The sequence below is a fragment of the Asticcacaulis sp. P4_H10 genome, from assembly GCF_056400965.1.
Map to the genome: position 1 here is coordinate 57,672 of NZ_JBFUKH010000007.1, position 115,343 is coordinate 173,014.

73 protein-coding genes and 1 pseudogene (2 of these 74 cut by a window edge) are annotated in these 115,343 nt (G+C 60.9%); 41 read left to right on the plus strand and 33 right to left on the minus strand.

Going from position 1 to position 115,343, the window contains the following annotated elements:
- Positions 1-160 carry the start of a TonB-dependent receptor gene (locus tag AC1DON_RS13755; RefSeq protein ID WP_476935380.1) on the minus strand. It extends 2,981 nt beyond the left edge of the window, so the window shows 160 of its 3,141 coding nt (coding positions 1-160); it begins with the start codon at positions 158-160; its stop codon lies off the left edge, out of view.
- Between the two features lie 459 nt (positions 161-619).
- Between AC1DON_RS13755 and AC1DON_RS13760 the strand changes: the two genes are divergently transcribed.
- Positions 620-1,642 (plus strand): LacI family DNA-binding transcriptional regulator, encoded by a 1,023-nt coding sequence (locus tag AC1DON_RS13760; RefSeq protein ID WP_476935381.1) that lies wholly within the window; start codon positions 620-622, stop codon positions 1,640-1,642.
- A gap of 54 nt (positions 1,643-1,696) precedes the next feature.
- On the opposite strand, the gene AC1DON_RS13765 is transcribed toward AC1DON_RS13760, so the two are convergent.
- Both AC1DON_RS13765 and AC1DON_RS13770 read right to left on the minus strand, forming a co-directional pair.
- A complete protein-coding gene (locus tag AC1DON_RS13765) occupies positions 1,697-3,685 on the minus strand; it encodes a M56 family metallopeptidase (protein WP_476935382.1) in 1,989 nt (662 codons plus the stop codon).
- 26 nt (positions 3,686-3,711) lie between these two features.
- Positions 3,712-4,110 (minus strand): BlaI/MecI/CopY family transcriptional regulator, encoded by a 399-nt coding sequence (locus AC1DON_RS13770; protein WP_476935383.1) that lies wholly within the window; start codon positions 4,108-4,110, stop codon positions 3,712-3,714.
- A gap of 247 nt (positions 4,111-4,357) precedes the next feature.
- Between AC1DON_RS13770 and AC1DON_RS13775 the strand changes: the two genes are divergently transcribed.
- The 4 genes from AC1DON_RS13775 to AC1DON_RS13790 are packed head-to-tail and all read left to right on the plus strand — an operon-like array spanning position 4,358 to position 6,387.
- Complete coding sequence (locus tag AC1DON_RS13775; protein WP_476935384.1) at positions 4,358-5,434, plus strand: DNA topoisomerase IB; 1,077 nt, start codon at positions 4,358-4,360, stop codon at positions 5,432-5,434.
- Between the two features lie 57 nt (positions 5,435-5,491).
- Positions 5,492-5,863 carry a hypothetical protein gene (locus AC1DON_RS13780; protein ID WP_476935385.1) on the plus strand — a complete coding sequence of 124 codons (372 nt, stop codon included), beginning with the start codon at positions 5,492-5,494 and terminating at the stop codon, positions 5,861-5,863.
- A gap of 1 nt (position 5,864) precedes the next feature.
- A complete protein-coding gene (locus AC1DON_RS13785) occupies positions 5,865-6,125 on the plus strand; it encodes a DUF5985 family protein (RefSeq protein WP_476935386.1) in 261 nt (86 codons plus the stop codon).
- Between the two features lies 1 nt (position 6,126).
- A complete protein-coding gene (locus tag AC1DON_RS13790) occupies positions 6,127-6,387 on the plus strand; it encodes a DUF5985 family protein (protein WP_476935387.1) in 261 nt (86 codons plus the stop codon).
- On the opposite strand, the gene AC1DON_RS13795 is transcribed toward AC1DON_RS13790, so the two are convergent.
- The gene (locus AC1DON_RS13795; RefSeq protein WP_476935388.1) at positions 6,388-6,717 is read right to left on the minus strand and encodes a hypothetical protein; all 330 of its coding nucleotides are present in this window, start codon (positions 6,715-6,717) and stop codon (positions 6,388-6,390) included.
- A 265-nt stretch (positions 6,718-6,982) separates the two neighbouring features.
- On the opposite strand from AC1DON_RS13795, the gene AC1DON_RS13800 reads away from it, so the two are divergent.
- The 5 genes from AC1DON_RS13800 to AC1DON_RS13820 all read left to right on the plus strand — a co-directional run bounded on the left by AC1DON_RS13800 (position 6,983) and on the right by AC1DON_RS13820 (position 11,503).
- Positions 6,983-7,231: a hypothetical protein gene (locus tag AC1DON_RS13800; RefSeq protein WP_476935389.1), complete on the plus strand. Its 249-nt coding sequence runs from the start codon at positions 6,983-6,985 to the stop codon at positions 7,229-7,231.
- 171 nt (positions 7,232-7,402) lie between these two features.
- Positions 7,403-8,287, plus strand: coding sequence for a methylisocitrate lyase (prpB, locus tag AC1DON_RS13805; RefSeq protein ID WP_476935390.1), 885 nt, complete (start codon positions 7,403-7,405; stop codon positions 8,285-8,287).
- A 27-nt stretch (positions 8,288-8,314) separates the two neighbouring features.
- A complete protein-coding gene (gene prpC / locus AC1DON_RS13810) occupies positions 8,315-9,475 on the plus strand; it encodes a bifunctional 2-methylcitrate synthase/citrate synthase (protein ID WP_476935391.1) in 1,161 nt (386 codons plus the stop codon).
- A gap of 85 nt (positions 9,476-9,560) precedes the next feature.
- Entirely contained in the window at positions 9,561-11,012 is a 1,452-nt protein-coding gene (locus tag AC1DON_RS13815) for a bifunctional 2-methylcitrate dehydratase/aconitate hydratase (protein ID WP_476935392.1), read from the plus strand.
- An 11-nt stretch (positions 11,013-11,023) separates the two neighbouring features.
- Positions 11,024-11,503, plus strand: coding sequence for a UTRA domain-containing protein (locus AC1DON_RS13820; RefSeq protein ID WP_476935393.1), 480 nt, complete (start codon positions 11,024-11,026; stop codon positions 11,501-11,503).
- On the opposite strand, the gene AC1DON_RS13825 is transcribed toward AC1DON_RS13820, so the two are convergent.
- The 3 genes from AC1DON_RS13825 to AC1DON_RS13835 all read right to left on the minus strand — a co-directional run bounded on the left by AC1DON_RS13825 (position 11,490) and on the right by AC1DON_RS13835 (position 17,429).
- The gene (locus AC1DON_RS13825; protein ID WP_476935394.1) at positions 11,490-12,890 is read right to left on the minus strand and encodes an efflux transporter outer membrane subunit; all 1,401 of its coding nucleotides are present in this window, start codon (positions 12,888-12,890) and stop codon (positions 11,490-11,492) included. The two genes, AC1DON_RS13820 and AC1DON_RS13825, sit on opposite strands and share 14 nt — an antisense overlap.
- A gap of 1 nt (position 12,891) precedes the next feature.
- A complete protein-coding gene (locus AC1DON_RS13830) occupies positions 12,892-16,065 on the minus strand; it encodes an efflux RND transporter permease subunit (protein ID WP_476935395.1) in 3,174 nt (1,057 codons plus the stop codon).
- 185 nt (positions 16,066-16,250) lie between these two features.
- Positions 16,251-17,429: an efflux RND transporter periplasmic adaptor subunit gene (locus AC1DON_RS13835; protein ID WP_476935396.1), complete on the minus strand. Its 1,179-nt coding sequence runs from the start codon at positions 17,427-17,429 to the stop codon at positions 16,251-16,253.
- 220 nt (positions 17,430-17,649) lie between these two features.
- On the opposite strand from AC1DON_RS13835, the gene AC1DON_RS13840 reads away from it, so the two are divergent.
- Positions 17,650-18,294, plus strand: coding sequence for a TetR/AcrR family transcriptional regulator (locus tag AC1DON_RS13840; RefSeq protein WP_476935397.1), 645 nt, complete (start codon positions 17,650-17,652; stop codon positions 18,292-18,294).
- 109 nt (positions 18,295-18,403) lie between these two features.
- On the opposite strand, the gene AC1DON_RS13845 is transcribed toward AC1DON_RS13840, so the two are convergent.
- The 3 genes from AC1DON_RS13845 to AC1DON_RS13855 all read right to left on the minus strand — a co-directional run bounded on the left by AC1DON_RS13845 (position 18,404) and on the right by AC1DON_RS13855 (position 22,745).
- Positions 18,404-20,488: a TonB-dependent siderophore receptor gene (locus AC1DON_RS13845; RefSeq protein ID WP_476935398.1), complete on the minus strand. Its 2,085-nt coding sequence runs from the start codon at positions 20,486-20,488 to the stop codon at positions 18,404-18,406.
- A gap of 134 nt (positions 20,489-20,622) precedes the next feature.
- Complete coding sequence (locus tag AC1DON_RS13850; RefSeq protein WP_476935399.1) at positions 20,623-22,137, minus strand: PepSY-associated TM helix domain-containing protein; 1,515 nt, start codon at positions 22,135-22,137, stop codon at positions 20,623-20,625.
- Entirely contained in the window at positions 22,134-22,745 is a 612-nt protein-coding gene (locus AC1DON_RS13855; protein ID WP_476935400.1) for a hypothetical protein, read from the minus strand. Before AC1DON_RS13855 ends, AC1DON_RS13850 begins: the two co-directional genes overlap by 4 nt.
- Before the next feature lie 492 nt (positions 22,746-23,237).
- Between AC1DON_RS13855 and manD (AC1DON_RS13860) the strand changes: the two genes are divergently transcribed.
- Together manD (AC1DON_RS13860) and AC1DON_RS13865 are read left to right on the plus strand one after the other, a co-directional pair.
- Positions 23,238-24,449 (plus strand): D-mannonate dehydratase ManD, encoded by a 1,212-nt coding sequence (gene manD / locus AC1DON_RS13860; protein WP_476935562.1) that lies wholly within the window; start codon positions 23,238-23,240, stop codon positions 24,447-24,449.
- A 7-nt stretch (positions 24,450-24,456) separates the two neighbouring features.
- Positions 24,457-26,937 (plus strand): glycosyl hydrolase 115 family protein, encoded by a 2,481-nt coding sequence (locus tag AC1DON_RS13865; protein WP_476935401.1) that lies wholly within the window; start codon positions 24,457-24,459, stop codon positions 26,935-26,937.
- A gap of 59 nt (positions 26,938-26,996) precedes the next feature.
- Here AC1DON_RS13865 and AC1DON_RS13870 read toward each other — a convergent pair whose 3' ends face one another.
- Genes AC1DON_RS13870 through AC1DON_RS13890 form a run of 5 tightly spaced genes read right to left on the minus strand, consistent with a single transcriptional unit; the run spans position 26,997 to position 35,621 of the window.
- On the minus strand, positions 26,997-28,604 hold the full coding sequence (locus AC1DON_RS13870) for a family 43 glycosylhydrolase (RefSeq protein WP_476935402.1): 1,608 nt from the start codon (positions 28,602-28,604) through the stop codon (positions 26,997-26,999).
- 11 nt (positions 28,605-28,615) lie between these two features.
- Positions 28,616-30,079: a DUF1593 domain-containing protein gene (locus AC1DON_RS13875; protein WP_476935403.1), complete on the minus strand. Its 1,464-nt coding sequence runs from the start codon at positions 30,077-30,079 to the stop codon at positions 28,616-28,618.
- A gap of 56 nt (positions 30,080-30,135) precedes the next feature.
- Positions 30,136-31,710, minus strand: a complete 1,575-nt coding sequence (locus tag AC1DON_RS13880; RefSeq protein WP_476935404.1) for a GH39 family glycosyl hydrolase — start codon at positions 31,708-31,710, stop codon at positions 30,136-30,138.
- Between the two features lie 39 nt (positions 31,711-31,749).
- Positions 31,750-33,273: a carboxylesterase/lipase family protein gene (locus tag AC1DON_RS13885; RefSeq protein ID WP_476935405.1), complete on the minus strand. Its 1,524-nt coding sequence runs from the start codon at positions 33,271-33,273 to the stop codon at positions 31,750-31,752.
- The gene (locus tag AC1DON_RS13890; RefSeq protein ID WP_476935406.1) at positions 33,273-35,621 is read right to left on the minus strand and encodes a glycoside hydrolase family 31 protein; all 2,349 of its coding nucleotides are present in this window, start codon (positions 35,619-35,621) and stop codon (positions 33,273-33,275) included. Before AC1DON_RS13890 ends, AC1DON_RS13885 begins: the two co-directional genes overlap by 1 nt.
- Positions 35,622-36,018: 397 nt before the next feature.
- Between AC1DON_RS13890 and AC1DON_RS13895 the strand changes: the two genes are divergently transcribed.
- From AC1DON_RS13895 to AC1DON_RS13940, 10 genes are all read left to right on the plus strand, one after another.
- The gene (locus tag AC1DON_RS13895) at positions 36,019-37,254 is read left to right on the plus strand and encodes a sigma-54-dependent transcriptional regulator (protein WP_476935407.1); all 1,236 of its coding nucleotides are present in this window, start codon (positions 36,019-36,021) and stop codon (positions 37,252-37,254) included.
- A complete protein-coding gene (locus AC1DON_RS13900) occupies positions 37,244-38,422 on the plus strand; it encodes a sensor histidine kinase (RefSeq protein ID WP_476935408.1) in 1,179 nt (392 codons plus the stop codon). Before AC1DON_RS13895 ends, AC1DON_RS13900 begins: the two co-directional genes overlap by 11 nt.
- A 3-nt stretch (positions 38,423-38,425) precedes the next feature.
- Positions 38,426-39,112, plus strand: a complete 687-nt coding sequence (locus AC1DON_RS13905; protein ID WP_476935409.1) for an ABC transporter ATP-binding protein — start codon at positions 38,426-38,428, stop codon at positions 39,110-39,112.
- Complete coding sequence (locus tag AC1DON_RS13910; RefSeq protein ID WP_476935410.1) at positions 39,109-41,502, plus strand: ABC transporter permease; 2,394 nt, start codon at positions 39,109-39,111, stop codon at positions 41,500-41,502. The genes AC1DON_RS13905 and AC1DON_RS13910 overlap by 4 nt, the downstream gene beginning before the upstream one ends.
- A gap of 218 nt (positions 41,503-41,720) precedes the next feature.
- The gene (locus AC1DON_RS13915; RefSeq protein WP_476935411.1) at positions 41,721-44,804 is read left to right on the plus strand and encodes a ligand-binding sensor domain-containing protein; all 3,084 of its coding nucleotides are present in this window, start codon (positions 41,721-41,723) and stop codon (positions 44,802-44,804) included.
- Positions 44,805-45,507: 703 nt separating this feature from the next.
- Complete coding sequence (locus tag AC1DON_RS13920; RefSeq protein WP_476935412.1) at positions 45,508-48,168, plus strand: TonB-dependent receptor; 2,661 nt, start codon at positions 45,508-45,510, stop codon at positions 48,166-48,168.
- Positions 48,169-48,290: 122 nt separating this feature from the next.
- Positions 48,291-50,417 (plus strand): beta-galactosidase, encoded by a 2,127-nt coding sequence (locus tag AC1DON_RS13925; protein WP_476935413.1) that lies wholly within the window; start codon positions 48,291-48,293, stop codon positions 50,415-50,417.
- Between the two features lie 193 nt (positions 50,418-50,610).
- Positions 50,611-51,852, plus strand: coding sequence for an MFS transporter (locus AC1DON_RS13930; protein WP_476935414.1), 1,242 nt, complete (start codon positions 50,611-50,613; stop codon positions 51,850-51,852).
- A 395-nt stretch (positions 51,853-52,247) separates the two neighbouring features.
- Positions 52,248-55,271, plus strand: a complete 3,024-nt coding sequence (locus AC1DON_RS13935; RefSeq protein ID WP_476935415.1) for a glycoside hydrolase family 2 TIM barrel-domain containing protein — start codon at positions 52,248-52,250, stop codon at positions 55,269-55,271.
- A gap of 153 nt (positions 55,272-55,424) precedes the next feature.
- On the plus strand, positions 55,425-56,201 hold the full coding sequence (locus AC1DON_RS13940; RefSeq protein ID WP_476935416.1) for a FadR/GntR family transcriptional regulator: 777 nt from the start codon (positions 55,425-55,427) through the stop codon (positions 56,199-56,201).
- Positions 56,202-56,242: 41 nt separating this feature from the next.
- On the opposite strand, the gene AC1DON_RS13945 is transcribed toward AC1DON_RS13940, so the two are convergent.
- Both AC1DON_RS13945 and AC1DON_RS13950 read right to left on the minus strand, forming a co-directional pair.
- Entirely contained in the window at positions 56,243-57,805 is a 1,563-nt protein-coding gene (locus tag AC1DON_RS13945) for a glycoside hydrolase (RefSeq protein WP_476935417.1), read from the minus strand.
- A gap of 36 nt (positions 57,806-57,841) precedes the next feature.
- Positions 57,842-59,374 (minus strand): tryptophan halogenase family protein, encoded by a 1,533-nt coding sequence (locus AC1DON_RS13950; protein WP_476935418.1) that lies wholly within the window; start codon positions 59,372-59,374, stop codon positions 57,842-57,844.
- Positions 59,375-59,711: 337 nt separating this feature from the next.
- Between AC1DON_RS13950 and AC1DON_RS13955 the strand changes: the two genes are divergently transcribed.
- The gene (locus tag AC1DON_RS13955; protein ID WP_476935419.1) at positions 59,712-62,507 is read left to right on the plus strand and encodes a TonB-dependent receptor; all 2,796 of its coding nucleotides are present in this window, start codon (positions 59,712-59,714) and stop codon (positions 62,505-62,507) included.
- A 380-nt stretch (positions 62,508-62,887) separates the two neighbouring features.
- On the opposite strand, the pseudogene AC1DON_RS13960 reads toward AC1DON_RS13955, so the two are convergent.
- A pseudogene (locus AC1DON_RS13960) lies at positions 62,888-62,980 on the minus strand (helix-turn-helix domain-containing protein); the annotation flags it as partial.
- A gap of 405 nt (positions 62,981-63,385) precedes the next feature.
- Here AC1DON_RS13960 and AC1DON_RS13965 point away from each other — a divergent pair.
- The 6 genes from AC1DON_RS13965 to AC1DON_RS13990 all read left to right on the plus strand — a co-directional run bounded on the left by AC1DON_RS13965 (position 63,386) and on the right by AC1DON_RS13990 (position 71,197).
- Positions 63,386-64,282, plus strand: coding sequence for a glucosamine kinase nucleotide-binding domain-containing protein (locus tag AC1DON_RS13965; RefSeq protein ID WP_476935420.1), 897 nt, complete (start codon positions 63,386-63,388; stop codon positions 64,280-64,282).
- Positions 64,279-65,043, plus strand: coding sequence for a copper homeostasis protein CutC (locus AC1DON_RS13970; RefSeq protein ID WP_476935421.1), 765 nt, complete (start codon positions 64,279-64,281; stop codon positions 65,041-65,043). Before AC1DON_RS13965 ends, AC1DON_RS13970 begins: the two co-directional genes overlap by 4 nt.
- Before the next feature lie 18 nt (positions 65,044-65,061).
- Entirely contained in the window at positions 65,062-65,793 is a 732-nt protein-coding gene (locus tag AC1DON_RS13975; RefSeq protein WP_476935422.1) for a GntR family transcriptional regulator, read from the plus strand.
- Between the two features lie 268 nt (positions 65,794-66,061).
- Positions 66,062-66,802: a GntR family transcriptional regulator gene (locus AC1DON_RS13980; RefSeq protein ID WP_476935423.1), complete on the plus strand. Its 741-nt coding sequence runs from the start codon at positions 66,062-66,064 to the stop codon at positions 66,800-66,802.
- Positions 66,803-66,906: 104 nt separating this feature from the next.
- Positions 66,907-68,997: an alpha-L-fucosidase gene (locus AC1DON_RS13985; protein ID WP_476935424.1), complete on the plus strand. Its 2,091-nt coding sequence runs from the start codon at positions 66,907-66,909 to the stop codon at positions 68,995-68,997.
- 13 nt (positions 68,998-69,010) lie between these two features.
- On the plus strand, positions 69,011-71,197 hold the full coding sequence (locus tag AC1DON_RS13990) for an endo-beta-N-acetylglucosaminidase (protein WP_476935425.1): 2,187 nt from the start codon (positions 69,011-69,013) through the stop codon (positions 71,195-71,197).
- A 155-nt stretch (positions 71,198-71,352) separates the two neighbouring features.
- On the opposite strand, the gene AC1DON_RS13995 is transcribed toward AC1DON_RS13990, so the two are convergent.
- From AC1DON_RS13995 to AC1DON_RS14035, 9 genes are all read right to left on the minus strand, one after another.
- Positions 71,353-72,366, minus strand: coding sequence for a glycosylasparaginase (locus AC1DON_RS13995; RefSeq protein ID WP_476935426.1), 1,014 nt, complete (start codon positions 72,364-72,366; stop codon positions 71,353-71,355).
- 8 nt (positions 72,367-72,374) lie between these two features.
- Complete coding sequence (locus AC1DON_RS14000) at positions 72,375-74,669, minus strand: GH92 family glycosyl hydrolase (protein ID WP_476935427.1); 2,295 nt, start codon at positions 74,667-74,669, stop codon at positions 72,375-72,377.
- Between the two features lie 8 nt (positions 74,670-74,677).
- Positions 74,678-76,111 (minus strand): glycoside hydrolase family 125 protein, encoded by a 1,434-nt coding sequence (locus tag AC1DON_RS14005; RefSeq protein WP_476935428.1) that lies wholly within the window; start codon positions 76,109-76,111, stop codon positions 74,678-74,680.
- A 9-nt stretch (positions 76,112-76,120) separates the two neighbouring features.
- Positions 76,121-77,971, minus strand: coding sequence for a glycoside hydrolase family 35 protein (locus AC1DON_RS14010; RefSeq protein WP_476935429.1), 1,851 nt, complete (start codon positions 77,969-77,971; stop codon positions 76,121-76,123).
- 11 nt (positions 77,972-77,982) lie between these two features.
- Complete coding sequence (locus AC1DON_RS14015; protein ID WP_476935430.1) at positions 77,983-80,556, minus strand: glycoside hydrolase family 3 C-terminal domain-containing protein; 2,574 nt, start codon at positions 80,554-80,556, stop codon at positions 77,983-77,985.
- Entirely contained in the window at positions 80,556-83,162 is a 2,607-nt protein-coding gene (locus AC1DON_RS14020) for a beta-mannosidase (protein WP_476935431.1), read from the minus strand. The genes AC1DON_RS14015 and AC1DON_RS14020 overlap by 1 nt, the downstream gene beginning before the upstream one ends.
- Positions 83,163-83,203: 41 nt before the next feature.
- Positions 83,204-85,525 (minus strand): beta-N-acetylhexosaminidase, encoded by a 2,322-nt coding sequence (locus tag AC1DON_RS14025; RefSeq protein ID WP_476935432.1) that lies wholly within the window; start codon positions 85,523-85,525, stop codon positions 83,204-83,206.
- A gap of 61 nt (positions 85,526-85,586) precedes the next feature.
- A complete protein-coding gene (locus AC1DON_RS14030; RefSeq protein WP_476935433.1) occupies positions 85,587-87,215 on the minus strand; it encodes an alpha-L-fucosidase in 1,629 nt (542 codons plus the stop codon).
- Between the two features lie 425 nt (positions 87,216-87,640).
- Positions 87,641-90,463: a TonB-dependent receptor gene (locus AC1DON_RS14035; RefSeq protein ID WP_476935434.1), complete on the minus strand. Its 2,823-nt coding sequence runs from the start codon at positions 90,461-90,463 to the stop codon at positions 87,641-87,643.
- 487 nt (positions 90,464-90,950) lie between these two features.
- On the opposite strand from AC1DON_RS14035, the gene AC1DON_RS14040 reads away from it, so the two are divergent.
- From AC1DON_RS14040 to manD (AC1DON_RS14085), 10 genes are all read left to right on the plus strand, one after another.
- Positions 90,951-92,522, plus strand: a complete 1,572-nt coding sequence (locus tag AC1DON_RS14040) for a tetratricopeptide repeat-containing sulfotransferase family protein (protein WP_476935435.1) — start codon at positions 90,951-90,953, stop codon at positions 92,520-92,522.
- Positions 92,519-93,214 (plus strand): hypothetical protein, encoded by a 696-nt coding sequence (locus AC1DON_RS14045; protein WP_476935436.1) that lies wholly within the window; start codon positions 92,519-92,521, stop codon positions 93,212-93,214. The genes AC1DON_RS14040 and AC1DON_RS14045 overlap by 4 nt, the downstream gene beginning before the upstream one ends.
- Positions 93,215-93,306: 92 nt before the next feature.
- Positions 93,307-93,915: an aspartyl/asparaginyl beta-hydroxylase domain-containing protein gene (locus tag AC1DON_RS14050; protein WP_476935437.1), complete on the plus strand. Its 609-nt coding sequence runs from the start codon at positions 93,307-93,309 to the stop codon at positions 93,913-93,915.
- A 9-nt stretch (positions 93,916-93,924) separates the two neighbouring features.
- Positions 93,925-94,326, plus strand: coding sequence for a protein-export chaperone SecB (gene secB / locus AC1DON_RS14055; RefSeq protein WP_476935438.1), 402 nt, complete (start codon positions 93,925-93,927; stop codon positions 94,324-94,326).
- A gap of 3 nt (positions 94,327-94,329) precedes the next feature.
- Positions 94,330-95,838 (plus strand): tryptophan halogenase family protein, encoded by a 1,509-nt coding sequence (locus tag AC1DON_RS14060; RefSeq protein ID WP_476935439.1) that lies wholly within the window; start codon positions 94,330-94,332, stop codon positions 95,836-95,838.
- Positions 95,839-95,992: 154 nt separating this feature from the next.
- On the plus strand, positions 95,993-97,105 hold the full coding sequence (locus AC1DON_RS14065; protein WP_476935440.1) for an acyltransferase family protein: 1,113 nt from the start codon (positions 95,993-95,995) through the stop codon (positions 97,103-97,105).
- A gap of 9 nt (positions 97,106-97,114) precedes the next feature.
- The gene (locus AC1DON_RS14070) at positions 97,115-99,382 is read left to right on the plus strand and encodes an alpha-N-acetylglucosaminidase (protein WP_476935563.1); all 2,268 of its coding nucleotides are present in this window, start codon (positions 97,115-97,117) and stop codon (positions 99,380-99,382) included.
- Between the two features lie 36 nt (positions 99,383-99,418).
- Positions 99,419-101,908, plus strand: coding sequence for a beta-galactosidase GalA (gene galA, locus AC1DON_RS14075; protein WP_476935441.1), 2,490 nt, complete (start codon positions 99,419-99,421; stop codon positions 101,906-101,908).
- Between the two features lie 549 nt (positions 101,909-102,457).
- Complete coding sequence (locus AC1DON_RS14080) at positions 102,458-105,517, plus strand: TonB-dependent receptor (protein ID WP_476935442.1); 3,060 nt, start codon at positions 102,458-102,460, stop codon at positions 105,515-105,517.
- Between the two features lie 314 nt (positions 105,518-105,831).
- Positions 105,832-107,043, plus strand: coding sequence for a D-mannonate dehydratase ManD (manD, locus tag AC1DON_RS14085; RefSeq protein ID WP_476935443.1), 1,212 nt, complete (start codon positions 105,832-105,834; stop codon positions 107,041-107,043).
- Positions 107,044-107,231: 188 nt separating this feature from the next.
- Here manD (AC1DON_RS14085) and iolB read toward each other — a convergent pair whose 3' ends face one another.
- From iolB to AC1DON_RS14110, 5 genes are all read right to left on the minus strand, one after another.
- Positions 107,232-108,035: a 5-deoxy-glucuronate isomerase gene (gene iolB / locus AC1DON_RS14090; protein ID WP_476935444.1), complete on the minus strand. Its 804-nt coding sequence runs from the start codon at positions 108,033-108,035 to the stop codon at positions 107,232-107,234.
- A complete protein-coding gene (iolE, locus tag AC1DON_RS14095) occupies positions 108,032-108,937 on the minus strand; it encodes a myo-inosose-2 dehydratase (RefSeq protein WP_476935445.1) in 906 nt (301 codons plus the stop codon). The genes iolB and iolE overlap by 4 nt, the downstream gene beginning before the upstream one ends.
- On the minus strand, positions 108,934-110,739 hold the full coding sequence (gene iolD, locus AC1DON_RS14100; protein WP_476935564.1) for a 3D-(3,5/4)-trihydroxycyclohexane-1,2-dione acylhydrolase (decyclizing): 1,806 nt from the start codon (positions 110,737-110,739) through the stop codon (positions 108,934-108,936). Before iolD ends, iolE begins: the two co-directional genes overlap by 4 nt.
- A 14-nt stretch (positions 110,740-110,753) precedes the next feature.
- On the minus strand, positions 110,754-112,706 hold the full coding sequence (locus AC1DON_RS14105) for a bifunctional 5-dehydro-2-deoxygluconokinase/5-dehydro-2-deoxyphosphogluconate aldolase (RefSeq protein WP_476935446.1): 1,953 nt from the start codon (positions 112,704-112,706) through the stop codon (positions 110,754-110,756).
- Positions 112,707-112,806: 100 nt separating this feature from the next.
- Entirely contained in the window at positions 112,807-113,670 is an 864-nt protein-coding gene (locus AC1DON_RS14110; RefSeq protein WP_476935447.1) for a MurR/RpiR family transcriptional regulator, read from the minus strand.
- A 159-nt stretch (positions 113,671-113,829) separates the two neighbouring features.
- Here AC1DON_RS14110 and iolG point away from each other — a divergent pair, with 159 nt between their 5' ends.
- The gene (gene iolG, locus AC1DON_RS14115) at positions 113,830-114,813 is read left to right on the plus strand and encodes an inositol 2-dehydrogenase (RefSeq protein ID WP_476935448.1); all 984 of its coding nucleotides are present in this window, start codon (positions 113,830-113,832) and stop codon (positions 114,811-114,813) included.
- A 98-nt stretch (positions 114,814-114,911) separates the two neighbouring features.
- On the opposite strand, the gene AC1DON_RS14120 is transcribed toward iolG, so the two are convergent.
- Positions 114,912-115,343: the 3' end of a TonB-dependent receptor gene (locus AC1DON_RS14120; protein ID WP_476935449.1), read on the minus strand. The gene runs 2,256 nt beyond the window's last position; the window shows 432 of its 2,688 coding nt (coding positions 2,257-2,688); its start codon lies off the right edge, out of view; it ends in the stop codon at positions 114,912-114,914.

Sequence of the window (115,343 nt, forward strand, 5' to 3'; positions counted from 1 at the left end):
GCACGCCCTTGACGATGACGACCTGGTCTTCCGCCGTTGCGGCAGCAGCCGTGTCCTGGGCGACCGCGCCCGAAGACAGCGCGAGCATCGAAACGCCCGAGCACAGCAATGTGCTGAAAGCCAGCTTTAAAGCCTTCTTACCATTCAGGTGTGATGACATGTGTAATCCGTCCCTAATCCTTGTCCGAGTTATTGCTTATGAGTCACCGCTCTATGTCGGTGTACGCGTACTGATGCCGTTATTGCCTCGAGTCCCAGCGCAATGTCCCATATGGACAAAATATAAGTCATCGATGTCATAAATTATGACACGGACGCTTAAGGCATTAATGGGAACATAACCTGCTATTTTTGCTGTTATGCTCGGTTAAACGACAAAACCGGCAATGGCACCGATGGCGACGCAGCCGAAAAATGTCAAGAAAAATGTCATCGATGTCATTTGAAACATATGAATCGTTCAGCTTTGTCTGTCACCATGTTGCAAGCTTGCATCAGATGAGGTCGTGTCTATAAAATGCACGCGATGATGGCCGCGCATTGAGGCCATTGGCATGTTAGCGCAACCACGTTATGAGTTGTTCGGCATCGCGCCGCCCAGGGGTATTGAACGTACATTATGTCGACCATTTATGATGTGGCCGAGTTGGCTGGGGTTTCGGCAAAGACGGTGTCGCGTGTCCTGAATGAGGACCGGGCCGTCAAGGACAATACGCGTGAGCGCGTGCTCGAAGCCATGAGCAAGCTCGAGTATCGACCCAACAACCAGGCGCGTTCCTTGCGTCTGGGCAAGACCAAGACCTCTGTTGGCATGCTGCTCGAAGACCCGGCCAGCGGCTATCAGGGCCGCTTCCACCACGCCATGTTGATGGCGTCGATGGAGACCGGCAACTATCTCGCCATGGAGCTGTTTGAACACGAGCAGGCAGACTATCTGGCCGACGTCGACCGCTTTATTACCGACGCCCAGATTCGCTCTATCGTCTTATTGCCGCCGCTGTGCGACTTTGGACCGTTGAAAGCGCTGTTAAAGGCGCGCAACATTCATTGCGTGCTGATCTCACCAACGACGCCCGACAGCCACTATCCGTCCGTAGCCATGGACGACCGGGTGGCGGCGCGCGATATCACGGATTATCTGCTGTCGCTCGGGCACACGAAAATCGCGCATATCGCCGGTCACCCGGATCACGCCGCGGCGCTGTTGCGCCGGCAGGGGTTTTACGAAGCGTTCGATGCTTCGGGGCGCCCGCGTCCGCCCAAGGCGTACTTCGCCGAGGGCATGTTCACGTTCAAGACCGGCATTGCCGCGGCGGAACAGCTGCTGAGCCTGCCGGACCGTCCGACGGCCATCTTCGTCTCGAACGATGAAATGGCGGCGGCAACCTGTTCGGTGGCGCACAGGATGGGCCTGCGCATCCCCGAGGACCTGTCCGTCATTGGTTTCGACGATGCGCCGATTGCCTCGGCCATCTGGCCGGCGCTGACGACGGTTCGCCAGCCCTATCTCGACATGGCGCGGCGTACCTTGCAAATCCTCAATGCGGCCGGAGATGCCGTGCGGGAATCTGATATTCAGGCGCGTCACATCATTCCGCATGAACTGATCAAGCGGGAATCGACCGCGCCGCTCAAGGGATAAGAAAAGGCGGCTTCCTCAGGAAGCCGCCTTTCGATCTGCTATCGCGTTGGCATATTAGCCGGCCCTTATCCTGGTCTGGACGCTAACGACGACGTCCGTTTTGGGATTGGGTGCGGGTAATGGCATGGGGCTTGCGGCCGGCATGGCGTTGAGCGTCGCGGATGGGACAGCATTGGCCTTGCGACCGGTATCTTCAATATCCACCGCGAATTTGCCGTTCGGAAGAGTGATAACTCTGACCTTGACGTTCAGTGGACTTGACATAACCGCCAGAGGCTTGGCGAGAGGCGCGGGCGGCGCCGGGGGGACAGGCGGTGCTGTCAGCGCTGGTGGCGCCGCGGGGGCGGGAGGTGCGGCCATGGCTGGTACAGCAGGAACCACAGGTGGTTCGGGCGGTTCCGGAACGTTCCATTCCTGGGCAAACTCGCCCTTGCGGAATTTCATCTCGTCCTTGCGGATTTTCATCTCGACTTTCCGGGCGATCATTTCGGCCTTACGAGCCTCGCGTTCGGCGCTTTTCTGTATAGCCTTGACATCGATCGCCTGCACTGCGGCGTTATGCGCCATGACCTCTGCGTTGTAAGCCATGGCTTCAACGTGGCGTGCATTGATGGCGGCATTGTCCTGGGCGGTTCGGGACTGGGTGGCCAGACGATCGGCGGTCTCGCGCATCTGCCTGGCGCGAACGGGATCCGTCGCCTTCATCTGCTCGGCCTCATGGCGCACCGCCTCGGCGGCCTCGGCCAGTCCTTCGGCCTGGGCGCGGGCGATTGCCTCGTGATCGACGTGAGGGTCCAGGTCGGCAACCCAGGTCCAGGTCGAATCGCGCTCGCCGTTGCCTTCGTCCTTTTGGGGCGTGATCAGGCCCGACCAGAAATCCTGGGGCTCGACATCGGCGGCGCCGGCTTCGGCGGCGGGCATTTCGGGGCCGGCGATCTCGGCATCGTTGGCAGCAAGGCTGCCGGCCAGGCCGGACGAACCCGTAACCGATTCGAGCGACTTGATATTGCAGATCTTGGCGAGACCACCATCGGTTCCGGCCACGACCTGTGCGGCTGGCACGGCTAGGGTAGCCAGGGTGATCAGGACCACAGGGGCGGCCAGCAAAGCCGGGCGCGAGACTTTACGCGGGGACATGGCTTGGGTTCCTTTCGGCGTATCGCCCAGGATTCGGCGGACGCGGGACAGAAGGGTAGGGCCTGAGCCATCACCATTCAGGGCGACGGCGAGATGGGGCGTTGCGCGGCGCTGTTCTTCGAGACGAAGCAGGGCGGTAGCGTAGGTCAGCGGATCGCTGCAGGTCCGCACGGCGGCGTCATCGCAGGCCAGTTCGCGCTGTTCGCGCAGGCTGCGGCCCAGCCACCAGACGGCGGGGTGATAGAAGAACAATGTCTCGAGAACGGTCTGCAGCAGGTTCCAGGCGAAATCGGCGCGGCGGATGTGCTCGAGTTCGTGGGCCAGGACGGCGTCGATCTGATCTGGCGACAGCGTCATGACGGCCGACACCGGCAGGTAGACGACGGAACGGAAGACGCCGACGACAAAGGGGCTGTCGATCCCGGCATGCATGCGGATATGGACATTGCTGAGGCCGAGTATGAGTGCGGCGCGCGCAAAGCGGGCAGCCAGGGCTTCGGGTACCGGCTGGGCATTGGCTTTCAGGCGATGGATGGCCCACAGGCCATTTAGGGTGCGCAGGGCGAGGGCCAGCACGCCGGCAGCCCACACGGCGTCCAGCCATGGCAGGAGACTCATCGGCTCGATGCCCTGCGGAATAATGACGGCGCCAATGGTAGCGGCTTCCGGGCCGAACGCTGCGTCACCCTTGCCAAGACGCACCTGCTCCCAGGCGAAGGTCGCGACGGCAGCCGCCGCCATGGCCAGCATGGCGAAAAGGCTGATGGCGTATTGCGCGCGGGGGCGTAAGGCAGGCAGGGCCGAGGAGACCAGCTTCGCGGCGACGGCGATAATGGCGCCCTGCCAGCAAAAATGCAGCAGGGTCAGGCCCAGCGCCTGGAAGAGTATTTGAACCTGTTCAACCATGGTCAGCCTCTCTTGACCGTATTGAGTTATTTAGATTTTGCGGCGATCAGCGCGCGGATTTGTTCCAACTCATCCTCGCTGGCTGGCTGCAGCGACAGGGCGTGCATGGCCAGAAGTGCCGGTGAGCCGGAGAATAGTTTTTCGCTCAGATCCTTCAGCAGTTGCGTCTGCATGTCGGCTTCGCGCATGGCTGGCGAATAGATGTGTGCCTTGCCGGCCTCCTCGCGTGCGACCAGGCCCTTTTCAGTCATGATCTGCAGTGTCTTGAGCACGGTCGTATAGCCCGTGGACCGGGTGTCACTGAGGACGTCGTGGATGTCACGCACGGTCGCCGAGCCCTTGGCCCACAAAACGCGCAGGATTTCCAGCTCAGCCTCGGTCGGCTTTTTGAGGGGTGCGTCGGCAATGGAAGAAGATGATGTCATAGGATACTTATACGAAGGGCTTCGTAACGTGTCAACGAAGAACTTCGTAGATGGCGATAAGCGCTTCCCAAAAAGTGTACAACGGTTTTGGGACAGGAAGCGCGACCGGCAAACCAAGCGCTTCCCAAAAAGTGTACAACGGTTTTTGGACAGGAAGCGCGACCATCAAACACGTCACGGATTTTTTACAGTGGCTCCCGGTCTTCCTCATCGTCTTGCGATGGGTTTGCGCCTTAGCCTCTTTGCCATGAACGTCATCAGTTTCGACAGCCACGATTACCGTCAGCAGGCCCGCGAACAGGGGCTGCGCTATGTCTCGGATACCCGGCCGGGCTATACCCGCCGGCGCTTCGGCAAGTCTTTCGTCTATTACGACTCGACCGGTGAGCGTATCCGCGACGATGCCGAGATTATCCGCATCCGCAAGCTGGCTATCCCGCCAGCCTATCGTAATGTCTGGATTTGTCCGATGAAGAACGGTCACATCCAGGCGACGGCGCTCGACGCCAAGGGCCGCAAGCAATACCGTTATCATCCTGAGTGGCGGGCGGCCCGCGACGCGACAAAGTTCACCCATATCCTGGCCTTCGGCGAGGCTCTGCCGACGATTCGTGCGACGGTCAACCAGCATATGGCGCAGCGGGGTTTAAGCCGCGAAAAGGTGCTGGCGACCGTCGTGGCGCTTCTGGAGAAGACCCTCATCCGTGTCGGAAATGACGAATATGCCCGCAAGAACCAGTCCTACGGCTTGACGACTTTGAAGGACGAACACGTCGAGGTGAGCGGCTCGACCCTGCGTTTCCGCTTCAAGGGCAAGTCCGGCAAGGAGTGGAATCTCAAGCTCAGCGACCGGCGCATTGCCCGGGTCGTGACGGCTTGCGCCGACATCGAAGGCCAGGAGCTGTTCAAATATGTCGACGAAGAGGGACGGGTGCGCGACGTCTCTTCGGGCGACGTCAATGCTTATTTGCGTGAGATCAGTGGCCAACCCTTCACGGCCAAGGACTTCCGCACCTGGACGGGCACGGTCCTCGCGGCAATGGCCCTGAAGGGACTTGATGCCTACGATACGCAAACCCAGGCGAAGAAGAATGTTGTCGCCGCGATCGAGACAGTCTCCAAGCGGCTTGGCAACACACCGAGCGTTTGCCGCAAATGCTATGTTCACCCGGAAATTCTGAACGCCTATCTCGACGGCGACCTGATCGCGCAGATCGAAACCGTCATAGATGACCAACTGGACGACAGCGGCCTGACGCAAGACGAACGGTGCGTCCTCTATTTCCTCAAAGGCCGTCTGCAACCGCGCCTCGCTGCAGAATAGCCAGATTTTTATCAAAAACTTATTTTGCCGTCGCGCCAAGTCGCGATAGTCAAGGATATGACTGGCGTCATTCCCGACGACGCAAGGCAGTTTCTGTTGCGCCATATCGACTCGGTAGCGCAATGGGAGGGGCTATTGTGGCTGCGCGGCCATCCCGATACGTCGCGGGATGCGGCAGATGTTGCGCGCCATCTTTACATCTCTGAAGCGGAAACCACAGCCTTGCTGAACGGCTTGGCCGAGCGCCACATCCTGGTGCTTGAAGACGGGCGGTATCGCTACGCGCCGGACAGCCCGGAAACCGACGCCGTGATTGGATTGTGCGCCGAACTCTACCGGCAATACCTCATTCCCGTAACGAAGATTATCCATTCGAAACCCAAACGCGTCCAGGCCTTCGCCGACGCCTTCCGGATCAGAAAGGACTAGGATGGCTGCCATTATTTACGCCCTGTGTGCCGTGATGGCCTTTATCTGCGCCTGGCTCCTGCTGGCAGCTTACTTCCGCAGCCGTTATCGCCTGCTGCTGTGGGGCGGCTTATGTTTCTGCGGCATGACGGTGTCAAACGCCCTTCTGATGATCGACAAGGTGTGGTTGCCGCCGGAAACCGACCTGTCATTAACGCGCCACATTGTCACCGGCGTATCGCTGCTGATCTTTCTCTACGGCCTGATATGGGACACGGAATAGCATGAAACTTATGCTTCTCGGCGCCACCGCCATGGCGTGTTTCACCATAGCGCTGTTGCTCGCCCGGTCATGGACGACAACGCGCGACCGCTTCTTTCTGTTCTTCGCAGCCGCTTTCGTCGTCGAGGGAATAGACCGGATCGTGCTGGGCCTGACGCAGACAAACGACCAGAGCCCGTTGATCTATCTGATCCGGCTGTTTTCGTTCCTGCTGATCGTCATTGCCATCGTCGACAAGAACCGGTCGATGACGGGAAGATAATCACGCATCCATATGGATGTAGTTCAGCACATCGGGATTATTGGCCGCCGCGGCCATCAGAACCTTGTTGAGGTCGATCTGGGCGCTGCGCTCATCCATTTCGCCGCTGCGATACTGAGAGGTAACGCGGCGCAGGTAGGCTCGCAAGGCTACGCGGTCTTCCTCGCCAAGGCGCAGGGAGGTCTGGGATTCGATCTGGCTTTGAAGGCCTGTCACGACCCGGTCTTCAGACTCATTACTGTCGAGCATCTGCATCTGCTCGGCCAGGTAGTCACGGCGGGATTGCTGGTTGATGCCATTGATCGGCGCGGGAATCGTGTCGGTCGTCATGGTAGCCTCCGTCCTGAAAACTGTCCTTAAGCGTCTCACCAATGCTGGCGCGTAGCAACAAAACTCGTTTCACATGCGCGGCATCTCAACTCGCCTGAAAAGTGAATTCACAATGGCTTGATCCGATGCTTATTCATCTACCTCAAGGCTCGCACCGTCATTTTGCAAACAGGCTGATACGGTTGCTCTATCTAATTGTGTGGCGCGACATCTACCCGAAAATCGCCGCACACTTTTCGGATATCGCTTGAGAGGAGCAACCGTCATGGCCACCGCCACCCAGTCTTCCGGTAACAACACCGCCATCATTATTCTTGCCGTTCTGATCATCGCCGCGCTGGCTGTCGGCGCTGTGTTCATGATGCAGGACAATCGTTCGGGCAGTGAGCGCCTGGGTGACGCCGTCGAAGCGCTGCCGAATGGCGTCGACAATGCCGCCGATAAGCTGGGCGATCAGTCGCCGGCCGAAAACGTTCAGCGCAACGCCGAAAAGGCTGTCGACAAGGTCAACTAAGGCGAACGATAAGCGTGCTAAGACCTACACATTCGCGTGACGACGCCGGAGACGTTCCCCTGTCTCCGGCGTTTTGATTTGACCGCTATATTGACGTGTGCGTAAATTTTGCGGCTTGACTTAATTTGTTGCAAAAGATACCAGTTTTAAAAAGACAAAACAGGGATACCCATGCCGATCGTTTCCGCCGGCCGTAATTTTCGTGATGCCCTGGCGGACGAGCAGCCGCTGCAGGTCATCGGCGCCATCAACGCGAACCACGCCTTGCTGGCCAAGCGCGCCGGTTTTCGCGCCATCTATCTGTCGGGTGGCGGTGTGGCGGCAGGTTCACTGGGCATGCCAGATCTCGGTATCAACACGCTCGACGATGTCCTGATCGACGTTCGCCGTATCACCGATGTCTGTGACCTGCCACTTATGGTCGATATCGATACGGGCTTCGGCCCTTCGGCCTTCAATATAGAACGTACTGTCAAGGCGCTGATTAAGGCCGGCGCCGCCGCTTGCCACATTGAAGATCAGGTTGGCGCGAAGCGCTGTGGCCATCGCCCGGGCAAGGAGATCGTGCCGGCCTCGGAAATGGTCGATCGCGTCAAGGCCGCCGCCGACGCGAAGACCGACCCCGACTTTTTCCTGATTGCACGGACGGATGCCATCGCGGTTGACGGTGTTGAAGCCGCCATCGAACGCGCCATCGCCTGTGTCGAAGCCGGCGCCGACGGCATTTTCGCCGAGGCCGCCTATGACCTTGAGACCTACGCAAAGTTCGTCGATGCCGTGAAGGTGCCGGTCCTGGCCAACATCACCGAGTTCGGCAAGACGCCGCTGTTCACGCGCGATGAGCTGGCCTCGGCCGGCGTCGCCATCCAGCTCCACCCGCTGTCGGCCTTCCGCGCCATGAATAAGGCGGCCGAAAATGTCTACACGGCCATCCGCCGCGATGGGCATCAGAAGGCGGTGCTCGACACCATGCAGACCCGCGAAGAGCTTTACGACCGCATCGGCTACTGGGATTTCGAGCACCGGCTCGACACCCTGTTCAGCGGCCAAAAATAAGAAAAATAGTGACCGAAGGAAACGAACATGGATACGGCAGGAGACCCAGCATCGGGCTTTAAGCCCAAGAAATCTGTTGCGCTTTCCGGAACGGTGGCCGGCAATACGGCGCTGTGCACTGTCGGGCGGACAGGTAACGACCTGGCCTATCGTGGCTATGACATTCTCGATCTGGCGAATACCTCCGAGTTCGAGGAAATCGCCCATCTGCTGGTCCACGGCATACTGCCGAACCGGGCGGAGCTTGCGGCCTACAAGTCCAAACTGAAAGCATTGCGCGGCTTGCCGGCGGCGGTCATGGCAGCGCTTGAGAGCCTGCCGGCGTCGTCCCACCCGATGGACGTCATGCGCACCGGCGTGTCGATTCTCGGCTGCGTCCTGCCGGAAAAGGACGATCATAACACTGCCAATGCGCGCGACATCGCCGACCGGCTGATGGCGTGCCTGGGCTCGATGCTGCTCTACTGGTTCCATTTCAGCCATCACGGCCGGCGCATCGAGGTCGAAACCGACGACGAGACGATCGGCGGGCACTTCCTGCATTTGCTGCACGGTGAACGGCCGCGCGAGTCGTGGGTGAGGGCGATGCACACCTCGCTGATCCTCTATGCCGAGCACGAGTTCAACGCCTCGACCTTTGCTGCAAGGGTCATCGCGGGCACGGGATCTGACGTCTATTCGTGCGTTGCCGGCGCCATCGGCGCCTTGCGGGGGCCCAAGCATGGCGGCGCCAACGAGGTTGCTCACGATATCCAGAAACGCTATGACACACCCGATGAGGCGGAGGCCGATATCCGCGAGCGCGTGGCCCGCAAGGAGGTTGTCATCGGCTTTGGCCATCCGGTGTATACGACAGGCGATCCGCGCAACAAGGTAATCAAGGAGATCGCGAGGTCCTTGAGCCGCGAAGCCGGCAGCGTTCGGATGTTCGACATCGCCGAGCGACTTGAGACGGTGATGTGGGATATCAAGACCATGTTCCCGAACCTCGATTGGTTCAGCGCGGTCAGCTACCACATGATGGGCGTGCCGACGGCGATGTTCACGCCGTTGTTCGTCATTTCCCGGACATCCGGGTGGTCGGCGCACATCATCGAGCAACGCCAGGACGGCAAGATTATCCGTCCCAATGCCAACTATACCGGTCCCGAAAACGTGCCGTTCGTGCCTTTGGATCAACGTCCGTAAGCCCCCTCAGGCTCGCCGCCCCGCGCCTACCCACTCCCCTTAAGCGGGGAGAGGGGGCTGGCGCTACAAATTCCGAAAGCTTCCCATGTCTGCCCATATTTCCAATGTCCGCCCCGAACCCGACAGCGTGCTGGTCGATATCGCCGACTATGTGCTGAACTATGAGGTTAAATCCGACCTCGCTTACACGACGGCGCGCAACTGCCTGATCGACACGATCGGCTGCGGGCTCGAAGCGCTCGAATACCCGGCCTGTACCAAGCACCTGGGGCCCATCGTGCAAGGAACTGTCGTACCCAATGGTGCCAAGGTTTTCGGCACGCAATTCCAGCTCGATCCGGTTAAGGCGGCCTTCGATATTGGCGCCATGATCCGCTGGCTCGATTTCAACGACACCTGGTTGGCAGCGGAGTGGGGGCATCCATCCGACAATCTCGGCGGCATCCTGGCCGTCGCCGACTGGCTGAGCCGCAATGCGATCGCCGCAGGCAAGGCGCCGTTGACGATGCGCGATGTCCTGACGGCTATGGTCAAGGCCCACGAGATCCAGGGCTGCATTGCTTTGGAGAACAGCTTCAACAAGGTCGGTCTCGATCACGTCATCCTCGTCAAGGTCGCCTCGACCGCCGTGGTCGCGCAGATGCTTGGCCTGACGCGCGACGAGATCATCGATGCGGTCTCGCTGGCCTGGGTCGATGGCCAAAGCTTGCGCACCTATCGCCACAGCCCCAATACCGGCTCGCGCAAGTCGTGGGCGGCGGGCGATGCGACCTCGCGTGCCGTGCGCCTGGCCCTGATGGTCCAGAAGGGCGAGATGGGTTATCCCAGCGTTCTGACTGCCAAGACCTGGGGTTTCTACGACGTGTCGTTCAAAGGAGAGCCATTCAAATTTCAGCGGTCCTACGGCAGCTACGTCATGGAAAACATTCTCTTCAAGATCAGCTTCCCGGCCGAGTTCCACTCGCAGACCGCGGTTGAAGCCGCGATGACTTTCCACGGCAAGCTTGCGGAACTGGGGAAGACGACGGACGATATCGCCAAGGTCACGATCCGCACTCACGAGGCCTGCATCCGCATTATCGACAAGAAGGGGCCACTCAACAATCCGGCCGACCGTGACCACTGCATCCAGTACATGGTCGCTGTGCCGCTGCTGTTCGGCCGTCTGACCGCGTCGGACTATGAGGATTTCGTCGCCAATGATCCGCGCATCGATGCCCTTCGCGACAAGATTTCTTGCGTCGAAGAGCTGGAATTCACCCGCGACTATCACGATCCGGACAAGCGCTCGATCGCCAATGCCATGACGATCGAATTCACCGATGGCACAAAGACCGACGAGTTGCGTGTTGATTATCCTATCGGTCATCGCCTGCGTCGCGTCGAAGGCATTCCGGTGCTGGAAGAAAAGTTCCGTCAGAACCTGAAGCGCCGCTTCCCGAAGAAGCAGCAGGATCGCATCCTGGCCATCAGTCTCAACCAGTCGGCACTTGAGACCATACCCGTTCACGAGTATGTCGACCTCTATGTAATTTAAGAGGTCGCGATATGCAGGCGGAGGTCGAGGACGATATCGAAGCCGAGGTCCTGGCGCGCGGCGAAACCTATCGCTTCGAGCTGATGTCGCGCTCGGCCTATGCCGCCTTTCGCGTCGATGAGATTGCGCTGGTCGGCAAGGGCGGGCGCGTGCTGTACCTGAGCGGTGTGCACTTCGCGTCGGAAAAGCCGCTGGCGGTCGAACAGAGGCTCATCAACCTGACCATCCTGCCGGATGCCGAGACGGCCGATTTTTCGCAAACCTCTCCGGGTCATTGGCTGGCGCAGACCGTCAGGGATACGCACGGAGAGATGCATGTCTCCGCCGACCTGGCCGATCCGGAGACCCTTCGGCTGTTGAAAGCCGAAGCCCCCTTGGCCTGCCTGATCGTACGGCGCCGGGTCCGCAAGGACGGACACGGCATTACTTCCGGGATGCAGGCCTTGATTGGCGACAGATATAAACTGACGCTCGCAGCTACTCTGCGCTGAACCCGCCGCCTGCCGAAGCATAGAGGTTGATCAGGTTGATCGCGCGGATAAGCCGCACGCCGATCTGGGCCTGCTGCGCGCCGTAAAGCGTGCGTTCGGCATCGGTCAGTGTCAGGCGGGAATCGATGCCTTCGCGAAAGCGCTGTTGCGCCAGCCGGTTGCTGTCGGAGGCCGCCATGACAACCCGGTCCGTGGCGTTCAGGCGATCGTCGATCGTGGCGCGCACTGCCAACTGGTCCGACACATCGCGGAACGCGGCCTGGATAGCGCCTTCATACTGAGCCACGGCGATATCGCGGCTGGTGCGGCTGGCGCGCAGATTGGCCAGATTGGCGCCGCCGGCAAAGATCGGCACCGAGATCGATGGCGCAAACGTCCACGTGTCGGTGCCGTCGAACAGGCCGTCGAGGTCGCCAGACGCCTTGCCGACCGCGCCGGTCAGCGAAATGCGCGGAAAGAGGGCGGCGCGCGCAGCACCGATATCGGCATTGGCAGCTTTGAGATTATATTCCGCCGCCAGGACGTCCGGACGCTTCAACAGCACATCCGACGGCAGGCCGACCGGAAGGTCTGCCAGGACGGCGTTTTCCGGGAACGCCTGAGGCAGGTTTTCCGCCGCCACCTCTGCGCCGACGAGCAGGCGCAGGGCATTGCGATCCTGCTGGACCTGGGCGGTGAGCGCGGCGACGTCGGCGCGGGCCTGTTCGGCCAGGACTTCGGTCTGGCGCAGGGTCATCTGGTCCGACGCGCCGGCGTCAAAACGTTGGCGCATCAGGCCAAGGCTTTCGTCGCGCAGACGCAGGGTCTCTCGCGACAAGCGCAACTGGTCTTCGTCGGCCGCCAGGGCCAGCCACGACGACGCGACCGCGCTGATCAGGCTGATCTGTGCCGCCTTGCGGTTTTCCGATGTCGCGAAAAAACGTTGCTGCGCACTGCGGCTCAATGAACGGATGCGACCGAAGAGGTCGAGTTCCCAGGACGCGCCGATATCGGCCGTGTAGGATTCGGTCTCGCCGATAGGCGCACCGGTGGCGGGATTGACCGATCCGGTGTCGCCGCGGAAGCCGCCAATTGTGCCCTGAACCGCCGGCACCAGGCTGGCGCGTTGGATGCGATATTGTTGGCGCGCCCGTTCGACATTGAGCAAGGCCACACGCAGGTCGCGGTTGTTCTCAAGCGACTGGGCGATGACAGCCTGAAGGCGGCTGTCGAGGAAAACCTGACGCCAGGCGAGCGTTTCCGCCGACGCGCCGGACGACACCTGTGCGGTCGGGAACTCACCCGGCACGGGCAAAGCCGAGCGTTCATAGCGTGGCGCCATGGTGCAGGCGCTCAACGTCATGGCGCTGACGGCCGCCAGAAGGATGATCTTGACGGTTGGTGTCATATCAGTGTCCCTTCGGATCGCTGTCGGTGCGGTTGAGGTAGGCCATGGCTTCACGCTGCTCGGCCAGCTTCTTCATGTGCTTTTCGTCGGCCTTGAACATCTTTTCAATGATGACGAAGAACAGCGGGATAAAGAAGACAGCCAGGAAGGTCGCGGACAGGATGCCGCCGACCAGGCCGGTGCCGATGGCGTTCTGGCTGCCCGATCCTGCGCCGTTGGCGAAGAAGAGTGGCAGGATGCCGAAGGTGAAGGCCAGCGAAGTCATAATGATCGGGCGCAGGCGAATGCGCGCGGCCGTCAGGGTAGCGTCGATCAGGTTCATGCCGTTTTCGTGGTTATGCTTGGCGAACTCGACGATCAGGATGGCGTTCTTGGCGCTGAGGCCGATGATGGTCAGAAGCGCGACCTGAAGGTAGATGTCGTTCGACAGGCCGCGGAACATGGTCGCCAGCAGGGCACCCAGGACACCCAGCGGGATAACCATGACGATGGCGACCGGGATCGACCAGCTTTCGTACAGGGCCGCCAGCAGGATGAAGACGATGAAGATCGACAGGGCGTATAGCATCGGGGCTTCCGCGCCAGACTGCTTTTCCTGCAAGCTGAGGCCGGTCCATTCGTATGAAATACCGGGCGGCAGCTGGGCGATGATCTTTTCCATCTCGGCCATGGCCTGACCCGACGACTGACCTGGGGCAGCCGCGCCTTGAATGTTCATTGAGGGGGCGCCGTTGTAGCGTTCCAGGCGCGGCGAGCCGTATTCCCAGTGCGAGGTGGCAAAGGCCGAGAACGGCACCATCTGGCCCTGGCTGTTCCGGACATACCACTGGTTCAGGTCTTCGGGCTTCATGCGGAAGGGCGCATCTGCCTGGACGAAAACCTTCTTGACGCGGTTGCGGTCGATGAAGTCGTTGACATAGGCGCCGCCCATGGCGGTCGACAGGGTGGCGTTGATATCCGACAGGCTGACGCCCATGGCACCGGCAGCGGCCTGGTCGATTTCCAGCTTCAGTTCCGGCGTGTCTTCCATGCCGTTCGGACGCACGCCCATTAGGGCGCCATTTTGCGCGGCCATGCCAAGGACCTGATTACGGGCATTGAGCAGGGCGCCGTGGCCCAGGCCGCCAACGTCCTTGAGCTGGAGGTCGAAGCCCGACGAATTACCAAGTTCGGTCACGGCCGGCGGGACGATCGCGAATGCCATGGCGTCACGGAACTGGCTGAAGCGGCCCATGGCACGGCCGGCGACGGCCGGAGCCTTTTCATCGGCCTTTTTGCGATCGTGGAAGTCCTTGAGGCGCACGAAAGCCATGCCGGCGTTCTGACCGGGACCCGAGAAGGAGAAGCCCGAGACGGTGAAGGCGGATTCGACGGCCGGGTCCTTCTTGAAGTGGTCGGCAATCTCGTCGAGCACAACATTGGTGCGCTCTTCGGTGGCGCCGGGCGGCAACTGGACGATGGTGAACAGAATGCCCTGGTCTTCTTCGGGCAGGAAGGAGGTCGGAAGGCGCGTGAACAGGAAGACCATGAGGGCGACGATGGCGGCGAAGACCACCATCCAGCGCACACTTTGGCCCAGTATCTTGCCGACCGTGTTGCGATAGCCATTGGCCAGGCCGTCGAAGCTGCGGTTGAACCAGCCGAAGAAGCCCTTCTTCGGGCCGTGATCGGTCTCAGGCTTCAGCAGTGTGGCGCACAGGGCCGGTGTCAGGACCAGGGCTACGACGACCGACAGGGCCATGGCCGACACCAGGGTAAGCGAGAACTGGCGGTAGATGACGCCCTGCGAACCGCCGAAGAAGGCCATCGGGATAAACACCGCAGAGAGAACCAGTGCGATGCCGATCAGAGCGCCGGTAATCTCCTCCATGGACTTGATGGTGGCGGCTAGAGGCGGCAGCTTCTCTTCGCGCATCACGCGTTCGACGTTTTCGACAACGACGATGGCATCGTCAACGAGCAGGCCGATGGCGAGCACAAGGCCGAAGAGAGTCAGTGTATTGATCGAGTAACCGAAGGCGGTCAGCACGCCAAACGTGCCGAGCAGGACGACCGGGACAGCGATGGTCGGGATGATGGTCGCGCGCCAGTTCTGCAGGAAGACGAACATGACGACAAAAACAAGGACAACGGCTTCGATCAGGGTCTTGACGACTTCGTGGATCGAAAGTTCGATAAACGGTGTGGTGTCGAACGGCACGACGTAGTGGTAGCCCTTGGGGAACTGCTTTTGCAGTTCGTCCATCTTGACCTTGACGGCCTTGGCGGTATCGAGCGCGTTGGCGCCCGTGGCCAGGCTGAGGGCGACACCGGTCGCGGGACGGCCGTTGAACTTGACCGTACCGCTATATTGCTGGGCGCCGAGTTCAAGGCGTGCCACGTCCTGGAGGCGTACGATGGCGCCGCCAGCCGAGTTCTTGATGATGATGTTGCGGAACTGGTCGATCGTCGTCAGGCGCGACTGGGCCGTGATGGTGGCGTTAAGCGCCGTGCCCTTCAGCGCCGGCAGGCCGCCAAGCTGGCCGGCCGAGACCTGGGTGTTCTGGGCGCGGATAGCGCTCATCACGTCGGTTGGCGTCAGGTTGTAGCTGGTCAGCTTGTTGGGATCGAGCCAGATGCGCATGGCATATTGCGCGCCGAAGTTCTGGATGGTGCCGACCCCGTCGACGCGGCTGATCTGGTCGATTAGCGTAGAAGACATGTAGTCGCCGAGGTCGGTGTCAGTCACCGCCTGGTCGTCGGAATAGAGGCCGATGACCATCAGGAAGCCGCTCGATGCCTTTGCGACTGTCAGGCCTTGCTGCTGCACCTCTGCGGGCAGGAGTGGCGTGGCGGATTGCAATTTATTCTGGACCTGGACCTGGGCGATATCAGGATCAGTGCCTGCCTTGAAGGTCAGGGTTATGCTGGCCGCACCACTCGAATCCGAGGTCGAGTTCATATAGAGCAGGCCGTCGATCCCCTTCATCTGCTGTTCGATTATCTGGGTGACGCTGTCTTCGACGGTCTTGGCCGAGGCGCCGGGATAGAAGGCGCTGACCGACACCTGCGGCAGCGCGATCTGCGGATACTGCGCAATCGGCAGGTTGGCGATCGACAGCAGGCCGGCCATCATGATGACGATGGCGACTACCCAGGCAAAGATGGGGCGATGAATGAAGAAACGGGAGATCATGCCTTAAATCCTTCGGCAGTCTTTTGGAGCGACAGGTCGAAAAGTGTGCAGCGGTTTTCGACTAAATATCGCGACGAAACTTAAAGCGGGCGGCCTGTCCAGACGGAGTCCGGGCGGGCATTTGAAGCGATATGTCGAAAAAGGGGTGTTCCGGCATATCGCGATACAGAGCAAAAACTGTCAGACTACTTCTGTCCGGGCGCGCCAGCTGGCGCAGGTGCTTTCGACCCTGCGGGAACGGGTTTGACCGGTGCATCGGGCATGACCTTCTGCAGGCCTTCGACAATCACGCGGTCGCCGGATTGCAGGCCTTCGGTCACCAGCCACTTGTCGCCAACCGTCTGGGTTGCCTTGATGGGGCGGGGTTGCGCCTTGTTGTCCTTGGACACCACCATGACCATGGCATTGCCCTTCGGGTCGCGGGTCACGGCCGGCTGCGGCACCAGGATGCCGTTGCCGACAACGCCGGAAACGATGCGCGCCTTGGCGTACATGCCAGGCAGCAGGGTGCCGTCCGGATTGGGGAAAAGGGCGCGGAGCGTCACCGTGCCGGTGGCTTCGTCGACCGAAACATCGGAGAATTGCAGGCGGCCCTTGACCGGATGGACGGTGCCGTCTTCGAGGATCAGCTCGACCTCAGCGGTGCCGGGCTGGCTGATTTCACCACTGGCCGAAGCGCGCTTGAGGTTCATCAGATCGGTCGCCGACTGATTGATGTCGAGATAGATCTGGCTTGTGTTCTGGATCTTGGTCAGTTCAGTCGCTTGCGCAGCCGTGACAAGCGCGCCTGGCGTTACCGATGACTTGCCGATGCGGCCCGAGATCGGCGCCGTCACGCGGGTATAGTCGAGATTGATGCGCGCCGTCTGCAGCTGGGCCTCAGCCGCTTCCTGCTGGGCCTCGGCCTGCTGGAGCGCGGCCTGGGCGTCGTCATTTTCCTGCTTGGAGACGGCGCTGGTCTTGACCAGTTCGGCATAGCGCTGAGCGCGCAGGCGGGCCGAGGTCACGGCCGCCTTGGCTTGCGATACGGACGCCTGGGCGCTGGAGACCTGGGCCTGAAAGGGAGCAGCATCGATCTGGTAGAGCGACTGGCCCTGCTGGACGAAGCCGCCTTCCGTGAACAGGCGCTGTTTGACGATGCCCGACACCTGCGGGCGGACGTCCGAGACCAGATAGGCCGAGGTCCGGCCCGACAGGACGGTCGTCAGATTGACGGCTTCGGTCTGGACGGTCACGACGCCGACTTCCGCGGCCATACCCTGAGGCATGCCACCTTCAGGCTTCTTGCCACAGGCAGTGAGGCCGAGGCTGAGCGCCACCACAGCCGTCGCAGCAAGCTTGAAAGGCAAAAGGGACGATCTCATGCGGGTGCTCCGGATGGGCAGATTTTTAAGGCACGCAGGGTAATGGAACTATTGTGCACCGCAACCCTTGCCAAAACATGTCAGCAAGACGTGATGATAGAAATGTGAATGAACGATCATTCTCATTTCTGGCAATATGCGGCTTTTTCGTGTATGTCAATCGGACCAAAACATTAAAAATCGTTTATTGCCTTTTGTGCAAAGGATTTCCGCGTAGAGCATGACCGAGTCACCCATCGTCGCCACAGGGACAAAGCCCCGCCAAAGCCGTGAAGTCCGGCAGCAACAAATCCTCGACGCCACCTTGAACTGTGTCCGCAAGTCCGGCTTCCATGGCGCCAGCATGGCTGACATCGCGGCGGAAGCGAAGATGAGTGTCGGCGTCATCTATCGCTACTTCGCCAACAAGGAAGCGATCATCGAGGCCATTGTGGCTAACGACCTGGCCGAAATGCGCGCCAAGTTCGCCGAGTGGGAAGCCACGCCCGACGAGAGGCTCCTGGATACCGTGCTCGAGGTCCTTGAGCACGCCATCGAGCACAAATACATGTGCGGCAATGCCGCCATGGCCCTGGAAGTTCTGGCCGAGGCTGGCCGCAATCCACGTGTCGCCGCTATTGTCCAGGCCGCCGATGTCCAAGAACGCGAACTGGGACGCAACCTGTGCCGCCGATTGAATAACGGCAGCGACCCGGCGGCAATGGATATGCGCGGTGAGATCATAGGCATGATTTTCGACGGCATGATGATAAGGGCCATCTGCAATCCCGATATTGACCGTAAGGCGATGCTGGCGGAACTCAGGCCTGTCATGCGTATCCTGTTTACAGTGGGCGATCTCGGAAAAGGCACCGCTTCCCGGTAAGCCTTCCGCCTGGATCGGAATGGGTTTAGGTGGGAACACAATTCCGATCTAGGCTTTTGCTTTGTCGCAATATTTTGGCGAAACCGCTGACACTTTTCGCCATATCGCTCTAGAAGTCGTAGTCGAGCGTGACCATGAGGCTGCGCGGCGGGGCATAGAAGGCCTGGGTCCACATCACGCTGCCGAAGTATTTTTCGTCAAACGCGTTCTTGATGTTCAGCGAGGCGCGCAGGCCGTCGATGACCTTGAAGCTGGCGGTCAGGTCGATGACCGAATAGGCTTCTTGCGTGACTGTCTGGCCGAGGTCCGTGGTCGAGGTGTCGCCCTGCCAGCGCAGCGCGGCTCCGAGGCGGGCATCGCGGTAGGGCAGGGCGTAGCTCGTGGACAGTTTCAGCGTCTTGCGGGGGACGTAGGTGCGCGCGTCATTGCCGTCCTTGTCCTTGATCGACAGGTCGGTCCAGCCGCCATTGACGGTCCATTCCGGCGTGATCTTGCCGGCGACTTCGAACTCATAGCCTTCGACGAAGGTATCGACACCGACATAATAGCCATCGAGCGTGCCCGGGATATAGCCGGCATATTCAGCGAGGTTATATTGTTCCGACTTGAAGGCCGCGGCTGTGGCGTACAGACGGCGGTCAAGCCATTCCGATTTCACGCCGGCTTCAAAGCTTTTGCCCTCGGCGGCGGTCAGGCGGTTGCGGTTGATGTCGGCTTCCGACTGCGGATCGAAGATGTCGCTGTAGCTGGCGTAGAGCGTCAGATGGGTGTTCAGGTCATAGACTGCACCGACATAGGGGCTGACCTTCTGTTCCGAACGCACTTGCGCGACGCCGTAGGAGAAGCCGGTCGTGTCGAGGTCGATGGCGTTGACGCCGACAATACCCTTGAATGTGTCGGTGATATTGAGATGGATGGCGGCATAGGCGCGCGACAGCTTGTTCTCGATTTCTTCAGCCAGGTATTCCGCCGGATAGGCCGGCTCGACCGGGGCCACGACTGTGGTGCCCTGATAGGCCGGATAGTCGAACAGGTCTGCGAAGGCTTCCCACTTGTTGCTCTTGCTCGTCGAGGTATTGAAGCCGGCGACGACCTGGTGCTCGCGGCCGAACAGGTTGACGCGGCCGTTGGCGATAAGGTCGAGCATGTCCTGCTTCAGTTCGGACGGATACTTGCCGCTCATGCCGCCAACGCCGAGACCGGTCGTCTTGTCCGGGCTGCCGTAGGCGTAGAGCAGCTTGGCATTGTCATCATAGTCGCGGTGCGTGAATACGCCCTTGACCGTCCAGCCGCTGGCGAATTCATAGGACAGCTCGGCGAAGGCGATGCGGTTGTGCGTGTCCCAGTAGGTCCAGGGCGCCGCGGTCGTCGCCGACACATCGTAATCGATAAGCGTGCCGTCGGACCACAGCAGAGGCAGGGCGCCCCAGTTGTTGCCATCGACCAGGTTGTCTTGCTGGGAATAGCCGGCCGTGGCGTTCAGCTTGGGCGTTATGTCCCACGACAGGATGCCGGAATAGACGTTGCGGTCGACATGGTAGTAGTCAAGGTAGCTGTCACTTTCGGTGCGGGCAAAGACCAGGCGGCCGGTTACGGTCGCGTCGGCATTGAGCGGGCCCGAGACGTCGCCGGTCAGACGCAGATTGTTCCACGAGCCGTAGCCGGCTGAGGCGCTGGCGCGGAAATCCTTGGTCGGACGCTTGCGGATATAGTTGATGGTCGCCGACGGATTGCCGGTACCGGTCATCATGCCATTGGCGCCACGCACGGCTTCGATGCGCTCAAACAGGGCGACGTCGAACGCGCCGGTCTGCAGGCCCCAGTCGAGCGGCTGGCCGACGCCATCGACCTGGAAGTTGATGATGTCGAACCCGCGCGAATTGTAATAGGTGCGGTCGGTTTCAACGGATTCGACGTTGATGCCGGGCAGGGTGGCCAACAACTGGTTGGCATCGGTGAGGGCGAACTGTTCCATCTGCTGAGCCGTGACGACTGTTACCGACTGCGGCGTCTGGCGCAGGGAAAGATCCAGCCCGGTGGCGCCCGCCGATTCACGGATGACGCGCTTGCCCAGCACAATCACCTCCTTAGCCTCCTCGGGCGCATCATCGTCGGCCATGGCGGGAAGGGCGGAGACGAGGCCCAGCAGGATCAGGGCTGAGGCCGAAGCGCGAAGCGTGGTTTTGGAAATCATGGGGAGCTATTGCCTTTGCCTTAGCGGCGCACACACAGTGCTGCTACATTAAGAATGCGTCGCATTTACTAGATGGGTTGGCGCTGTCAAGAAATATGCGAATGAATTGCAAAATCGATTAATGATTTGCCGGGCTATTGGCCGATTTGCAACATCAGCGTCTTGCGCAGGCGTAGCCAGCCATGAAGGGCCGTGCCGGCAAAGCCGAGGCCGAGGAGGATCACGACGATATTGACCTGCAATGCGGCGAGGCTGGCCGAAGCGTTGACGGCCTGGTGGACGCCAACCATGGCGATCAGGCTGAGGCCAAGACTGAGGCGCATCAGACGCGAAACGTCGGCGATTGCCGCCTGGCTGAAACGATGGCTGGCAAAGGTCACCGCCGTCATCAGCGCCATGCCGCCCCAGAAGACCGGCACTGGCGGGGCGGCAAAGCCCATGGCGATGGCGAAGGTCAGGGCGATCATGGCCGGAGCGCCATAGATCAGCACGGTCCACAGCCTATGAATCAGCGGATGCGGCTCGCCCTTTTCAGCGGACTTGGTCAGCCAGATGTCCATGCCGGCCGAGATCATGACAGTCAGGCCGAAGCCCAGAATGGCGTAGATCAGCTTGACGGGCCAGCCGCCGAACGAACCGAAGTGCAGATCGTAAAGGCTGGCGGCGACCTGCCGCCCCGCAGGGCCATCGGACAGATGATAGCTGCCCTTGAGATTACCCAGCGAATCGAAGCGCCAGGCTTCGCCGTAGACCAGCCGCTGGGCGGGTTGGGTGGTGATCTCGATGAATTCGGTCGGCGTGCCGACCATGCGGATAGCGATGAAGGTGATCGGCTGGTCCGGCACGGCGGCCTTGAGATTATGTATCGCGTTAAGCATGGCGCCGTTTTGCAAAGGCTTGCCGCCGGTTGCCGCCGTGATTTCTGCCTGGCTGCCGAAAATCGGCTCATAGGCCTTCAGGATGTCGCCTTGATAGAAGATCAGCCCCATGACCATGGCCACCAGCTGGCCAAGGCCGATGAGCGTTCCCGTGATGGTAATGATCAGGCTGAAGGGCAGGGTCCAGGCGCCGATGCGGTTGTGCAGGTCCGCCTTTGTCAGGTGGCCGTGCTTGCGCACCCGGAAGGCAAAGGCGTCGCGGAACATCCTGGGGTGCGACAGGGCGCCGCCGATCAGCAGCGCCATCATGCCGATGCCGAACAGGCAGACGACGATCATGCCGAAGCTTTCCGGCAGGTGCATGTAATAGTGCAGTTCGGTCAGGAAGTGGGTGAGGTCGTGGCTGGCTGGCCCGACATAGGTGCCGGATGCATCATAAGCGCGCGCTTCGTGGCCATAACCGATGGTCAGGCGCGGCATCTCTTGGCTGGGGACGATGACGTAAAGGTCGGTGTCCAGGGGGCCGCGATGGTTATCCGACAGCATGACGGCGCGTGTGTCAGCTGTCGCGCGGGCAATAGCTTCCGGTGTGACCGTCGTGAATTCCGGCACGTTCGGGCGCTCCCAGCGCTCGAACTCGGTATAGTAGACGCCGACCCAGCCCGTCAGGCAGACCAGATACAGAATGGCGCACAGCGTCAGGCCCAGGATCTTATGGCCATGCAGGACGCGGCGAACAAAGGGGGCGGGAACCTTGGGCCAGATCGTCATGACGACAGCCCTCCGGTCTGCAGTGGCAGGCCAACGATGGCGGAAACCACGGCTGTGCTGGTGGTAATAAGGCCGAGCGCCCGCCACGGCCGCTGGGCGCTCAGGGCCACGACCAGCGCCGTGGCCGAAGCGACGGAGAAGCCAAGGACGGCCCAGGCATAGCGCGTGGCCGGGTGGCCAGGCATGTATTCCCACGCCAGCATGGCTATGGCCATACCCGTCGCCGGCGCAATGACCAGGCAGGAGATCAGGCGGGCGATGATGCGCAAGATACGCCGTTTGCCAGGATGATCGGGTATATCGGCTGCTGCGCGTTGGCGGCGCTGCTTGTCGGGTTTTTGAGTGCGGTCGAGATTACGGACCGTCTGCCAGGCAATCAGCACCAGCGGCAGGCTCATGGCGATCAGAACACCGAATGGCAGGCCGAAGTCAGGTTTATAGGCCGTCATCCATAAGGCAGCCGAAGCCAGCATGGCCAGCCATGCGATGGGCACGCCATAAGGGGTTAAAACAGCGGGCAGGCCGCGGCCCAGCCATCTGAGGTATAATAATGCAACCGCTCCGGCGATAAGAACAATTGCCGCCAAGGTCATGAAGGCCGTAGTCATGGCCTTCCGATACCAGCCCGTGTCGGGCGTGTAAATATATATTGCGATGCATTCGCAACAATTCGATTTATGAAAGAAAAGTGCGCGAAATCGACGTCAGGAGGGCGTATCGTTCGAAAGGGTCTGTCGCCTGCGAGCCGTCCAGGCGCTCAAATCGCCGATAATAATGAAGGGCGCTGAAAGGAGCCAGATTGGCACGGCGACGGCGTAGGCCAAGACCAGCATGATGCCCTTCGGTTTCGTCGTAACGATATTCGAGTTGACCATATACCCCCTCATCGCACCCGTTTCCCTGGCGAAATAACACTGATACTTGTTTAATATTTGATTACTTGAATCTCCCCTACAGGACAGGCCAATCGGTTTCCGAGGGTACCATGGTCAGATTTTTATATAATTGGTCAGTCCAATATTGAATGGCGCGGTGCGGTGCGATAAAGGTCAGGCATGAACTGCGCAGCCATGCTGCATCAAAAACACCGGGATAGACCTATTATGAAGATCATCGACGCCAAGGTTATTGTTACATGTCCGGGGCGGAATTTCGTCACGCTTAAGATCATTACGGACGAAGGTGTCTATGGCATCGGTGATGCGACGCTGAACGGCCGCGAGCTGTCGGTCGTGTCCTACCTGCAGGACCACGTCATTCCCTGCCTGATCGGCCGCGATCCGCATCAGATCGAGGACATCTGGCAATACCTTTACCGTGGCGCCTACTGGCGTCGTGGCCCGGTGACCATGACCTCTGTCGCCGCCGTTGACATGGCGCTGTGGGACATCAAGGGCAAGGTTGCCAACCTGCCAGTCTATCAGCTGCTCGGCGGCCGGTGCCGTACCGGCGTCATGGTCTATGGCCATGCCAATGGTACCTCGATCGAAGACACGATTGAAGTCGCGCAGAGCTACAAGGCAATGGGTTACAAGGCCATCCGTCTGCAGTGCGGCGTACCAGGCCTTAACAGCACCTACGGCGTGTCGAAGGACAAGATGTTCTATGAGCCCGCGGATGCCGACCTGCCGACCGAGAATGTCTGGTCGACCGAAGCTTACCTGCGTGTCGTGCCGGAGCTGTTCAAGGCCGCGCGCGACGTCCTGGGCGAACAGGTCCACCTGCTGCATGACGTGCATCACCGCCTGACACCGATCGAAGCGGGCCGCCTGGGCCGCGACCTGGAACCCTACCGTCCGTTCTGGATGGAAGACGCCGTTGTTGCCGAGAACCAGGACAATTTCCGCCTTATCCGTGAACACACGACGACGCCTTTGGCGGTTGGTGAAATCTTCTCGTCGATCTGGGATGCCAAGGATCTGATCCAGAACCAGTTGATCGACTATATCCGCGCCACGGTCGTCCACGCCGGCGGCATCAGCCACCTCAAGAAGCTGGCGGCGTTTGCCGACATCTATAACGTCAAAACCGGCTGCCATGGCGCGACCGACCTGTCGCCGGTGTGCATGGCCGCGGCCCTGCACTTCGACATTTCGATCCCGAACTTCGGTGTCCAGGAGTATATGCGCCACACGGAGGAAACCGATGCGGTCTTCCCGCATGGCTACAGCTTCGACAATGGCTACCTGATGGTGCCGGAAGCGCCGGGCTTAGGCGTCGATATTGACGAGGCGCTGGCGGCGAAATATCCGTATCAGCGCGCCTATCTGCCGGTGAACCGCCTGCAGGACGGCACCCTGTTCAATTGGTAGCCTGACCATGTGGCGCGCGCTCTGCCGGGTCGTTTGCCTGATAGCCCTGGCCATGGCGGCGCCAGCCCTGGCAGACGATGTCACCCTGTTCGACGGCAAGACCGTCGCCGCAGTTATCCATGACGATGATCGCACGCTTGATCTTGCCGGCCAGTTGCTGGGGCGTGACCTTAAGGCAGTGAGCGGCAAGGCGCCTGTCGTCTCGGCGCGGCTTGCCGACTGCGGTCAGGTCTGTGTGGTGGTTGGCCGTTACGACTCGCGTCTGGTCATCCAGGTGGCACGCGAAGCAGGTCTCGATCTTTCAACGCTGAAGGGCCAGTGGGAGCGTTATGACCGCGTTGTTGTCCGCTCAAAACGCGCGACCTATCTGCTGATCGCCGGGTCGGATACGCGTGGCGCGGTTTGGGGCGTCATCGACCTGACGCGCGATATGGGCGTGTCGGCCTGGGAATGGTGGGCCGATGTCACGCCACGCAAGGTCGAGCGCCTGACCGTCAGCGGCGAGCGGCATCTTTCCGACACGCCATCGGTGCAATACCGCGGCATCTTTCTCAACGATGAGGACTGGGGGCTGCAACCGTGGGCCGCCAAAACCTACGAACCCGAAGTGGGCGATATCGGCCCTAAAACCTATGCCCGCATCTTTGAGCTGATGTGGCGGCTGAAGGCCAACACGCTGTGGCCGGCGATGCACGACTCGACCAGGCCTTTTTACCAGATCAAGGGCAATGCCGAGGTGGCGCGAGACTATGGCATTGTCATGGGCACTTCGCACGCCGAGCCAATGATGCGCAACAATGTCCGCGAATGGGACGATAAGGCGCGTGGGGAATTCAACTTTTTCACCAATCGCGACCAGATGATTGCTTACTGGGACGAGCGCGTCCGCCAAGTGAAGGACTTCGACAACATCTACACCATCGGCCTGCGCGGCAAGCATGACTCTGGTATGGAGGGTGCGAAAACGCCGGAGCAGGCGCGCGATACCCTGGTCAAGGTTTTCGACATCCAACGGCGTTTGCTGTCAAAAGCGCAAAAGACCCCGGCCGACCGGATACCCCAGGTCCTGACCCTCTATAAGGAGGTGCTGGACATCTATAAGACCGGTCTGAAAGTCCCGGACGACGTGACCCTGATCTGGCCCGAGGACAATTACGGCTATATCAACCAGCTTTCCAGGCCGGAGGAGCGCAAGCGTCCCGGCGGTTCGGGTGTTTACTACCACATCTCCTACTGGGGGCGGCCGCACGACTATCTGTGGCTGGGCACGACCCACCCGGCACTGATCCGCGAACAGGCGGACCGGGCCTATCAGATGGAGGCCCGCAAGGTGTGGATCGTCAATGTCGGCGACATCAAACCGGCAGAGTATCTGACGCAGTACTTCCTCGACCTGGCGTTTGATCATAAGGCCTTCGACAAGACACCGCGCCAACACCTCGTGAGTTGGGCGGCGGGTCAGTTCGGCGCGGACACGGCCGAAGACGTCGCCGCCATCATGACGGAATATTATGACCTCGCCTGGGAGCGCCGGCCTGAATTCATGGGCTTCGGTCAGACCGAACCGACGCGGCCGAATGTCATCAGCGACTATATCCGCACCGGCGGCGGCGAGGCCTGGCGCCGGATCGACCGTTACCAAGCCTTGACCGAACGCGCCGAACGTTTAGGCGCGACCTTGCCGGCCGATCGGCAGGATGCCTACTTCCAACTTGTGCTTTATCCGGTGCGTGCGGCGGCCAGCCTCAACGCGCGTATTCTGAAACTCGACCTGGCTGCGCTTTACGCCAAACAGGGCCGCGCCAATCCCAATCTCCTGTCGGATCAGGCGAAGGCGGCGCATGCGCGCATCGTCGCCGACACGGCCGCCTACAATGCGCAGAATGGCGGCAAGTGGCGAGGTATCATGGACATGGCGCCGCGCCGGTTGCCGGTCTTCGATGAGCCCATCTACCCGCAATGGGCGCTGCCGGCGGCAATTGGTCCGCTGCCGGGAATTGAAAAGGCAGTGGGTGCCAACCGAACCCTATCGCTTATGGCCGCAAGCCGCAGCAATGCCGATTGGGACATCGTGCCGGGTCTTGGCAGCCGGGGAGCTGCCCTCAGGTCACGGCTTGACCTGACCACGACCAACGATACGACAAGCCGCCAACCGCTCGGCTACGACTTCGAAACCGGCGCCGTCACGGACGCCAGGCTGAAGATCGTCGCCATCCCCGCCCATCCGCTGACCTCGGCCAACGGCCTGAAACTGGCCGTCCGGCTGGATGGCGGACCCGTACAGATCCTCGACTTCGAAACTTTCGGCCGCAGCGAAGAGTGGAAGCAGAATGTGCTCAGCAACACCGCCGTCCGGGTCCTGCCAGTAAGCCAGTTGCCAGGTGGAAAGCACCGCCTCGATGTCTATGCGCTCGACCCGGGCTTCCTGCTCGATCGCATAGACGTAAAGCTCGACGGCGCGCCGGACACCTACGGGGCGCCCTTCTGATCAATTGTCCCGACATAGTCATTGCGTAGTCGTTATGTGCCTGTGTTTTAGCGCTGCCGTCAGGACAGCGCTTTATAGGTAAAGGCCGACAGGCGGACACTACCGTCGCCGGTGCAGTAGATGCCGATCTTAAGGCTCAGGAAGCCGCCGAAGACATTGTGGTGCATGCCACTGACTTCCATGCGCGTTGGGTGGCGGGTCCAGGTCTGGCCGGCGTCTGGCGAATAATGCCAGGTGATGACGTTTTCGACATTGGTAACTCGCAGCCGGACCTTGCGGCTCTTGAGAGGCTGGCGGTTCCACCCCTGGTCCTCGGCATATTGCCAGGTCCGCGTCTGGTCGCCGTCAAAGCCAAGGCCGACAAAAGCCTTGTGATTGTAAAACAGAAGCAGTCCGGCCTCGGCCTTGCCATCGATCTCGAGTGTGACTTCGGCCTCATAGGACCGGTCGCCGACCGGACAGGTCAGGGGCGAGCTGTCGGCAGCCGACGTGCCGCGACCGGTGAGATGCAGGGTTTTGTCCCCGCGCTTGACGCGCGCCATCTCGCCGGACTTCGGATCGTGGAAGGCCCACTGGATGCCGAAGCGGTCCGTGCTGAAGTCGTCCGACAGGGCGAAGCCCGCCGCACTCGCCTTGCCGCCTTTGGGTTTGAGCAGGGGCTTCGACAGGTCGCCGCCCTTGGCGCGGAACCAGCCGTCCGCCGTCCACTCCATCGGCTCCAGCAGGGTCTGGCGCCCGAGCGTCCGGAAGCCGTTTTCATAACCATGATACACCAGCCACCAATCGCCGCCTGGCCCTTCGACAATGGTGGCGTGGCCGCGCGACCACCAGGGTTCATCGGTGCTGACGCTGCGCACCAATGGGTTGTGCGGGCAGTGCTCCCACGGCCCGTGGATCGACTTCGACCGGGCCGCGATGACCATGTGACCGGTGGCAGGTCCCGCCGTACCGCCGACAGCGGTGACGAGGTAGAAGTAGTCACCGTGGCGCAGCAGCTTCGGGCCTTCGGGTGCGAAGTTCTCAACGACCCAGTCATCCGGATAGATCCAGGGCTGATAGGCCGGCTCGAGCCTGCCGTCGGTGGCCAGTCCGTCATCCGTCAGGCGGATGCGGCGAATGCCGTTGACGAACAGATAGCGCTTGCCATCCTCGCCGACGATGTGGCCAGGATCGATGCAGTCGCTGATATTGAGATCGACCGGATCGCTCCATGGGCCTTTGATGTCGTCGGCCCAGATGGCGTAGATCGACCACGGTTTGCCGTCTGCCGCGCCCGGTATGTAGATGAAGTAGCGACCATTGTGCTTGCACAGATCGACCGCCCAGATGTTGCCTAGCTGTTTATGCAGGGCAGGGCCGACCGGCGCCCAGTTGACCAGGTCGGTGGAGTGCCAGATCACCAGGCCTGGATAGGTGAAGAACGACGAGAACGTCATGTAGTAGTCGTCGCCGTCCTTCAGGATCGTCGGATCCGGATGGTCGCCGGCGATGATCGGATTGACATAGGTGCCGTCGCCGAGATCGGCCTTGCGCTGGCCTTCGATGCCCTTGCCCCATTTCGGCGGCTTGGCCATGGCGGGTTTCGGCGCGGCCGTTGCCGCGGCGGGCGCCAGCAGGGCGCCTGCGGCGAGGGTCTTGAAAAGGTTGCGGCGCGACGGCGTCGTCATGAGCGAAGTCCTTAGGGCGTAATGGTGACGATCACCCGCCTGTAGCGGGTCAGGGCGGGTGTGCCCTTGTCGGTCACCTTGACGATGAAGTGGGCGGTCTCAGGTTTTGTGACTGCCGGAGCGACCACCCAGACGGCGTAGATATTGTCGGCATTGTCGATCGGGACGGGTATTTTCAGGCTGCCGACTTCGGGGTAGTTGAACCATTGATAACTGAGGCTGTCGCCGTCGGGATCGCTGCTGCCGGCTGCGCTCAGGGCGAACCTCTGGCCCGATTTGACTGTGAACTGGTCGGCGTGGCCGAGCGCCGCGACCGGCGGGTGGTTGGCCTCCGAATAGGGCTTGGTCGTCCAGTCCATGCGCGCGGCAAAATCGTTCTGGAACTCCTTGCGCCAGCGCCAGATCGTGATTCTGTAGCCGGTGGCGGTCTTGTCGAAGGGTTTGATACTGCGGCCGAAGGGATTGGCGACGGCAGGCGTGAAGCTGTCGATTGCATTTGTCCAGATTGGCCGTGGCTCCTGCTCAACCGGAACGCCACCCGTGAAGCCCTCGGGGTTTGTATCGGCCAGCTTCGGGACATAGAGCGCATAACGCCCGCCCCAGCCGCCCCAGTCGGGATGTTCGGGTGCATTGAGGCCATTAGGAATGAGCCCTAGATAAGAAGGCGTGTCACCTTCCATCCCGTAGGAGACGTCCGGATACATGGCGCCCAGTGGTCCATGGCCCTGTTGGATATGTTCTGCCAACCAGGCGTTGGTGGCCTCGGTGTTGTCGAAAGCGGGGTCGTTGTGCATGATCCCGGTCCAGGTCCCATTACCATAGCCGCCCGGACTGACGATGTAGAACAGCTCCGGGAAGGTCTTGCGCATCCAAAAGCCGCTGTCGTCCTGGTCGGAGATGGTATAGACGCGAAGTTTGGCGATAAGGCGCGCGGTGTCTTCCGGTGTCCGCGTCTGCTTGATCTTGTATAAGGCCTGAGCCAGTGTATTGGCGCCGCCCCAGACTGATACCCAGACGGGACGCGGATCGTTCTTTTCAAGCAGCGCGATGATCCGTTCTGAACCGGGCGAGTCCTTGCCGTCACCGACTCCCGTCATGCCGTACGCCGGCAGGCCTTGGGTCACCAGGGCCGACATGGCCTTGGCGTCGGGATAGCCTTTTTCGTGCCTGAGCAGATTGGGCTGGACCTTGCCGTAGGCAACGATGGTCGCCTGCAGGGTTTCCGGCGCGACCCGCGACTTCATATGCACCGACGTCGTGGCAATCAGGGCTTCGATGTCGATTTGATTGGCATAGAGCAGCAATCGCACGATCGACTGGCTGTCGTCCGGCTCGTTTTCGATATCCGTGAGCACGATCAGGCGATGTTTCACGTCCGACGCTGCTACGCTCTTAGCCGTGGCAGTGAGCGCGGGACTCAGGGTGGTGGCGCCAAAAAGGGCGGTCAGAGCGAGGGTGGCAAGGAATGGTCTCATGGCGCGGTCCTGGGGTGAGGGCTGGCATTTCTGAAAGTGCCAGCCCCTGTCGAATTTTAATTGGCTTTAAGCGTTACCAGTACCACATCGTTGCTGCGCATAGGGAGGCTGACTTCGATTGTTCCAGTCTTGCCGACGGTGATGGCCTTGTCGGTCTCGGGCAGGTCGCGCGTCAGGCTCTGCAGCTTTTCGAGCTGGGCCGGCGTCACGTCCTTGGGCGATCCCATCTCGATCCAATGCGAGTAGGCATCGTTGGTCTTGTAGCCCGTGCGGAAGGTTTTCAGCGCATAGCTGCCGGGCTTGAGGCCCGTCAGTTTCAGCTTGACCGGCGCGGACTTGGCGTTCGGAACCAGCTTGGAGAAGAAGGTGCCGTTGCTGCGGCCCTTCTGGTCGGGCAACTGGAAGTCCCAGACGACTGCTGACACGGATGTGCCATCGACGCCGGCCCAGACCTGCTTGTCGGCCGACGGGATTTCCTTGCCCTTTACGGCGTTGAGGTACTTGTAGGCAAACCACGACGATTTGCGGATGCCGTCGCGCGTCATCAGGCCGAAGCCGCCGTGGAAAGCGCCGGACGGCGGGCCGGGCTCTTCGAACAGGTCGGAATAGACCCAGTAGCTCATGCCCTGGACGATGCCTTGGGTGGCCTTCAGCTTGCTGAGGATGTAGGGCGCGGCGACGTAGGAATCGTGGCTGAGGTCACGCGGATTATAGCTGGTGGACCATTCGGTGAAGAAGAGCGGCAGGCCCGGCTTGTAGGACGCTTCGATCTCGCCGCGCACCTTCTCGACATCGGCGATGACCGCCTTCGGGTTCTTCGACAGTTGAAGGTCCATCTTGCCTTCTTCGTCGAGATAACCGTAGTCGACGCCGTAGGTATGGGTGCTGGCGAAATCGATCGGCGTGTTGGTCGCCTTGGTATAGGCCAGAAGTTCCGGCACCCAGGCCGCGCCCGCCGTGCCGGGACCGCCGACACGAAGCTGCGGATCGACAGCCTTGAGGGTGCGAGCCGTCACGCCGTAGAGCGCGAAATACTGTTCCTGGTCGGCATACTGGAAGAAGCCATCGAGGTTCGGTTCATTCCACACTTCAAAATACCAGGAACGCACCTCCTCGATGCCGTAACGGGCGATCATGTGACGGGCGAAACTGTCGATCAGCTGCTTCCACAGGTCGAGGCGTGGATGCGAAGTATTGCCCTTCCAGTAGAAGATGGTCTGGTCGGACGTCTTCATCGCGGACGGCGTAAAGCCCAGCTCGACGAACGGCTTGATGCCGGACTTGAGCATGCTGTCATAGAGATAGTCGATCTTTGTCCAGTCGTAGACGAGCTTGTTATCGACCATCTTCACGGTGCCCAGTTCATCGTGGAAGATGTCGTGGAAGCGGACATAACGGAAGCCGAGTTCCTCGGCGGCCGTCTTCAGCTGTGCCTGGTTGGCGTCGCGAATCGTCGTGCCGGGATAGTCGGCGCCGACCGACAGGTCGTAGAAGCGGTCGACCGGCGTTGTTGCCTGGGTGACGTCGAGCGTCACCGTGCGGGCGGATTGCGCGAAGGCGGCGGGGGCGGCGAGGACAAGCGCGCCGGTGAGCAGTGCGGCCATAGCGCGGCGGGAGGGTGTGTAGATCATTGGCGGTCCTGTAAAGTCTATTCTTATTTTTCAGAATTATTATTGATGAGGAGGTTGCGAAAACACCGAGAAATCAGGAAGTATTTCCAGCAACGGATCGTCGCTTTGCGTGCTGATCCTGTGAACGCTGGCATTGCTGCCGTCAAAGGTAGGCCACGTGACATTCGGTACGCCACTGCTGGCAAAGCGGACCCAGGTGTCGGCCAGGTCCTTCGCCAGTTGCCGATCTTCCTTCGTCCAGTCGCGCTTTTCAATATCGAGATTGTCGAAGGCGAACAGGATTTCGGCGCCATGACCAATCCCGCAGCCGTAATTGCAGGGGTTGGGCTGCGCGGGCATGTGCGCGAAGTAGTAGAGATAGGATTTGGCCGTGCCCTGTTTAGCCTGAAGCCCGGCCCAGTACCACATGCGCCAGCCCCACCAGTCGTTGGTCAGCCGATTGATCGATGTTTTTGCTTCTGCGTCCGTCCGCCCGGGATATGCGGCCAGAAGCGTCTCAGACGGCGCGTGGCCGAGCAGTTTTGTCACCAGTGCCTTGTGGTTGGCGGCGGTAAATTCGCTGGTGAAGAGCAGTTCTGGCGCCAGCTCCTTGCCTTCGTCTGCGGTCCAGCCGGCCATCAGAGGCACATCGTTGTGGCGCTTGTTGACATAGGTTGTCGTCAGGTCTTCACGGAGCACGTAACCGTCAACGCTGGGCAGGGTGTAATATGGCACCTTATGCAGGGCCGCGACGCTGAGGCTGCGCAGTTCGGCGAGGTTTGAAGCGCCCGTGCCCTTCACGAAGGTCTGGGCTCTTTCCTCAGCGGCCTTTTGCGAGAAATAGGCGGTTTCGGATGTGTCGATCGGCACGCCGAAATTGCCGCTCTGCGAGATTGCGCGTTGGAAGAGGCCTTTCGCGACGGGTGACGCCATAAGCTGGGCGACAGACTCACCGCCGGCGGAATTGCCGAATATAGTCACGCGCCTGGGGTCGCCGCCAAAGGCCGCGATATTGTCGCGCACCCACTGGAGGGCGGCGATCTGGTCCTGGATGCCCTGGTTACCGGACGCATGATGCGGCGATTCCGCCGACAGCTCTGGGTGGGTGAAGAAGCCGAGCACGCCCAGACGGTAATTGACCGTGACGACGATAGCGCCATGTCTGGACAGGTTGGCGCCGTCATAGGGCGGCTGCGCTGCGGTGCCGCCATAGTAGCCGCCGCCATGAATCCACACCATGACCGGCAGGTCGTTGGCGCCTGCAGGTGCCCAGACATTGAGATAGAGACAGTCCTCACTCTTGGTGTTTGGGATCCATTCAGCGGTCTGGGCGCAGGCGGGGGAGTAGTCCTGTGCCGTCTTGACGCCCTGCCAGGTTTTGACCGGCTGAGGTTCGCGCCAGCGCAGATTGCCCACGGGCGGCGCGGCAAAGGGGATGCCGAGCCACTTGTGGATATTGCCGTCTTCGAAGCCGGCAATCTGGCCGCCGGTAACCGTTACCGGCGGCAGGGGTTGCGCCGCCTCAGCCGCCCCGCTCGAAAGCAGGGCCGCCAGGGCAAGCGCACAGGTCAGGGCCTTGTGCATTACTTCGCCATGACCTGAACGAGCGATGGTGCCGACTTGGCGAAGGCCTTGTCGCTACCGGTCGCGGTCAGGGTCTTGCTGGCGTCATTCCACACCAACCGCGTCTGAGTGACGCCCTTGTTTTTTTCGTAGTCATAGGTTGCGCCGTCATCGTCATAGAGATCGAACGCGCCGTCCTTGCCGGGATAAACACGGATGCTGGCGATTGCCTGCCTGGTCGCCGTCGACTGGATGTCCGCGCCAATGGGCAGGATCGAGCCTGCCTTCACGAACAGCGGGATCTGGTCGATGGGAGCGGCGACCGTCACCCATTGTCCGCCACCCAGCTTTTCATTGGTCCAGTAGTTGTACCAGTCGGCGCCGGCAGGAAGATATACGCGCTTTTCAGTCTGGGCCTGCTCCGTGACCGGCGCGACCAGGAAGGCCGGGCCGAACATGTACTGGCTGCCGATATCGGATACAGCCGGGTCATTCGGGAAGTCCATCCACAGCGGGCGCATGAAAGGCGCTCCGCTGTCGTAAGTCATCTTGGCCTGGCTGTAGATATAGGGGATCAGCTGGTAGCGCAGGCGGTCGAACTTGGCCATGATGGCCTCGGCCTCCTTGCCATACGCCCACAGCTCGGCGTTCTTGCGGTCGCCGTGCAGGCGCAGGGTCGGCAGGAAGGTGCCGTACTGGAACCAGCGCGTATGCAGTTCCGGATAGTCGTGGTTCTGGCCAACGGTCTCGCGCGCGTCCGACGGATCGAGCAGCGGCGGCTTGGTGGCGTTCGTCGTTTGCGGCAGCCACTGCCAGCCACCAATATCATTGCCCCAGTAGGCAATGCCCGAAGCGGTCATGTTAAGGCCGGTGGGGATCTGACGCTGCAGGGCTTCCCACGACGGATGGATGTCCGACGACCAGAAGAGTGCGCCGGTGCGCTGTGAACCCAGATAGGCGGCGCGGGCCAGGATCAGGACGCGCTTATTGGGCTTCCACGCCCGCATGCCTTGCGCCACGCCTTCGACGTGGACCAGCGGATAGAGGTTGCGATAGCGGTCGCCCGTGCCGATCGAGAAGTGATAGCCTTCCGGCACCAGATCCGGCTCGGTCTCATCCAGCCACGGATAATCAAAGCCCTGGCTCAGGATATTGTCGCGGATCTTTTCCCAGTACCACTTTCTCGCTTCCGGATTTGTGGAATCGATCAGGGCGCCTGTGCGGTCGGACCGGAAGGGCAGGCCATCGACGGGATTGCCGTCCTCGTCCTTGAGGAAATAGCCCTTGGCGGCCAGCTCATTGTAGTAGCGGCCCGAGGTCTCGTAGCGCGGCCATACCGAGATGATCGACTGCATGCCCATATCGTGGAGCTGTTTGTTCATACCGGCGGGATCAGGGAACTGGGCGGGGTCGATGTCCATCTGACCCATGCGCGTCCAGTGGAACCAGTCGACGACCATGACGTCGAGTGGATACTGCTTCTGGCGGTAGGTATTGGCGACCTTTAGGACCAGGTCCTGGCTGTCATAACGCGCCTTGGACTGGATGAGGCCGAAGGCGGCCTTGGGCGGGATGGGCGTCTTGCCGGTAACGCGGGCATAGGCGGAATAGATCTGCTCCGGGGTATCGCCGGTGACGACGAAGAAGCTGACGCGCTCGCCGACGTTCGACTGGAAGGCGGTGCGGCCATTGACGGCGGCAATGAAGCGCGTTTGCGATGGGTTGTCCCAGATGATGCCATAGCCCTTGCTGGAGATCATGAAGGGCACGCAGACGGTTTCGCCGGCGGGCGCATCGTACCAGTGCTTGCAGTCGAGCACCTTGCCGCGCAGGTCGAGCGAGCTTAGGGATTCCTGGTTCTGGCCCATGCCGTAGAGATGTTCATCGGCAGGTGCCGCGAAGGACGCGCCGACCTGGTAAGTCTTCTCGCCGGTCACTTCGTGGGGTGACATCTCCCAGCCATTCATCGTCAGGACGGTGTCGCCCTTGGCGTTCTTGACGGTCAGGCCGACGGAGGCCAGGGACGGGGCGAAATACTTTTCACCCTGGGACGGCACGCGCGGGGCCGGGGCCGGATTGACCTTAAGCGTCAGCGCGTTTGATTGAAACGTGTCGCCGTCGGCGCCGGTGCTGCGGCGGAAGGCGGTATTGTCAGCATTTTCCGGGAGTATTCCCTGGCCTGGGCCTTTCAAAGCTTCGGCCTTGTCGGCGGCGATGACGACGTGGACGACATTCGGGCCATAGGCCTCGACACTGACCCAGGCGCCGTTGCGGTCGAGCGTGGCGATCGGTGCGGCGTTCGCCGCCGTGGCCAGGGCAAGTGTCGAAACAAGGCTGGTCAGCAGGGTCCGTAAGGTGCGGGATGTCATAAGGGCTCCAGTTGGGCGTGCTGCGGGATCAGGACGCGTGGTGGCGGAAGAACGGCCAAGAAAAAGGTCCCTCCCGGCATAGGGCCGGAAGGGACAGTCAAGAGAAATGGTCCAAGGAGACAGAGCGCATCCATGGACCAGGCGGATGCGTATCTTTTTTGACTTGTCACCAGGCGGCGATTTCGTCCAGCAGCGCGGCCGGCGTTATCGATAGGGTGTGAGCCTCATTTCCGGCCCGGGTGCAGGATTAGGGGGCGCCCTCCTCATGTGTTTCTTATATTTTGTGTAATAATAGCATCTGATGATGTGGTCTCCTAACTAGCTAATTTTATTTGACATTTTAAACTTCATCGTCCACAAGTGTTCGCATAATTGTCCGCTTTGTCCGGAACCGTACATGCCTGATGACGCCAAGACCGTCCTGTTCGTCGATGACGATGCTGATGTCCGCAAGACCGCGGAACTGCTGCTGAGATCGGCTGGATATCGCTATTCCGGCGCCTGCGATCCCGGCGAGGCCATGAGCCAGCTCGCCTCGGGCGCCTTCGATGTCATCCTCCTCGACCTGAATTTTTCGCGTGCCCAGACCTCGGGCGAGGAGGGCTTGTCGCTGCTACGCGACATCCTCAGGCACGATCCGCACGCCGTTGTCGTCGTGGTGACAGGGCACAGCGGTCTCAATATCGCCGTCGAGGCGCTGCGGACCGGTGCGCGCGACTTCATCATGAAACCGTGGAATAATGGCCGCCTCCTTGAAGCCGTCGACAAGGCTGCGGCCGAGCGCAAGCTCGCCGAGATTTCAGACAACGATCCGGCGCTATTGGTCGGGCGCTCGGAGGCCTTGCAACGCATCAAGGCGATGATCGACCGTTGCGCTGCACTGCATGTACCGGTGCTGCTGCGCGGCGAACCGGGCACAGGCAAGACGCTGGTCGCCAATATCCTGCACCGGCAGTCGGGCCGCGCCACGCTCATCCAGGCCGATGCGTCGACGCTGACCTTCGATCATCTGGCCGCCCAATCCAACACCACGCTGTTGATCGACAATATCGAGCGCATTCCCGTGGCGATGGGGCCGGCCTTACAGGCCTGGCTTATGCGCGCGCCGCGTCACAACAGCCGCCTGCTGTCGACGACGGCGCATCCGCACCGTGACCTCGGCCTTGACCGGGGGCTGACCTACGCCTTGAATACCATCGATATCGAGATCCCGCCGTTGCGCGAACGGACGAAGGACATTCTGGACCTTGCGGAGCACTTCCTGCGGGTCATTTGCCGCCAGCATGGTCTGGCCGCCAGATCCCTGGCACCGAAAGCCCTGGCACATCTCAACGCTTACGCCTGGCCGGACAATGTGCACGCCCTGCGCAATGTGATTGAGCGTGCGGCTATCCTGAGCGACGATGCGGTCATCGGCCCGCAGGACCTGGTCCTGGCGCCGGAGGAACCGGCTCCCGGAAAACCACACGGCAAGACTTCGGATCGCACCTCCGCCGCCCGGCTTTCGGACGCGGAAAAGGTGTTGATCGAGGAGGCTTTGCAACGCAGTAACTTCAACGTATCGGCGGCGGCAGCGGAACTGGGGTTGACGCGGCCGGCCCTTTACAGGCGCATGTCAAAATATGGTCTCTAACTCGCGCCCATTCCACATCCTGGCGATAGGATTGCTGGTCGTCGCGGCTGTCTTTAGCTACGATTCCGCGGTGCGCGGCCTGTGGGCCGGGCTGGGTATGGGTCTGGCTGCCTGCGTCGTTCTTGCGGGAACCGTATGGGTCAGCCAGGCGGCGCGCGTGATGCGGACAGGGGAGCTGAACGCTGTACGCGATGCGCGCGACGAAGACCTGCGCGTTATCCTCGACCAGTTGCCGGTGCCCCTGGTCCGCCACGTCGATGGCCGGCGGCCCGAGGCGCTCAACCGCGCGGCCCGCGCCCTGTTTCAGACCGACGACATCATACTGGCCGAAATGCCCGAACTGGTGAAGGCATTGTCCGAGGCCGCTTCCGGATCGCAGACCGTCCTGCCGGTCCTGGGCGGGCAATACGCCGTCAGTGTCAGCGAGGTGGCGTCAGACAGCGGCCACGCCCGATTGGCGGCCCTCACGGACGTGCAGACCGAGATGCACAAGGCCGAGGCCGCCGCCATGCGCGATACGCTCCATGTCCTGAGCCACGAGATAATGAACTCGTTGACCCCGGTGGCCTCGTTGGCGGAAGTCGCCGCCACCTTTCTCGACAAGAAGCCCGCCGACGTCGCTTCAGCCAGCGAGGCACTCTCTACCCTGGCGCGCCGCGCCGTCAGTCTGACGCGTTTCATCGAGGCCTATCGTTCGGTGGCCCGCCTGCCCGACCCGGTGATGCAACTGGTCGAGCCGGCGCGGCTGGTGCGTGACGTGGCGAACCTGTTCCTGCGCACGCCCGATCACGGCACCATCGAATGGACGGTCGAGATCAGCGACGCGCTGCCCCGCCTGAGCCTTGACGAGCCGCAGATCAGTCAGGCCCTGATCAATGTCATCACCAATGCCATCGAGGCGACGGACGGTCTGGACGGGCCGCGCCGGATCCGGATCGCGGCCAGCGAGGCGCAGCACAACGTTGTCCTCACGGTTTCGGACAATGGCCGGGGTGTTCCCGACAGCATCCGGCCAAATCTGTTCACGGCCTTCGCGACCACCAAACCCAAGGGCACGGGTACAGGACTCAACCTGGCGCGTCAGATCGCGCTGGCGCACGGCGGCAATCTTCAATTGACAGGCAGTCGACCCACGACCTTTGCCTTCAGCTTTCCGGTGAGGGGCTGATCCATGCCGCTTATCAGCCTGCACGAAGTTCATCTGAACTATACCGATACGGAACGCACGGTCCGTGCGCTTCAGGGCATTACGCTCGACATCGACGCCGGTGAGTTCGTGGCCGTCGTCGGGCCGTCGGGCAGCGGTAAGTCGACCCTGCTCAATGTCATCGGCACGCTGGACCGGCCGACCAGCGGGCGCTACGATTTTGAAGGCCACGATGTAATGAAGCTGCCGGACAATGCCCTGGCGCAGATGCGCGCCGCGCGGATCGGCTTCGTCTTCCAGAACTTCAACCTGATCGACCACCTGACGGTCTATGAGAATATCAAGCTGGGCCTGCGCTATCGCCGCGATCGCCTGACGGGCCAGCGCGAGCTGGTCGATGCCGCCATGGACCGTGTGGGTATGGGGCACCGGGCCGATCATCTGCCGCGCCAGCTGTCCGGCGGCCAGCAGCAACGCTGCGCCATCGCCCGCGCCATTGTCGGCAATCCGTCCGTGCTTCTGGCAGATGAGCCGACCGGCAATCTCGACTCGCAGAACGCCCAGCAGATCCTGGGCATCCTCAACGAGTTGAATGCCAGGGGCACGACCGTTGTCATCGTCACCCACGCCCCCAGTCAAGCCGATCAGGCGTCGCGCATTGTCGAACTGCACGACGGCCGCGTCCATATCAGTTCGCGGCGGTTGTCGTGAAGCTGGAGCTGTCCGAGATTGCCCGCATTTATAGCGTCGTTTGGCGGATCACCAGCGCACGCTGGCTGGCCTACCTGCTGATGGTGGCGGGCCTGACCCTGGCCTATTGCGCGGCGATCGTCATCGGCGTCTATGTCCGCGATGAACTGAGATACGACCGCTTCATGCCGGGTTCGAATAAGGTCTACATGATTTCGGCCAGCTATGGACCGGCCGGCAAGCCACTGGTCTGGAGCGACCGGATACCCGCCGGCGTGGCGCGCTGGATGCGGACCGACATGCCCGAGGTCGATCAGGTGACGCGCTTCGATACGGTCGAATGGCCGATGCGCACCGCCCGCCGCCACGCCAGGGAGCGCTTCTACTGGACCGACGCCAATCTGTTCCGTGTCCTCAAACTGCCTGTCCTTTACGGCGATCTCGATACCGCGCTGGAAAAACCCGGCAGCCTGGTGATGACACGGCGCATGGCGATCGCCTATTTCGGCCGCGCCGACGCGATCGGGCAGTTCGTTACCACCCAGTACGGCCACCGGATGACGCTGACCGCGGTGCTTAAGGATTTTCCCGCCAACACCCATCTCGATCGCGAAATCTTCGGTGCCGGCAGCAGCCCATATTCCAAGCTCTACGACTATGACAGTCATGGCGAGTTCCTCTGGCCCAACAGCTATACCTATGTGACGTTTAAGCGGGAAGCGGATCCGAAGGCCATGGCAGGCCGGCTGGCAGACATCGCGCGCCAGCGCTGGCTGGGCCCGAATAACCTGCCCGACGGGTTTCGTCTGACCGCGCTCAGCCGCCTGCATTTCGAGCCGCACGGCGATGGCGAACTGAAACCACGTGGGCATCTCGACTCTGTACTGGCCCTGATCGTCGTGGCTTCGGCTATCGTAACCCTGGCCTGTATCAATTTTTCGGGTCTGATCCTGGCCGAGCGCAATGAGCGTACAGCTGAGCATCGGCTGCATAGTGCGCTTGGGGCGCGGCGGATCGACCTGGTGGCGCAGGTGCTGCGCGAGGCACTGATCGTCCACGCCATCAGTGCCGGTCTTGGCCTCACCCTGGTTGAACGCCTGCTGCCCGCGCTCAACGCCACGCTTGATATCCATCTGGACCTGTGGACCTTGCCGCTGGGCCTGCTGGTGGTGATTGCGACCGCGGTCCTCTCGCTGGCGCTCCTGAGCGGACTTGGGCCCGCCCTGGTGATTTCGCGTCCTACCCAAGGCGTGGTTGATCATCGCAGCGATATCGCCGCGATGCGCTGGCGTGGCTGGGTCGTGGCGCAACTGGCGCTGGTTATCATCCTGTTGACAGCCTCGCACACTGTTTCGCGGCAATGGAGCTATGCGACGCAGGACGCTCTGGGATTTGACGGCGACAACGTGCTGATGGTCCGGTTCAGCGACACGCAGGCGGTCAACGCGAAATTCATGGCGCAGGTGCGTACACTGCCGGGCGTCTTGGCGGCGGCGGAATCTTTTGGCGCGCCGACCAATGATTTCGTCCGCCCGGGCTGGACCCTGCGCGCTGGACGGCCACTCGTCTCACTGACACGCAATTCGACCCAACCCGACTTTCTGCAGGTCTATGACATCCCGCTCCTGGCCGGCCATAACCTGACCGGTACCTTTCTGTTTCCGGAAACGCCGCGCGAGGTTCTGATCAATCAGGCCGCTGTCGCGGCGCTCGGTTTTCACTCGCCCGAAGATGCACTCGGCCGCGATATCGCCTACGAGACCGACCGCACACTGATGCGGTCGCGCATTGTCGGAGTCATTCAGAATGTCCGCGTGGCGACGGTTTATGAGCCGATGCGGCCAATGATTTTCGACAATTTTTCCAAGTATTTTACCCAGGTGAATATCCGTCTGGCACCGGAGGGCCAGGATGCGACGATCGCACGCATCGATGCGCTGTGGCGGCGTGCGTCCGAAGGCAATGTTCCGATCGAGCGGCGCTTTTTCCGCGATTATCTCATGCAGCAATATCACGACCTTCATCAGCAGATGGTCGTCTTCTATGCCGTTTCGGCCGTTGCCATCATGCTGTCGTCGCTGGGGCTGACGGGGCTGTCGATCTTCCTGACCCGCCATCAGGTCCGCGAGCTCGCCATCCGAAAGGCGTTGGGAGCGACCTTTGCCGACCTCTTCCTGCAACGCTTCATGCCGTTTCTGTGGCCGTTCGTCCTGACCAATCTCGTCGCCTGGCCGGTGGCGTGGCTGTGCCTGCAGGGATGGCTCAAATCCTTCGCGGAGCATGTGGCCCCGTCGCCCTGGTCCTTCCTTGGTGCGGGCGTGGTGGCGGTTGGCGTGTCGCTGGCGACCATTGCCTTGCAGTCGGCCATGACGGCGCGAGACTTTTCCGTGTCGTCGCTGCGCCATCATTAGGGTGCCGGCATATCCTTCGCGCCCAATCCGAAAGCCTCCGTATCGCTGCGCCAGATCGGCCGCGAAGGCGGACGCTGAACACGATCATTTCGCCTCGACTCGCGAAGGGCGAGATGCCCTGTGGAAACAATTAACCCTGTCTCCTAAGCGGTTCTTTCAGGTTTTTTTGTATTGTGGCATGTCGCGGCGCATTCGCCGCATCTGTTTAAAGCGTAGCCGTGCCCGACACCGCCCATAATACCGGCATAAGTACCGCACCCGACATCGACCCGAAATCGAGGTTTCGGGCGATCGTTCTCTTCTGGCTTCTGCTCCTGTTTTGGGGCCTCGTGACAGGCGTCGCATCCTCACAGGCCGATGCGCGCTGGACGGGTTTCACGGTTGAGACCTTCCAGCACGTCACTGCCCAAAGTTCCGAAGTGCGCAATCCGACCTCGCTGATCCAGGATCGCCACGGTTTCCTGTGGATCGGGTCGCAGAACGGCCTCGTCCGCTGGGATGGCTACCGCTTCCGCGCCTACCGGCCGGACGCTGCCAAGGCCGGCACGCTGCCGGACATCGACGTGCGCAATCTGTTTGTCGACGCGGGCGGGCGGCTGTGGATCACTACCAATGTCGGCGGTGTGGCGCGGTACGATGAAGCCTCCGACACCTTTACGACCTATACTGCCGGGCCAAAAGGTCTCAGCCACGTCACCGTGACTTCGGTGGCCGACGACGGCAGGGGAGGGCTGTGGGTCGGAACCTGGGGCGGGCTCGATCACCTCGACCCGCGCAGCGGAACCATTCAGAAAGCTGTCAATCAGGGCTTGCCGAGTGTGAAGGTCGGCGCGCTTTTTCGCGAGTCTTCCGGAACCTTGTGGATCGGTACGGCCGGCGGACTGGTGCGGCGCACCGGCGCAAAGACCGAAGCTATTGTGCTGCCAACTCCCGACGGCGGCGCGCCATCCGTACGTCAGATTTACCGCGACAGCACAGGACAGCTCTGGATCGCCACGCAGCGCCACGGCGCTTACGTCGTTGACGCCAAAACCGGCGCGGTCAAGGCGATGAAGGGGCCAGGCGCCGGCGATTTGCCCAGCGAAGGTATCAATACCATTGTCGAGGTCCGCCCTGGCGAGATCTGGCTTGGGACCTACAGCCATGGCATCGTTACGATCGACACGGCGACGATGCAGATGCGCCGCATCGTCCACGATCCGCAGGTCGCCAACAGCCTGCTATTCGATCAAGTGTGGTCGCTGTATCGCGACCGGGCGGGCCTGATATGGGTGGCGACCGGCGAGGGGCTCAGCCGCTATGCGCCGGAGCAGGGCGCGTTTTCCGTCCTGCCCGGCGCCACGGGGCGTAGCCAGGAAATGTCCGAGGCCGGTGCGCTGGCTATCCGCGAAATGCCGGACGGTCGGATATGGATGGGCCTGCTGCGCAAGGGCATCGACATCGTCGATCCGGTCAGGGGCCGATTGCGGACGCTTGCCTCCGATACGCGCCATCCCGAAACTGCCCTGCCGCAAAACTATATCTGGGACTTCCTGCCGGTGGGAAGCGACGTCTTTATCGCCACGGGGCAGGGTCTCTACCGCAGCGATGCGGAAGGCCGCGCGGTCAGGCGCATCCATATCCCCGGACGCGATGTCTCCACCTATACGGTCGGGCTGATTCGCGATGGCGCCGCCCTCTGGGTGGCGGGTCACGACGGCTTGTGGCGCATCGATCCTGGCCGGCCCGATGCCAAGCCTTTGCATATTACCGGCCTGACCGACGACCGCGCCCGTGTCATGGCGGCGACACCGGACGGCGCCATCTGGATCGGCACGGAGAACGGCCTGAACCGGCTGGATCGTGGCGGCCGCATCGAGCGGATCCTGCCCGACAAGAGTGCCTCTGGCCTGAGCGCAAGCTTTGTCACGTCACTGCTGGTCGATCACAAGGGGCGGCTCTGGATCGGCACGTCTGGTGGCGGCGTCGATATCCTGACCGGGCGTAATCCGCAGGGGCGGCCTGTCTTCCAACATATTGGCGTGCGCCATGGTCTGCCGGACCCCAATGTCGATAAGTTGCTGGCCGATGGCAGGGGGCGCATCTGGGTCTCGACCGATTCCGGGCTGGCCGTCGTCAATCCAGACACCTTTGCCGTCCGCCCCATCGGCCGTGAAAGCGGCCTGTCCGTCTTCAACTATTGGGTGGGATCGGGCGCAGTCACGTCGCGCGGTGAGCTGCTGTTCAGCGGCGCCACGGCAGTCCTGGTCGTGCGGCCGGGTGAAATGGGTGCATGGGACTACGCACCGCCTATGGTCATCAGCGACATCCGTATCGGCAGGGAGGGGAGGCTGGCCTCGCCTTTCAACGCCCGCAGCGGCAGTGCATTGGTCGTGCCGCCGGGCAAGTCGATGTCCGTCGAATTCTCGGCGCTCGACTTTTCCGCGCCCGACCGCAACCGCTATCGCTATCGCCTCGAAGGTTTTGAGACGGACTGGAACGAGACCGATTCCAGCCACCGTGTCGCCACCTATACCAACCTGCCGCCTGGCCGTTATGTCCTGAAATTGCAGGGCTCGAACCGCGATGGCGTGTGGAGTGGCAAGACGCTCGATGTGTCCGTTCAGGTCCTGCCGGCCTGGTACGAAACCTGGTGGTTCTATCTCGTCGCTATCGCCTTGGTCGTGGCGGGGATCGTGGTTGTCGTCCAGACGCGTACCGGCGTGCTTCGCAGCCGTCAGCGGCAGCTTGAAGCCCTTGTCGAGGAACGCACGGCGGAGCTGACACGCAGCCAGGCACAGCTCGAGCAGATGGCTTATTTCGATGCCCTGACCGGCCTGCCCAACCGGCGCATGTTCCATGAAGATCTCCGCAAGGCCATGGCTTGGGCGCGGCGCGAGCAGACTGTTTTCAGCCTTCTGCTGATCGACCTCGATCGTTTCAAGCAGGTGAACGATACGCTGGGCCATGACGCCGGCGATGCGATACTGAAGGAGGCGGCTGTTCGCCTGCGGTCCGTGCTGCGCGAAAACGACTGCGTGGCGCGACTGGGCGGCGACGAATTTGCCATCATCCTCATGGGCAATGGCGACGTCGATACGGTGTGCAAGCGCATCATATGGAGCTTCGCGGCGCCGGTGCATTTCCAGGCGCACAAGCTGCAAACCAGCCCCAGTATCGGTGTCGCCATGTTCCCGGACGACGGTGATGGTGAGGACGCGCTCTACAAATCGGCTGACGTCGCGCTTTATCGCGCCAAGTCTGCCGGCCGGAACACTTGGCGGTATTATTCCGCAGAGGAAGAATCAGCCGAAGCGGTCTGAAGGCACCCGCAGCCTTTCCACTCGCTATCGCGCTTTTGACATCATCGTATTTTTTGAGCTGGCGACGCGTATGTCTGCCTTCATCGCCGCCGTTGTTTTGTCGGCAAGGTGCTCGGCCGCGTTTCGGTCATATGACGCAGGCTGTTCTAAACAGCGACAATCTTCGGATTGGCTTGTTCCATTGAAAACGTGGGCCGACCGTTTGTCTCGAAATGGCGGTTCTGAGCCTTCACGATGCTGATGCCGCCAGGGCCCAACTGAGCGACGCTCCTGCCGATATTAAACGAGTAAATAAACAGCTTTAATTTCAATAAGATCATTCAAAAGTATGATTTAAGACTGGGCGTGCTCGGCCCTTTAGATCGCGGCGTTATCTTTTCTTGGGCTCGATTTTCGCCACTATGCAGTTGCTTTCAGCAATTTCTACAGTGTATCTAATTGTTATTAAAGGAAAATTATTTTCATCTGCGTGTCGGTCAGGCTATTTTGCCAAGTGTCGCAAAACGGACACACGGCATCGCTCTTGTCCTACTATTTAAAATTGACCCTATACATTTAATCATATTGTCTTACAAAAGCGTCGGCTTGGCGGCCACAGCCGGCCAAAAGACAAATAAGATAATCAGGAAGGTTCATTATGAGATCCACATTGCGACTTTTTGCGTCCGCATCGATCCTTTTGCTCGCTACGCAAGGTGTGGCGATGGCTCAGACCGCGGAAAAATCCGAGCAAAAGACGGAGCAGGCCAAGGACGCGCAGGAGGAGGCGGTTGTCGTCAAAGGCTATCGCGCCAGCATGCGGTCCGCTCAGGTCATCAAACGTCGGTCCGATTCGATCCTTGATGCCGTCGTTGCCGAAGATATCGGCAAGTTGCCAGACGTGAATGCCGCCGAATCGTTGGCGCGCCTGCCGGGCGTCCAGATCTCCCACGGCAGCGACGAAGGCAGTGGCGTCCTGGTGCGCGGTCTGCCGGACGTCGCCACCACGGTGAATGGCCGCGACATCTCGACGGCTGAACTGCGTCGCGTCCAGATGCAGGACTTCCCGTCCGGCGCTTTGGCCGGCCTGGAGGTCTACAAGTCCGGCACCGCCGATCTGCTTGAGCCGGGTCTGGCTGGCCTCATCAACGTCCGCACGCGCCGCCCGTTCGATTTCAAGGGCTTCGAAATCGATGGCGCTATCCGAGAGACCTATAATGACCAGAACGACAAGTTCAACACCAATGGCAACCTGCTGATCACCGACCGCTGGTCGACCAATCACGGTGATTTTGGCGCCCTGGTGAACCTGTCCTATACCGAGCAGGATTTCCGCAACGCCGTGCGCTGGGCGGATGGCTATATCAACAGCGCGACTGTCAATGGGCAGAACATCCGGTTCCCGAACTCGGCGGGTGTTTACATGGATACCGGCCATCGCTGGCGTCCGTCTGCCAATGCGACCCTGCAATGGCGCCCGAACGACAAGGTTGAGCTCTATGCCGACCTGCTGTGGCAAGCCTATCGCGCCGAGCACGCCAATGACTGGGCTCAGGCGCCGTTGTGGAACGGAACCAAGAGCAATGTCGTCCTTCAGGACGGCACCGACCAGGTGCTGAGCATGACCAATACCGGTGGCGACCCGATTCAGTTCTACCGTTCGACCGGCTTTGATCGCACCGACACGCAGCAGATCGCGGTGGGCGGCAGCTATACGAGCGGCAAGCTGAAGCTTTCCACCGATCTGGCCTACACCAACAGCCTCTATTCGAACTCGTCCTGGAGCCTCGATTCGGCGATCAAGCAGTCCAATCCGATCAATGTGAACTTCGTGTCCGATGGCGGCGTGGCGTGGTCGGCCCCCGGCCTGGATGTGTCGAACCCTGCCAACTACATCTGGCGCGGCTATTACGAAAGCATCTATAAGGTCGGCGGCAACGGCATCCAGTGGCGCGGCGACGCGGTCTATGACACCGACTGGGGCATCTTCAAGCAGATCAAGGGCGGCCTGCGCTACTCCGACCGCAATGCCTTTGCCCGAAGCAATGACCGTTATGCCTGGATACTGCCGCTTGCCATACCGTTCACGTCCATTCCTGTCGGGGATCTGTCCCTGACGCAGGATACCTTCCGCGGTGGCGAGCATGGCTTCCGCAGCTATCTGCAGCCATCGCGCGAAGGCATTGTGGATAATCGCCAGGGGCTTCTTACCTCGACCCGTGCCGCGCTGGCGCAGCTCGTTGCGCTGAATCCGACCGATCAGGGCTGGAAGAACACACAGGCGCAATGGCAGGCGGACCTGATGGGCTATAATCCATACCGGGGGTTCACCGCCAAGGAAGCCACCTATACCGCCTACGCCCAGGGGCGTTACGAGACCCGTCTGTTCGGCTCGGATGTTGACGGCGTGATCGGCGTCCGCGTGGTCAATACGGTCGGTCAGTACAGCGGCAACTCGACCGTGACCTGGAATGGCGTCACCGAGGCGGTGCCCCGCACCATCGAGCAAAACTACACCGATGTCCTGCCCAATATCAGCATGCGCCTGCGTCCCAGGGACGACATGCAGATCCGCCTCGGTGTTACGAAGACGCGTACGCGCCCGGATTTCGGCCAGCTGAACCCGGCGCTGAACATCTCGCAGAACGTCCAAACCGGTACGATCGATCCATCGCTGCCTGACGCCTATGGCTCGGCTGGCAATCCGGATCTGAAGCCGCTGACCTCGATCAATTACGACGTCACCTGGGAATACTACCCGTCGTCGAACACCTCGGCCAGCGTCGCCGTCTTCTATCACGACCTCGACGGCTTCATCAGCAACTATACCCGCCGCGTCGATGACCCGGTCTATGGCGACTTGCAGGTTTCACGCCCGGAAAACGCCGGTACCGGCGCGATCAAGGGCATCGAAGTCGCAGGCCAGACCTTCCTCGACTTCCTGCCGGGCGCCTGGAGCGGCTTCGGCGTCCAGGCCAACGTCACCTATCTTGACGCCTATAACCAGTTGCCGGCGGCGATTAACAGCGAAGGCGCGATGGTCAAGATTCCAGGTGTCTCCAACTGGAGCTACAACCTGGCGATCTTCTACGAGAAGGACAAGATTTCGACGCGCCTGTCGTACAATGGCCGTTCACGCTGGATCAACGGTTACGACAACCGGAACGCGGGCGTTGAAGGCGAGGGCACGGAGGCGGTCAACCGTCTGGACTACTCGTTCAACTACTCGCCGAACGACACCTATACGATCAACTTCGATGTCTCAAACATCCTGGCTACGCCCTTCCATAACTACCACGTTTATGAATCCGGCAAGAAATTCGTCCGGGATATCCGTGACGAAGGGCGGTATTTCGGCGTCTCCGTGCGGTTCAAGTACCACTAAATCGTTGGAATGGGGGCTCGAAAAGCCCCCATTTTTCACTTACGGTTTTGACGCTCATGAGCTGGGTCGATGTCAGTCCTCACGTGAAGCGTCAGTTTGCGGGATGCCGGATGCCAAACCCTATGCGTAATCGACTGTTCGGCCTTATCCTGGGCGCCAGTCTCGCCGTTCTGGCGCATGGCGCTTGTGCAGCCACGACACCCGACACGGTTCTGTTCGGCGTCGCCTACTATGACGAGTACACGCCCGTCGACCGCGTCGACGAGGACGCCCGGATGATGAAGGCGGCAGGCATCACGGTCGTCCGTATTGCTGAATCCACCTGGGGAACACTGGAGCCGCGGGACGGCGTCTTCGACTTTACCCATGTCGACCGCATGCTCGAAGCCATGAACACACAGGGCATCAAGGTCATTGTCGGCACGCCCACCTATGCCATCCCGACCTGGCTGGCGCGCGAGCATCCGAATGTGCTGGTTGTGACTCCGCAGGGCCAGGCCAGGTATGGCGCCCGTCAGAACATGGACATTACCGACCCGGACTATCGCCGCGCGGCGGAGCGGGTCATCGTGGCGCTGATCGACCACGTCAAGGACCATCCGGCCGTTATCGGCTATCAGATCGATAATGAAACCAAGGCGTACAATACCAGCGGGCCGAACGTGCAAGCCGGGTTCGTAGCCCACATGCGCCGGAAGTTTCCTGATCTCGATGGGCTCAACAAGGCCTACGGGCTCGATTACTGGAGCAACCGGATCAATAGCTGGGAGGACTTTCCGTCGGTCAATGGCTCGATCAATGCCAGTCTCTCCAACGCCTTTGCAGAATATCAACGCAGCCTGGTGACTGAGTTTCTGACCTGGCAGGCCGCTCTTGTCCGCGCTCACGCGCGTCCGGATCAGTTCATTACGCAGAATTTCGACCTCGGCTGGCGCGGCCACTCTTATGGAGTCCAGCCCGAGGTCAATCACTGGGAAGCGGCCAAGCCGCTCGATATTGCCGGTATCGACATCTACCATCCCAGCCAGGACAAGCTGACCGGTGCCGAGATTGCGTTCGGTGGCGATGTTACCCGCTCGATGAAGAACGGCCAGAATTATCTGGTGTTGGAAACGCAGGCGCAGGGGTTCCCGGAGTGGACGCCATATCCGGGACAGTTGCGCCTTCAGGCGTTCAGCCATCTGGCATCCGGGGCGAACATGGTCGAATACTGGCATTGGGCCACGACGTCCAACGCCATCGAGACATACTGGCGCGGCCTGCTCTCGCAGGACTATCAACCGAGCGCGCTTTATGACGAGGCGAAGACTATCGGGGCGGACTTCAAGCGCCTGGGCCCTAGACTGGTGAACCTGAAAAAACGCAACAAGGTGGCGATATACGTCAGCAACGCGGCCCTGTCGGCCTTCGACTCGTTCCGCATGAACACGGAAGGGCGCAGCATTGGCTATAGTGAAGTCATGCGGCCGTTCTACGACGCCTTCTATCGGATGAACGTGGAGGTCGATATCCTGTCGCCGTCCTCGACCGTTCCTCTGGACAGTTACGATCTCATCGTGGTGCCGGCGCTCTATGCCGCCAGTGACGCGGAAATCGACCGTCTCAATGGCTTTGCCAGACAAGGCGGGCGCCTGCTCTATACCTTCAAGAGCGGCTTTTCCGACGAGAATACCAAGGTGCGCTATGAGCGCCAGCCGGGGAAGATCGCCGAGGCCGCCGGTGTGACCTACAGCCAGTTCACCTATCCGGACAATGTGACGCTTGACGGCGACCCATTCGCCGTCGGCGCCGAGAACAAGGTGCGCTGGTGGATGGAATTTCTCACTCCCACAACGGCCAGGGTTATTGCCCGCTATAAGCACGCGTCCTGGCCGGACTATGCCGCAATCACCCGCAACGCCTACGGCAAGGGTGAGGTAACTTATGTCGGCTTCATGCCGTCCGACGCCATGATTGATAAGATTCTGAGCGACGAAGTTCGGCGCGCTGGCATTCCCGATCGATCTTCCGGGGCGCGCTTCCCGGTAATCGTCAAATCGGGCGCCCTGAACAATGGGCATAACGTGCATTACGTCTTCAACTATTCCGCCAGCCCGCAGACCTTTACCTATGGCTTTGCGGGCGGGAGTGAACTGCTATCCGGTGCGGGCGTTGCAACGGGCTCGCCGGTTACCCTGGCGCCGTGGGGCGTGCAGATCATAGAAGAGGATGGTGCGGTGGCCCCTGCCGGGCCAAGGAAGAAGCACTAAGCTGGTATTTTGGGTTTTATGAGGCCGATAATTAATCGCATTAATTTTGTACGTGATAACGTTTTTTCTTGTGTGGCCGCACTGCGTGGCGTTAATTATACACATGTAATGTGATTTTTTCCTCGGGCGTATAACGGGTCTGATTTAGGATGGGGCGCAAAGCTAACGCTTGCACTGTGGGGCGGAGCCGGTGATGCAATTGTTCGCTCGCCCCGGAAGTGCTGGCATTCTTGCAAGACAGGCTGCTTTTTACGCCATTTTATGTGCGGGCACCGGGGCCAGCCTGCCGTTCCTGCCGTCGTGGCTCGGGCATTATGGAATGTCTCCGACGGAAATCGGCTGGATACTGGCAATTCCGCTTCTGTGTCGCGCCGTGACCGGCCCGCTTTCCGGATTATGGGCCGATCGCTTCATAAAATATCGAACGCCGCTCCTGGGTTTGGCGCTCGCGGCTGCCGCAGCTTATGGCCTGATGGCGTTGACGCCCTTCACGGGTCTTAAATCGTTTTACATTTTTGCCGTTTTGTTTGGGATTGGATTTACGGCTGTGGCGAGCGTAACGCCTCTTCTGGATGCCATGACCATGCAGCTCGGGCGTAGTGAACGGTTCAGCTTTTCGTGGGTACGGGCGGTAGGGTCAGGCGCGTTCATATTCGCCAGCATCTGCCTGGGTTACATGCTGCGCAATGTTGGCGTGGACATCGTGCTCTGCTGGATGGTTGCTTCTGCCTGCCTGATGGTTGTGGGGGCAAAATTTCTGCTCCCCCCGAACGCCCGGGTCGATCCGTCCCTTTGGGTCCGGCGTGACCAGCCAAGTCTGGTGCGTCTGCGCGCGCTCTGGGGCAGCAAGGCTTTCGTGCTGCTTATTCTTGCCTTGGGGTGCCTTCAGGCCGCACATAGCTATTACTACGCTTTCTCAACGATAATTTGGCAGGGCGAGGGGCTCCCGGCTACCTCCTGCGGGTATTTGTGGGCGCTCGCCGTCGCGGCGGAGTTGGTGTTTCTGAGTTTTGGTGGGCGATTGCGCCGTCATCTCGGCCCTTGGCGTCTTCTGCTGATGGGGGCGATGGCTGGCGTTTTACGGTGGGGCCTTGCGGCAATCGTCTCCGACTTCTGGTTGCTCTGGCCGCTGCAACTGCTTCACAGTCTCTCTTTTGTCGCCGTCTATCTTGCGGGTCTGGAGCTGGTTTATATTCTCGTTCCTCCCGGGCACGAAGGTCTTGGTCAGGCGATAAATTCATCGTATGCGAGCGGTGCGATGACGGGTGTCGGCATGTTGTTCTCGGGCATTATTTTCGAGAATTATGGTGCGCGGGGGTATGGATTCATGTCCATGCTTGCCGGCGTCGGTCTGTGCATTGTCGCCTGGCTTTACTTTGCTAAACAGCCCCTTTTTGCGACCGGCCGTTCAGGTGTCCACGAGTCAGGTTCATGACGTATGAGATGCCGAAACCGCATTTTAAGCGCTGAACTAAAAGTGCGACTAATTTTTCACGATGGCATATCTATACGCGCCTTGCGCGCGCTTTTTAGCAAAATGGTATTTCTTTGCCTGCAAAGCGAATTCGGAAGAATTTTCCTGCGTTATTCAGACTTTGGCGTTAGAAAATCACTATTGCGGCCATAATTAATATGATTTAATCCGCGTCAGCAGCCGTCGCTTGCCATCCATTCTTCACCTTGCTTCGCTCCGGGGGAAACATGTTTTTCTATCGCTCACGCCTTAATTCAGTGGCGACGTTCGCATTGTATGCAGGGTTGGCCCTCACAGGCAGTTCTACAGCCGTATCGGCCCGGCCTGTAGCCGTTGCGGAATGGGAGCAGCCTGAGGTGGTTGCGGTCAATCGCGAGCCGATGAAGGCGACCTTCTTCAATTTTGAAACGCGCGATCTGGCGCTGAAGGGTGACATGGCGTCGTCGCGCCTCTACCGCTCGCTCGACGGCACGTGGGACTTCAAATACTCGAAGGGCGTCGACAATCGTCCGGCCGACTTCTACCGCGACGGCTTCGACACCGCGGCATGGTCCAAGATCAAGGTTCCGGGCATGATCCAAGCGCAAGGCGACGGCGCCTACGGCCTGCCGGAGTTCTGGAACATCAAGTATCCGTTTCCCGCCAACGAGCCTTTCATCCCGCACGACATGATCGAGATTGGGTCGTACAAGCGCGGCTTCGAAGTGCCGGCGGATTGGAACGGCGACGACGTCTTCCTGCACATCGGGGCGGCGGGAGCGGCCTATTACATCTGGGTCAATGGCGAGAAGGTCGGCTATTCCGAAGATTCCAAGCTGCCATCGGAATTCAATGTCACCAAGTTCCTCAAAGCCGGCCAGAACAGCATCAGCATCGAGATCTACCGCTATGCCGATGGCTCCTACCTCGAAGACCAGGACTTCTGGCGCCTGTCAGGGATCGAGCGTAGCGTTTATCTCTATGCCGAGCCCAAGGCGCGTATGCGCGACTACACAGTGCAGGCCCTGCTCGACAAGACGGCCTATAAGGACGGCCTGTTTTCGCTCGAGACCGAGTTTGCCGGCGCACCGGCCAAGGGCACGGTGACGGCGACCGTCTATGACGGCGATACAGCTGTCCTGACTACGACCGGGGCCATCAAGGGCAAGACGGTCGCGCTAAAGGGCACGATCAGGGACGTCAAGCCGTGGTCGGCCGAAACGCCCAACCTCTACCGCCTGGTCATCGAGTATAAGGACGCCAGGGGCAAGCTGGTCTCGGCGACCTCGCGCAAGATCGGCTTCCGCACCGTCGAGATCCGCAATGGCGAGGTCCAGGTCAATGGCCGGCGCATCCTGATCAAGGGCGTCAACCGCCACGAGCACGACCCCGACACCTACCGCGTCGTCTCCGAAGACCTGATGCGCAAGGACATCGAGCTGATGAAGCAGGCGAACATCAACGCCGTGCGCACCTCGCACTATCCCAACGATCCGCGCTGGTATGACCTGGCCGATGAATACGGCCTCTATGTCTATGACGAGGCCGACATCGAGTCCCACGAATATATGGACACGGCCGACAAGAAGGGCAGCCCCCAGCGCGAACAGATACAGCTTGGCTATAAGCCGCATTGGGAAGCCGCCCACCTCGACCGCATCTCGCGCATGGTCGAACGCGACAAGAACTCGCCCTCGGTCATCATCTGGTCCCTGGGCAATGAAGCTGGCACCGGCCAGGCGTTCGAAAAATCCGCCGCCTGGATCCGCAAGAACGACTCCACGCGCCTGATCAGCTATCTGGGCCAAGGGACCTTGGTCGAACGGCATGCGCCCAATCCCTATGTCGACATCTACGCCCCCATGTACGACGACATCGAGAAGATGGTCGATTGGGCCGAGGATCCGACGCGCACGCAGCCGATGATTCAGTGCGAATATGCCCACGCCATGGGCAATTCCCTGGGTAATCTCGAAGACTACTGGCAGGTCATCCGCGCGCATAAGAAGCTGCAGGGCGGATTTGTCTGGGACTGGGTCGACCAGACGGTGCATGCCAAGGACGCCAAGGGGCGGCCGTACTGGGCGTCAGGATTCGACATCAACCCGGCGCGTGGCGACAACAGTGTCGTCGGTGACGGCCTGGTCAATGCCGACCGTGTCCCCGATCCGGAATATTACGAATTGCAGAAGGTCTATTCGCCCATTGTCTTCGAAGGCGACCCCAAGTCGGGCAAGGTGATCGTGGTCAATCGCCACAACTTCCGTGACCTGTCGGGCTTCGACTTCGAATGGGTCTATACCAATAACGGAAATGTCGTGACGACCGGGCAACTGGACGGCGTCAAGGTTTCTGCCGGTGAAAAGGGGGAGATCGCGATCGCCCTGCCGATGCTGAAGGCCAGCGCGGACAGCGAACAGATCGTTACCCTGCGGGCGAAAGCGAAGGCCGGTGCCATTCCGGGTGTGCCGGCCGGTCAGGTGATCGGCTTCACCCAGTTTATCGTCAAATCCCCCGAGGCCGTGACGGAGGTATCGCCCGCCGGCGAGGTCAAGCTGAGCCGTACCGACCAGGCCGTCACCCTCTCGGCCGATGGCACGCGCCTGGTGGTCGATAGAGCGACGGGTCTGGTGACCTATGAACGCGCTGGCAGGGTCTTGCTGAAGGGCGGGGCGCCGAACTTCTGGCGCGGCCTGACGGACAATGACGAAGGTACGGGCGTTATCAAGTCGCACGCTATCTGGAAGACTTTTACCGAGAAGCGCCAGGTGCGCGCGGTCGACGTCAGCAATGACGCGGTCAGCATCCTCTACAACTTCGGCACGGGTTCGGTGCACTGGAAGACGACCTACCGCCTGCTTGGCGACGGTGCGCTTCAGGTCACTTCGACCTTCACGCCGCTGCGCGACGACCTGCCCGACCCCTTGCGGCTGGGCCTGCGTTTCGACACCGATCCGTCGCTGACCGACATCGAATGGTATGGCCGCGGGCCGCAGGAAAGCTACGTCGATCGCCAGACCGGCGCCGCCATCGGCATCTATACAGGCAAGGTCGCCGACCAGTATCATGCCTATAGCCGGCCAATGGAATCCGGCAACAAGACAGATGTACGGTGGCTGTCTTTGAGCGGCAACGGCGCAGGCCTGACGGTCAAGGGCGACCAGCCCCTGTCGGTCAATGCCCTGGCCTTCCCGTATGAAGACCTCTACTTCCGCAAGCAGGGGACGTGGAAGTCGTCCGACATCGCCCCGCATGGTGACGGCTCGCTGCTGATCGACCTGGTGCAGACCGGCGTTGGCGGCGATACCGGCTGGTCGCTCGATGGCCGGCCGCTGGCGAAGTACCGCGTAAAGCTGGAGCCGCAAAGCTACAGCTTCACCGTCAGACCGACAAAACCGTAATCGCGACAAAGCAAAAACCTAGATCGGAATGGTGTTTCTATCTAAACCCATTCCGATCTAGCGAATGTCCCACGGTTCATCGGATCGCGGTCGTTCGCTTGTCAAGTGTCGTTCACTCGATCATAAACAGCGATCGTAAATCTGGGCCTCACGATGGAAAACGACAGTACGCGCGCGGCAAGCGAATTCAGCGACGAATTCACTTTCGAAGAGGTGCCGTCACAAGGGCGTATCCACGGGTCGTTAGCCCGGCGCCTGGCGACTGATATACTGAACGGAAAGTATCGGTCAGGTGATATACTGCCGCATCAGCTCGATGCGATCGAGGCGCTGAACATCTCTCGCACGCCGTATCGCGAGGCGTTGAAGATCCTTGCCGCCAAAGGTTTCGTTGAGAGCCGGCCGAAAAGGGGCACCGTCGTATGCGAGCGTTCGAGATGGAATCTCCTCGATCCGGAAGTGATGGGGTGGATGTTCCAGACAACGCCGTCACCGGAGTTTATTGACGGCCTTTTCGAACTTCGGCTGATCAATGAGCCGGCAGCAGCGGAACTGGCCGCCGAGCGCAGGACGGATGAGGAAGTCAAGCGGCTGAAGCAGTCGCTCGATATTATGGGCGCCGAAACCCTTGCCACCGAAACGGGCAGGCTGGCGGACCTGGAGTTCCATAAGGTCCTGCTTCTGGCTACACGGAACGAAGTCCTGATCTCCCTGAACAGCTCAATTGCCGCGGCAATAGCCTGGTCGACGCGGCTTAAATCGACCGATCCAAAGGATTCCCGGGACAGCTTTGTCGATCACGCCCGCGTTTTTGAAGCGGTGGCGGCAAAGAATACCAAGGAGGCGAGGTGGGCTATGGAAAGTCTTATCCGGCTGGCCAGGGAAGATACGCGCCGGTCGCAAGTACGCCAGGATAGCTTCGGAGCGTAATGAAGGCGCGCGGCGCTTAAGCGTATCCGTCGGGAAACGCTTCAGGACGCCGCCCCACGTCGAATGACAACCGTCGAGACTGCTTTGGCTGGCAGTTCGAGTGCCTGTCCAGTCCGCGCGCCAGATTGTCGGCAGATAAGCTCGGCGTTATGCCGCGCGGATGTAACCACAACGGACACTTCATCCGCCTGTGCAAGATCCCGCGCATTCAGATTGAGCGCGCGCGGCTGCGAACCGGCATTCACATGCACCAATACAATGGTCTTTCCGTCAGGAGACAGGGCGCCGACAGTATCGTAGTCGTCGACGGGAAATAGGCGGTAGCCGGGGCGGATGTATCGGCTGAAATTCGCCATGGCCCAATATTTCCGGGTAACGTGAATAGGGTGGGGCGCATCGGGCTTTGCCGTGAAGTCCATCTTTATCAGGCCCCAGTTGGAGCCCTTCGAGGGCGGCTTTGCTGAATCTTCGACCGCCTGCCAGAAGACCCATGCGGCGGGCTCCAGACGTTTCAGGTCCAATATGATCCGTTCCGCCAACGCAAACGGAGGGCGCATATCATCGAAATCTTCCACTACGTTCTGAGGTGACAGGTCAACTTCGGACATCCACAGGCGTTTATTGGCTGACCTGGCGATATCGCGTACGGCCGTCTGGCCATAGGTATCGTAACTATGGACATTAAGTTGGCCGATGGCGTCACGGACCTCCGGTGAGTAGGCGTCCCAGTCTCGTATGAAGGTCAGGGCGTCGGTTTCATCCATCGCGGCGACTGCGCCTGAAAGACCGTGCTGAGTCATGGCTTTGCGTGTCGCCAGGATGACCTCGCCTTGCAGGGCCGGTGGCCAGTGCGACCCTTCCTGGCGGTTTTTAGCAAACCAGTACGGCGTCCCGGGCTCGTTCACTGGCGACAAGGTTCGAAACCGAATGCCGTGCGCTGTCTCGATATGCGCGGTTACGCGAACCAGGTAGTTGGCGAAGGCGGCGCTGTAGCCCGGCTTCAGGTTCGGCTCCAGGCCATCGTCTGCCCCGGAAACCAGGCCGCTGACCGTCATGAAATGCGGGGGTGAGTTCGAGAAGGCTTCGTATATGGCGGTATCTTGCGGCACCCGGCGTTTAATCGCATCAAGCCACCACCTTTGACGTGGGTCCGCTTCCCAATCCCACGCATCCGGATCGTCGGGATGCCACCCATTCTGGTCGGCAGTATTCGCCGCTGGCTTCCAAAAGCCCGGGACGTCCGCACCGGGGCGCAGATACGCCGGTGTTTCGGCCGGGTTGCCTCCGCCGATATTATAGCGGGTGATATTCCAGTTGAGACCCTGGGGGCTATATAGCAAATCGGCGAGCTGGTTGCGGACCGGATCGGGATAGCCGCCGGTAACATTGGCAAACCAGGCGAGCGCCGTTCCCCACCCTTCGAATGGCTGTGTGGAGGGGGCAATTGTCCCTGGCAGATCTACGCGCTTTACACTGGCGCCTGGTATCGGGCAGGTTTCGCCTGCCTGAGCCGAAAGCCCGCCGCCAAGGCCCAGTACGGTTCCAAAAATCATCCCAATCACTATGGAAGATGCGCGTTTCCACAATGTTTTCTTCGCGGGCATCCTGGCCTCCATTGGACAGTTGACGATGTGCTGGTGTCAGCTTGCCAGGCCAGCGACCGCTTCATTCGTAAGCCCGTTGCTGCGAAGATATTCCGCGTGCGTGGGCAATCTATCCGCCACATTGCGCAAGTGCTGTCTCATCCGCTCATACCCTTGCGCCAACAGATTGTCGTCCTGAAACGACATGGTTGGCATATAGCTGCGCGGGCGAATTCCCTGCCCGAGGAGAACGGAAAGCCACGACGTTGTCTGGAACAGCTCTTCCGCCGCAAGGTCGAGTTGTCCGCGCTCGGCGAACAGGGCAATTCGGTCCGCCAGGCTATCCGGAATCGCCATGGTCCGGGTGTAATTCCACAGTGGGGAGTCGTCGCGTTGCGTGGCGTTGTAGTGGAGTATCAGAAAATCGCGAATATTTTCAAATTCAGACGCGGCTTCCCTATTGTACGCATCCGTTACAATCTTTGAAAAACCCTTGTCCGGAAAATATTTGATGAGCCTCTGAATGCTGGATTGGATGAGGTGTATGCTTGTCGATTCCAGGGGTTCTAGAAATCCACTGGAAAGGCCGACCGCAACGACATTCTTGTTCCAAGGCGATTTTCGGCGGCCGGTTGTAAATTTGAGGCGGTTCAGTCCGGCGAGGGCGGGGCCTTCGAGACTCTCCGTCAGAGTCTGGGCGGCCTGGTCGTCGGAGGCAAAGTCTGTCGAATAGACGATTCCGTTGCCCACCCGGTGTTGCAGGGGAATGCGCCATTGCCATCCGAATGAATGGGCCGTCGACACCGTATAGGGCGACAGGGGTGACGTCCGTTCGCACGGGACGGCAACGGCCCTGTTCATGGGTAGCCACTTAGACCAATCCTCAAAGGAAGAGCCCCCGACCTTGTCGATTAAGGCGCCGCGGGTGCCCGAGCAATCGATGAACAGGTCGCCGGCGATGCGTTCGCCGGACTTCAGCACGAGGGCTTCCACAAATCCGGTGTTCGGATTTTTTTGAGCGTCTACAACGTCTCCGAGCTTGTGGGAGACCCCGCGACGGATGCTTAGACCTCTCAGATGCTTGGCATAAAGCGAAGCGTCAAAATGATAGGCTGAGTAAAAATGCTCAAGCGGATGATTGGGCGTGGGGGAGGGTGGGCTAAAAGCGTCGCGTCTGGCCGCGAGCGTGCACAGGGAAAATGCTTCGAAGTCTGCAACCTTGCCCAGCTCTGCCAGCCGTAGCCAGTACTGAAAAAAGTAGCCGAGATCCTTTTTCGTGCCGTACACGCCGAAAGGGTGAAAATACCGGCTGTTGATGGCGGACCAGTTTCTGAACTCGATGCCCAGCTTGAAAGTCGCGAGACAGTCGCGGACAAAGTCGACTTCGTTCACTCCGGCAAGCTCGTGAAACGTACGAATAGGGGGAATTGTGGCTTCGCCAACGCCAACAGTTGCGATCGCGTCGGATTCGACAAGTGTCAGGAATACATTCTTTTCCATCACCTGAGACAAGGCTGCGGCCGTCATCCAGCCGGCAGTCCCGCCGCCCACAATAACCACCTGGCGGATCCACCTATCCGTTTCCTTCAACCTTGCCTCCGCTTTACAATGCATAGTTATAGCTATGTAATGTATGATTAAATATTTTCAGCGGCAAGTGCTCTCTCACACTGCCAGCTGATATCAGTATCTGCATTTGCGCGTTTTTGATGCGATGCGGTTCGCTTTTTGTCTGCAACCAAGCGAAGTGTCAAAAATGCAACATGCCAACACGGTTTGAACGTTATAATAAATCATACAAATTTATCCGTTGAAAAGTGATGTAATGCGATTTAATCACAGATAAGAATTGCGCTTACGGGACATGCGACGAAAGCCGCGCGACGGGCAATTCCGCTTCGCTCAAAAAAACAAAATGGAGGAATAGATGCCCAAGCATAAAGCCTACAAGCCCACCTTGATGGCCACCGTAGCGGTGCTTGCCATGGCTGTGCCGATCGTGTCGTACGCGCAGGACGCCGCCCCATCGGCAGCGCCGGCGGATGAGGCTCTGGTCATTACGGGGACCAGAGGATCGCTCAGGTCAGCACGCAACATCAAACGAAGCGCAAACCAGATCGTCGATTCCATCCAGGCCACCGATATCGGCAAGTTGCCCGATGTCAACACTGTGGAGTCCCTTCAGCGCATTACGGGCGTGCAGATCCAGCGCCGATACGGCGAGGGCGGGACGGACTACGATCACAGGACTGAGCCCGCGATTACGATTCGCGGCATGACCCAGGTCCGCAATCTGGTCGATGGACGCGATTTTTTCACGGCGAATGGCGGGCGGGCGCCTGACCTGGAAGGGCTGCCGTCGGAATTGATGGCGGGGCTGGATGTTTATAAGAATGCTGCCTCCAACCTGATCGAAGGCGGTATCGGTGGCGTGGTGGATATTCGCACGCGCAAGCCCTTTGATTCGAAGGCCGACATCAACAGCATCACGCTGAAGGCGAACCAGTATGACCGCATCGACAAGGCCTCACCATCGGTTTCGGCTCTGTTCAGCCGTCAGTTCGATACGAGCCTCGGGCGGATGGGTTTTCTCGTAAACGCGTCCTACGGCCAGACCTTCTATCGCCAGGACGCCGTCCTTCAGCAGCAGCAGCACGTCATCACCGCGACATCAAACCCGGCGGCGTTTGCAACCTTCCCAAACAAGGGCAGCCTCTCAACCCTGTACGTTCCGACCTCGTTTGAAATCTATCAGGACTCAGGAAATCGGGTCCGGAAGGGCCTTGCTCTGGCCTACCAGTGGCAGGTCAACGATGACGTCCTGCTTACCGTGCAAAACATGCACTCCAACTACCAATTCATCCGTCGCGGCGAGTACCTGTACGGCGATGACAAGAACACCGATCCCAGGGCAGCCGCGGGCTCGACGTTTACGTGGTCGGAAGATGGCGCTGCGACAAGCGGCGTGCTTTCGCCGCAGATCTTTTCAACATCGCGCTTCGACCAGGACGTCCGGAGCGTAACGAACCTGTCAACCGTGAACCTGAAATGGCAGATTTCCGACCGGCTCACCTCGAAGACCGACTTCGCCTACGAGTACGCAACATATGACGCCGACCGCAATGGCGACTCAGTGAAGCTGTACGATAACGAGAGCCGGAGCGTGGCCAACATTCCTGATCTGGACATTGCCTTCGACGTAAGGGGAAAATACCCGACCTTCTCGATTGTTGACCCGGCAAATCCGAACAATCCGTATGCCTATTTCGGCAATCCGAACAACTGGTACTATGAGTGGCTGGCCAACGCTGTCGACCGTCATAAGTTGAAGATGTCCGCCTTTGTGCAGGAATTTGACTTCGACAATGATGGGCATTTCTTCAACAAACTGCATGCCGGCGTACGTGTATCGGACACGAAGGTCCTTCTGCGCGGAAACTGGGATAGCACGGGCGTCTGTAACGACACGGGTACCAACCCGAGCTGGGGGGCGTGCCCGCTCATCCCGGTCTCACAGCATCCGAATCTGATTTCGGTCGGCCCGGCGGACAACTTCATGGTGCCCGGCGTTGGCTTCGCTGTCGGGATCTTCCCCGAATACGCCGATCCGCAGTCTTCCGTGTTTAACCGGACGGTCAAGACCTATGCAGAGTTGTTCGCGGGCAAGCCAAACAGCTATACGTTCCGGACGACCTTCAACCCGTCTGAAATCAACGAACAGGAAGAAAAGACGGAGGCTATTTACGTATCCGGTGACTTTGCCACGACCGTCTTCGGTTATGGACTTGACGGCACCGCGGGTGTGCGCGCTGTCAAGACAAGCCTGAAGTCCGTTGGCTATATCCAGGACAGCACCGGGGCGCACAGTGCCGTACTCGAAAACGACTATACCAATGTACTGCCGAGCCTGAACCTTCGGCTTCACGTAAGCGATGACCTGCAGTTCCGGGCGGCCTTTGGCCAGACGCTGACGCGGCCAAACTTCACCGATATGGCCACGCACGTGCAGCTCAATCCGAATATCCCGTCCCAGTACGACGCATTTGGCCGGCCGACGGGCAGCTCCGGAAATCCGTTCCTGAAGCCCATGACCGCGACCTCATATGATCTCACTGCGGAATATTACTGGGGCTCGGCCAATATGGCCTTCTTCGGCCTGTTCAAGAAGGATGTCGATGGTTACCTGGCCAGCGGCATCGAGGTCATGAACTTCAGCGGCGTCGACTATTCCATCGGTACGAGTATCAATCTTGGAAAAGGCGAGATTAAGGGCTTCGAGACCGGGTACACGCAGTTTTTCGACTTTCTGCCCGGAATTTGGAGCGGCTTTGGCGTGCAGGCCAACTACACCCATGTCGATTCAAAAGTCGAACGCTCTGCCGGTGTATTCATACCTCTTCCGAAGCTTTCGAAGGACAGTTACAACCTGATCGGCTTGTATGAGCGTGGGCCAATCCAGGCGCGGCTTGCCTATAACTGGCGATCGTCCTTCCTTGATCAGTTGAACGGGAGCGGTGTTTTCGGCGCAAATCAATATGCTGCGCCATATTCATCCCTGGACGCTTCCGCGAGCTACCGGTTGAACGACGTGTTCACGGTCTCCGTGGATGCCGTAAATCTCGGAAATTCGATGTACCATACCTACGTCGAACGGGAATCCGGCGGGCTGCTCTGGCAGCTCAACGACCGTCGCTACAGCATAACACTGAAGGCAAACTTCTAAGTCAGTGCATAGTCTGGGCATCCTTCAAGCATGCCCAGACATTCGCCTGCAGCTATTTTGCCGTAATAAATTCTATCCCGGCCGGTCCCTCAGGGCCGGCCGCTTTTTTGAAAACTGCCAAGAGCGGAAATACCGCTGGTCCATTGCTCATGGGGCAGGCACCTCGCAAACATCGCGACAGATTATGGGAAATGGTAGCGTTGCCCATTTACAGGCTGGCAAAGTGTTGCCGGAGGTAGCCAAGCGTAAAGGCTTAACGCGATCCCGCAAAGCTTATGAAGGACCAGTCTGGCTTTCCGGCGCGCTTTCATTTCCGCGATTGACGGAATCAGCACCGAAATTCAGTTTAGACCTCATTGTGTAGTCCCACTAATTTCGCGTTAGCGATATGGCGAAAAGTGTAAGCGGGTTTCGCGATAAAGCGTCGAATGATGGCGTCCGAGCCTACGGGCAATTTGCATCAGCGGAATTTTGCGATCGAGCGCTTGTAGATGGTTTGACGTTCATCCTTGGTCAGATGAGTGTAAGAATGGCCCATAACGGTCTCTCTGCAAGAGATTGATTTTATGGATCATTCACGCTTCAAAATAGAGTCCACCCGGCTCCATATATTCATCGCATAATAATGGTTATGGGAAATGAAAATGGCTGCTGTGGCGGATTCCTTAATCCGGACGCCAGGCTTCTGTTCCTGCCCTGGGGCAATGCCGCCCGTACGTCCAGAGTCAGCGGCGGGCGTGTCGGACTTTTACATTCGATAATGTTTTTATAGACAAATACAAAGAATTTGATATGACAAATATGCTGATTGGTCAGCATTCTGCTATCTGCGCTGCTGCTCTCCAGGACGCATGTTCATTTCGGGGGACTGAGTTTTAATGGTGCCACTGACGTCACCCTCTTATGTTATCGGTGTTGATGGCGGCGGAACCAGCTGCCGGGCACGCCTGCAGACGGTTGAAGGGCAGATTCTGGCGGAAGGCGAAAGTGGCGCCGCAAACATTCGTCTGGGCCTTGATCTTGCCTGGCTGCATATCGCCGAAGCGATCGACAGCGCATTGAAGGCGGCTGGCCTGACGCGCACCATCCTGCCTTCGACTTCGGCGGGGCTTGGTCTCGCAGGCGTCCTGACCGAAAAGGATGTACTGGCGACGCTGAACAGCGCCCTGCCCTTTGGGTCGTTGATGGTTGCCAGTGATGCACATGTCGCGTGCCTGGGCGCCTTCGCCGGTGATGACGGCGCCATTCAGATCGCGGGTACGGGCAGCTCAAGCTACATCATCAGTCACGGCCAGGGTCGCCAGGTCGGTGGATGGGGATTTGCCCTCGACGAAAAGGGCTCGGCCGCATCCCTCGGTCGCGATGCCGCCAAGGCAGCCCTGAACGCACTCGACGGCCTGGCGCCCGAAAGCCCGCTGACACGCGCCCTGATCGCATTGTTCGGTAACGGCGCGGCGGTTGTCGACTGGTCGGAAAGCGCAACGCCTGCGCAATATGGTGGCCTGTCACCGATGGTGTTCGATCACGCCCGGCAGGGCGATCCCGTGGCCTTGGCCCTGCTCGAAAATGTGGCAGGTGAGATCGAGCTCTACATACGTCATCTCGTGTCGCTTGGCGCTCCAGGCGTTTGCCTCATGGGCGGTCTGGCGCAGCATATCCGGCCCTGGCTGGCCTCTGACGTCACGCCTTGCCTGCGCGAACCGCGCCTTGATCCCATGGCTGGGGCTGCGCTTATGGCCACAAGCCAGGCCACCAGACGCAGGAAAACGGCATGACCGCCCTGCTCGAAGTCTGCGTGGATACACCCGAAGGCCTGATCGTAGCGACTCGTTATGGCGCGGATCGCATCGAACTCTGCGCCAGTCTCGGAGTTGGTGGCTTGACGCCCAATCTCGGCCTGATGCGTATGGCTGCCGCCACGGGTTGTCCGACACGTGCCATGATACGGCCCCGGCAAGGTGACTTCGTTTATACCGAGGCTGAAGCCTCGGTCATGCTGCACGACATCGATGCAGTGGCCATGATGGGACTAGAGGGGGTTGTCATCGGCGGCAACCGCGAAAACGGTGCGCTCGATATCGCACTTCTCGAGCGCCTGGCGCGCCATGCCCACGCTCACAATCTGAAACTTACCTTGCACCGCAGTTTCGACCTGGTGCCGGATCAACTTGAAGCCCTGGCCTTTGCGCAGTCCCTGGCAATAGGTTCGGTTCTGACCTCTGGCGGCGCCGACACTGCACTGGCAGGGGCTGACGCTATCGGCCGGCTGGTCGATGCCAGCGCGCTGCCGTACGGTGGGGCAACGGAAATCATTGCGGGCGTTGGGGTTACGGCCGAAACGGTCACTGAAATCATCCGCCGCACCGGCGTGACCGCGGTTCACGCTTCGTGCAGCCGGCTCGAGCCGAGCCCTGACGCGGACGCCGTGCGGTTCGGCTTTGCCGATCCCGACCTGCGCCAGACTGATGCCCAACTGGTTACGCTTCTTGGCGACGCCGTACGCCGTCTACCCACGCCTGTTACGGCCGCCCGTTAGGACAAAGACGAGGTTATCATGACATTCTTCTCAGCCATCGAAAGCTTTGAACCCCGTCATGGCCCGCTGTACCTGCAGGTCGAGCGCATCTTGCGTAACGCCATTTGTGAAGGCGAATTTGCCGGCGATACAGCGTTGCCGACCGAACGCGCTCTCGCGGAAAAATACAGCGTCTCACGTCTGACTGTACGCAAGGCGTTGTCCGACCTTGAACGCGAAGGCTTGCTGGTGCGGCGCCGGGGCGCCGGGACCTTCATCGCGCCGCGCCCGACAACGCCCACAAGCATGTTTTCGTTCACCGAAAACATCATGAAGAATGGCCAGGAACCGCGCAGTGTTTGGCTCACCAAGGAAACGGGCATTGTTACGCCCGACGAATCCATGTTGCTGGGCCTGGCGCCTGAGGGCCGCATTCATCGGCTGAAACGGGTACGCTATGCGTCGGATACTGCCGTCGGCGTCGAAACGACCCTGGTGCCCCTGTACCCCGGCAAGGGCGACCTTGAGGTTGCCGAGTCGCTGGAGGAAGGCCTGAAAGCCTGCGGGATGACGCCTGTCCGCGCCCTGCAACGGCTGCGCGCCATAACCCTCCCGCCCGCCGAAGCCGAGATACTGAGCGTAGGCATCGGAATTCCGGGCCTCTATATCGAACGCCGCAGCTTTCTGGAAGACGGCCGCACGGCTGAGCTGACCAGGGCCTGGTATCGCGGTGACATGTCCGACCTGATGGCCGAAATTACCCTGGCCTGATTCCGCGGCATTCCCGGCGAAGCGGACAGTGCTTTGGCCAGTTCCAGATGGCAACACCATTGTAATCTGAATTGCGATTTGTCGCGATCTTTAGCCCAAACGGCTTCGCCCTTTCCGGCCTATGGCCAACGTGAAAAACACGCGTAAGGGGATTTTACCTGTTATTATTGGATTTGACGCAATAGTACCAAATATCATATGTGAAAATAACACATGTATATGTTGGTCATATCATTGCGCCTTGTCAGGTCGCGGGTCGGGAAGCTCTATGTCGTCAACCAAGCGCGCATCTCCAGCATCGGGCGCCAAGGCTGCAAGCCTTTACCTTCAACTGCAGGATACGCTGAGAGACGCGATCACCAGCCGCAAACTGGTGGCGGACGCCGCCATCCCAACCGAACGCGAACTGGCGGAAGAGTTCCAGGTATCGCGAATCACGGTGCGCAAGGCCGTCGATGGACTGGTTTATGAGGGCCTGCTGACCCGGCGCCAGGGGGCTGGCACTTTCGTCAACAAGCGCGTCGAGAAGAGCTATTCCAAGATGTCATCCTTTACGGAAGACATGATTTCGCGCGGTCGCGTCCCCTCAAGCAAGTGGTTGTCGAAATCTGTGGGACTGGTCAATCCGGAAGAAGCCATGGCCATGGGGCTGTCGCCCGGAACAAATGTTTACCGCTTCAACCGGATGCGTTTTGCCGATGGCACGTCGATGGGCCTCGACTATGCCACCGTCCCGACAAGCTGCCTGCCCTCGCTCGATGCCGTCACCAATTCGCTCTATGAAGCACTGGAAGCAGCCGGCACACGTCCGGTACGCGCCCTGCAACGGCTGCGCGCTGTCGCCTTCAATGCCGAACAGGCGCAACTCCTCGACATCCCTGTAGGCTCACCCGGACTCCTGATCGAACGCCGCGGTTTCCTTGCCGATGGCCATCCGGCGGAATACACGCAGTCCTATTACCGTGGCGACGCCTACGACCTGATGTCTGAATTGAGCCACATCGCCTAAATTTCATAAGAAAAATCGTTTTTATCGTTGCCAATCTCAACGGCCGCGATAAGTTGTCATGCCCAATTTGACCGACGGTTCACCGGCGGGAACAGGGAATGGACATGACGAGTTTCACGCGACGCCACCTTATCCTGGCTGGGACCGCTGCAAGCGTGGCCGCGCCCCTGCCAGCACTTGCTGCCGGCGTAGCGCCGAAGGCCTACGGCGCTACGCCATCGCCGCGCCAGTACCGGTGGCACAACCGGACGGCCTACGCCTTCATGCATTTCACCATGAACACCTTCACAGATAGGGAATGGGGTTACGGTGACGAGAGCGTCAGCTTGTTCAACCCGACCGACTTCAGCGCCGACCAGATCGTAGGGGCGGCGAAAGCCGGAGGCCTGACAGGCCTGATTCTGACAGCGAAACACCACGACGGCTTCTGTCTTTGGCCCAGCGCCTATACCGAGCATTCGGTCAAGAACAGTCCCTATAAAGGCGGCAAGGGCGACATCGTCCGCGAGATGTCCGAAGCCTGCACGCGCCACGGCCTGGCCTTTGGTGTCTACCTCTCGCCTTGGGACCGTAACCACGCCGAATACGGCCGCCCGGCCTATGTCGAATATTACCACAATCAACTGCGCGAGCTTACGACCCGGTACGGCAAGCTGTTCGAAGTCTGGTTCGATGGCGCCAATGGCGGCGACGGCTATTATGGCGGCGCCCGTGAAACGCGCCGCATACATGCGCCCACCTATTACGGTTGGGACACAGTGCGCGCCATCGTGCGCAAAAACCAGCCGGACGCCGTAATGTTTGCCGACGCCGACATGGATGTTCGATGGGTCGGCAATGAAGAAGGCCACGCCGGCGATCCATGCTGGCCGACGGTCGACAGCACGCCCTACACCCAGGAAAAGGGCAATAAGGGCGTGCGCGGCGGCCCAATCTGGAACCCCGCCGAAACCAATGTCTCGATCCGCCCGGGCTGGTTCTGGCACGCCGATGAAAAGCCGCGCACACCCGCAAACCTGACCAAGATCTATTTCGAGTCGCTTGGCCGCGGCACGACCCTGTTGCTCAACCTGGCGCCCGACCGCCGGGGGCGTGTGCCGGATGAGGACGTTGCGTCGCTAAAGGCCTGGAAAGCGATCATCGACAAAACCTTTGCCCGCAACCTGGCCGCAGGCGGCAAAGTCACGGCCTCCACGGCCTTCGGCGGCGCTTACACAGCTGCCAATGTCCTGAAGCCCGGCAAATTCTGGGCAGCAAAGGACAGCGACCGTGCGGGCGCCTGGGCGGAAGTCGCCCTGCCCTCCGCTCAGACCTTTAACGTTATTCGCCTGTCTGAAGATATTCGCCTGGGGGTCCGCATCGATGACTACGTGGTCGATGTCTTTGACGCCAAGGGCTGGCGCGAAGTTGCCCGCCACACCTCCGTTGGCCACCAGCGACTGATCCGGCTGCCTGCGCCTGTGACGGCCTCCAAGGTACGCGTGCGAATCCTGACGGCCGCCGCCTCCCCGGTCATTGGCAATTTCGGCCTGTTCCTCATGCCGCCGGTGCTCGAAGAGCCTGTCGTCCGCCGCGACGCCCAAGGTATGGTCACGCTGACGGCCACGGGGTCCGGACAAAGCCTGTTCTACACAATCGACGGCAGCGAACCCACCGTTAGCGCAACTGTGTATCAGGCGCCCTTCGCGTTGACGCGGGGGGGCATCGTCAGGGCCGTCGCCCGCGACGAACGGACGGGTGTCACAAGCGCGGCAACCACTGTCGAATTCGACGTGTCGCCGGCAAACTGGACAATTGTCAGCTCGAATATCGACACGCCTGAAGCCCTGCTCAAAGGCGACACCTTCACCGGTCCCGACAACCAACCCGTCGAGGTGATCATCGACCTGGGTGAAACGATCGGCATCAAGGGATTTGTGCTGGCCCCGCCCATACAGAATATTTCGCTCGGGATCGACCGCGTCAATCGCATGGGGCCGCCGGCGGGTTACGAAGTCTGGGTCAGTGCGGATGGCACACAATGGGGTGACATGTCAGGCCAGGGCGAATTCTCGAACATCGCGGCCAACCGGACCGGACAACGCATACGCTTTGCCACACCGAAGACCGGCCGCTATGTGCGTATCCGCCTGCCGCACGCCGTGCAGGACAAGCCGGTGATCGCCGTCGGCAAGACCGGCATCATCACCCGATAAGCCAGAGCCAAACATGTCCCATTTCATCGCCGACCGCCGTCAGTTCTTCCGCATGACCGCCGCTACTGCGGCCGTCACTGCGATTATGCCCGGCCTGTCTTACGCCGCCGACAGCCAGTCGATCATCCCGGTCTATCCGCTTAATGCGCCGGGCGAGGCTTGGGACGTATTCAAGGCCTACGATCCGGAGACCGATCCCAGCGCGCCGTTCTACCAGTCGCACGTCAAGCGCGCGGCCCGCATCGCGCCGCTGAACGCCACCCAGGCGCAGCCGGGTCTAAAGCCCGATGTGTCAGCAGCCACCCTGTTCGCGGCCTATCTGACGCTGGAAGGTCCGGACGAGGACCTCAACCGTGCCCGCTACCAGACGGGTGCGAAAAGCCGCCCCCACGTCGAGCGCTTCTGGCAGTACCTGGACGTCGTCGTCGGTTGGAACACGACCGGACTGGTGCCCAATCCGGCCATGACCGACGCAGCACACCGCAACGGCGCCATCTGCCTTGGCTGCGTCTTCCAACCCGATGTCCGCATGTTCAACGGCACGGACCTGCCGCGTCCGGAAGTCGCCGCCAAGCTGGTCAAGCTTTGCCAGTATTTCGGCTTTGACGGCTATTTCGTCAATTTCGAAAGCTACACGGCTGAGGACGCCCACGCCATCCAGGACCTGATCGCCGATATGAAGACGGCGGCGGCCAACATTGGCCTCAACGATTTCCACATCCAGTATTACGACGGCTATACCGACGTGAAATCCGTCTGGCCGGGCTGGTCGCACGTCGATGGCAGCGAACGCAAGGCCTCCGAACCGCGCGCCGACTCGATGATGATCGACCAGGGCTGGAGCAATTACGGCCTGACACGCGGCTGCTGTTCGGGCCACGCCCTGACCGAGCTGGCCGACCCGGCCAGGACCGGCGGCGGCTACGATCAAAACGATATCTATTACGGCCTGCAACTCTATCCGGGCCCCGGCTATATGGGCCTGGTCGCGCCGCGCGTCATCACGCCCAACGGCGGCCCGTCGCAGGGCGGCCTGCAGATCTACAGTGTCGAAGACGGCCTGCGGAAGGTGCGCCGCGCCCGCGTCGATCAGCTGAAAGCCCTGAAGGCTCCGACAGCGGCCGACCGCACGGAACTGCTCAGTCTGACCGACCCCAATCTGGTGCGCAAGTCGTGGTATCGCCTGCATCAGAGCTTCTGGTCCGGAAAGACCGGCAGCCCGGCCAATGGTAACAACCCGACTCCTGCGCAACTGGCCATCTATGGCGATGCCGAACGCCGCAAGGTCTATACCGACTACCAGGCGCCCGGCCAGGCCAGCGACCAGCTTCGCCTGCCGATTACCTATGGCGTCGCCAACTTTATCGTCGAACGCTCGGTCGTGGGTACACTACCTTTCGTCACGCGTTTCAATACCGGCGAAGGCGCGCGTTTCTTCAGCGAGGGCGTACAGACGGGTTCGGCACAGTGGTTCAATCTCGGCGTTCAGGACATCCTGCCAAGCTGGGCATGGTGGACCAAGGGCGCGGCCTTGGACGTCGATTACGACTTTACGGATGCCTGGGACGGCGGCTCCTCGCTGCGGGTCGCGGGCACGCTCAATCAGCCGACCGAAGTGCGTCTCTATAAGACCGAGGTCGCGCTTAATGCGTCGTCCACGGTCGGCTTGGTCTACAAGGGTGGCGCCAAGGGCCGCATGAAGGTCGGCTTGGTCTTCAAGGACGCGCCGACGCAGGTCGAGTGGGTTGACGTCTCTGGCGGCAAGGCGCTGAAAAACGGCTGGCTGCGCTGGAACGGCCAGCTTGGAAAGTTCGCCGGCCGAACGCTGGTCACCTTCTCGCTCGGCTTCGAAGGCACGGGCGCCTACGCCGTCAACATCGGCGAACTGTCGTTGAGCGATGACGCGCTGCTTCCGCCTGTCGGGATCATAGGGTTCCGCATTGAACAGGCGCGCATCCTGCCGGGCGGCAAGTCTGCGGAACTGCGCCTGCGATGGGAAGCGGATGCAAATGTCGATGCTTACGACCTGTTTGCTGGCTCGGGCGCAGATCGCGTCTGGCTCGGCCGGATCAGCGGTGATGCCTATTACCTCGCCAATCTTGTGCGAGGCAAGTCCACCACGACGATGCTGTCGCTGACGCCGATCCTGAAGGGCGCCGAGCAGATACCCTCGGCAACCATCACATATGATTGGGCTTAAAATGCCCCCCTTCCGTCAGCGTCGCTTACGCTCGCTGCCACCTTCCCCGTAAACGGGGAAGGAATTAAGCAAGCTAATTCAATACTTTCCTTCCCCGTTTACGGGGAAGGTGGCATTTGCGGAGCAAATGACGGAAGGGGGCTTCCGGCGTCAAATCATGCAAAGAAGCTCTTGGCCGGCACAACTGTATCGCTCGCCTTGGCGTCGCACTGGGCGTAGACAAAGCCTTTCTGGATGGCGTAGGCGCCGACCTCGCCCTTTTTGTTGAGCGCCAAAAACCCGACCTGAAGTGTCTTGGCGGCTTCCGGGCGGCGGCGGACGATGCGCATGACCGCTTCTTCACAAGCCTTTTGCGGCGAGCGGCCCTGGCGCATCAACTCGACAACCAAGAAGCTGCCGGCATTGCGGATAACCTCTTCGCCGACGCCGGTCGAGGTCGCCGCACCGATCTCGCCATCGACATAAAGCCCGGCGCCGATGATCGGGCTGTCGCCGACGCGGCCACGCAGCTTCCACGCCATACCCGACGTCGTGCACGCGCCGGACAACCGCCCCTGCCCGTCCAGCGCCAGTATGCCCAGCGTGTCGTGATTGTGCTCGTCGCCCGGCATCTTGCTGTTGGGCGCATGGCCATAGGTCGACATCTCGCTATTGGCGACCGGCTGGTAGTTCTGCACCTTCAGCCATTCACGCCAGGCAGCTTCTGATTCCGGCGTCAGCAGTTCTTCCTTCGGAAAGCCCTGTTCGATGGCGAATTGCAGCGCGCCATCACCGACCAGCAGCACGTGCGGTGTCTTTTCCAGCACCCGGCGCGCCACCGATATCGGATGGGCGATGTGTTCCAGTGCCGCGACGCCACCACAACGCCATTGTTCGTCCATGATGCAGGCGTCGAGCGAGACGTGGCCATCGCGATCGGGATAGCCGGCGCGGCCGACGCTGTGGTTTTTCATGTCGGCTTCGGGAATGCGTGCGCCGGCTTCGACGGCGTCGAGCGCGTGGCCGCCGCCCTCTATGACCGACCACGCCGCCTGATTGGCGGCGACGCCGAAGTCCCAGGTCGACACGACGACCGGCTTGACCTTGGTCGCAGCCATTGCCGCGCCGGCAAGACCGGTCAGCGCCGAAGCAGCCAGGGTGGTTTTCAGAAGCGCGCGGCGATCGGTCATGGCTTTTCTCAACTAAAGGACGGCGGACGGTCGCCCGGATTGTCGCCAAAGGCGGTGTTGGGTGTCGCGCCCATATCAAAGCGCAAAGTGCCGCCACGCACCAGATCGGCATGGCGGATATAGCTTTTCGTATAGGGTTTGCCGTTCCAGCTTATGCCCTGAACGTAGACGTTTTCGGCATTATTGGCCGACGCTTCGATGACCAGCTTCTTGCCCTTGGCCAAATCGACCTCGGCCTTGCGCACCAGCGGCGAGCCAAAGACATAGGTCCCGCTGACCGGATCGACCGGGTACAGACCCAACGCGCTCATCAGGTACCAGGCGCTCATCTGGCCGCAGTCCTCATTGCCTTCCAGACCGTCAGGCGCTGCGCGATACATGTCGCGCATGAGCTCGCGGACGCGGGCCTGGGTCTTATACGGGCTGCCAGTATAGGCATAGAGATAGGCGACGTGGTGGCTGGGCTCATTGCCGTGGGCATATTGCCCGACCAGGCCGGTAATGTCGGCCAGCGACTTTTCCTCGGCATTGGCCGGCTCGACGAACAGGGCGTCGAGTTTGGCCTCATAGGCCTTCAAGCCACCAAACAGGTCCGCATAGGCGTAGATGTCGTGCTGATTGAGGAAGGTCGCCTGCCAGCCATTGGTCTCGGTATAGTCGCGCCACTTCGTCTGGTCGTGGCCGAGTGAATGCGGATTATAGGGCGTGACCCAGGTCCCGTCAGCGCAGCGGCCGCGGACAAAACCGATATCGCGGTCGAACAGATTGCGATAGTTGCGCGAACGGCTGCGCAGCGTCTCTGCCGTCTTGCGCGCGCCGATTTCCGAGGCCAGTTTCGAGGTGCACCAGTCGCTATAGGCATACTCCAGGGTACGCGACACGGCCTCGTCGACCTTATCAGCGGGGATATAGCCCAGTTGGCGATAGAGCCCGAGACCGTGGACATCATCGACAAAGGCGCGTTTGGACAAGACTTCGAGGCCCGCCTTGTAGTCGATGCCTTTGAAACCCTTGACGGCGGCCTCGGCCATGACGGCCGCAGCGTGATAGCCAATCATCATGTCGGTCTCGCGCCCCTGCAACGGCCAGATCGGCACGCCTGTCGGGCTCTGTTGGCCCATGCGCACCAGCCCGCCGACCATGCCCGGCACCCGGTCGGCCTGGGTGATCGTGAAGAACGGATGGACGGCGCGGTAGGTGTCCCACAGGCTGTAGGTCGAGTAGTTGGCCTCGCCCGGCTTCAGCGTATGGACTGCGTTGTCCATGCCACGATAACGCCGATCGACGTCGTGAAAGACGGTCGGCGCCAGCAGCATGTGATAGTGAGCGGTGTAGAAGATGCGCTGATCGACATCGTCGCTAAAGGTGGCCCGGACCTTGGACAGCTCCGTTTCCCAGGCATTGCGCGCGGCCGCATGCACCCGGTCGAAATCGAAGTCCGGCAGCTCAGATTCGAGATTGCGCAGGGCGCCTTCGGCATCGACGGCGGAAATCCCGACCTTGACCAGCAGCGGCGCCTCGCCGGCATCGGGGAAATGCAACGCGGCCTTGAGATTTTTGCCCCGAACTTCAGAACCGTCCGTCGGCTGATTATCGCTATAAAACTGTACGCGCCATACCGGCCGCGACAGTTTGAGAGCAAAGAAGGTCCAGCGCCCGGAGGCCCATTGAAACACCTGACGGCCACCGATAATGGTGTCGTTGCCGATCAGCTTCAGGTGCGCATTATCGAGCACCATCTCTCGGTTCTCGCCCCACCACTTTTTGCCGCCGTGGACGAAGTCGAGCAGGATGTGCCCGGCCTCGCCTTGCGGAAACGTATAGCGATGCAGGCCGGTGCGGTTGGTCGCCGTCAGCTCGGCGCGGATGCGGGTGTCGGTCAGGTGGACGCTGTAATAGCCGGGCCGCGCCGTCTCGGTTTCGCGATCATAGCGCGAGCGGTAGCCGAGATCGGGATTGTCGAGCGGTCCGGGCTCCAGATGCACCGGCCCCGTCGCCGGCACCAGCAGGACATCCAGCATGTCGGGGCAGCCAGTGCCACTCAGGTGGGTATGCGAAAAGCCCATGATCGAGCCGTCCGACTGATGGTAGCCCGAGCACGAATCCCAGCGGTCATTGCTGGTGTCGGGGCTCAACTGCACCATGCCGAACGGCACGGTCGCACCGGGATAGAGATGCCCATGCCCACCTGTGCCGATGAATGGATCGACATGGTCGCACAGATTGACCGGACCGGCCCAAGCATGCGCAGGCAAGGCCGTTATGGCAGCAGTTCCGGCTAGGACCTGACGGCGGGACAGCATCAGGGACCTCAGGCCAGAAGGTGCGGCTTTTCAGCCGCCAGGTGCAGGATCAGCGTGCCGAACAGGCTGTTGGCCCAGGCAAACCACGACCGCGTAAAGGCTGCGGCGTCGTCCTTGCCGACGCTTTCGTTCATGAAACCGCGCGGGCCGGCGGCGACTTTCAGCATACGCAGGCAGTCGCGGATTTCGTCGTCACTGGTGGAGGTCAAGGCCTGCATCATCAGCGAAATCGGCCAGACCGTGTTGAGCCCGGAGTGCGGGCTGCCGATGCCCTTCAGCACCTTGCCGTCGTAATAGTAGGGATTGCGTGCGCTTAAGGTCGCAGCGCGGGTGCGCAGGTACAGCGGGTCGTCCTTGGCGCAGAAACCTAAGTAAGGCAGGCTCAACAGGCTCGGGACATTGGCATCGTCCATGAACAGTTCATTGCCGAAACCGTCGACCTCATAGGCCAGGATGGCGTTGCCGTCCTTGTCCTTGGTGCGGCCGTAAACATATAGCCCGCGTTCGACCTCGCCCGCCAGGGCCAGGCAGTCGACGGCAAAGACCGGATCAAGCCCCATGGCATCGGCCTGTTTCGCCAGCTGACGCAGGCTGACCAGGGCAAAGGCATTGCCCGGAATGAAGTACGGATAGGTGCAGGCGTCGTCCGACGGCCGGAAGCCGGAATGGATCATGCCCGTATATTTCGTCGGCCAGCCATAGCCGCGCGGCAGGGTCTCGGTCGGTTCCGACGCCGTGCGGTTGAAGCGATAGGGCCCGTCATTGTCCTTGCGCTGCTGCTCGCGGAAGGTCTTGAGCACCGTCCGCATTGCTGCCTGCCAGGTGGCGTCGAACGGCGCGGTGTCGCCGGTCGCTTCGATATACTGGCTGGCCAGACGGATCGGATAGCAAAGGGAATCGACCTCCCATTTGCGCTCGGCGACGCCTGGCTTCATGTCGGTCTGGTCGGTCAGCGACCAGGACAGGTCGGTCTTGGCCGTCGGATCGCGCATGTAGGCGTTGGCATAAGGATCGATCAGGATGCAGCGCGCCTGGCGCTGAAACAGGCCGTGGAACATCGTCCTGAGCGCCGCATCCTTGGCCGCCAGGGCGACATAGGGTTCGACCTGGACCGACGAGTCGCGCAGCCACAGGGCATTGATATCGCCGGTGATGACAAAGGTGTCTGGCTTGCCGTCGACCGTCCCCGTCGTCACCGTGGTGTCGAGCGTATTGGGGAAGCAGTTTTCGAACAGGCGCGCCAGTTCCGGATCGCCGATCGACTTGACTGTCTTCTTGATCAGGGCTTCGACTGAGGCATTGGGGAATTTGCGCGTCGCGGCCAGTGGGCGCTTGCCGCTGGCGACGACCGGCGACATGGCCGGGATTTCGGCCAGGGCGCGCGTGGCGGCGAAGCTAACCGCCGCCGCTGCCACACCGAGAATGAGTTGCCTGCGTTGCATCATAGCCCCTTAGATTTGCACCAGACCCGGGCGGTCCCAGATCTGGTTCTTGCCGCCGGCGACCGAACGTTCGGCGCCGTCGTGCAGGTCCAGCACGATGATCTCGTTGCGGCCGACCTTCAGGTAAGGCGCCGGCACAAATAAGGCGTGCTGCGGGCCGACCGACCAGTGACGACCGAGGTTGTGGCCGTTGACCCAGGCATAGCCCTTACCCCAGCCGCGCATATCCAGGAAGGTATAGCCAACCTCGGTCAGGTCGAAGGCGTCGCGATAAAAAGCCGGCCCCGTGACGTGTTCGGTCGAAAAGCGCAAGGCACTGAGATCGTCAAGCGGCAGGCCGTAGTGCTCCCAGCCTTCGAGCACCGCACCATTCAGCGTCACGTCGCCGATCAGGCCCTTCTGGTCCTTGCCGATCTGGTCGCCGTAATTGATGCGGCCCATGATATCGACCATTACGTCGATGTTTTTGCCCTTTTTCGCGGCGATATCGAGCGTGGTCTCGTGATAGCGGCGGTCGAGCACGCCGGCCGGCACGCCATCAACCGACACCTGCGCGTAGTCACGGACCTCGCCGAATGTCAGCGCGCCCTTCGCGGCCGCCTTCGCCTTGTGGCGATAGAGGATCATGCCGTGCGGCTGTTCGAGCTGTTCCAGGGTGCGCGGCTTGGGCGCCGTCACCGGCTTGCCGAGCAACTGCCACAGCGAGGCTTTTTCATGCAAGCGGAAGCGCTTGATGTCGATGGCCTTCTCCGGCTCCGGCATCGCCGTAAAGCGCTCCTTGGGCAGGAAATTCTGGAACAGCGCCTTGGCGGCTTCGTACTTTGGCGTTGGCCTACCCGCCTCGTCCAGCATGGCGTCGTAGTCGTAGCTGGAGATATCCGGCTGATAGGTCTTGCTGTTCTTGTCGAAATTGGCGCCGGCGTCGAAGCCATACGACGTGCCGCCGTGCAGCATGTAGAAGCTGATTGAGATCTTGTTTTCCAGCATCCATTTCAGACTGTCGATCAGCGGCGGGATCGGCATGGACGAGTGCATCTCACCGAAATGGTCGAACCAGCCGCCCCACAGTTCGGTGCACATGCGTGGACCCGACGTCTTGAACTTGCCGAAGCGTTCGAACTCGACGCGGGCCTTGTCGTGGGTGCCGAAATTGATGCCGTTGAACATCTCCGGCAAGGCGCCGTTCTCGATGACGGCAGCGCCATCGACCGTGTAGAGCGCGCCGGCAAAACCCGCGGCGCGGATCTGGTCCTTGACGGCGCGCATATAGGTCAGGTCGTTACCGAACGAGCCATATTCGTTTTCGACCTGGGTCATCAGGATCGGACCGCCGCGGTCGATCTCAAGATGTGCGACCTCCTGGCCGATGCGCTTCAGCCACGCACCAGACGGCGCCATATAACGCGGATCGAGCGAGCGCGGACGGATGTCCGGATCGTTCAGCACCCAGCCAGGATAGCCGCCATTGTCCCACTCACCGCAGATATAGGGACCGGGGCGCAGCAGCACCCACAGGCCCTCTTCCTGCGCCGTCTTTATCCACGCCGCCAGGTCGAGATTGCCAGTGAAGTCATAGATGCCCTTGCGCTTTTCGTGGGCGTTCCAGAAGACATAGGTCGACAGGGTATTCAGCCCCAGCGCCTTTAGCTTGCGTAGGCGGTCGCGCCACAGTTCGCGCGGGATGCGCGGATAGTGCATCTCACCGGCCATCAGGTGCAGCGGCTTGCCGTCGAGGACAAAGTCGTCGCCGACAATGCCGAAACGCGGATTGGCGGCGAGCGCCGCACCAGCGGGAACGAGACCGGCGGCGGCGGCCGAAAACGCGGTCATGGCGGCGAGGAAATCTCTGCGGGAAGTCATTAGGCTACTCACTATTTCGGGAGGGCTTGGGTGCCCGTCAGGATGACATCCTTGCTGACGCCAGACGGGCCGGGTTGCCCTCCGCCAACAAAGAGGCCGTAGGTGCCGGGCCGCTGGGCGCGTTCGCCGCGGCGGCTGACGGTCGACAGTTCGCGCGGCGTCAGGTCGAAGGTGACGTCGCGGCTTTCGCCGGGCTTGAGGTGCAGGCGCGTAAAGCCCGCCAGGCTGTATTTCAGCTTTTGTGCATCGGCCGGCGGCGTCAGGTAAAGCTGGGCAACCTCGTCACTGGCGACTTGGCCAGTATTAGTGACGGTCGCGGTGACCTTGAGCCCCTGCCCGGCGTTGAGCGAACTTTCCGACAGGCGGAGATTGCTGTAGCCGAAGGTCGTGTAGGACAGGCCATAGCCGAAGCCATAGAGCGGTTCGCCGGTGAAGTAGCGATAGGTCCGGTTGTCCATGCGGTAGTCGATGAAGGGCAGCAGGTCCTGCACCGAACGATAGAAGGTCACCGGCAGGCGGCCCGACGGATTGTTCTGGCCCGTCAGGGTTTCGGCGATGGCCGTGCCGCCCGCCTCGCCCGGATACCAGGCTTGCAGCAGGGCGTCGGCGTTGTCCTTGGCCCAGTTGAGCGCGACGGCGCCACCGGACAGGTTGACGACGATCAGCGGCTTGCCCGTGGCTTTCAAGCCTTTGAGCAAGGCATCCTGGCGCGCCGGCAGGCTGAGGTCGGTGCGATCACCGCGATCGAAGCCGGGCACCAGGATTGACAGTTCCTCGCCTTCGATATCCGGCGACAGGCCGACAAAGGCGACTACGGCGTCAGCGTCCCTTGCGGCCGTCAGGGCCTCGTTGATTTGAGCATCCTGCGGCGCCTGCCATTGCAGGCGCACGCCCCAGTCGCCGCCGACATGGCGGAACTCAAGCCGGACCTTGCGCGGTTTGGCATCGTCGAAGCGGACGTCGGCACTCAAGGTCTTGCCTTCGCCAAGGTCCTGGATGACCTGCTTGTCGTCGACAAACAGCGCGACGGCGTCGTGCTTGTTGTCGCACTCCCAGCAGCGCTCCATGTAGATTTTCAGGTTGTAATCACCGGCCGCCGGCGGGGTAACCTCACCCGTCCAGCGGATGCTGTAGGGCTTGTTTTCCAACGCCTTGACGGGCGCGACATTGTAGAGGTCGAGATTGACCGTCCGGTCGGTGCGGGTCAGGACCGGCTTGCCCTTGAAGTCCGGATTGTCGAAATATTCGCCCTTCAGGCCCGCCTGCCCGGCCGACGACAGCGCCGTTTCCGGAACGGGGATGGCGACACCTTCGGCGACATTGGCGCCTTGAGCATAGGCGACGGATTTATAGGTCTTGCGCAGCGCCGCCAGCGGCGTCACCGGATCGATCAGCGCGCCGTGATAGTTGGCGCGCAGGACTTCGAGCGTGTCGGCATTGGGGCCGACGACCGCGATCTTCGCATCGGCTTTCAGCGGCAGGACACCGTCGTTTTTCAGCAGTACGATCGACTGGCGCGCCGCCTTCAGTGCCAGCGCGGCGGCATCGGCCATGTGGATCTGCTTGGCGTCGATTGTATGGTAGGGGCTTGGCGCGCCGTCGAGGCCAAGACGCGTGCGCGCGGTCCACAGGCGGCGGACGGCGGTGTCGACGTCTGCCTCGCGGACGAGACCCTGCTTTACCGCGCCTTCGAGGTGGCTGTAATACTTGCCGCAATTGAGGTCAGTACCGGCCTTCAACGCCTCGGCGGCGTTTTCTTCCGGCTCCGGACGATAGAAATGGAAGGCATACATATCTTCGACCGCATCGCAGTCGGTAACGACAAAGCCCTTGAAACCCCAGTCCTTGCGCAGGGTTGTGTCGAGCAGGTCCGCCGACGCACAGGCCGGCACGCCGTGCAGCGAATTGTAGGCGCACATGATCGACTGCGCGCCGCCTTCGGTCACCACCTGACGGAAGGCCGGCAGATAGGTCGCTTCGCGGTGATAGGGCGAACTGTCGACATCGAAGCCATGGCGGCCGGCTTCGGGCCCGGAGTGGACGGCGAAGTGTTTGACCGAGGCGATGGTCTTGGGGTGCAGCGGGTCAGGCCCCTGCAGGCCCTGCACAAACGCGGTGCCGAGCGCGCCCGTCAGATACGGATCTTCGCCATAGGTCTCCTGGCCCCGGCCCCAGCGCGGATCGCGGAAGATGTTGATATTCGGCGACCAGATGGTCAGCCCCTGATAACGGCCATGGTCCTTATTGGCGCCGACGGCATTGAACTTGGCGCGGGCTTCGGTCGCCACGACATCGCCGACATCGTGCAGCAGAGCTTCATCCCAGGTGGCGGCCAGGCCGATGGCTTGCGGAAACACGGTTGCCCAACCGGCGCGCGCAACACCGTGCAGACCTTCGTTCCACCAGTTATAGCCGGTGACGCCGAGGCGCGGAATGGCCGGTGCGGTCGCCTGAAGCTGCGCCACTTTTTCCGGCAGGGTCATCTGCTGGATCGTCGTTTCAGGGTCCTTGGCGGCAGGCTTTGCCATGACGGCCAGGGGCATCAGCGCCGTGACCATCAGGCAAGACAGCAAACGGGTGCTCATCAGTTCACCTTTGCGGAATTGTAGTAGGACTGGACCTTCAGCGCCTTTTTCAGCGCGGCTGCCGAAGCTTCCGTCAGTACACGGATGGTTACTGTTTCCCCGCCGGAAAGATCAAAGCTGTTGTCGCTCAGTTGCGCCTTGACGGTGCCGGTATCGATCCAGACACCACGCGCTGCCGCCTTGGCAGACAGGGTCAGGTCGAAGCCGCCGGATACCGGCTTAAGCTGCCAGGTCAGTTTCGGATCGGTCCAGTTCAGCGCCTTGGTCGCCGCCGCATAGGCATGGGTTTTGGCGATGACAGTTTCACCATCGAGCAGTTCGACAACGGCCTGGGCGGACTTCGCATCGGCGCCACCGAACAGATCGGCATCGCTGAACTTGGTGGCGACGACACTGGTCATCGCCCTGACCGTAGTCTGACCAGTCTTTTCGCTGAGTTGCTTGCCGGTGAAGTCGACAACACGCACGCGCCAGGTCACCGCCTTGTCCGCCGTCAAATCGGACAGCAGGTTCACTTCGGTCTCGCCGTTGCGGCGCAGTGCCCCCACCGCCAGCGGCGCATAGAAGCGCTTGGCGCGGTAGTTCAGCGCCTTCCAGCGGCCGTAATAGTCGATGCTCGACCACGATGCCCCCGGCCAGACGTCGTTCATCTGCCAGTACAGCGACCCCATGGTGCGCGGCCGCATGGCGCGGTGATGGAGGCCGGCCAGCTCGATGCCGTCGGCCTGCATCAGTTGCGACAGATAGACGAAGTCTTCAAACCTCTTCGGCGTGCCGTAGTTATTCTCGATGTAGAGCATCAGACGCTTGTTGCCATTGCCCTTGTCGAACTTCTGGTGGCCGCGCATGACTGGTGCCTCGGGCGCCATGTCCTTGTCACTGGCGAACGACCGGATTGTCGCCATCACCGGGAAGGATTGCAGGCCGTATTCGCTCATGAAGCGCGGCGTGACGTTGAGATATTCCTCGACCGGCTTGCTGCCGCCCCAGACGCTCCAGTAGTGGCGGTCGCCTTCGCTGTCCTGATCGGCCGGACCGTCATAGTCCGTCGACGGGGAAGACGCCCAGTAGGGCGTGCCCGGTGCATTCTGGTCGACCGCGCCGCGCAGCACCTGGTCGAACATGCGCACCATGCCGGTGATAATGCGGTCGCGCTCTTCCGGCGTTGCGGTCTTTTTCAGCTCTGCGGTGCCGCCGCCCCAGTTTTCCCAATCGGTCTGGACTTCGTTATTGCCGGCCCAGATGACGATCGAGGGGTGGTTGCGCAGGCGCTTGACCTGCTCGACTGCCTCGACACGGGTGTTCTCGCGGAAGTCGCGGTCATAGGGGATGATGGCCCCGCCGAACATGAAGTCCTGCCAGATCATCAGGCCCAGTTCGTCGGCCTTGTCGTAGACGTGGTCGTCCTGATAGGTGCCGCCGCCCCAGATGCGCAGCATATTCATATTGGCGTCGACGGCCGATTGCAGGATGTGGTCCTGCTGGGCGGGTGTCACGCGCGTCGGGATCATGTCGAACGGGATCAGGTTGGCGCCCTTGGCGAAGACTGGCACGCCGTTGATCACCAGTTCGAAGCTCGTGCCCCACTGGTCTTTCTGACGGCGGATTTCCGTCGTGCGCAGGCCAATGCGGCGGGTATATTCGCCAATGACGTCGTCGCCCTGATAGATGGTGGCCTTGACCGTATAGAGGTTGGGCTTGCCCAGCCCCACCGGCCACCAGCGCTGAGGCTTTTCGATCTGCACCGGCACGGTGACGGGAGTCAGGCCGGGAAAGAGCGCGGCATCCTGGGTGACCGTCTTGACCGTGCCATCGGGCGCGGTGATGTCGGTGCGAACGCGGACGGTCTGGACCTTGTCGGACTGGATATCGAAGGATGCGTTTAGCGCGGCCACGGTGTCGTCGAGATGCAGTTGCGCGACGTGGAAATCGGCCAGGCGGGCATTGTCCCACGCTTCCAGCTTGACCGGCTTCCAGACGCCGAGCGTCACGATGCGCGGACCCCAGTCCCAACCATAGTGATAGCCGGCCTTGCGGACATAGGTCGAGGAATTGCGGCCCAGCGGCTCATCGCCGAACAAGGAGTCATAGGCGCCGGGCATGACATAGGGCAAGCCAGCGACCAGCGGCTTCATCTTTTTCAGCGGCGAGTCGAGATCGACCGTGATGATGTTGACGCCGGCTTTCAGCACACCTTTCACCGGCACGCGCCAGCCGCGGAACATGTTGTTGGCCGCCAGAACCTTTGTGCCATTGACCGACACCTCGGCGAAGGTGTCGAGCCCTTCGAAAACGAGTTCGACGTGGTCGCGCTTCAGCGTCTCTGCGCTGACGATGATTTCGGTCTGGTACTGCCAGTCGGACAGACCGACCCATTGCACCTTGGCTTCGTTGTCCGATACGTAAGGGTCCGGCATCTTTTTCAGCGCCAGAAGGTCGCTTTGGGTCGTGCCGGGCACGGTGGCCTTCATCCAGTCGGCCGCCCACGGATAGTCGGCGCGCGCGGCGTCATCGGGCGCCAGCCGGAAGCTCCAGCCTGTGTCGAGCTTTTGCACCTGTGGGGCAGCGGCTACGGCACTGCCCGTAGTCATCAACAGAACCGACATGGAGATCAGACTCCTCGAAATGGATTTCAACATGACGGACCTCAGTTCAGGTTCAGCTTGACCGATCCGATGGCGTAGTAAGGCCCATCGATCGGCGCGGTGAAGATCAAGCACAGGGCGTGGTCGCCCGTCACCGCTGGCAGGGGCGCCGTCAGCGCGCCGGTGTTCGGGCTGGTCGCCGGATCGGTCAGCGGTATGCGCGCCTCTTCCGGTCCCTCGCAGCCATCGCGGCGGATGACCAGTTCGCCGTAAGGCGTCTGGCGAGGTTGCAGGCGGACCTTGAAGGCTTCGTTGGCCAGGCCGTAGTTGCGGGCCAGGCGGGCATAGTCGACGGTTATGCTCACCACACCGTCACGGCGCGCCGCCGGATAGGTCCAGCAGGCGTTGAAGATGTCGACATTGTAAACGGGCGCCCTGGCCGGGGAATCCGGCGTCAGCGGCATGCGCATGCCAAGCGCCCCGTCCCCGCAGGCTTCGAGTTCCTGGCTGACGCGGGTCAGAAGCGTGTCGGTGGAGAGGTCGTAGCGGTCGATTTCGGCCAGCGCCAGGCCGTCACGCGTAAAGGCGCGCGCCTGCACCGTCTGGCCCAGGCTGACCTCCAGCGGCTTTGAATAGACGGATGACGACGTGGTCGGCTCGGAGCCATCGAGCGTATAGCGGATGACGCCGGATTTGACCTGGTTGCTGAGCGTCATCTTCGTTTTACCGGTGGCCAGCGCGCCGTTCCGGCCGTCGCCAAGGGAAAAGTCGACAGCGAAAGCGGCATCCGATGCGCCGATATCCTGTCTGCGATAGCGCGCCATCTGCGCCGGCAGGCGGTCGAGGAAGGACGGCCAGCTGCGCACGGCTTTTGGCGACCACAGGGCTTCCGAAAGAGCATCGCTGCGCGGGAAAGCGGCGTGTTGCACGTACCAGCCCGACATCAGGAATTCACTCCACAGATTGGCCTGCGCGCCCAGGACGTGCTTGCCCTGTTCGGCCGTCAGTTCCGGCGGCGTGGCCTCGAACTTGTAGACATCGGCCAGAGGCACGACCCAGCCACGCGCGGCCGGCTCGTCATTCCGCTTGCTTTGCAGGTTGTCGAAATAGAGCGGATTGGTCGGCGACAGGACGACGTCGTGGCCGGCCTGCGCGGCGGTGACAGCCCCCTTGGTGCCGCGCCATGACATGATGGCGGCAGTCTTGGGGATACCGCCTTCGAGGATCTCATCCCAGCCGATCAGGCGGCGGCCCTTGCTGTTGAGATAGGCGCCCAGCTGGTCGATGAACCAGGTCTGCATCTGGTGCTCGTCCTTCAGGCCCAGCGCCTTGATGTGCGCCTGGACCGCCTTGGACTGCTCCCACTGGTTTTTCACAGCCTCGTCGCCACCGACGTGAATGTAGGTCGACGGGAACAGGTCCATCACCTCATCCAGCACGTTGCGGATAAAGGTCAGGCTTGGTTCATCGGTGTTGAACAGGTACGGATTGACGCCCCAGTCGGTCGAGACCTTGGGCTGGTCGCCGCCGTTTTTCAGGTCGCGGATGCCGATCTCGGGATAGGAGGCGACCGCTGCCTGAGCATGACCGGGCATATCGATTTCCGGCACGATGGTGATGTTGCGGGCGCCGGCATAGGCAACGAGATCGCGGATATCTTCCTGGGTATAGAAGCCGCCATGGGGCTCGACCGGGCTGCCGGGTCCGCCATTGGATGGCGGCGTGCGCCAAGCGCCGATTTTTGTCAGGTAGGGGTAGCGCTTGATCTCGATGCGCCAGCCCTGATCGTCGCTCAGGTGCAGGTGAAGTGTGTTGAGCTTGTGCTGCGCCATCTGGTCGATCATGACCTTGAGGTCAGCCACAGGCAGGAAGTGGCGCGCCGGATCGATCATCAGCCCACGCCAGCCATAGCGCGGATAATCGTGGATCGCGACACCGTCGAGCTTCACTGGCGTGCCGAAGCGTTCGTCCGGGCTCAGCAACTGCCCCAGGGTCACCGCGCCGTAGAAGAGACCGGCCTGGGTGCGGGCGCGGATGACGACACCCGACCTGGTGACGCTCAGATCGTAGCCTTCGCGCGCTTCGACGGGGGCAGCGGGATCGAGGGTGAGCGTGATGCTGCCCTGGCCGCACGTCCCCGCTGTCAGATCGATCCCGCGCAGGGTCTTGACCAGTCCGATCAGGTAGGTCGCCGTGGCCTGGCTGGAAGGACCGGTGACGCAGACCGTGCTGCCATTATCAATCGTCAGGCGGCCAGGTGCGGCCTTCAATTCGGCAGGATACGGAATCAGCGGGGCCTGTGCCGCGACCGCCGGCGCTGCGCACAGGGCGCCGATCGCACCAAACGTCATCAGGATGGTTCGGGCAGGTCGCAGCAGATTCATAGGTCACTCCAGGTTAAATTACGTTCTGACGAAGGTAGGCCCGGCCCCTGCCCTCACAAAATCAACGCGTTTCGATGCGGTAGACATAGGCCAGCTGACGCGGCGAGTCGGCGGGCGGCGTAACCACGAGACCGGATGCATCCTGACGAAAGACAACAGCCGCATCACTACCCAGCAGGCTTACCTTTTTCACTGGATAATCGCTGCGGATCGAGGTGATCGTCGCCGAGCCGCTGTCGGGCCAGACCATCTGGATGGCGTGCAGTACGCCGTCCTTGACCGTGAAGCGGAAATCCTGCGCCGTGTAGGACCGCGACTTGCTCTCGGCAAAGCTGCCGGACGCGGTCTCGGTCGGTCCTTCGCCGAAGGTCACCCACGGGCGTGCGCCATAGATGGCATCGCCATTGATCTTCAGCCACGCGCCCATCTGCATCAGGGTATCGCGCGCACCGTCGGGGATGCGTCCGCTGGCGTGTGGCCCGACATTGAGCAGCAGGTTGCCGTTCTTCGACACCACATCGACCAGCAGGTGGATCAACTGGGCCGGCGACTTATAGGTGTCGTTTTCGATATAGCCCCACGACTTGTCGCTGATCGAGGTGCAGGTCTGCCAGACGTCCTTGCGGATACCCGGTGCCTGGCCGCGTTCGATATCAAGCACGCCGGCGCCATCGGCGAATTCGCCAAGCTTGTAGTTGACGATGGCAGAAGTGCCTTCGCGCGCGCCCTTGTTGTAGTACCACGCCAGGAATTTCGGCACGGTATTGCGGAAGGACGGCTGGCCGATCCACCAGTCGAAATAGACCAGCTCCGGATCGTATTTTTCGACCAGTTCCGCCTGCCGCGCCAGCCAGTCATCGAGCCAGGCCTGCGACACGTGGGTGTAGTCACCGAACAGGTCAGCGTCGCCACCTGCCCCCAGGATGCGGCTTTGCGCTGGGCCATACAGGCCGGCATTGGCGGGATCGGAAACGTCCGAGGGGATCTTTCGGCCCTCGTCGAAGAACCAGTTGTTTTCGGCGCGGTGCGACGACAGGGCAAAATGCAGGCCTTGGCCACGCACGGCCTTGGAGATTTCGGCCAGTACGTCCCGTTTGGGTCCCATCTTGACGGCGGTATAGTCCGACAGATGGCTGTCGAACATCGAAAAGCCGTCGTGATGTTCGGCGACCGGTACAACATAACGGGCGCCGGCTGCACTGAACAGCTTCGCCCAATCGCTGGCATCGAAGGCCTCAGCCTTCAGCATGGGAATGAAGTCCTTGTAGCCGAACTTCGTCTGCGGGCCGTAGGTCTTGATGTGGTGGTCGTAGGCCGGATTGCCCTTGGCGTACATGTTGCGGGAGTACCACTCACCGCCGAATGCCGGGATGGAATAGACGCCCCAATGGATGAAGATGCCGAACTTGGCGTCGGCATACCATTCCGGAACGGAAAAACCCTGCAGCGAGCCCCAGTCGGGCCGGAAGGGGCCGTCTCGGCCGCCCTTTTCGACTTCGCCCAGCCAGCGCTTGCGTTCGGGTGTGTATTTCTGGGCGGCCTTTTGCCAGGCCTGGTCGCGCTGATCGGGCGTTGTATTGTCGTTAGAGGCAGCACGCACCGGCCCTGCCAGTCCTCCGCTCAACAGCCCCAAGGCCGCAAATCCACTAAGCAGGTTACGGCGTGAGAAACGAATGGTGTCGGGGGTCATGCGTGCATCTCCAGAGGCTTACCGGCAATGTCGGATTCAGCCAGTTTCCCGAAGACGGACCTCATGACGCGACGGCGTCAATAAAAAAGTTTCAGCGTAATCCGTGGCACGGGAACGTGCTTAGGGAGAACGCTGAAACAGAAGTCCGGGGATAGACTATCGAACGCGAACACTACTTAAACTATGGCCGGCCCGAAGGGACCTTAGGGGTCAGCAATCCCTTCGGGCACAGCCGTATCCCTGAACCCTCCACTTCGACCGGACAGACACACATGGGACCGGAATTTCGGTCGGGATGACGCCGGCAACAGGGAGCATTGCCTGGACGGATCCCGCCTTGCTGAGAGCGGCGGCGGTTTCAGGAAGGTGGCGCCCCTTCAGGGAAGGTACAAAGGGGCGCCAAGGGTACTAAAAATGCTACTCAATCAGCGGATGCGGTAGGTCGCACCGAAGGTGATGCGGGTACCGTACTTGCTCCAGCTCAGCGGCAAGCCGCCATTTGTGTATGGATGCTGCATGTCATCCAGGATGTTCTGCGCCGAAACGTTGAACGACAGCTGATCGTTCACATTGTAGGACGCAGAGGCGTCGAGCTGGCCCCAGCCATCGATATATCGCGGAGCCGTTGTTTCGCTGCCGATCTGTGTCGTGTACTTCGTGCGGAAGGTATAGGACGCACGCGCCTGGATTGGGCCCTTTTCGTAGTACGGCGAAATCGTGTAGCTCCACTTCGACAGGTACGGCATGGGCAACTTGCCCGAGGTGCTGTTGTATTTGTCGGTATAGGAACCGTATTCCTCACCCAGCCAGGTGACGTTGGCCTGGATACCGAAGCCGTAAGCGATATCACCCTGATAACCGACCGAAATGCCCGGAATCTTGGCATCGGCACCATTGAATGGGGCGTTGATCAGCATTTTTTCAACGCGATTACACATGCGGCCGACCGTGCCTTGGCAATAGCCCAGCGCCCCAGTCGGCAGGGTAACGTCGATGAAGGTATACTTTTTGACGATATAGCTTTCGACATCCTTGAACGTCAGGTCGACGTTAAACAGGCTGTTCGGCGCGAAGTACCACTCATAGGACGCGCTGTAGTTGGTGGCGCGGTAGGGCTGGAGATCCGGATTGCCGCCGTTGCCGCCAAAGAAGTTGGCGCCTGCACCGCCCACCGTCGAATAACGATCGAGGCTGTACTCGACCTGGCCCGACATGTCCGCGAACGTCGGACGCGACATCACCTTGCCCGCCGAGAAGCGAACCATCATGTCGTCGGTGAGGTCATAGGCGGCGTTGAACGACGGTAGGAAGTCATCGTAGCTGCGATCGATCGAGATCATTTCTTCCGACCACGGATAGTAGTCCATGGTGGAGCGGTAGGTCTGCGAGTTCTCGGTCTTGGCGTAACGGACGCCGACGTCGCCGTGCCACTTGCCATGACGGAAGTTGGCCTGCAGGTAGGCACCCGTAGTGTCTTCCTGGGTGTCCCACAGGTTCCCGGCGTCACGATAGTCGCCATTGGCATTGCCCGGCGATTTGTTGGCTATCGAATAATCGATTACGGCCTGCTCGGTCATAGCCACATAGGACAGCAGGTCGCCCGACGAACCCAGACCATCGACCAGAACCGGGTCGCTGAGATAGGTGTCGAAATTGGCCATTGAGCCGGTCGCCAGGAAGTTGGTGTTGTAGAAGTGCGGCGTGTTCTTGTTGATGTGCTTTTGCACCTTTGCGCCGAACAGGATCTCCGTCACCGGGCCCCACGACATGTGGCGCTTCGCATCGAACTTGAAGTAGTCATACTGATCCACCGTCTCAGCCGTCTTCACGAAGCCCGCCTGCTCGCCCTTGGTGCGGGTTTTGAACAGGCTTGGGTTGGTCGCTGGCGTCGCGAGGGTGAGGCTGGCGCCGTCCTGGGTCACAGCCCAGGTTGCAGAGGTATTGCCGTAGAAGCTCAGATAGTATTCCGGCTGCACGCCGCCGGTTGCCTTGGACGTACCGATATTGGTGACGAAATCCCATTCACCCGGCGTCCAGCGCGATTCCAGGTTGATCGTATTGGTTTGCAGGTTCGAGCGCTTGTAATACTCGTCCATGCGAACGGCGACACGGCCTGTACCGCCGGTGACACCGGCGTCGGTCGTCGTAACCGAGGTCAACTTGGTCGGATTGATGGCCACCCGGTTGTTGCCCACCACGGTGTAGGAATCGTAAGCGTTTCGCTCATTCCAATCGACACTGAAATCGGTCAGGAAGGTCTGCGAGTAGCTGGAATAGTCACTCTGGATCGTGGTGCCCGTCAGGTTGAATTCCAGGTCTTCCGTCGGGCGGAACTGGAAGGCGAGCTGGCCAGTCTGACGTTCGCGGTTCTGCAGCGACGAGCTCAACGCAACATAGGTCGGAACGATCATGCCCGGCTTAAGGGCGGGACCGCTGGTCACGGTTGGCAAGAAGGCAGCATTGGTGAACGCGGTACCCGCGCTGTTACAGGTAGGCGTGGACCCCGCTCCGCCCCAATGGGCCGCGCGGCAAACGTCCTGATAATCGACATCGATTCCGCCGGAACCTAAAACCGACTTGTTGTAGGCGTAGCTGGCCAGGAAGCCGAAACGGCCGCTGTCGTCCTTGGTGCTGTAGAATATGGAATAACGTGGATCGCTTTCCTTATTCCGCTGGTTCTGGTTGTAGTTGAAGTTAAGCGTTACGGTGTTCGCAGGCAGCGACAGCGGCTTGCGCGAATTGACGATAATCGTGCCGCCGATACCGCCTTCATCGAGACGCGCTTCGGTCGTCTTGTAGACCTGAACGTCACCGATCAGCTCCGGCGCCAGGTTGGAGAGGTTGAAGCTGCGGCCTGAATCCTGGTTGTTGGCGCCGGTGTTTGCCGTCGCCATCGGGTTACCGTTGAGCGTAACGTTGATAAGGCGGGAGTTTACGCCGTTGATAGCGATCTTTTCGCCTTCGCCGCCGCCGGAGCGATCGACCGTAACACCCGGCAGACGCGACAGCGATTCCGCCACGTTGACGTCCGGGAACTTGCTGACGTCTTCCGCGGTAATGACGTCGATGTGCGCCGAAGCCTTGCGCTTAACGGACAGCGATTTCTGCAGGCTCTTACGAACGCCGACGACTATGACTTCATCCGAATTCGCGTCAGCGGTAGCAGCCGTATCCTGCGCGTACACGCTGCCCGCAATGAGGGCGCCTGCCAGGGCCGTTGTGACCAATGCCTTTGTTTTTGTTCTCATTTCCCTAATCTCCACTTGCCCTCGTTAGAGCTGCGTCCCGTTTGTTCTGCAGCCGCCCGCGTCCCAACACCAATGATATGACCATTGGACTCGTGACCGCATCCACTGCTGAAATATTTTGTACATATAAAAAACCGCAAACGTCAAATTCTAGTTTTAAGATTATGTCATATCGCCGCTGTTTATAATACCAACAGACAGCGATGTCATAACCTTTTTGGTTCAAAAAAATTCGTTAAAATACAAAATACTATCGGCTAAAGCGCCGGTCCTGTACCTGATGCGGCTTTCTTTTGGTCTTAATGCAGAGAAGCCGAACGCTGTTGCTTCCTTGTCACTGTGAGGACGCGAAAAACCGCGCAAAAGGTCCGGGGACGGCATGTTGACACGGCCAAAAGATGTCATAACATTATTCCGAAACTGTGGCGAATGACGCCCTCGGCAACGCATTCATGACTAAGACTGCCGTTTACAAGTGGAGTGCTGAATGGCCCTGACGACTGCGATCCGGACCGCCCATGATGCGATGCGGCGTTCCGATTTGCTGGCGGCCCTCAACGCCGCAAAACGGGTCACCACGACACATCCGCAGTTGGCCGAAGGCTGGTGGTTGCAAGGCACGGCAGCCTGCGGGCTCGACCAAATGGCGGAAGCCGCGTCGTCTTTTCAAAAGGCGGCGGACTGCGCGCCGCGAAACTCGACCATGCGCGCGCAAATGCTGGCCCTGCGTGGCAAGCCGCTGATCAGCGAGGGGCGAATGGCCGAGGCCATTGCCTGCGCGCGTGAGGCCGTCACGATTGGCCTGCACGACGTTCCAAGCTTGGTACGTGTCAGCTATACCTTTACGCACGGCGGCCTGCACGACGATGCCCTGGCGTGCGCATTGAAGGCCACTCGCATCGAGCCGAGCCATGCGGAATCCTGGTACAATCTCGGCAGCGCCTTGCGGACTCTGGGCGATGTCAAACAGGCCGAAGACGCTTTCAACCGGGCGATTGCGCTGTCGCCCACGCCGCCTATCGCCGCCTATTACAACCTGGCCAATCTGCGGCGCTGGACGGCCGACGACAACCACATCGCCATTCTGGAAGGCCTGCCCTGCAACTCAAGTCTGGAGGCCTGCCGGGTCGCCTATACACTCTACAAAGAGTATGACGATATCGGACAGGCCGAGCCCGCCTGGGATTGCCTGACCGTCGGCGCGGACCTCGGCCGCAAGATCGAAGCCTGGTCCTCCCAAGAGGAAGCCGAGACCGTGGCTGCGTGGCGCCAATATCTCCCGGCCGGCGAGACACCCCCCGACACCCGCCCACGCAGCGGCCCAAAGCGCATCTTTATCGTCGGCCTGCCGCGCTCGGGCACGACCCTGGTCGAACGCATTCTGACCGCCCACAGCCAGGTTCAGGCCCTGGGCGAACTGAAGACGTTCGGCATCGTCACCCACCGCCTGGCGGATGTTGCCGGCGCCCGCCGACTGGCGCCCGGTGTGATCAAAGCCGCCATGGCGCTCGATCCACTTGAGATCGCCGAAGCATACTCACGCGAGACGGCCTTCCTCCACGATGGCAGCCCCTATGTCATCGATAAGCTGCCGTCCAACCACGAATATGTCGGCCTGATCAAACGCGCCTTCCCTGATGCCATCATCGTGGCACTCGACCGCAATCCGATGGACGCCCTGTTCGGCTGCTACAAGGTCCTGTTCACCGGCGCCTATGGCTGGTCCTACAATCAGGACGACCTGGCCGAGCACTACCGCCACTTCCGCGACCTGATGAGCCACTGGAAGGATGTGCTGGGCGACAGTCTGGTGCAGATCTCCCTCGAAGGCCTGATCAAGGACCCCGACAGCGAGATCCGCCGCCTGATCAACGCCTGCGGCCTGCCGTTCGAAGAGGGCTGCCTGAAGCCGCACGAGGCCAAGGGTGGCGTTTCAACCGCCAGCGCCGTCCAGGTGCGCAATCCGATCAACGGCCAGGGCGTCGGCGCCTGGAAACGTTATGAGACCAAACTGGCGCCGCTGCATGCCCGTCTGAGCGCACTCGGCTTTCTGCAATGATCGTCTGCGACGCCTTTGCCTTCCTGCATCTGCACAAGTCCGGCGGCACCTATGTCAACCAGATGCTGATAACCTGCGTGCCCTCCGCCCGAAGGATCGGCTACCATCTGCCCTATGCCGAGATACCGGACGAATACAGGGCGCTGCCGGTTGTCGGCACGGTGCGCAATCCCTGGGACTATTACGTCTCGTGGTATCACTTCCAGCAGGGACAGACACGGCCGAACCCGCTTTTTCTCATTTGCAGCGACGGCGGCAGTGCGGATTTCACCACGACCATCCGCAATCTGGTGACGCTGGAAAGCCATCCCGACCGTATCCGCCAGCTGGCTGACGCCTTCCCGGAGACCTTCGTCAATTACGGGCTGAACCTGACCAAGCGATGCATATTGGGCCTGGCTGGCAGTGGGCGTGGCTTTTACAGCTTCCTGCACGACCGCCTCTATGCCGGCGCCTCTCCCTTGATCCTAAAAATGGAAACCCTCCGCCAGTCACTGGCGGAGGCGCCGCTGGGGCTCGGTGCCTCAGAGACCATCCGCATGCACAGGTTCATGACCGCGACACCGAACCTGAACACCAGCCACCACGACGCCTATCCATCCTATTATTCCGAAGAGACTCAACGTCTTGTCGCCGAAATGGATCGCGGTATCATAGAGAGATACGGTTATTGTTTTGGCGAAAACGCCTGACCTACCGCGCATCAAAGGTCATGATTTATATGGACATTGGTATGTACATATGAGTAGTTTTTCGGAGAAAGGCTTGGGGTGCGGTTACCGGGATGAACTTTGCGCATGACGCTCAGAAGTTGGGCCAGTTCGATATTACCGTGCTCAGGACAGCGGTCGCCGCGCTCGACGACGACGCCTGGAATGCTGATGGCAGCCGCCAGAAGGCGTTCGGCGTCCATGCCAGCACCCAGACCATCAAGCTAATCGCCGATTCCGACTTCCGCCACACCGACCCGACGCATCACGCCATGTACGCTGTGCTCGAGCCCTTACTGGCCCCGATCATGGCCCATATCCGGCAGTTCTACCTCCAGACCCTGCGCCAGCGGCTCGTCGCCGAACGGTTCGGTCCTGGCTATTTCATTCGCACAATACTGACGCGGCTGCCGGCCGGCGGGGAGATCAAGCCGCACATCGATGAAGGCGAGTCGCTCAAGCGCTGCCACCGCATCCACCTGCCGATTATCTCCAACCCCGACAGCCAGTTCTGCGTCGGACAGCTCAAATTCCACATGCCGGAAGGCCAGTTGTGGGAGATCAACAATCGCCGCACCCATTCCGTCCGCAATAACGGATCGGAAGGCCGCGTCCACCTGATACTCGACTATGTCCAGCCCGGAGAGACGGTTTTCGATCTTGACGGCCCCATCACCGCCTGAGGTAACCTCGTGTCCAGACCCTTTCACATCCGCCACATCTATCTGAAGGACCTGTCCTTCCAGGCGCCGCTGGGCGCCGCCATCTTCACTCAGGAATGGCAGCCCCAGATCAAGGTCGACATGAAGACCCAGAACGAAAGCCTTCCGGGCAACCTGACCGAGGTTGTTCTGACGATGTCGATTATCGCCACCAGCGCCGGGCGCACGGCCTTCATGATCGAAGCCATCCAGGCCGGTATCTTCCAGATCGCCGAGACCTCCGGGCCGGCCCGTGACCGGATCGTCGGCGCCCTGTGCCCCGAGGTCCTGCTGCCCTATGCCCGCGAAGCCATCGACAATGTGCTGATGAAGGGCCGCTTCCCCCCTCTGATCATCGATCCGATCGACTTCGAAGCCCAGTTGGGCCGGTAACCCATGCTGCCGGGGCATGAGGGACCGAACCTGCAAAAGGTGGTGATCGTTGGCGGGGGCACTGCCGGCTGGATGGCGGCTGCGCTGCTGTCGCAGACATTCAAGGGCAAGCTGATCGACCTCACCCTGGTCGAGTCCGACGCCATCGGCACGATCGGTGTCGGCGAGGCGACCATACCCGCCATTCGGCGCTTCAACCGCCTGCTGGAGGTGCACGAGCGCGACTTCCTCGCCGCCACCCAGGCAACGTTCAAGCTGGGGATCGAATTCGTCAACTGGGGCAAGGTGGGGACAAGCTATATCCATCCCTTCGGCAATATCGGCACGCCCATCGGCCGCACCGGCTTCGAGCACTATCTGACGCGCCGCCGCCTTGAAGGCCACGTCGAAAGCTTCGAAGCCTATTCGCTGAACGCCATGGCGGCCCGCGCTGACCGGTTCAGTATCCCGCCACGTGATGGGTCATTACTGTCGGAACTGGCCTACGCCTACCATTTCGACGCCGGGCTTTATGCCGGCTTCGTGCGTCGTTACGCCGAAGCTCGCGGCGTGCGCCGGATCGAAGGCAAGATCGGCCATGTCGAGCAGGACGCGGATACCGGTCATGTCACAAGCCTGCATCTGGAGAACGGCCAGACGGTCGAAGGCGCGTTCTTTATCGACTGTTCCGGCCTGTCGGGCCTGCTGATCGAAAAGACGCTGAACAGCGGTTACGAAGACTGGAGCCACTGGCTGCCGTGCGACCGCGCCGCCTTTGTGCCCAGTGAAAGCGCGCCTGCGATAACGCCTTATACGCGCTCGACCGCCCATACAGCCGGCTGGCAGTGGCGCATTCCGCTTCAACATCGTATCGGCAATGGCCATGTCTTTTCATCGGGCTTTATGGGTGACGATGAGGCCGGCGACCTGCTGCTTGAGACGCTCGATCAAAAGCCCCTTGCCGAGCCGAAATTCCTGCGTTTCCAGACCGGGCGGCGTAAGCTGAGCTGGAACAGGAACGTTGTGGCGATCGGCCTGTCTTCCGGCTTTCTCGAGCCGCTGGAATCAACCAGCATCCACCTGATCCATTCCGGCCTGGTCAAACTGCTCGATTTCTGGCCTGACCGGACCTTCGACCCACTCCTGGCCGAGCAGTATAACCGCGCCATGACCAATCAGTACGAGGCCATCCGCGACTTCATCATCCTGCACTACAAGGCTACTGATCGTGAAGATTCGGCGTTCTGGGCATACTGCAAGTACATGGATGTGCCGGACAGCCTGTCATACAAGATCAACCATTTCCGCTCCAGTTCGCGGATCGTGCTTGCGCCCGGTGAGCTGTTTCAGCCGGCAAGCTGGTTTGCCGTCATGATCGGGCAAAACATCCTGCCGGCCAGCTACGATTCCCTTGCGGACATCTACGCACCCGAGACCGTGGAAGACAGGCTGGCGCCACTGCAAAGGGATATCGCGCGGACGGTAGCCGCCATGCCGATGCATCGCCAGGTGCTCGAAGGCCTCCGGCAATAGGCATCCTGCCATTTAGACGAAACGGGAATAGATTGCTGCGGGTTGGTGAAAATTATATTCCAATTCTGAATTATATGGAATACTGATTTCAAAATCCCTTTTTCAGCCCATATGCCCGCGAGTCGCGGCAGCAAAGCAAGACCGGCGCATTCGCATGGACAAACCTCGCTTCAAATCACTCGATGTCTTCCGGGGGCTGACGGTCGCCTTCATGATCGTAGTCAATACCTCCGGCCCGGGAGCGGAGCCCTTTGCCCAGTTGTCGCACGCCAAATGGTTCGGCCTGACCCTGGCCGACCTGGTCTTTCCGGCCTTCCTGTTTGCTGTCGGTAATGCCATGAGCTTCGGCGATCCGCGCGCCGGGACCAGTGGCAGCTATATCGCAAAGGTCGTAAAACGCGCCGCGATCCTCTTTCTGCTCGGCTACCTGATGTACTGGTTCCCGTTCGTCCATATGACGGCTGATGGAAGCTGGGCGCTCAACCCGATCGAGCACACGCGCATCATGGGCGTGCTCCAGCGCATAGCCCTGTGTTTCCTCGCCGCCGCCATTGCCGTGCGCTATCTGGGCATCCACAGTCTTATTGCATTGTGCGTATTTCTGCTCCTCGGCTACTGGGGCGCCCTGATGGTCTTTGGCCCGCCGGGGGAACAGCTCACCCCGCTTGGCAATATTGGCGCGCAGATCGACCGCGCCGTGCTGGGCATCGATCATATGTACGCCAAGGGTAAGGGCTATGACCCGGAAGGCGTGTTCAGCACGCTGCCGGCCATCGTCAATGTCCTGGCCGGCTATCTGGCGGGCCGTTACATCCGAGCACAGTCCGACACCGGTAAGGTCGTGCGGCATATGGCGGTCGCAGGCGGCCTCATCCTGGTGGTCGCAGGCCTGTGGGCGATGGCCTTCCCGCTGTCCAAGCGCTTGTGGACAAGTTCCTTTGCCCTGGTCAATATCGGCCTCGATTTGGCGTTGCTGGCGGGGCTGATTGCCTATGTCGAACTTGGGCGGCAAAAATTCGGCGTGCGCTTCAGTGAGGTCTTCGGCCGTAATCCGCTGGCCATCTATCTGTTTTCCGAGTTGCTGGTGACGGTCCTGCAGCTCATCCGCCTGCCGTCTGGCCGGGGCTTGTATGACGTCGCCGGAAGCCTGTTCCAGGCCGTGACGCCCGGCGCTATCGGCGCGCTGCTGTGCGCCATTGCCTACATGCTGGTGTGCTGGGGCTTTGGCTATCTCCTCGACCGCAACCGCATCATGATCAGGATCTGAGTGGCCCCTATGAAGACCTCGACGACGAAACTGAATCTGACACGTCGCCATGCGCTTATCGGGCTTGGCGCCCTGCCTTCGGTCTCGGCCGCAGCTGCAGCGCCATCCGGTGCGGCGCACGCCGTGTTGAAAAGGCTGATTGGTCCAGCGGCCGACCGGTTTCGGCTGGATGTCAAAGCCGCGCCCTCCCCCGCCTACGCTTATGCGGCGCGCGGCGGCCGTGTCACTGTCTCAGGATCGTCGCCGGTGAGCGCGCTGCGTGGCGCCTACGCCTATCTCGGTGATTTCGGCCTGGCGCACACCAGCTGGGAAGGCGACCGCGTGGCTGTGCCGCGCCGCCTGCCGGATGGCAGCAGCGGTACGGTCACTTCGGCGTTCGCCCATCGCGTCTATATGAACACCTGCACCTTCGGCTACACCACGCCCTTCTGGGACTGGAAGCGCTGGCGGCGTGAAATCGACTGGATGGCGTTGCACGGGATCGATATGCCGCTGGCCATGGAAGGCCAGGAGTGGGTGTGGCGCGAGCTGTGGCGCGAACAAGGGTTGAGCGATGGCGATCTCGACGCCTACTTCTCCGGCCCGGCCTTCACGCCCTGGCAGCGCATGGGTAATATCGAAGGCTACGAAGCCCCCCTGCCCCTCAACTGGATCGTCCGTAAACGGGAATTGCAGAAGCGTATCCTCGGCGCCATGCGCGAACTGGGCATGGAGCCGATCCTGCCCGCCTTTGCCGGTTATGTCCCAAAGGCCTTCGCGGAGCGCCACCCCGAGGCGCGCATCTATCGCATGCGGGCGTGGGAAGGTTTTCACGAAACCTACTGGCTCGATCCCGCCGATCCTCTGTTCCCTAGGCTGGCGGCGCGTTTCCTCGATCTCTACGATGCGACCTATGGCAAGGGCCGCTATTACCTGGCCGATGCCTTTAACGAGATGCTGCCGCCCATCGGCGATGGGCCGGCCGAGGGCGGCTACGGAGACGCAACGGCCAACAAGCACAGCGTGGCCGAGGTCGATCCCGCCGTGAAGGCGGAACGGCTGGCGGCGTACGGCAAACGCCTGCACGATTCGATCCGCACTGCCCGGCCGGACGCCGTATGGGTCATGCAGGGGTGGCTATTTGGCGCCGATCAGGCCTTCTGGACCGGCGACGCCATCGCGGCTTTCCTGAGTGGCGTTCCCGACGACGGACTGATGGTGCTGGATATCGGCAATGACCGTTACCCAAAGGTCCGGCAAACCGCTCAGGCCTTCCACGGCAAGGCATGGATCTACGGCTACGTCCATAATTACGGCGCGTCCAACCCTGTCTATGGCGACCTCGGCTTCTACCGGCGCGACGTGGCGGCAATAAAGGCCGATCCGGCGCGCGGCCGTTTAAGCGGCTTCGGCGTCTTCCCCGAGGGGCTGGACAGCAACTCGATCGTCTACGCCTATCTCTATGACCTCGCGTGGCAAGGCGGGGACAGGCCCCTGCCCGACTGGCTGGCCACCTATACCCGCGCGCGCTATGGTGTCAGTTCACCGGAGATCGTTGCGGCGTGGCTGGATGTCGTGCGTGGCGCCTACGTCACGCGTTACTGGACGCCACGCTGGTGGCGGTCGACGGCCGGCGCCTACCTGTTGTGCAAGCGCCCCGACGTGGCGATGGCAGAGTTCGAAGGCGCGCCGGGCGACCGTGCTGCCTTGCAGAGTGGCGCCAATGCGCTGGCGAAACTGGCGGCTCAGCATGACTCGTCTCTTCTCAGATACGATCTGATCGAGGCGACGCGCCACCTGGCCGGCCTTTACCTCGACGACCATATCCGCGCAGCGCTCATCGGTTATCGCGGCGGCGACCTCACCGCTGGCGACAAGGCGGCGGCAGAGGTTCGGCGGCTTGCGCTGGCCACTGATGACCTGATGGGGGCGCAGCCCTGCCATCTGGCCGGCTGGATTGCCCAGGCCCGTGCCTATGGCGATACTCAGGCGGAGAAGGCCTATTATGAGCGCAATGCCCGCGCCCAGGTCACCCTTTGGGGCGGAAAGGGCAATCTGCATGACTATGCCTCGAAGGCCTGGCAGGGATTGTTCGCCGGCTTCTATCTACCGCGCTGGACCATGATGTTCGACGCCCTGCGTTCCGGCGGTTTCGATCCGGCCGCCGTCACCGAACGCACCGTCGCGTGGGAAACCGCCTGGGTCGCTTCGTCCGACCCGGTGATCCTGCGCGTACCGAAAGACCCGGCGAGTGACGCTGCCCGCCTGCTGGCCAGCATGACGCCGGCGCCGAAATAACGACCAGAATAACGACTTCAGACCGGAGAGACGCCTATGTTCGAAACCGATCGGCGCACCCTGCTGCGCGCTGCTGCTGGCGGTGCGGCCACCGCCCCCGTGCTTGCCATGGCTGCGGAGGCTCAATCCGAACGCCGGCCCGCAGCCTATGAGGACCTGGCGCCGCGACAACGCATTCTGTTCGATTTCGACTGGCGCTTTTCGCTTGGCCACGCCACCGAAGTCAACCGTGACTATGGCTTCGGCCGCGACCAGAAAACCTTCGCCAAGCAGGGCCAGGGCGTCTCGGCGCCGGCGGCGGCCGGGTTCGACGACAGCACTTGGCGCGCGGTCAATCTGCCGCACGACTGGGCCATCGACCTGCCTTTCGTGAAGAACGAGTACTTCATCCCGCCGAAGAATCCGGAAGACGGCGACGACGCTGCCGGTCATGGCTACAAGGCGCTTGGGCGCAACTTCCCGGAAAACAGCGTCGGCTGGTACCGCAAGGTCTTCCGGTTGGACAAGGCCGATGAAGCGCGGCGGCTGGTCCTGGAGTTCGATGGGATTTTCCGTGATGCGACCATCATCCTCAACGGCTATGTCCTGAAGCGCCACGAAAGCGGCTACACGCCGACGAGCGTCGACATCAGCAATTTCATCGACACCGACGGTCCCAATGTCCTGCTCATCCGGGTGGACGCGACGCTCGGCGAAGGCTGGTTCTACGAAGGCGCCGGCATCTATCGCCACGTCTGGCTGGTCAAGAGCGACCGGCTCTACATCCCGCAGTGGGGCGTGTGGGCGCGGGGCCAGACCTCCGGCCGGGTGCAACTGGAAACCCGGATCGCGAATGACAGTGAGGATGCGCACAGCCTCGAGCTTGTTGCCACGGTTCACGATGGTGCGGGCAAGCCGGTGGCCAGCGTCCGGTCGGCATTACAGGCCGGCGCCTTCGCGGATGTGACTGTCCCCCAGGAACTGACCCTTCCGGCCCCGCGCCTCTGGTCGCTGGACGATCCGCATCTTTATACGGTGCGCAGCGAGGTCCGCGACGGCGATCGCGTCATTGACGTACATATTACGCGCTTTGGCCTGAGGGATGTTCGCTTCGACGCGAAGGATGGCTTCTTCCTCAATGGCAAGTGGCTGAAGATCCGCGGCGCCAACAACCACCAGGATCATGCCGGGGTCGGGACCGCCCTGCCTGATGCGCTGCACGACTGGCGCGTTGCCCGGATGAAGGATCTCGGCGCCAATACCTGGCGGTGTGCACACAACCCGCCGGCGCCGGAACTGCTTGAAGCCTGCGACCGGCTGGGCATGCTGGTGGTCGATGAAACACGGCTGATGACCTCGGCGCCGGAAGGTATCGCGCAGCTCGAAACCCTGATCCGGCGCGACCGCAACCACCCGTGCGTTATCCTCTGGTCGATCGGTAATGAGGAGACCGCCCAGCAGGGTACCGCGCGAGGGCTCAAGATCGCGAAAGACATGCGCCGCGCGGTCCGGGCGCTGGACCCCGACCGGCCGATTACGGCGGCGATGAACCACTATCAAGGATACGGCATCACGCCGGCGCTCGACGTCATGGGCTTCAACTATCACGAAAAGGACATCGAGCCCTTCCGCAAGCTGTATCCCGACATGCCGATTATCGGCACCGAAACCGCCAGCGCCGTATCGACACGCGGCGAATATGTCCGCGACGAGGTCAAGGGCTACGTCCGCGCCTATGATCTCGACGCTCCGTCCTATGCGCTGACGGCCGAGGCGTGGTGGACGCTTTACAATGCCAAGCCCTACCTGTCGGGCGGGTTGGTCTGGACCGGTTTTGATTATCGCGGTGAGCCGACCCCTTTCAACCGCTGGCCGGAGATATCGTCGCACTTTGGCATATTCGACACCTGCGGCTTTCCGAAGGACATCTATCATTACTATCGGTCGTGGTGGCAGGACGCGCCGGTCCTGCATCTGCTGCCGCACTGGAACTGGGAAGGACAGGAAGGCAAGGAGGTCGCAGTATGGGCCTATTCCAACCTCGATGCCGTCGAACTGTTCCTGAACGGCAAGAGCCTTGGTCGCAAGACCATGGCGCGCGACAGCCACCTCCAATGGCAGGTGCCCTATGCGCCCGGCACCCTCACCGCCTTTGGCGAAAAGGGTGGCAAGGTCGTCCTGAAGGCTGAACGCAAGACGGCGGGGCCCGCTGCCCGAATTGTGCTGACCGCCGACCGGACCGTGGTGAAGAATGATGGACAAGATATCGTCCTTGTGCGCGCCGAAGCCGTCGATAAGGACGGCACGCCCGTGCCGCGCGCTGACAATCTCGTACACTTCGATTGCGAAGGACCGGCGGCGATCATCGGCGTTGGCAATGGCAACCCAACGAGCCTGGAAGCCGACCGCGCGGACAGTCGCCACCTGTTCAATGGCCTGGCGCAAGGCGTGCTCCAGTCGCAGCGTGGCCGCAGCGGCGTGTGCCGGCTGAAAGCCTGGAGCGAAGGTCTGATCCCCGGTCTCCTGGAGGTTCGAATCAAGGCGTGAAGGCGTCATAACTGTGGTGTTTCAGTTACAGGAACGGAAAACCTGTCGGACGGCGCCGTCGATGCGCCAAATTCCGGAATTTTGGAAAATATTGCAAATCAAGTGGTTAGGCCAATATGTGCGGTATGTTTCCGAATCTGAAATGAAATGGCCAGATCAATTTGAAATGAAAATATCATATTTGATATTTCATGGAATTGACATTCCCTGACATCACTCCTAGTCTCCGGAGTGTCGCCAAAGCGCGTCAAGGCTGCTTTTTCAAGCCTTTGCGCCGTGGCGAAAACGGGACAAAAACACAAAACGACTCAGGGGCCAGCATGAACTTCCGCAGACTAGCGGCGAAAGAACGATGTGGCTGAATGCCGCGACGAAGTGAGGGTTGGCCACATACCCCCTCCTTCGACACGCCGGCTCGCTGTCCGTGGGGCGGAATTGGTCGGCCAATTTTTCAAACCTGAAATCTTGGCCTGATCACGACGCACTTCCGGATATGCCGCGACATAACTCCCAAGCGGCGGCAGGGAATTGGATCACAGGAGAACCACAATGAAAAAAGGCAGATATCAGGGAAGTGTCAGCTTCAAGTACGCGCTCCTCGGCGCCACTATTCTGACGGCGGCTGCCGGCGCGGCCTACGCCCAGGCGCCGGCATCGCCTCCCCCGGCGGACGACGTGGTCGTCGTTACCGGCTTCAAGAAGAGCTACGCCGACGCCGTCAAGGCCAAGCGCAACAATATCGAAATCAGCGATGGCATCTCGTCGGATGGCCTGGGGCGTTTCCCCGACCTGAACGTCGGCGAAGCGCTGCAGCGCATTCCGGGTATCCAGATCAACCGTGAAGCCGAAGGCCGTAACGCCACGATCGGTCTGCGCGGCATGCCGGGCTACTACGCTCGCACGACCCTGAACGGTCAGGCCTTTGCCGAGCCTCCGTATGTGACGACCACTGGCGGTGCGGACGGCACCCCGCTGGGCGCCTTCAACTCGGATATCTTTACGGCGTTCTCGATCCAGAAGTCGCCGATGGCGAATTCCCAGTCGGGTGGCCTGTCGGGCAATATCGACATGCAGATCTCCCCGGCCCTGGGCCGCCGGGACGGTGGCTTTGCCAAGGTCGCCTACGAGTACAACACCAACGGCAAGCTTGGTGCGCCGGCCTATACAATTGGCTACAACAAGCACATCAACAGCGATTTCGCGGTGTTCGGAACCTATGCCTATCGCAAGGAAAACTTCCGTCGCGACACGCTGCGCTATAATGGTTACAATCGCCTGACCCTGGCGCAGAGCAAGCTGACGGCGCAACAATTCGCCGACGCCTACGGCGCCTATTACGGCACGACCGCCAGCTCTACGACCTTTACCCTGGCCCAGGCGCTCGGCTCAACCGGCTATACTGCACCATCGAACGTCGGAAGCCAGTCACAGAACGGTATCTGGGCGCTGGGGCTTATGCGTCAGTACACCCGTATGAACGTCGGTACACTGCAGTCGGCCTCGGCCGGCGCCGAATGGAAGGTGAATGACAATCTGAAGTTCGGCGTTACCGCCTATCATAGCGATCGTGACCTGCCGGATACCGTACAGTACTTTCTGCTGAACGACCCGTTCGGTACAGCAACGGTCGAGCCGCTTACCACGCCGGTCGTCATGAGCAACGGCTATTCCGTCGTCCAGCGTACCCGGAACACCAACTTCGACGCCAAAACCTCGACGCGTCTGTTCTCGCAAAAGCAGTCCGCTGACGGCGTGTTCCTGAACGGCGAGTGGAAGAATGAGCAGTGGCGCTTCTCAGGTGTGATTGCTGCGACCAAGTCTTCGAACTACTCCGAAGAAACCGAAATGGATCTCCGCACCGTGACCCTGGGCGGCACGGCCAGCAACGGCCTGGTGGAAATCATGGACACCGGTCTGGGCGAACTGGACGGCTATTTCCAGTCGGTTACTCCGGGCCCTCAAAACATCATGCCCACAATGCCGTTCCGGGCTTCGACGACAACCGCCGGCTTCCAGCCAGGCTACTGGAACTGGGCGCCGAACTCGCCGGACAACCTCTTCACTTCGGATGGCAAGTATCTCCTGCACGTCGGCGGCACGCACCAATACGCTGAAAAAGCTGTAAATTCGGTACAGTTCGACGTCGAACGCCAGGTCGACTTTGGCCCGATCACCAGCATCCAGGGCGGCGTCCGGTCGGAGAGCAACGAGTACGAGAAGCATGGCGTCCGTAACATGGCGTATGGCATTCAGACGCAGAACATCACGTCTTCGATGCTGATCCGCTCGCCTTCGGTTGATGATTTCATGGAAGGCAAGGCCCCTATCAACAAGGATTGGTTCACGATTGATCCGATCCCCTTCCTGAATGCCATTCGCCCTGTCACCGAATACAACAGCGGTGGGCTTTCAGACCTGGGCTTCAATATCTTCTATGCGGACGGCGGCTTCGCGAACAACAACTATAAGGTCACCAACCAGCTGGCTGAGGCCTATATCCAGGCCAAGTTCGACACCGAGGTTCTGGGCCGTCGGGTCCGGGGTAATTTCGGCGTTCGTTCGGAATCCACGGATTACGAAGTTACGACGCTGGACCGCACCGCAAAGACGACCAGCAATGGCGGCGTCGGCGCGCGCTCTGACTACACCTGGCATACATTCACCAACAAATATAGCCACATCCTGCCGTCCGCGATTGCGGTTGTCGACGTGTTCGACGATCTGATATTCCGCACCGCCTACTATAAAACCTACGTCCGCCCCGATCCGCAATCCAGCAGCCCGATCCGTAGCTACGGCTTCTCGAACAGCACGGAATCGACACTCACGCAAACCATCACCAACGTGAACATCAACCTGGCGAACGGTCAGCTAAAGCCCTACACAGCCGACAACTTTGATATGTCTCTGGAATGGTACAACCGTCCGAACGGCCTGGTTTCGTTCGCCTACTTCAAGAAGAAGCTGTCCAACCGCGTGGCCGCCATTGCCGATCCGGCCATCCTTTGCCCGGCTGATGGAAGCGACTGGGGTTACGGCGCTTTGACCTGGAACGGTACCTATTGTAGCGCACCTACGGCAAACGATGTAGTCAACGGCGTTCCCAACTCTTACCGGATCTTCGCTTCGGGCCAGCAGAACATCGACCTGCCGACCTATGTCAGCGGTATAGAGTTCAACGTTCAGCAGAACTTCGACTTCCTGCCGGGCTTCTGGAAGAACTTCGGCGGATCGTTCAACTACGCGTTCACGCAAGCCAAGCAGACCGGCGGTCTGGCAGCTCCGTTCCCCGGCATTTCCAAGCACGCCTACAATGCGATCCTGTTCTACGAAACGACCAAGTTCGGCATCCGCGGCGTCTACAACTGGCGCTCTGAATACAACCTCGACGGTTCAGGCACGTCCTACGGCCTGGCCCGCAACGCCGCCGCCCGTGGCCAGCTGGACCTCTCGGCGTCGTATAACATCAACGATCGGGTGACGATCGCGATCGACGCTTACAACCTGACGAACTCCTTCCGTAAGGAATATCAGGGCGACGAGCGCATGGTCCGCCAGATCGACTATGACGGCCAGACCTTCACGGCCAGCGTCAAGGCGACGTTCTAAATGAACAGCAAAATGGCCGGGACGCGTATTGGTTCCGGCCGTTTTCTGACGCGCTTTTCAACCTCACATATTTGAAAAGTGCACCTACCTACCCGCGTACAAAACTTTCCCTGAAGCAGCCTGGCCCCCTCGGCCAGGCTGCTTTTTTGTTTGAGCTACGCGCAATATGGAATGAAATTATCATTTTATATAAAATGGAAATTGACGTTTCTTTTGGTCAGGCCTATGGTGCGGTTACAGACAAAGTGGCTTGGCCTCTGTGAATTGGTCGGCCAATCTCTTTACGGTTCCACCGACTTTTTTACAGCCTGACCATGTCCAAAATTACCGCTGCCCGTGTCATTGTAACCTGCCCCGGGCGCAACTTCGTCACTCTCAAGATCGAAACCGCCGATGGCCTGCACGGCATCGGCGACGCCACCTTGAATGGCCGCGAGCTGGCCGTGGCCAGCTACCTGACCGACCACGTCATTCCCTGCCTGATCGGACGCGACGCGCATCAGATCGAGGACATCTGGCAGTTCCTCTATCGCGGCGCCTACTGGCGCGGCGGACCCGTGGGCATGACCGCCATCGCCGCCGTCGATATGGCGCTGTGGGACATCAAGGGCAAGATAACCGGCCAGCCAGTCTATCAGCTTCTGGGCGGCGCCTGCCGCGATGGCGTCACGGTCTATGGCCACGCCAACGGCGAAACCATTGACGAGACCATTGCCGAGGCTATCAAGTACAAGGCCCTGGGCTACAAGGCGATCCGGCTGCAAACCGGTGTGCCGGGTCTCAACTCGACCTACGGCGTGTCGCGGGACAAGATGTTCTATGAGCCGGCCGACAACAATCTGCCGACAGAAAACCTGTGGTCGACCATCAAGTACCTGAACCACGTCCCCAAGCTGTTCGACGCCGCGCGCGAAGCCCTGGGCTGGGATGTCCACCTGCTGCACGACGTTCACCATCGTCTGACGCCCATCGAAGCCGGTCGGCTGGGCAAGGATCTCGAACCCTACCGCCTGTTCTGGCTGGAAGATTCCACGCCGGCGGAAAACCAGGAGGCCTTCCGCCTGATCCGCCAGCATACGACCACGCCCCTGGCCGTTGGCGAGATCTTCGCCAATATCTGGAGCTGCAAGGACCTGATCCAGAACCAGCTGATCGACTATATCCGCGCTACCGTCCTGCACGCCGGCGGCATCAGCCATATGCGCCGCATCGCCGCCCTCGCCGACATCTACCAGGTCCGCACCGGCTGCCACGGCGCCACGGACCTGTCGCCGGTCACCATGGCCGCGGCCCTGCATTTCGACATGTCGATCCCGAATTTCGGCCTGCAGGAATATATGCGCCACACGCCGGAGACGGACGAGGTCTTCCCGCACAGCTACAGCTTTGCCGACGGCTACCTGCATCCGGGCGAAGCACCGGGTCTGGGCGTCGATATCGATGAGGCCAAGGCCGCCCTTTATCCCTACCAGCGCAGCTATCTGCCGGTGAACCGTCTGGAAGATGGCTCGATGTTCAACTGGTAGGCACCCCCACCCTCAGTGCGCGCCAACGCCATGCTCCCTAGCGCGCACTGAACTTGCAGGCCCGGCATCACGTATGCCGGGCTTTTTTTTGAGCGATATGGCGAAAAGTGTCAGCGAGTTTCGCCAAAATATCTCGACAAATCAAAAGCTTAGGCCGGAATGGTCTTTCCGCCTAAACCCATTCCGATCTAGGCCGTCACGATCCATTCGTGCGCGGGATCGTTGCGGAATATCCAGCGCCGTTCCGGCCCGGCCATGACGTTGAGATAGTAGAGATTATAGCCGTGCGGCGCGCCGGCCGGATGATAGCCGCGCGGCACCATGACGACGTCGCCATCTTCGACCACGACAGCTTCGTCCAGTGAGCGATCGTCGGTGTAGACACGCTGGAAAGCAAAGCCCTGCGGCGGGTCGAGCCGGTGATAATAGGTCTCTTCCAGCGCCGTTTCACAGCCCTCTTCCGCCGTATCGTGTTTATGCGGCGGATAGCTCGACCAATGCCCGGACGGCGTAACCACCTCGACGACCAGCAGGCTGTGGGCAGCGCTGTCCTGCGGCAGGATGTTGCGAACGTAGCGCGTATTCGTCCCCTTGCCGCGCACCTCCCGGCGCATCTCGGACGGTGGAATAAGCCGCGCCTCGTAACCCGCAGCGCCCGGCGCCGTGCAGACCGCCAGCTCCAGATCCGACAGGGCCGAGACCGTGTAGTCATCCCCGGGCGGCACGAAGACGGCGCCAGGCGCGGTGTCTTCGAACGGCGATGCGCGGCTGCCGACGGCGGAAAACTGAAGGCCGCCCACGCGAATATCGGCGCTTCCGGCAACACAAACCAGACAGGTCTCGCGCGTCTCTTCCCGGCTGCTGTAGGTCTGGCCCGCCGACAGCCGGACTATGGCAAAGCCGACGTAGGTCCAGCCGGCGCTTTGCGGCGTGATGTCAAGCGTCCGTCCCGCCGCATCGGGCGTTCCAGGCCGGACTCTCAGACGGCTCATGCCGCGACTGCCTCAACCAGGCCGGCCTTGCGGGCCGCGTCCTTCAGGGTCTTGAGCCCCATCTCGGCATAGGTGCGCGGATCCGCCTTGGCCGGGTCCTGCTCCGCTTCGATGATGATCCAGCCGCTGTAGCCGACAGCCTTCAGGTCACGCATGACGCGGTCGAAATCGATCGAGCCGTCGCCCGGCACGGTGAACATGCCCGCCAGCACGCCGTTCAGGAAGCTGTCGTCCTTACCGGCCGTGGTATCGAAGACCGACTGCCGGACGTCCTTGCAATGGACGTGGACGACGCGTTCCGGATGATTGAGGATGACGCCATGCGGATCGATGCCGCCCAGGACGGCGTGGCCGGTGTCGAGCGTGACGCCGACATTGGTCTGGGTGTGGCGGAAGAAGTTTTCCAGGTCCTCGGCGTCCTGGACGACCGTGCCCAGATGATAGTGATAGGCCAGCTTCAGGCCGCGCGCATTGACATAGTCGGCCACCGAACTGAGGCTGGCGCCGAACGACGCCCAGCCGGCTTCATCGAGCTTCGGGCGGGTCTTCAGCGGCGTGCCTTTCTGGCCATGGATGGCGTTGCTCGTCTCGGCGATGACGAAGACCTTGCTGCCCATGGCCAGCAACAAAGACAGATGGCCCTGAAGCGCGGCGATCTCGGCATCGGCGTCGCGCGTCAGCAGCTCGCAGCTGTACCAGCCGCCGACCAAAGCCAGGTCGAAGCGGCCAAGGACCGCCTTCAGCGCTGCTGGATCCTTGGGGAAGGCGCCGCCCAGTTCGGAGCCGGCGAAACCGACCTCTGCAATATCCCGGAGCACGCTTTCGAGCGGCGTGTCACCGCCCAGTTCCGGCATGTCGTCATTGATCCAGGCGATGGGGCTGACGCCGAAGGTGATGGTCATGGATTTTTCCTGATAGTCTTGAGCTTATGATCATAGGCGGCGCGGGCGGCCATGACCGACGGTGACGGTGACACTTCCGGGACGGCGACGTCCCACCACGTCCCGCCTTCCGGCGTGCCATTCGTGGCTTCGGTCTCGATGACGATGACATTGACGCCGCCCGCTGTGCGGGCCTCACCCACTGCGGCTTCAAAGGCAGTGATGTCGGCCACCCTGACCGCATGGGCGCCCAGTGCACGGGCATGGGCGGCGAAATCGATCGCGGGCAAGGTGGTGTGCCACGAGTCCTGCAGACGGTTGTTGAACGGTTCGCCGCCAGTCGCCTTTTGCAGGCGGTGAATGCAGCCGAAGCCGCCGTTGTCGACCAGAACGACCGTCATCCGGACGCCCATCATGACCGCCGCAGCCAGTTCGGAATTCATCATCAGATAGCTGCCGTCGCCCACCAGGACGTAGACTTCGCGATCAGGTTCGGCCAGGGCGACACCCAGCCCGCCGGCGATCTCGTAGCCCATGCACGAATAGCCGTATTCCATATGATAGCCGCCCGACGCCCGCGTCCGCCACACCTTGTGCATATCGCCGGGCAGGCCGCCGGCGGCCGCGACGACAACGGCATTCTTATCGACGGTGCGCATCAGAGCGCCGAGAATCCGCGTTTCCGTCGGTGGGCTGGCGGCCGCGAGCAGCCCATCGACCATCGCGTCCCACTCGGCTCGGGCGGTTCTCAAGGTATCGGTCCAGGCCTGCGGAGCAGCCTTTCCAGTGTCGAGGGTTTCCAGCACCGCGCGGGCGTCGCCGACAATCGTCAGGGCGTTGTACTTGGCGGCGTCGAAGACGGCGGTATTGATGGCGGCGATACGGGCCTTGGGAAACAGAGCCGCTGAACCGGTCGTGAAGTCCTGAAGCCGCGTGCCGACTGCCAGGATCAGGTCAGCCTGGGCTGCGGCGATATTGGCGGCATCGCTGCCGGTCACCCCGACGGCGCCGAGATTGAGCGGGTGATCATAGGGCACGGCGCCCTTCCCTGCCTGGGTTTCGCAGAACGGGATATTGTGGCGTTCAGCAAAGGCGGTGAGTTGCGTCTCGGCCCGGCTGTAACGAACGCCGCCGCCCGCGATGATCAATGGCCGCTCGGCTTTCGACAAAGCGTCGATCAGGTCCGTGACCTCGACCGGATCGGCATGGGGCCGGCGGATGCGCCAGACCTTCGGTTCGAAGAAGTTCTCTGGGAAATCATATGCTTCGGCCTGGACGTCCTGACACAGGGCGAGGGTCACAGGACCGCAGTCGGCCGGATCGGTCAGGACGCTCATGGCGCGCGGCAGGGCCTTCAGGATCTGCTCCGGGCGGGTGATCCGGTCGAAATAGCGCGACACCGGCCGGAAACAATCATTGGCCGTCACCAGCCCGTCACCGAAATCCTCAATTTGCTGGAGCACCGGATCGGGCCGGCGGCTGGCATAGACGTCGCCTGGCAGAAACAGCACAGGCAGGCGATTGACGTGGGCGACGGCCGCTGCGGTGACCATGTTGGTGGCGCCAGGGCCGATCGACGTCGTGCAAACAAAGGCGCGCTGTCGCGCCATCTGCTTGGCGTAGGCAATGGCCGCGTGCGCCATGCCCTGTTCGTTATGGGCGCGATAGGTCGGCAGCGTGTCGCGCGCACTGTAAAGCGCCTCACCGAGACCCGCGACATTGCCGTGGCCGAAAATGGCCCAGACGCCGGCGAAGTACGGCACCGGACCGGTTTCGGTTTCGATCGACTGGCACGTCAGATAACGCACCAGGGCCTGCGCCATGGTCAGCCGAACGGTCACGCCGCGCTTTCCTTCAATGCGCCGGACACGGCCGGTTGCGCCAGGCTGCGCATTTCACGCCAAGCAGTGACCAGCCGCGACAGTTTGGCGCTCATGGCGTCGACTGCCGCTGTATCGTCCATCTCGCCCTTCAGCCACTGGGCGGCGACGTCATGGAAGATGGTGCGGCCGATGGCGAAACCCTTCACGCAATCGAAGCGCGCCGCGACTTCAAAGGCGCGCAGAAGCTCGTCCTCGGGCGCAGACAAGCCCAGCACCACCACGCCCCGGCACAGCGGATCATTGGCCGAGATGGCAACGTCGATATTCTCCCAGATGCAAGGATCGGTCACAGGTTCCAGCTTCCACCAATCGGGTTTGATGCCCAGATCGTACAGCCGCTGGATGGCTCGCGCACGTGTCATCTTGTCCGAGGGCATGTCGGGCGGCAGGATCAGTTCTAGCAGCAATTCGTGGCCTGACCTGCGGCAGGCATCAAACAAGATGACCAACTGACGTTCCTGTTCGGCCTTCAGGTCTTCGGCATCGTCAGGATGGTAGAGCACAAGGCATTTGACGACCTGGTTGGCCGGCCAAGTGCTCAGGTCAAGACCGACATCGGCGCCGGTTTCGAATTGCAGCGGCCGTGACTTCGGCACCTCGACCGGACGGCCGATCCAGTAGGTGGTGTGGCCGGCTTCGCTGAGAGCATCGGCGCCATAACGGCCGTCGAGCAGGACACCGAAACCCGCACTGCCCTGGGCCAGGCTATCCACAGCCCGCAGGGCCAGGCGCTTGAAGTCCGAGATACGCGTGTTGTCGGCGCCGAGATCCGCCGCCATCTCTTCGAACTGGAAGCGGTGATCCATGGCCAGGATCATCAGGGCATCATAATCGCGGTGGCGGGTATAGGACCAGTGCAGGTGGTCCAGATGGGCCTGATCGGTGGGCGACATCGGATGTTCGATCGCGAGAAAGGCCTGCAGTTCCTCAAAGGTCGGCATGGCCGGCGCGCAGGAATGACGGGTGACGACCAGGGCGCCGCAGGCATTGGCCCAGCGGCCACAGGTGAGGAGGTCTTCGCCGCCCAGCCAGCCGCGCAGAAAGCCGGCACTGAACGCATCCCCTGCACCCAGCACGTTCATGATCTCGATCGGGAAGCCCGGCACGACCAGCCCGTCGGCGACACGATCGGGTATCGGGCCGCTGAAGATCGCGCAGCCATCGGCGCCCAGCTTGCAGACCAGAACAGCGTCGCTGGTGGCGCGGATCGCCTTCAGCGCAGTGATGACGTCGTCGCTGCCGCCCAGGATGCGGACCTCTTCCTCGGTGCCGATGATCAAGTCGCACAGCGCCGTTACGGCGGCAAGGCGGCTGGTCACGGCCTGGTTGGCGACGTAGCGCTGTTCGCCCATGTCGCGCGAAGTCAGCCCCCACAGGACGGGACGGTAGTCGATGTCGAAGGCGATCTTGCCGCCGGCGGCCCGGACCTGGCGCACGGCTTCCAGGCTGGCGGCATAGACCCCTGGCTGGGACAGATGCGTACCGTCGATGACCAGGGCGCGCGCCGAAGCCGTCCATGCCGGGTCAATATCGGCCATGTCGATGGCCATGTCGGCGCAGTTTTCGCGATAGAAGATAAGCGGAAAAGTGTCCTTATCGACGATACCCAGCAGGACCAGTGCTGTCAGCCGGTGTGGATCTGTGACCACTCCGCGCGTATCGACGCCTTCGCGGTTGAGAGCTTCCAGGATGAAACGGCCCATATGGTCGGCGCCGACGCGTGTAATCAGACCTGCTTTCAGGCCCAGACGTGCTGCACCGATGGCTGTATTGGTTGGACTGCCCCCGACATACTTGGCGAAGGAAGACATGTCCTCAAGCCGGCTGCCGATCTGTTGACCATACAAGTCCACACTGGATCGCCCGAGGGTGATAACATCCAGCCGGCCAGCATCGAAAACGTCCATACGCGAATCCTCCACGGGGCGTCGTCGCACCCTCATTGGAATTTTTATTCTCTCATTTCGAAAATTGCAATTATCATTTCAAAATGCATGCACCTTTCCGCTATTCTTCGTTTTGAGCGGCAAATGCGTAGGCGATGACCAACGCCTGGGCGAGGCACAGGGTCGCTGTCGCCGAGCGGAAGGAGCGAACCTCGGACTCCCTTAACAGCAAAGTGTTGGCCGCACCCTTGACGAGCGGTGACACGTTGGAATCGGTAATCGCCAGGATGCTGGCGCGGTGTTCGATCGCCAGGGCATGGCAGGTCACTGTTTCTTCGGCATAAGGTCTGAAGCTGATGGCGATCAGCAGGTCTTCGGGCGCGATTCCGCGCGCCTGATTGCTCCAAAGCCCGCCCGTGCCGTCGATGAAACAGACGCGCTTACCGGCGCGTTGCAAGGCATAGGCAAGGTACGAGGCAGCCGGAAAGGAACGGCGGAAACCCGCAATATAGATGGTCTTCGCCTGTACCATGGCGTCGACGGAGGACGTGATCTGGGCTGAGGTCAGCGACTGGCGCAGGTGGTTGAGCGCCAGGGTGTCGGCTTCGACGATTTCATCGAGGATATTGTCGGCGGATTCTTCACCGCTGGCCTCGCTGAACTGGCGCGCCCGTTCGCCATAAGCCAGGGTGATGTGGCTGGCCAGCATCTCGTCGCGAATGATCTTCTGCATCTGCGACGCACCGGTATAACCAAGTGACTTGGCAAAGCGGACGATGGCCGACGGCTGCACGCCCGCGCGGTCGGCGATGACGGCCAGGGATTCGAAGGCGACATCTTCAGGTTTGTCTAGTACGAAGCTGGCAACCTGTTTCATGCGGCGAGACGCAAGATCGTACTGACGCATGATCCGGGCGCGCAGCGACTCTACGGTCAGTGGCGGACTAGCCTCCTGAGTGTTGAGATCAGGATGTTCATTGGCCATAATCTTCCCCTCGTGCCTCTGTCTGACCGGGATGGAATTCCAGGTTGACAGACTGTAGAATTTTTGTTCCAAAACTGGAACGCAAGTTACGGAATGACTTCGGCTTGATATTACCGGTATCATTCTAAAAATGGAATAAATATTTCGTGCAGGAAAAACATGTTTGAAATTGCCGTCATCGGCGCCGGTCGCATCGGCCGCATCCACGCCAAAAACGTCGCCGCACATCCGCGCCTGCGCCTGAAAGCAATCGTCGACCCTGTCGGCAACAGCGCGGCTGAGCTGGCGACGGAAACGGGTGCTGTTGTATCCAGCTTCGACGCTGTGCTGGCCGATCCATCGATCGCCGGCATTGTCGTAGCGTCGCCAACCGATCAGCACCTTGACCAGACGCTGAAGGCGATTGCCGCGGGCAAGGCGGTCATGTGCGAGAAGCCGATCGACCAGGACCTGGCGACTGCGCGCGCCGCCGCGGCTCAACTGGGCGGGGCCAAGCCCCTGCTGCTCGGTTTCAACCGCCGCTTCGACCGCCATTTCGGCGCCCTCAAGCGCCAGTTGGATGCCGGCCGGGTCGGCGCGCTGGAAAGTCTGCTTATTGTCAGCCACGACCCGTCCCCACCGCCCATCAGCTACGTCAAGGTATCGGGCGGCCTGTTCAAGGACATGGCCATCCACGATTTCGACATGGCGCGCTACCTGCTGGGCGAAGAGGTGACCGAGGTGTTCGCCAGCGCGTCATGCCTGGTCGATCCGGAAATTGGCAAGGCCGGCGATATCGACACCGCCAAAACGACCCTGAAGACGGCGTCTGGCCGCATCTGCGTCATCAGCAATTCGCGCCGATCGGGCTATGGCTACGACCAGCGCATCGAAGCCTATGGCGCCAAGGGGTTGCTGAAGGCCGACAACGTGCTGGAATCGACGGTGGCCCACTGGGGCGCGGACGGTCCAGTGCTCGATGCCTTCCAGAACTTTTTCCTCGACCGCTATGCCGAGGCCTATCGCAGCGAGGTCGAGCATTTCGCTGCGATTATCTCCGGCGAAGCCAAACCGCTCGTCGGCTATGACGATGCCGTAAAGGCCCTGGCCCTGGCCGAAGCGGCTGCACAGTCGGTCGCCACCGGACAGGTGGTCAGACTGTAGCGTTTCGCCAGATCGCTCAAGCGTAAGAAAACATTCGGCCGTTCGCATCAATTGATGCGAACGGCCGAATGCCTCTCACCCGTCAAGGACGTGTGTTCTTACATCTTGTAGTTCACGCCGATGAAGAAGCGGCGGCCGTTCTTGTAGAAGGCGGTCGGTGCTTCGGTGAATGAACTGAAGGAGTAGTAGGTCTGATCCAGCAGGTTCTGGCCATTGGCATAGATCGACAGATGATCGCTGAGCTTGTAGCTCGCCGACAGGTCGACCTGCTCGTAGGAGTCGGTGAAATCCTTTGAATTACGGCGCCCGATACCCGTGAAGTACTGGGAACGATAGTTGTAGCTCAGACGGACCTGCCAGGGCCCCTGCTCATAGTAGGGGATGATGTTGATGTTATCACGCGACAGGTACGGCATGTTGTAGGCCGTCGTGCCGGTATCCGCATCGGCAAACGTATAGTTCGCGATGATGCCGAAACCGTACGCGATGTCCTTCTGAGCCTGCAGGGCGAAGCCTGTAACGGTAGCGTC

Excerpts from the sequence above, each read along its gene's own strand:
- AC1DON_RS13875 (WP_476935403.1), bottom strand. The coding sequence starts at position 30,079 with ATGAGACCATTCCTTGCCACCCTCGCTCTGACCGCCCTTTTTGGCGCC.
- AC1DON_RS14030 (WP_476935433.1), bottom strand. The coding sequence starts at position 87,215 with ATGACCCCCGACACCATTCGTTTCTCACGCCGTAACCTGCTTAGTGGA.
- AC1DON_RS13970 (WP_476935421.1), top strand. The coding sequence starts at position 64,279 with ATGACCGCCCTGCTCGAAGTCTGCGTGGATACACCCGAAGGCCTGATC.
- AC1DON_RS13850 (WP_476935399.1), bottom strand. The coding sequence starts at position 22,137 with ATGACGATCTGGCCCAAGGTTCCCGCCCCCTTTGTTCGCCGCGTCCTG.
- AC1DON_RS13870 (WP_476935402.1), bottom strand. The coding sequence starts at position 28,604 with ATGACGACGCCGTCGCGCCGCAACCTTTTCAAGACCCTCGCCGCAGGC.
- AC1DON_RS13820 (WP_476935393.1), top strand. The coding sequence starts at position 11,024 with ATGCAGGCGGAGGTCGAGGACGATATCGAAGCCGAGGTCCTGGCGCGC.
- AC1DON_RS13985 (WP_476935424.1), top strand. The coding sequence starts at position 66,907 with ATGACGAGTTTCACGCGACGCCACCTTATCCTGGCTGGGACCGCTGCA.
- AC1DON_RS14020 (WP_476935431.1), bottom strand. The coding sequence starts at position 83,162 with ATGTCGGTTCTGTTGATGACTACGGGCAGTGCCGTAGCCGCTGCCCCA.
- AC1DON_RS13845 (WP_476935398.1), bottom strand. The coding sequence starts at position 20,488 with ATGATTTCCAAAACCACGCTTCGCGCTTCGGCCTCAGCCCTGATCCTG.
- iolB (WP_476935444.1), bottom strand. The coding sequence starts at position 108,035 with ATGAGCCGTCTGAGAGTCCGGCCTGGAACGCCCGATGCGGCGGGACGG.
- AC1DON_RS14010 (WP_476935429.1), bottom strand. The coding sequence starts at position 77,971 with ATGACTTCCCGCAGAGATTTCCTCGCCGCCATGACCGCGTTTTCGGCC.
- AC1DON_RS13955 (WP_476935419.1), top strand. The coding sequence starts at position 59,712 with ATGCCCAAGCATAAAGCCTACAAGCCCACCTTGATGGCCACCGTAGCG.
- AC1DON_RS13895 (WP_476935407.1), top strand. The coding sequence starts at position 36,019 with ATGCCTGATGACGCCAAGACCGTCCTGTTCGTCGATGACGATGCTGAT.
- AC1DON_RS14025 (WP_476935432.1), bottom strand. The coding sequence starts at position 85,525 with ATGAATCTGCTGCGACCTGCCCGAACCATCCTGATGACGTTTGGTGCG.
- AC1DON_RS14050 (WP_476935437.1), top strand. The coding sequence starts at position 93,307 with ATGAACTTTGCGCATGACGCTCAGAAGTTGGGCCAGTTCGATATTACC.
- AC1DON_RS13795 (WP_476935388.1), bottom strand. The coding sequence starts at position 6,717 with ATGACGACCGACACGATTCCCGCGCCGATCAATGGCATCAACCAGCAA.
- AC1DON_RS13990 (WP_476935425.1), top strand. The coding sequence starts at position 69,011 with ATGTCCCATTTCATCGCCGACCGCCGTCAGTTCTTCCGCATGACCGCC.
- AC1DON_RS13840 (WP_476935397.1), top strand. The coding sequence starts at position 17,650 with ATGACCGAGTCACCCATCGTCGCCACAGGGACAAAGCCCCGCCAAAGC.
- AC1DON_RS13925 (WP_476935413.1), top strand. The coding sequence starts at position 48,291 with ATGCGTAATCGACTGTTCGGCCTTATCCTGGGCGCCAGTCTCGCCGTT.
- AC1DON_RS14040 (WP_476935435.1), top strand. The coding sequence starts at position 90,951 with ATGGCCCTGACGACTGCGATCCGGACCGCCCATGATGCGATGCGGCGT.
- AC1DON_RS13885 (WP_476935405.1), bottom strand. The coding sequence starts at position 33,273 with ATGCACAAGGCCCTGACCTGTGCGCTTGCCCTGGCGGCCCTGCTTTCG.
- AC1DON_RS14110 (WP_476935447.1), bottom strand. The coding sequence starts at position 113,670 with ATGGCCAATGAACATCCTGATCTCAACACTCAGGAGGCTAGTCCGCCA.
- AC1DON_RS13995 (WP_476935426.1), bottom strand. The coding sequence starts at position 72,366 with ATGACCGATCGCCGCGCGCTTCTGAAAACCACCCTGGCTGCTTCGGCG.
- AC1DON_RS14005 (WP_476935428.1), bottom strand. The coding sequence starts at position 76,111 with ATGCAACGCAGGCAACTCATTCTCGGTGTGGCAGCGGCGGCGGTTAGC.
- AC1DON_RS13945 (WP_476935417.1), bottom strand. The coding sequence starts at position 57,805 with ATGCCCGCGAAGAAAACATTGTGGAAACGCGCATCTTCCATAGTGATT.
- AC1DON_RS13975 (WP_476935422.1), top strand. The coding sequence starts at position 65,062 with ATGACATTCTTCTCAGCCATCGAAAGCTTTGAACCCCGTCATGGCCCG.
- AC1DON_RS14035 (WP_476935434.1), bottom strand. The coding sequence starts at position 90,463 with ATGAGAACAAAAACAAAGGCATTGGTCACAACGGCCCTGGCAGGCGCC.
- AC1DON_RS13930 (WP_476935414.1), top strand. The coding sequence starts at position 50,611 with ATGCAATTGTTCGCTCGCCCCGGAAGTGCTGGCATTCTTGCAAGACAG.
- AC1DON_RS14105 (WP_476935446.1), bottom strand. The coding sequence starts at position 112,706 with ATGGACGTTTTCGATGCTGGCCGGCTGGATGTTATCACCCTCGGGCGA.
- AC1DON_RS14045 (WP_476935436.1), top strand. The coding sequence starts at position 92,519 with ATGATCGTCTGCGACGCCTTTGCCTTCCTGCATCTGCACAAGTCCGGC.
- AC1DON_RS13780 (WP_476935385.1), top strand. The coding sequence starts at position 5,492 with ATGACTGGCGTCATTCCCGACGACGCAAGGCAGTTTCTGTTGCGCCAT.
- AC1DON_RS13865 (WP_476935401.1), top strand. The coding sequence starts at position 24,457 with ATGTGGCGCGCGCTCTGCCGGGTCGTTTGCCTGATAGCCCTGGCCATG.
- AC1DON_RS13835 (WP_476935396.1), bottom strand. The coding sequence starts at position 17,429 with ATGAGATCGTCCCTTTTGCCTTTCAAGCTTGCTGCGACGGCTGTGGTG.
- AC1DON_RS13760 (WP_476935381.1), top strand. The coding sequence starts at position 620 with ATGTCGACCATTTATGATGTGGCCGAGTTGGCTGGGGTTTCGGCAAAG.
- AC1DON_RS13815 (WP_476935392.1), top strand. The coding sequence starts at position 9,561 with ATGTCTGCCCATATTTCCAATGTCCGCCCCGAACCCGACAGCGTGCTG.
- AC1DON_RS14065 (WP_476935440.1), top strand. The coding sequence starts at position 95,993 with ATGGACAAACCTCGCTTCAAATCACTCGATGTCTTCCGGGGGCTGACG.
- iolG (WP_476935448.1), top strand. The coding sequence starts at position 113,830 with ATGTTTGAAATTGCCGTCATCGGCGCCGGTCGCATCGGCCGCATCCAC.
- AC1DON_RS14080 (WP_476935442.1), top strand. The coding sequence starts at position 102,458 with ATGAAAAAAGGCAGATATCAGGGAAGTGTCAGCTTCAAGTACGCGCTC.
- AC1DON_RS13800 (WP_476935389.1), top strand. The coding sequence starts at position 6,983 with ATGGCCACCGCCACCCAGTCTTCCGGTAACAACACCGCCATCATTATT.
- AC1DON_RS13905 (WP_476935409.1), top strand. The coding sequence starts at position 38,426 with ATGCCGCTTATCAGCCTGCACGAAGTTCATCTGAACTATACCGATACG.
- prpB (WP_476935390.1), top strand. The coding sequence starts at position 7,403 with ATGCCGATCGTTTCCGCCGGCCGTAATTTTCGTGATGCCCTGGCGGAC.
- AC1DON_RS14060 (WP_476935439.1), top strand. The coding sequence starts at position 94,330 with ATGCTGCCGGGGCATGAGGGACCGAACCTGCAAAAGGTGGTGATCGTT.
- AC1DON_RS14000 (WP_476935427.1), bottom strand. The coding sequence starts at position 74,669 with ATGCTGTCCCGCCGTCAGGTCCTAGCCGGAACTGCTGCCATAACGGCC.
- AC1DON_RS13855 (WP_476935400.1), bottom strand. The coding sequence starts at position 22,745 with ATGACTACGGCCTTCATGACCTTGGCGGCAATTGTTCTTATCGCCGGA.
- prpC (WP_476935391.1), top strand. The coding sequence starts at position 8,315 with ATGGATACGGCAGGAGACCCAGCATCGGGCTTTAAGCCCAAGAAATCT.
- AC1DON_RS13790 (WP_476935387.1), top strand. The coding sequence starts at position 6,127 with ATGAAACTTATGCTTCTCGGCGCCACCGCCATGGCGTGTTTCACCATA.
- manD (WP_476935443.1), top strand. The coding sequence starts at position 105,832 with ATGTCCAAAATTACCGCTGCCCGTGTCATTGTAACCTGCCCCGGGCGC.
- AC1DON_RS13785 (WP_476935386.1), top strand. The coding sequence starts at position 5,865 with ATGGCTGCCATTATTTACGCCCTGTGTGCCGTGATGGCCTTTATCTGC.
- AC1DON_RS13940 (WP_476935416.1), top strand. The coding sequence starts at position 55,425 with ATGGAAAACGACAGTACGCGCGCGGCAAGCGAATTCAGCGACGAATTC.
- AC1DON_RS13765 (WP_476935382.1), bottom strand. The coding sequence starts at position 3,685 with ATGGTTGAACAGGTTCAAATACTCTTCCAGGCGCTGGGCCTGACCCTG.
- iolE (WP_476935445.1), bottom strand. The coding sequence starts at position 108,937 with ATGACCATCACCTTCGGCGTCAGCCCCATCGCCTGGATCAATGACGAC.
- AC1DON_RS13980 (WP_476935423.1), top strand. The coding sequence starts at position 66,062 with ATGTCGTCAACCAAGCGCGCATCTCCAGCATCGGGCGCCAAGGCTGCA.
- AC1DON_RS13920 (WP_476935412.1), top strand. The coding sequence starts at position 45,508 with ATGGCTCAGACCGCGGAAAAATCCGAGCAAAAGACGGAGCAGGCCAAG.
- AC1DON_RS14070 (WP_476935563.1), top strand. The coding sequence starts at position 97,115 with ATGAAGACCTCGACGACGAAACTGAATCTGACACGTCGCCATGCGCTT.
- AC1DON_RS13965 (WP_476935420.1), top strand. The coding sequence starts at position 63,386 with ATGGTGCCACTGACGTCACCCTCTTATGTTATCGGTGTTGATGGCGGC.
- AC1DON_RS13825 (WP_476935394.1), bottom strand. The coding sequence starts at position 12,890 with ATGACACCAACCGTCAAGATCATCCTTCTGGCGGCCGTCAGCGCCATG.
- AC1DON_RS13890 (WP_476935406.1), bottom strand. The coding sequence starts at position 35,621 with ATGACATCCCGCACCTTACGGACCCTGCTGACCAGCCTTGTTTCGACA.
- AC1DON_RS14015 (WP_476935430.1), bottom strand. The coding sequence starts at position 80,556 with ATGAGCACCCGTTTGCTGTCTTGCCTGATGGTCACGGCGCTGATGCCC.
- AC1DON_RS13830 (WP_476935395.1), bottom strand. The coding sequence starts at position 16,065 with ATGATCTCCCGTTTCTTCATTCATCGCCCCATCTTTGCCTGGGTAGTC.
- iolD (WP_476935564.1), bottom strand. The coding sequence starts at position 110,739 with ATGGCGCAGGCCCTGGTGCGTTATCTGACGTGCCAGTCGATCGAAACC.
- AC1DON_RS13900 (WP_476935408.1), top strand. The coding sequence starts at position 37,244 with ATGGTCTCTAACTCGCGCCCATTCCACATCCTGGCGATAGGATTGCTG.
- galA (WP_476935441.1), top strand. The coding sequence starts at position 99,419 with ATGTTCGAAACCGATCGGCGCACCCTGCTGCGCGCTGCTGCTGGCGGT.
- AC1DON_RS13770 (WP_476935383.1), bottom strand. The coding sequence starts at position 4,110 with ATGACATCATCTTCTTCCATTGCCGACGCACCCCTCAAAAAGCCGACC.
- AC1DON_RS13880 (WP_476935404.1), bottom strand. The coding sequence starts at position 31,710 with ATGATCTACACACCCTCCCGCCGCGCTATGGCCGCACTGCTCACCGGC.
- AC1DON_RS13775 (WP_476935384.1), top strand. The coding sequence starts at position 4,358 with ATGAACGTCATCAGTTTCGACAGCCACGATTACCGTCAGCAGGCCCGC.